The following is a 113,297-nucleotide window of genomic DNA, read 5'->3' as shown; positions in this document are numbered from 1 at the left end:
AAGAAGCACACTGCAGACCCTGGTCTAAGGGGGATCCGCTTTGGCGAGGCCCTTTGGAGGACGCTTTCCTGAGATAAATATAGCAATAATGGGGATTGTAGCCACTGCAGTGTCTACAATCCCCATTATTCGTTTTCAAAGGACTGTTTCGTTACGGTTCCCTTTTTATAGGAAAAGTGGTGATATTGGGTTATTGCTTGTCAGCCGTAGTGGTGACTAAATGGAGGGCCGAGTATTTCTTTTCCAAACGATCCAGTATGGCGAAATATTTGGCGTTAAAATCGGTCTTTTCATTTTCTTCGGCAATGGCGCGGACGCCGGCGTCGACTTTGGCTTTGATTTCATCAGAAAAACCGCGTTCGGCAAAGGGATAGACGACGTTGTTTTCCTTTTCGACGTGAACCTGCAGCCTGTTTGTGTAAGCCATAATCTCTGTCAGGATATCCAACTTATGTTCCGTGCGGCCGTCTTTGGCGTACAGCTTCAAGGCTTCATCGAGGCTGCGGACGTGGCTGCGGATCAAGTCGTGTTCGACGAGCATGCCGTGGGTGACGATGGTGTTGGCTAGCTCACCCAAATGTTCGACCATTTGCGGGAAGAGAACGTGTTCTTCCTTCTGGTGGTGATTGACGTCGGCGTAGTTGCGGATAAAGTCGATAATATCGGCGAAATCGTTTTGGTCGACAGGAGCGCCTTCCAAAATGGCGCAGCACATGTTTTTGATCACTCTGAGCATGCGCGAAATATTGGCGTGTTCTTCTACCATAATATCGGTGCTATACATGACGGTTCCTCTTTTCTCCGGTGAAAATCAGTTTTTCGTAATTTCGTAGTGGTTGGCAGACGGGACGGTAAAAGCAAAGGAAGAATCGGCTAACATGCCGCTGATCAGGGCGCTGCGGAGCGTCGTGTACAGTTCGCCGCGGCCGTTCCAGAATTGGCTGTGCAAATCTTGCGTTTCTTCCCAACAGATCTTATTCGGATCGCTGTCCGTCACTTTATTGACTTGATCGCACGGCATGCCGTTGAGCAAGCTGTTGTCCAAATGGTGGAAAGCTTCCGGCGCCGTCGCGACGCTTTCCGGCCGGTGCTGCGCGCCGAAGGTGTAAACGCCTTCCGTCAATTTGCCGAGGCGGCTTTCGTCGGCACCGACAATCGTCAAGACGAGGCTGGCGTAGCGGCCTTCGGCGTCGTGAATGCGGTTCTGCAGCCAGCCGTGAATATTACCTTCGTCGACGACGTCTTCCAAGGCGCGGCGGTCATTCGTGGCAAACGTATCTTCCCAGTCGCCTTCGGCCCAGCCTTGCTGGCGGCTGTAAGCGATGACGGCGTCGATTAATTCTTCTTGAAATTGAATCTTTTTATATAACCAAAAATGGATCGGTCCCAAAAATGCGCTCATCGTCTGTCCTCCTATTGTTTTTTGGCTTGAATTGCTACGTTAACCGCTTTCGTTACTTGTTCCGGGTCGAGGCCGTGAACCATGCAGGCGTTGGTTAAGCTTTCCTGCTGCGATGAAGGGCAGCCGAGGCAGTGCATGCCGTTGGCCAAGAGCGTATCGACGACTTCCGGATGAAGGCGGACGATATCGCCGACGAGCATATCCGGCGTTACCGTGTTGTTCATAGCTTCAAATTTGTTAAGAATGGATTTTAACATGATGTATACCTCCTGTGGTTTCATATAGATGATCGTTGTAACGAATAGTTTCACTTTCTGTGCATAGTATACGTTAACGGTATGCATTAATCAGTTGTTTTTCCAACGAATGTAAAAATGTCGTTATTCTTGACGAAATGAACCATTCTGTTATAGTTAAAGAGGAAATAATACAATAAATTAATTGAATAGTTACAGCGAGGTCATACGATGTTACAAGAAATAGCGGCGACATATAAGACGGAATTTTATAATGAACTTGCCAAGATAGGAAAATGTTTTTCCAGCGAAAAACGGTTAGAGGTGTTGCATATTCTTTCTCAAGGGCCGAAAACGGTGGAAACGCTCTCGCGTGAAACGGGGATGAGCGCGGCCAACACGTCACGGCATTTGCAGGTACTCAAGGAAGGCCGTCTCGTCATTTCCGAAAAACGGGGGAACTATGTCGTTTATACTGTTGCCGGCGATAAGGTGCGCGCCCTGGTACGTGCCCTTTGTGTCGTCGGTGAGACACAGCTTTCGGAAATCACCAGGATCAGGGAACAATACTCCGTTCGGACGAGCGACGTATACACGATTACACTGGAAGAAGCGTGGCGACGATTGCAACGGGATGAGATCACGCTCGTCGATCTCCGGCCTGGCGACGAATATCGCGCTGGACACATGGAAAAAGCCGAAAGTATCCCCTTGTCGGAACTGGAAAGCAGACTGTCCGGCCTGTCGCGGCAGAAGGATATTGTCGTGTACTGCCGCGGCCGCCTGTGTGCATATGCTGATTTGGCCGCGCATTTTTTGACCGAACAGGGATTCAAGGCCTACAGTTTGAATCGGAGCTATGCGGATTGGCAGGCATTTCGCGGCGTCAATAAGCACTGATTCGGCCCAAGGACGCGGTTCTTGACAAATAAGGACAAGAAAGGTATAATTTAACCGATCAATGAATTAATTGAATGGTTATTAACAAAAGGAGTCGATATATATGAAACCGATCGAATTGAAAGAAGCTACGTTTGCCGATCAAATTGCCAAAGGTGTAACGCTGGTTGATTTTTGGGCCGCTTGGTGCGGGCCGTGCAAGATGCAGGGGCCTATTTTGGATGCGTTGGCCGCCGATTTGGGGGATGCCGTTACTATCGGCAAGGTAAATGTCGATGATGAAGCCGCTTTGGCCGGCCGGTTCAATATTCGCAGCATTCCGACGCTGGCTATCTTCAAAGACGGTCAACTGGCCGATATTTCCGTAGGGCTGCAGAGCAAAGAAGTGCTGCGCGCCAAGATTGATGCCATATTGCAATAAGGATGGGATACAGATGTATGATGTTGCCGTTATCGGCTCCGGACCGGCGGGGTTGACTGCCGCTATTTATTTGGGACGTGCCGGTTTGAAGCATGTTGTGATACAGGGACCGCAGCCTGGCGGCCAGTTGATGACGACCAGTGTCGTCGAGAATTATCCGGCCTTTCCTGACGGCGTCTGGGGACAGGAAATGATGGAAAAAATGGAGGCGCAGGCACGGAGATTCGGTACGGAATTTTTGCTGACGAAGGTGACCGCCGTAGCGGCAGGCAGACCGATCCGTCTGACCTTGGAAAACGGCGATAGCCTGGAAGCAACGGCGCTGATTCTGGCGACGGGGGCCAGTGCCAGGTATTTGGGACTTCCCGGCGAAAAGGAAAATATCGGCCGCGGCGTCAGTGCTTGTGCCACATGCGACGGTTTTTTCTACAAGGGTCAGGAGGTCGTTGTTCTCGGCGGCGGTGACGCAGCCATGGAAGAAGCGCTGTTTTTGACGAAGTTTGCCGCTCGTGTCACCGTTGTTCATCGTCGCGACAGTTTGCGGGCTGCGCAAATTATGGTACAGCGGGCGCAGGCGAACGATAAGATTCATTGGAAGCTTGATTATACGCCGTTGGAAGTGTTGAGCGACGGAGCGGGAGTCTCCGGACTGGCGCTCAGGAACAATAAGACCGGCGCGCAGGAGACGTTGTCTGCAAGCGGTATTTTCGTCGCTGTCGGACATCAGCCGAACACCGGCTTTCTGGCGGGAGTCGTGGCCCTCGATTCGCAGGGGTATATCCTTACGAAGGATAAATCGACGGCAACGTCGACGGCAGGGATTTTTGCTGCCGGCGATGTACAGGATAGTCGTTACCAACAGGCCGTCACGGCGGCTGGAAGCGGCGCTATGGCCGCTCTTGACGCCGCCGGTTACGTTGCGCAGCCGGTTGAATAATCACCGCCGATAAAGGGACGCGCTTTTTGATTATGACCGACTTGGTTTCGGTATATACATATAGTTGACAGGGTTCTCACCCGATTTGCCGTTGCAAATCGGGTGTTTTTTGATATACAATTATGCTACACTGATCGTATCAATAGGGAGGCGGGAGCGGCGCCCCAAAAGGAGAATCCATGAAAAAACGATTGTTTGGCCTGTGTCTTTGCCTGTTGGCGGGAGCCGCTGTGTTTAGCGGCGGTGTGAATTATGACATGATGCGGCAAGCGGCGCCGAAAGAAGTGACGAATATGGCGACCATTCCGGATGACACTTATGAAGCGGCCGTCATTTTGGGCGCCGGCGTACAACATAATTATCCCATGCCTTTGCTGAAAGAACGGCTTGACGGCGGCATTGCCCTGTATGAGCGGCAGAAAGTAAAAAAATTAATTTTGTCAGGCGTGAACGAAGCTGGTGCTAATCAAACGGAGGTAATGGCGGCTTATGTCACGGCGGCCGGCATTGATCGACGTGATTTGATTATTGATGAGGCGGGTACGATTACGTATGAAAGTATGCGCCGCGCACATGACGTCTACGGTTACCGCCGCGTTATTGCCGTTACGCAGGCTTATCATATGGCCAGAGCCATTTATTTGGCGGATCATCTCGGGCTGGACGTTATCGGCTATGTGCCGCCGGGCGTTCGGTACCACGATCAATGGATATGGGATTTGCGCGAGGTTCCGGCCCGTGTCAAAGCCTGGCTCATGATTCATTTTTTCGGAAGATGACGGCCGGCGGCGAGCGCAGAGGAGACGAGCACGGACGGCTGTAAAAATGAAAACAGTTTTCATAAATAAACAAAAAAGCTAACTATTCTTGCAAAATGAAATGAATAGCCCTATAATTTTCTTATAACGTAAACTGTCAGCGTGTGCGTTGCAGAAAGGGGCTGTCCAATGGATTCCTTAGACGAATTATATTATACGATGTTAAAAAATGCGGCGGACAATAAGAAAGAGATTGCGCCGGAAGATGCCGATCCGCATATGGTTGATTGTCTGGCTAAGTCCGACAACACCTTGATTTTTCGAACGAAGCCGTGCCTCTGTCCGCCCGATGACAGGCCCTGTATCGACGCTTGCGCCTGGGATGCTGTCAAAGCCGACGGCGAGAACGGGGTCACGATCGATCAGACGCAATGTGTCGGTTGCCAGGCCTGTGTCGATGTCTGCGCTCTTGACGCGCTGAAGACGAAAAAAGATATTATTCCCGTCGTCCGGGAGCTGCACGAGTATGACGGACCGGTGTATGCCCTCGTGGCTCCGGCTATTTCCGGTCAGTTCGGTCCTGCGGTTACGCTCGGCAAAGTGCGGACGGCGTTGAAGAAGTTGGGCTTTACCGGCGTTTTGGAAGTGGCCGCCTTTGCCGATATCCTGACCTTAAAAGAAGCGCTGGAATTTGATCGCAACATTCATGACGAAAATGATTTTCAGCTGACCAGCTGTTGCTGTCCCATGTGGATCGCCATGATCAAAAAGTTATATCATCAGCTTTTGCCGAATGTTCCCGGCTCGGTTTCGCCGATGATTGCCGGCGGCAGGACGGTAAAAGCTTTGCACCCGCAAGCCAAGACCGTTTTCATCGGCCCCTGCATGGCGAAAAAGTCGGAAAAGAATGAACCCGATCTGGCTGGTGCTATCGATTATGTATTAACCTATCAGGAACTGCGCGATCTTTTAACCGTAACGGATATTGATATGGCCTCGTTGCCGGAAGATTCGCTCCCCCACGCGTCGAAAACCGGTATTTGTTATGCCTATGCCGGCGGCGTTGCCGCAGCTGTGAAGACGACACTGGAAAAACTGAATCCGCAACGCGCCGTTACCATTCGGACGCGTCGCGCCGACGGCGTACCGGCCTGCAAAGCCATGATTAATGATATTCTCGCCGGCAAGCGGGACGGCAATTTTTTTGAAGGGATGGGATGCATCGGCGGATGCGTCGGCGGTCCGAGAGCTATCATCGGGAAAGATGAAGGGAAAGAGCATGTACAGGCGTATGGCGATTCGTCTCATTATGAAACGCCGATGGATAATCCGTACGTCATTGAAATGCTGAAACGATTGGGTTTTACAACGATTGAAGAATTCCTGACCAAGAGTGATCTTTACGATCGGAATCTGGATGGATAAAGCAAAAAGCTGCCGACAGAATTTTTCTGCGGCAGCTTTTTGCTTCCTTTCTGTCAGCCGGTGAAAGGGGCCGTTTATGTAAAATCCGCCGCCCATATTGTACGCTGGCGTTTGCTGTGCTATACTTAGTCAGCTTTGAGACGCTGCGGCGCTTTTCCCTTCTGTCGTCAGGCGCGGCGGAGGGAGAAGAAAGGGCGCGGCGATGTTTTTCGCGGCCTGTATTCTTTTTGGGGTGTTATTCATGTTTCAACGGGACAGCTATAAAGTAAAAGCGAAGGAACGGGTTCGCACCCAAAATCCGTATACGTTGTTGGCACTCAGTTTTCTTCTTGCCATGCTCTTGGGAACGGCTCTTTTGTCGTTGCCCTTTGCCGCTGCCGATGGCGAAACAACAGATCTTGTCGATGCGGCGTTCACGGCTGTATCCTGTGTCTCCGTCACCGGGCTGGCGACTGTCGACACCTATCGTCACTGGTCTCTTTTCGGCCAATCCGTTATGGTCCTGCTGATTCAGCTGGGCGGTCTGGGAATCATGACTTCGACGACGTTACTGGCTCTCGTCTTTGGGCAGCATATCGGCCTGCAACGACGGCTGCTGCTGCGCGATGATATGGGAAACGGCAGTATGCGGGGATTGCTGCGCATTACGAAGCATGTCGCTTTCCTGATCTTTGCCGTTGAAGCCGCAGGCGCAGCGGTCTACATTGTCGCCTTATATCCTTACCTCGGAACGGCGGCCATTCGCAGCGGGATTTATCAAGCCGTTTCCACTTTTTGCAATGCCGGTTTCGTCTTTTTTGACAATGACTTGCCCTATGCGATGGCCGGAGACGTTCTCTTTTCCCTGACGACGAGCGTGCTGATCATGCTTGGCGGTTTCGGCTATATGGCTATTTTCGAGCTTTGGGATACGGGCAGACGGTACGGCGTGAAGGCAGTGTCCGTCAATACGAAGATCATGCTCTTGGGGACGGCGTGCTTAGTGATTGGCGGCACCGTGTTGATCTTAATCCTGGAATGGGGCAATGGCGCTACTTTGGGGCCCCTCGATACGGGGCATAAGGTCGTCGCGTCCTTTCTGCAAGCCGTGACGCCGCGTACGGCCGGTGTCGCCACCTTGGATTATGGCGCCATGCGGCCGGCAATGCTGTTTCTGACGGTGATGCTGATGTTTATCGGCGCCGGGCCGAATTCGACGGGCGGCGGTATCAAGATTACGACGGCAGCTGTCATGCTGGCGGCGGCCCGTTCCATTTTCAGCAATAAAGCGGACGTTGAACTATTGGAGCGGCGCATTGCGGAGGTGCAGGTTCGGCGTGCTTTCAGTATTTTCTTTCTCTCGCTGTTTCTGGTGCTTACGGCCGTCTTTTTATTGACACTGTACGAGCCGGCGACATTTTTGCAGCTTCTCTTTGAAACGACGTCTGCCTTCGGTACCGTCGGCTTGACTACGGGCATTACTCCGACGTTGCAGCCGCTAAGCAAATGGATTCTGATCTTTGTCATGTATACCGGGCGTATAGGCGTGCTGACGCTGGTCGGCATTGTCGCACTGAAGCGGCAGGCGCCGAAGCCGATCCGATACCCGGAAAGCGACATTTTATTGTAAAAGAAGGGAACAGTATGAATAAAAGAGTTATTGCCGTTATCGGTTTGGGGCGTTTCGGGACAACCGTCGCCAAAGCCGTTGCCGATTTGGGGCACGAAGTGCTGGCCGTCGATGTCGATCCCGACAGAGTACAGAAGATCAGCCCTTACGTGACGCATGCCGTCATTGCCGACAGCACAGATGAAGCGGCGTTGCAGTCGCTCAGCCTGAATCAGTTCGATGCAGTTGTTGTCGCTATCGGCGCCAATAAACAGGCCAATCTGATGACGGCCATGCTCGTTGAAGAACAAGGCGTCCGACGCGTTATCGCGAAAGCGCAAGATGAACTGCAAGGCCGATTACTGGAAAAAATAGGCGTCGACACCGTCATTTACCCGGAGTCGGATATGGCGATGCGATTGGCGCAGATGCTGACGCGCCGGCATGTTGTCGATTACCTGCAGCTTTCAGCCCAAGCCGGTCTGGTAGAAATGGAGACGCCTGAGTTTCTCGTCGGAAAAACGTTGAAAACATCGGGGCTTCGTGAAAAGTACAGGCTTATCGTTGCCGCTATCCGGCACGATGAAAATCTGATCGTAGCGCCTGACCCGGATATTCCCCTGGCGGCTGAAGATAAACTGATCATTATCGGCAGAGATGACGATATCCACAGGCTGGAAAATACATAGAGACGAGAACGGCGCCGACTGAAGCGGCGTCGGAACCTGAAAAAAGAGCGCGCAGTAATCTGCGCGTTCTTTTTTTCGAAATCGACAGATGGCATCGTCCGGAATAGCGGCGCTGACGGACAGTAAGAAAGGAGGCTATTGTCGGACGCTTCAAATCGGTATATGATAGAAATGGAGGTGTCGCTATGGGGATGTCGTTTGAAGCGTTCAATGCGAGTTTGGCCGTTCTGGCACAAGGTGCTGACGAAGATCTGAATAATCTGTATATTCGTAACGGAATTATCCGTCTGTTCTGCAGGCAGTTTGACGCCGCCTGCGACCTGTTTCGCAGTATGCTGCGGCAGGACGGCGACGCACCGACCGTTATGGGAACGGCGAAGGAAGTCATTATGGCCGCGTATGACAGCTATTCTTTTGTCGAAGAGGACGTATGGCTGGCGATGCTGGAAGACCGTGCCGGCAGAAATCGGCAAGAGCCCGACAGTGCAGTCGTATGGCGCATTTTTTCCGTGTACGTGCCGGCGCTGCAGCTCCTGGCGGCGGAAGCGACTAAAAAAATGTATGATTGACAGGACCGTGCACATCCTGTATGATTAAGAGTAGTTAGGAGCTTTGTGGCCCTAGCTTTTTTTAAGTTGACCCATTCGCCTTGACGTGAGGCCGTTCTTGTGATACATTATATAAGCAGTCTTGCGCAAAAAGCAGGTTAACTATTACGAAGTGAGGTGTAAGGAATGCGTACAGCGATTACATTGGCATGCACGGAATGCAAACAGCGTAACTACCGAACCAACAAGAACAAGAAAAACAATCCCGACCGTTTGGAATTGAAGAAATATTGCCCGTTCTGCAAAAAAGAAACGTTGCATAAGGAAACGAAATAATCGGTTGTAGAAGAGATTCTCCGGAATCTCTGTTGCCAGTGAGAGGATATATGTCACTTTCAGCGTCAGAAAAAGCAGTACAAAAGAATAAACGAAAAAAGGATTCAGGTCGATTCCTCCAGGGCGTTAAGGCGGAAATGAAGAAAGTTATCTGGCCGACGAAAAAAGAGCTGATCAATTATACGGTTATGGTCATTGTGGCAACTATCGTAGTCATGGCGATCATTGCCGTTTCAGACGGCGTTTTTTCGCAGCTTTTCCGGCTGCTTCGCGCCGCAATCGGTTAGGAGGCGTGTGCTAGGTGGAATCTGAAAAGAAATGGTACGTCATTCATACGTATTCCGGCTATGAAAATAAAGTCATGGCGACGTTGGAACGCAAGGTCAAGTCTATGAGCCTTGAAAATGTTATCAATCGCATCCTTGTACCGATGGAAGATGAAGTTGACATTAAAGACGGACAGAAGCGCACGGTAAAACGTAAGGTTTTCCCCGGATATGTTCTCGTTGAAATGGAAGTCAATGACCGGTCCTGGTATGTTGTCCGCAATACGCCGGGTGTTACCGGCTTTGTCGGTTCGGCGACGAAGCCGATTCCTTTGGAAGCGCATGAAGTGGAACGCATACTGAAATCCCAGGGACTGGATACGCGGCAGAAACCGCAGATTACCGTGGCAATAGGCGAACAGGTTCGGATCATATCGGGGCCGTTCGAAGATTTCATTGCGACAATTACGGAGATTAATGAAGAAAAGAGTACGCTCAAAGGCCTGATCAATATGTTTGGCCGTGAAACTTCAGTAGAAGTCGACTATTCTCAAATTGAGAAAAGTCTGGAATAAAAACTTCTAACCTGCGGCGTTCTGCCGCGAGTGGGAGAATCATCGCGATTCGCCGTACCACATCTTGTAATGTAAGGAGGTGTAACTCACCATGGCAAAAAAAGTAGCTAGAATGGTAAAACTTCAATGCGAAGCCGGTAAAGCAACGCCGGCGCCTCCGATTGGCCCTGCATTAGGTCAGGCTGGCGTCAACATTATGGCTTTCGTCAAGGAATTCAATGAACGGACTGCAAAGCAGGCCGGTTTCATCATCCCTGTTGAAATTACCGTTTATGAAGATCGTTCTTTCACGTTCATTACCAAAACCCCGCCGGCAGCTGTCTTGCTGAAGAAAGCCGCGGGCTTGGACAAAGCTTCGGGCGAACCGAATAAAAAGAAAGTTGCGAAATTGGGCCGCGATAAGGTCCGTGAAATCGCCACGACAAAGATGCCCGACCTCAACGCTAACGACGTTGAACAGGCTATGAAGATGATTGAAGGTACTGCCCGCAGCATGGGCATCGATATTGTCGACTGATTGACACTATCGGCCCGTGGAAGGGGATATCCCCGTTAGACCACATAAGGAGGAAATAAGATGGCAAAAGTAGGTAAGAAATATGCTGAAGCCGTAAAGCTTTTTGATAAAGCCACGTTGTACGATCCGGCAGAAGCTATTGACATCTTGAAAAAGATGGATACTGCCAAATTCGACGAAACCGTTGAATTGGCCGTCAACTTGAACGTTGACCCGAAATATGCCGATCAGCAGGTCCGTGGTGCGATCGTGCTGCCGAATGGTATCGGCAAGACGAAGCGCGTCCTCGTATTTGCTCAAGGCGATAAGGAAAAAGAAGCCCTTGAAGCCGGCGCCGATTATGTCGGTGCAGACGACATGGTGGAAAAAATCCAGGGCGGCTGGCTCGAATTTGACGTGGCTATCGCTACGCCGAACATGATGGGTAAAGTAGGCCGCTTGGGTAAGATCCTCGGGCCGAAAGGCCTGATGCCGAACCCGAAAGTCGGTACGGTAACGATGGATGTGGCTAAAGCTGTTTCCGAAAGCAAAGCAGGTAAGGTTGAATATCGTACGGATAAGGCCGGCAATATTCATTCTCCTATCGGCAAAAAGTCTTTCGAAGCAAATAAATTGATCGAAAACCTCACTGTTCTCGTCGATACCCTGATCAAGGTCAAACCGTCGGGAGCCAAGGGTCAGTACATCAAATCCATCACGGTTAGTTCCACGATGGGACCTGGCGTGCACATTAATCCTTTCAGCGTAAAGAGTGCCGTCAAAACGGAAGAATAAAATATCTCTCTTAGCTGTAGACTGAAGGTATGTATAATGGACGTAAGTCCGCCATCTGAGGCTATGAAACTAGATATGTGAAAGACTAGTTCGGGCCTCGTACTGTATGTATGAGGCCTGTTGTATTGCTAAGGCGATATCGATCTCACATTAAGGAGGTGTATCGAAAGAATGTCTATGCCTGAAAAGAAAGCCGTATCACCGGCTAAAGTCGCAGTTGTTGCGGAAATGAAGGAAAAGCTTCAAAGCGCACAGGGCGCTGTTCTGGTCGGCTTTAACGGCCAGAGCGTTGCTGACGTTACCAAGCTTCGCCGTAAATTCCGTGAAGGCGGTGTTGAATACAAGGTCATCAAGAATACATTGACCCGTATTGCCGCCAATGAACTCGGCTATAACGATTTGGATCCGTTCCTGGAAGGGACGACGGCGCTTGCTTATTCTACGGAAGACGTCATTGCTCCGGCCAAGATCCTGAAGCAATTCATCAAAGAAACGAAGACCGAAACCTTGACTGTCAAGGCCGGTCTGGCTGACGGTAAGGTCATTGATGCCACTGCCGTTGACGCTTTGGCCAGCTTGCCGAGCCGCGAAGAATTGCTTGCCAAATTGCTTGGCAGCATGAATGCGCCGATTACCGGCCTGGTCAACGTACTGCAGGGAAATATTCGCAACGTTGTGTATGCGCTTGAAGCCGTTCGCGCCAAAAAAGCTGAACAGGAAAGTGCGTAAGCTCTTTCTGCAATTTATTCCGTTAACACTGATTAACACCTATGGAGGGAATTTAACATGACAAAAGAAGAAATTTTACAAGCCATTGAACAGATGACTGTTTTGGAACTTTCCGAACTCGTAAAAGACATGGAAGAAAAATTCGGCGTATCCGCTGCTGCTCCTGTTGCCGTAGCTGCCGCTCCTGCTGCCGGTGCTGCCGAAGTTGAAGAAAAAGATGAATTTGACGTTATCCTCAAATCTGCAGGCGAAAAGAAAATCGGCGTCATCAAAGTCGTCCGTGAAGTGACCGGCCTCGGCTTGAAAGATGCCAAAGATTTAGTTGACGGCGCTCCTAAGACCGTTAAAGAAGCAATGCCGAAAGCTGACGCTGAAGCTCTTAAGGCTAAATTGGAAGAAGCCGGTGCTTCTGTAGAACTGAAATAATTTCATTCTTGAAATTACAAGCTCTGCAAACCGTATGAATATGCGATTTGCAGAGCTTTTTTGTTTAACTGACAAGACTGAAAAAACAAGACTAAGGACTGATCAAACCGGGATGGAGCAGATCATAAAATTAAATGATAAGGAAGAAGCAATTCCAGCATATCTCAAAAAAAGACCTGACAGCACTTAGCAGGAAACTGCCGCGGCAACTGGTACTGCCTCTTGGCGCTATCGAGTATTATACAAAGATGCTTCAAGAAAAAGGCTGTCTCCAACACGTAGAGACGCCTCGCAAAGGGAGCCGGGTGTGATACGCATATGGCCTTATTTTTTCTAAAAACTGTGAAAATAAGGTTTATTTCGAGAAACAGTGCGTTAAAATAGAGTAATGGAGACATCAGCCTGGAGAAAAGATGCCGGCATAGGCCGGACATAATTGCAGTTTCAATCAAAACCTGAATCGATGTGCCGGTTCAGGTTTTTTGTTTTTGGAAAGATAAACAGGCACCCCTTTAGGCGGAAGCCGGGGTGCCTGTTTCTTTGCGAAAAATTGCCGATGATCATCTTGCGGGACCGATACATACAAAGAGGTATGCAACTTACGTTGCATACCTCTTTGTGGATTCTTTAACCTTATTCCGGTACGAAAGCTTTTGAATACAGGTAGAGAATCAGTATAGGCCATAAGGAAAAAATCACCCGTTTAACCAATTGATGGCGAGTTGAGCGTAGATCAAAGCCCCGTACGGAAGTACGGATTCATCTATCGTGAAGTGATCGCTGTGATTAGAATAAACAGCCCCTATATCAGGGTTCCGCGCACCAATGAAGAAAAAACCGCCGGCTTTTTCTTTTTGATAAAATGCGAAATCTTCACTGCCCATAACCTTTTCGTAGTTTAATAACGCTTCGTTTCCCAGCAAGTCGGAAATCGTATGAGCCACCATTTCTGAGCAGGTTGGGTCATTGACAGTGGGAGGGACGACATGGAGATATTCAATTTCGGCAGTGGCGCCATACGCTTCGGCTGTAGAATTGATGATCCTATTCATTCTTTCTTCCAGTAACGCGCCTATAGAGGGATCAAAGTATCGAGTGGTTCCTTCCAGGGAAGCTTCTCCGCCTACAATATTCCAGCGATCTCCGCCATGTATCGTTCCTATTGTGAGAACGGCTGTATCCAGCGCATTTATTTGACGGGAAATGATTGATTGTAAATTTACCGCAATAGCGGCTGCAGTGAGAACGGCATCAATTCCTGCATGAGGTTGGGAGCCGTGGGATTGCTTTCCATGTACTTTGATTACAAACCTGTCGGTTGCCGCCATTGCCGGTCCTGCTTTAACGCTGAATTTTCCTGCCGGAATATCTGTCCAAATATGTGCTCCAAAAATAGCGCTGATTTTTTCATACCAATCTCCGACAGACATCATATACGTAGCGCCTTTGCCGATTTCTTCTGCCGGTTGAAAAATCAGGTAAACGCGTCCTTGGACTTGATCGCGATTATCTGCAAGCATTTTAGCGGCGCCTAACAGCATTGCGATGTGCGTATCATGTCCGCAAGCATGCATGATTCCTTGGTTTTTAGAACAAAACGGCAGGCCTGTTTTTTCTGTTACCGGGAGTGCGTCAATGTCGGCCCGCAGAGCAACCGATTGTCCTGGACGGTTGCCGTTAATGATTCCTATTACGCCAATACCGCTAGGCGTGATTTCATGGGGAATTTTCAATTCTTCGAGTTTTTCCGCGATCCTCTTTGTCGTTTTCACTTCTTGCATGCTTAACTCGGGATATTGATGAAACTCCCTTCTTATGTTTTGAATATACGCTGAGTAATCTCCCAAAGTGTCTTTTAAGGACATCGAATGCCTCCCTTCTGAATAGATACCGTTTTATAAGTTGGATGATGTCATCGCTTCCAAATAGTCATAGGCGAATTGGGCGTACATGGCGGCTCCTCGTTTGAGCACGCTTTCATCAACGGTGAAGCGGTCGTTATGATTCTTTTCAACAATTCCCAAAGCGGCGTTTCTGGCGCCGACGAAGCCGAATATTCCCGGGACCTTTTCCATGTAAAGGGCGAAATCTTCGCTTCCCATCATTTTGGCGAGAGGGCCTAGGGCTTCTTTTCCGAATAATTTAATGGCCGCTTTTTCTGCAATACCGTTTAACATTTCGTGTTCATTAATGACAGGAATTAAATATGGTTCGTATAGCAATGTCGCCTTTGCTTCATGGGCTTTGGCAATATTTTCGATCAAGTTGCGAATCCAGCCTTCAACGCTTTCGCGCACTTCTTTTGAATGTGTACGGATCGTTCCTTTCATGGTTACTTTGTTAGCAATAATATTGAAACGTTGTCCGCCGGTAATCTCTCCGATAGTGATAACCAGGGGATTAATGGGATTGTTTTTCCTTGCCACCAGAGTTTGTATTTGGCTGATAATGTCGGCAGCCGTTACAATTGCATCTGTTCCTTGATGAGGCGCGGAACCATGTGCGGACTTTCCTTCAACGATAATTTGGAAATTGTCGCAACTGGCCATTCTCGGGCCGTTGTCGAAATTCATATACGGTGAATCAAAATCTCCCCATATATGTGTTCCGTATATTGCGTCCACGTCGTCCAGAAATCCGTTTTCTATGTAGTATCGAGCGCCATAGCAGGATTCTTCTGCAGCTTGGAAAATAATTTTCACATTGCCGGCCAATTCAGCTTTATGCGACAGTAACATTTTGACTCCGCCGAGTAACATGGCTATGTGGCAATCGTGCCCGCAAGCATGCATGACCCCTTTGTTTTCACTTGCAAAGGGAAGTCCTGTATGTTCTTCTACCGGCAACGCATCAATATCGGCACGTAAAGCGACCGTCTTGCTCTTTGGCGTCGCTTTACCGCCCTTAATCAGAGCCCAGCAACCGGGGTAATCTGGATAGACGTGAACGTCCAATCCCATGGCTGTCAACTCTTTAGCAATTTCTTTTGTCGTATTTACTTCTTCGAAAGAAAGTTCGGGGTGAGCATGGAAATATCGGCGCCTTTCGATAATGTATTGTTCCAACTGTTCGGATAGATCTTTGAAATTCATCGAGAAGCACTCCTTTCAAGCGTACGTATTTTATTTTTGCAACAAGGGAATAAAAATGGAGGCAATGATTACGGACGTGATTGTAACCGTTACGAACCCGCCGACAATCATCTGAGGTAACATTTTGTCCATCAAGAATGCTTTTTCTTCAGGCGTTTCAGCCAGTGCAGTAGTGCATTCATCTGTTAATACATAGTTTGGCGGGAAGCCATATAACGCCGTTAAACTTGTTGCTACGGCGATATATGGGCTGATCTTTAAAAACCTGCTTGCAAGAACGGAAAGTATGATCATGCCAATTACGCCGACGACAATGATGGTGACCATTGGTCCTAAAATTTCGGATAAAAGTTCAGGCGTAGCTCCGCTTAATCCTGAGAATATAAAAATCATTAAAGCGAACATAAGGAAATTAAAACATCCGTTTTTCATTAAAATATTGGGACGCAAAAATCCTAATTCCGTTGCCAAAATGCCGAATACTAACGCTAATACAGCCGCGTTAATGGCATAGGCTCCCATAAATGTCCTTGTCCAGGCACTCACTACGATGGAGAGTGTAGCGATCAGGCACATGGTAGCTAAGGAATAGGTGACGGAATAGTATTTGTCCGGAATAGAGGGGAAGAGCTTTTTGTGAGTCATTTCTTCAGTGACGGAAAACTTACCATTCGTTTCGTCGATATTGCCAATCGTGGTTGCTGCGGTGATTTCGCCGTTTCTATATCCCTTTAGCAAACGCTTTCCTTCTTTTTTCAACATTACGGCGGTTAAAGGATAGCCGGCAAAACCTTGGCATACGTACATGCAAATTGCTAAAATGGCCGCTTTTTCTAAGCCCAGCTCTTGTGCGGCAGTTTGCATCATGGTAGCGGCAACAATACCTCCCGTAAGCGGGGGCAGACCGGCGACGATATAGTTGAAATCAACGAGGTTAAATACGGCCAATGCGAGACAAAGGATGATCATCCCTGCAAGACCTGCGAGGCAGACTAAAATAATTTTCCATTGACCGGCCAGTTCTTTAAGGCTGATCGCAGTCCCCATATGCGTTACACACAACAGAATAGCGATGATTCCTCCTAAAGGAGCGCCTAACCCGCCAAGCGTAACGATGTTTTTAGGAAAGACTGTCCAATAGCCTATTAAAAATAAAATGGCGACAACAAACACGGAAGGTATCCATGCCTTAGTGAAAGTGCCTACAAATTCACCGATAGCATAGACGGCACAGAGAACAAATAGAGCGAAAACAGGAGTAGTGGTCAAAAACGCTTGAAACCCTTCCATAGTTAAATCCCTCCTTAAAAATAAACTAAAAAAAACAGATGGTTGGTAGGGGATAAAAAATAACATACAATATATATAAAGCCAACCTCATAATAATATGTTATCATATTAATAATAAAATAACAATCTAAAAATACAATAAAATTTAACATATTACCGATTTAAATTAATTTAACAAACATATAACTGGGCTTTTATCTAAAATAATTTTGAAAAATAATGCAGAGTATTAACTTGAAAATATATTATCGTTATAATAAAATAATAAAAAATGGCTTTTGTAATTTGAAAAGAGGGAAATAGTAAATGGACACCAATAATACATTAGTCATGTACGAAAAATTGGTAGCTTTTCTTGGGGAGGTGTTAGGCGATCAATGCGAAGTTGTGCTGCATGATATGCGGAATTTGGAGCACTCCGTCATTGCGATTGCCAATGGGCAGGTTAGCGGCAGGGAAGTAGGATGTCCTGCGACGGATTTCGTATTAAAACTGTTGCAATTAGGAAAAGATAAAAGGGCGGAATATATTACCAATTATTTCGGAAAAAATAAGGATGGACAGATTTTGCGATCGTCGTCTTATTTTATTCATGACGATGCCGGGAAGGTACTTGGTGTTCTTTGTATTAATTATAATCTTCAGGAATATTTGCGAGTGAGAGATGCGTTGGATAATGCATTTCTGTTGAAAAGGGACAAACAAAGCAAAATGGTCATTCATTCGGCAAGTGAGAACAATCTTTTAACCGTAATATCGGAAAATCTGTCTCAGACTGCAGATGAAACAATTGATAGCATTATTAGTAAAGAACTCATGCAGTATGCTGTTGATCCGAAACGGTTTTCACAAAAAGAACGACTGGCAGTAGTAAAAAATTTATATGACAATGGATTGTTTTTATTGAAAGGCGGGATTGGAGCGTTGGCAAAGAGGCTTGGCGTTTCTGAGCCGACGGTGTACCGATATATCAATACTGTAAAAAATGGATAATGATTACGCTGGAGGAGGAATGTGCAATGATGACGAATGAACGGTGGCAGAAGATGATTGCTGTCATCAAAAGCGATGTCGTACCGGCAACGGGGTGTACGGAACCGATCTCGTTAGCCTTTGCGGCGGCAACGGCGGCCCGTTATTTGGGCGAAGACGTTATTTCCGTAAAAGCTCGTGTTTCGGCCAATTTGATGAAGAACGGCATGGGCGTCATGGTTCCCGGTACGGGGCGTCCCGGGCTCGTGATCGCCGCTGCTGTCGGGGCTCTCGGCGGCGATGCCGACGCCGGCCTTCAGGTTCTGCGGCAGTTGTCCGCAAGCGTTGTGGAGCAGGGCATGATGATGGTTGATAACGGCGCGGTTACCGTCGGAGTCAATAAGGAAACGGATCACGTCCTTTATGCCGAAGCTTGCGTGTACGGTGAAAAGCATTATGTTAAAGCCGTTATCGTCGATGATCATACGAATATCCTTTCTATTGAAAAAGACGGCGAAGTTATTTTTTCGGCAGCGGCGCAAGATAACGGCGAAGGTGACGACAAAAAGGCCTTTCTTCATACGCTTTCCGTAAAGGAAATACTTGCTTTTGCCGAACAGGCGCCGCTTGAAGAGATCCGTTTTATCAAAGAAGCGGAGGACCTGAATGACGCGCTTTCGAAGGAAGGGTTGACCGGCAAGTACGGATTGAAGATAGGACGTACGTTGCAGGATGCTCAGGAGTCGGGTATGACGGGGAAAGATTTGCAGAATGAGATCCTGATTCGCACGGTGGCGGCCTCTGACGCCCGCATGGGCGGTGCTGCGTATCCGGCCATGACGAATTCGGGATCAGGGAATCAGGGAATAGCCGTGACGGAACCGGTTACCGTTGTCGCCGATTATCTTCATGCCGATGAGGAAACGCGGCTTCGCGCGCTGATTTTGGCGAGCATGACGGCGATTTATATTCACGGGTACTTGCCGAAGCTTTCCGCTTTTTGTGCTACCGTTACAGCCGCCATGGGGGCTGCAGCCGGAATGGCCTGGTTGCTCGACAGGGAACATGGGCTGGAGCGGATCGGCCAGGTTATCTGCTCGATGACCGGCGACGTTGCGGGAATGATCTGTGACGGCGCTGCCAACAGCTGCTCTATGAAGGTATCAACGGCTGTCAGTGCGGCTTATAAGGCGACGGTATTAGCGTTGAACGGGACGCGTGTCAGCGGCGACGACGGACTCGTTGCCAATGATGTGGAGGAATCGATTCGCAATATCGGACTCCTGGCGTCCAAGGGGATGCAGCAGACAGATGATGAAGTGCTGGATATTATGCTGCACAAGAATCAAGGCGACCGTCGCCAATAGCGCTGTATGGCAGAAGATAGATACGAGATAGCATCATTTTGGGAGAGGCTGAAGAGGCCTCTCCTTTTGTCATACGTGTAGTCTCAAGGCCCGTAACGGATTAAAGTCAGTGCGTCAGCGTATTTTCAAAGAAATAACGTGTATTCTTGGCGAGCAAAAAATCGTTTTGCCGAAAAAGATCGCTTTAAGGACGGGAGAAAAAAGAACGGAATGGTGATCGGAGCGATAACAGAGGATTTACGTTGCCGCCGTCTGTTTTCCGCTGCTTTATCTTTTATGCGGAAATTGATACAATGATAGCATGTAAATGGGTAAATAGCAGAAGTGGGTTTCTGCATATGGGAGTGAAGGAAATGAACTATACTAAGGTAACTGAAAATATTGCGGCGCAGCTCCGGACTATTGTCGGAGAGAAGAATGTCTGGACCGACGTTGAGGCGATGCAGCCTTACGGGCACGATGAGGTTACGGATCCGGCGTACCATCATTTGCCGGAGGCGGTGGTGTTTCCGCAGACGACGGAAGAAGTGGCGGCAGTTGTCATCTTAGCCAATGAGCATCATTTCCCTATCGTGCCGCGCGGCGCAGGTACGGGGCTGGCGTGCGGCGCCGTTCCCAGTTGCGGCGGCATCGTTTTGTCCCTGGAGAAGATGAATGCCATTGAAGAGATCAATGAGGACGCGTTGTATGCCGTTGTTCAGCCCGGCGTGCGTACAGCCGATTTGCAGCGCGCTGCTGAGGAAAAAGGACTCTTTTATGCCGGCGATCCCTGTAGTGGCGACTCTTGCCAGATCGGCGGCAATATTGCAACGAACGCCGGCGGCAATCGGGCTGTAAAATACGGCACGACGCGTCATCAGGTATATGCCGTTGAAGTCGTGACCCCCTTGGGGAAGATCGTGGAGCTCGGCGCCCGTTTGAAGAAGCAGTCGACCGGTTACTGCCTCGATCAGCTGATCATCGGTTCGGAAGGGACTCTGGGAATTATCACGAAGGCTACGCTCAAGCTGTTGCCGAAGCCGAAATATACGCTCGATATCTTGGCGGTTTTCGACAGCGTCGATGCTGCTATCGGCATTGTCAGCAAAATTGATAAAGCAGGGATAACGCCGACATGTGTGGAATTTATGGACAATATTACAATCAAGTCGGTGGAGCGCTTTCTCGGGGAACCGCTGCAGGGGAGTGCGCAGGGAAATTATCTGATCATTGAAGTGGAAGGGAAAGATGAAGACGACTTGGATGACAAGGCTCTTTTCCTTGATGCGCTCTGCAGTGAAAACGGGGCTTCGGCTGTTCTCGTTGCCGATTCGGCCCGTATCTGGAAGGCGCGCAAAGCCTTTGCCGAAGCCGTCCGCGCCGAAAGCCGGAACGTTTGCAAAGAAGATGTTGTGGTGCCTGTCGATCAGGAACCGGCGCTGCTGGCAACGATCTTGAAGCTGGCGCGGAAATACGGTCTGATAACGCGGATCGCCAGTCATGTCGGTGACGGCAATATTCATTTAAATATCCTGAAAAATGAAGAATTAAGCTACGACCAATGGAACGAACAGGTTGAAAAGAATCAGCAAGAACTGTATACCGCCATATATCGTCTTGGCGGTCGACTTTCCGGCGAACACGGCATCGGCTTTAAACGCAAACACTTGATGAAAGCATTTACAAACCCCGATGAACTGGATATGATGAAAGCGGTTAAGCGCGCATTGGATCCCAATTATATTCTGAATCCGGGGAAGATATTTGATTTGGATATATAGCGTTGCGTGTACGGTGTGATGAGGGGGCGACAACATGTTCAGAGAAATGAGAAGGAAGCGGCAACTGTTGAGTGAGGCGGAAACGGTTGCCGTAATGGAGCGCGGCACTGCCGGTGTGCTGGCGCTTCTTGATCAGGACGGATATACCTATGCCGTACCGCTCAGCTATGTCTATAACCGTGCGGAAAAGCGGATTTTTTTTCATTCGGCTACATCCGGCCATAAGCTGGAGGCTATTGCTCACCATCAGAAGGTTTCCTTCTGTGTCATTGATCAGGATCAGATCGTTCCGGAAGAATTAACGACCTATTTTCGCAGCGCCATTGCCTTTGGAGAAATATATGCGGTAACCGATGAGGCGGCAAAAGTTGCGGCACTTAAGCTGCTCGGCGCGAAATATTTGCCGTCTGACCCGGTACGGGTGATGCAGTCTGTCGAGAAATCGCTGGCGGCAGTGACGATTTTGGCGATGACTGTTGAGAAACTGAGCGGCAAGGAAGCGATCGAATTGGTTCGCGCCAAAGCGGCGAAGGGGCGATAATCATGCGCAGAAAAGATAGAGAATTATCTGCTGAAGAAGGAATGGCTATTTTACGGGACGGCGAATACGGCGTTCTGTCGACGCAGGGAGACAAATATCCTTACGGCGTACCTATGAGTTACGTTACAGACGGCAAGGCCATCTACCTGCACGGCGCCGCGGCGAGGGGGCTGCGGTCACGCAATATGGAAGCTCATGAAACGGTGTCATTTACCGTTGTCGGAGCAACGGAGGTATTACCGGCTGCTTTCAGTACGAACTATAGCAGCGTGATCGTTTTCGGACGGGCAACGCGGATAGAAGGAGAAGAAAAACGAAAAGCATTGCAGTTGTTTGTCGCAAAATACAGTCCCGCTTTTCGGGAAGAAGGCGCCCGCTATATCGAGAAGGCTGCAGCGGCAACGGGCGTTTACAAGATTACCATTGATTTTCTGACTGCGAGGAGCCGCAGATAAGGGCCGTCGTCCACCGAAGCAGGGGAACTGTTTTTTTCGGTGCGAAAGCATGGCGTTGTCCGATTTCAGGGAAGAAGAGGGGATATATGACAGATAAAACGATCGTCCTAATAAGCGGTCCGATCAATAAACACGTATTACCGCCATTGGAACGGGATGGCAGGTTTGAGATCAGAAAGCCGGAAAAGGGACTGCATTTTACAGCGGAAGAGTTGAAAAGCAAGATCAGCGATGCGCAGATACTTATCGTTGCCTATCAAAGCGTGATTACAAGGGAGATACTGTCGGCAGGAGAAAGGCTGGGCCTTGTCATACAGCCCTTTGTCGGCTATGAAAATGTTGACGTAGACGCTTGTACCGCGTTGGGGATCCCCTTTTGTAATACGGCGTCTATCGGTACGGAAGCTGTTGCCGAATTGGGCATGGCGTTGGTTTTCGCCGCATATCGCAATTTGCCGCAGAACTGCGCTTATGCCAAGAGCGGCGGCTGGCAGCGCCGCGGGGCGGCGCCGTTCCTCTTCGGACAGACTGTCGGCGGTTCCGTTATGGGCATCCTGGGACTGGGACATATCGGGCTTCGGCTGGCCGAGTTGGCGCAAGGGTGCGGCATGACCGTTCTTTATCATAATCGACGCCGCCATGAAGCGGCAGAATCGGCCGGTATGACTTGGGTCACGACAGATGAGCTGTACAAAGCGGCCGATATCGTTGCCGATGTCTTGCCGTTGACGGCGGAAACGAAACATTTCGTCGATAGAGCAGCTTTTCGAAAAATGAAGGACAGCGCACTCTTTCTGAACATCGGCCGCGGGGATACCGTTGATACGACGGCCTTGACGGAAGCCCTCAGGACGGGGGAAATTGCCAAGGCGGCACTTGACGTCATTGACATCGAACCGCTGCCGCCGCAGCATGCGTTGTACCAAATGGACAATGTCATTATTACGCCTCATATCGGCGGCATGACGCGGCAGTCATGGGCGGCTAAGGGAAACGGAACGGCGGCCAATATTATTTCTTTCTGCAACGGACAGGGCGTGCGGGACTGTGTCAACGGCCGAGCGCTGGGAATAAGGGAAAATAAAAAAGTCCGTTTATAGGAAAAACGAGGTTATGCGGAAAGAGCGGCTTTTCTGGTAATCTTCCTTTATTTATGATAAACTATATAAAAGTACGTGAATATTTTATCTTACTTAGAGGAAGGACGAGAGTCGTGGACTATAATCAATGTATAAACTTTCTGCTGACAGTGGCGCAGCATGAAGTTTTCTTAACCTTCTCGGAAAATTTGTCGCATTTCGGTATCACGCCGGGACAATACGGCGTGTTGGCCTGTCTTTGGCGTGATGGTTCGTTAACTCCTAAAGAAATCGCGCAGAACCTGCGTGTGGAAAACTCAACCATATCCGGCGTTCTGGACAGAATGCAGAAGCGGGGGCTGATCGATCGGGTGTTGGATCCGAATAACAGAAGGAGTATTCGCGTTGAAGTGACGCCGGAAGGATTAAAGATCAAGGATGCAGTATTGCAGTGTATTGAAGAATTGAATGATGACGTATTAAAAGATTTTTCTGTTGAAGATCGTGAGAAATTGGTTGAGTTGCTTAGTCGTGTCGGCAATGCGGCCGTTTCTTTTAAGGCGGAATAAGGGATATAAAAGGCTTTCCTGCGGGAAAGCCTTTTGTGTATCTAGAAAGTTAATGGAGATACTGTATGAGAAATCTATTGACATAGTCGACTACTCATGATATTATTTAACCAGGATATTTCTTAATACGAAATATCCTTTATACAAATATAAAAAAACGATAGAAGGAGTGAAACTTATGAGATATGTTAATTCAGCCGTACATGAAGAAAAACAAAGTTTGGCTAAACGCTTTCTCGTTCCGCAGATAAATCGTTATGATGCCGTCGATCTGTTTATCGCAGCTAATAAAGAGTTTGGAAAAATAGATATTAATACAAATAGTATTTAAGCATAAAAAACGCAACCTCTGATAAGGGGTTGCGTTTTTTTCATTAAAATTTTTCTATCATACTATTAATACATATGTATTGACTGCTGCATTTTACCTATGATATTATGCAAGTGTAATATTTCTTATTGCGAAAAGTTTCTAAGGGTAAATTTTATATTTTGAATTAAGAGGAGAGATGCAGAATGGATTTTGAACTCAGTGCACAAGAACAGGAAATCGTAAATCAGGTTCGTGAATTCACACAAAAACGATTGGCTCCCGGTGTTGTTGAACGCGATGAAAAATCGGAATTCCCCCTTGAAGCGTTCAAGGAATTCGGCAACATGGGGATGTACGGTCTCTGCTATCCACAGGAATTCGGCGGCACTGATACGGGATATCTCGCATATATTCTTGCAGTAGAAGAAGTTTCCAAAGTTGATGCGTCTTTTGGTATCGGGTTCTCTGTCAATACCTCTCTTTACGGTGGCAGTGTCATGTACTCCAATGCCACAGACGAACAGAAAAAACGTTTTCTCTCGCCTATTGCCAGCGGTAAAGCTATCGGCTCTTTCGGGCTGACAGAAGCCAGTGCCGGTTCCGATGCTGCAGGGCAGCAGACGATCGCCACTCCGGACGGTGACGGTTATGTATTGAACGGCACGAAGATTTTCAATACCAATGGTCCTCTGGCCGATTACACTGTCGTATATTGCCTCCTCGATCCTTCTGTAGGAACAAAGAGCATGGCAGCTTTCGTTGTCGAAAAAGGCACGCCCGGCTTCCATGTCGGCAAGATCGAAAACAAAATGGGGATTCGCTCGGCGCAAGTATCTGAAATGGTCTTGAGCAACGTGAAGGTATCTGCCGATCAAATGATTGCCAAACCGGGCGAAGGCTTTAAGTTGGCGATGAAGACGTTGGACGGCGGCCGTATCGGTGTCGGTGCGCAGGCTCTCGGTATCGCTGAAGGAGCATTTGAAATTGCCAGAGATTACCTGAAACAGCGTGAACAGTTCGGCAAACCGCTCTTCAAGCAGCAGTATCTGGCCTTCAAGATGGCTGAATTGTATGCTGATATTGAAAAAGCCAAATTGGTTCTTTATAAAGCAGCGAAATTGAAAGAAGCGGGAAAACCGTTTACGACGGCTGCTGCCATTGCTAAAATGACTTGCACCGATGTGGCGATGAAGGTTACGACGGAATGCGTGCAGATGCTCGGCGGTAACGGCTATATGAAAGAATATCACGTAGAACGCATGATGCGCGACGCCAAGATCACACAGATCTACGAAGGCACGAATGAAATTCAGAAGCTCGTCATTTCCGGCGGTCTCTTCCGCTAAGAGCTTTTGCTCCTGCAGAAATGCGAGTTCCTATAAAGCAACTTCGTTGCCGTACAGCCGGCAATCGGTCATATTGTCAAAGGCATGGGCTTTTAGCTCATGCCTTTTTTGCGGTCCCGAATCATCCAAGAAAGACATTTATCCGGTAAAACGCAAGGATACGTTTCTTGCTGTACACTTTATGAGAAGCGGCTGCGTTTTTTATCCCTTAAACCACGGGGGAGGGATAGGAAACGGTCGCATATGATTGTATACTAAGAAGAGTACATAGCGGGAGAAGCGGGATTGCGGCGTATTTGCGGGATAAACCGGCTTTGACGGGCGGCTGCTGACGAAAACGGCCCGTTGAGAGGCGCCGCTTTTGAGGGGAACGAAGAGGAGGAATCTTGGCATGGATAAAGAACATATGTTTTTTGATAATTACGCGGCTAATTGGGATCGTGACAGGAAAGAAGACGCGGCGCTGATCGGTCGGCTCCTTGACCTTGCCGACATACCGGCGGCGGCCGTCGTTCTCGACGTCGGTTGCGGCACCGGCGTCTTGCTGCCCTATTTGCATGCGCGCCTCGGCGGCGGCCGTATTGACGCTCTCGATTATTCTAAAGCGATGTTGACCAAGGCGAAGGAAAAGTACGGCGCCTTGGAGGGGATTTCTTTTATCGAAAAAGATATTTTAAAATATGATGTGCCGCCGGGAACGTACGATACGGTTTTATGCTTTGACTTTTACCCGCACATGAGCAAGAATACGCACCGGTTCATTAAACAGATCGGTTCTGCCGTCAGAGACGGCGGCGATTTGATTATTATGCATGATCAGGGGCGGCAAAAGGTCAATGCCATGAATCCGGGACACCTGGCGGAGGGAGAGGCAGCCTTGCCGGCGATCGATGTCATGAGCACGTTGCTGACCGGCGCAGGGTTTGTTGTAACGGCTGCCGTTGATGACGGGACGATCTATTTTGTCAAAGCCAGACGCTGTTTGGAATTGTCTGTACCGACTGCTGCCGGAGACCAGCCGCAGTCCGCTCACTGCGGCCGATATCATCAGCAGGAAAAAATTGTCATCAATCGCTTGGCCCGTATCAGCGGTCATTTGGAAGCGGTCAAGCGCATGATTGAGGGCGGCAGAGATTGCAGTGATGTGTTGATTCAGCTGGCAGCCGTCGATTCGGCCGTCGTCAGCGTCAGCAAAGTCATTTTGAAGGATCATATCGATCATTGCCTTGTCGAAGCGGTCAAACAGAATGATTTGGGAGCCGTCGAACGGTTGAAGCAGGCGATTACGATCTTTGTCAAATAAATTTGGGTTCAACGTGTATGGTATAATGAAAGCGGAACGCTTCAGGAGGGGACGATGCGGCTGCGTGTTTTTAAAGGCGATATAACGGATTCGAAAGCGGCAGGGATCATCATTTCCGCCGGTACGACCTTACTCGGCGGCGGCACGGTGGCAGCTGCCGTCCATCGCAAAGGCGGCATTTCTCTGACCGCGGCCTGCCGGTCTTTGCAAGGATGCCGGCAGGGAGAGGCCAAAATAACGTATGGATACAAACTGCCGGCGCGTTATGTCATTCATGCCGTCGCGGACCGTTTTGGCGCGGCGGCACGGAAAATGAAGCGGCCCTTTTGGTCAGCGCCTGTGAAGCGGCTTTGCGGCTGGCTCGGGAGAATACACTCCTGCACCTGGCGGTTTCGCTTATCAGCGTGGAAGATAAACGTTTCCCCTTGCAGAAAGCTGTGGCTCTTTTGGCGCCTGCCGTCTTGCGCGGCGGTGCTTTTGCCGAGCAGATTGATTTCGTCTGTGCTGACGCGACTGCCTGCGCTGCCGTGGTGCGGCAGCTCACCCTGCTTCTTTTGCAGGCTTGGCATCGCGGCCGGACGACGGCGGAAACGGTTGCCGCCTTGGCGTTGTTGTTGACGGCGGAACCGCTGCCGGAGCCGTCTCGGTTTGCCGCGAACATGAAAGCGATCAACCCTGTTATCCGGGCTGCTTCAAGGGAGGCCGAAGATTGGAATTTTATGACACTGAACGTACTTGCCGATTCGATCTTACAAGTATATGAGGAGAGCAACTGATGGAAACGAAGAGTCATGCCGTAACGTTATCTTTGCGCTGCCCCGCTTGCGGGACAGACGGAACTTTTGCCACTTGGGATTATATTGATGCCGCCGACGGCGCGCTGCGCCGCCGTGTGCTGACGGACGAAGGCCTGTTTTTTTATACTTGTCCTCACTGTGACGCTGCCGTACAGGTGGAGTCGCAGTGTCTTTACGGTGACAGGGACCAAAAACTGTTGATTTGGCACATTCCGGAACCGAAACTGGAAGTCAGCGCCGCTGCCGTTCAGGCCTTCACCGGTGAAGCATCTTTCGACGACTATCGTTGCCGGGCCGTTTTAACGTGGGGCGAATGGCGCGAGAAGCTCATCGAAATGGAGTCCGGTTATGACGACAGGCTCTATGAACTGATCAAGTACGGCGCGTACCGTCTTATCAAAGAAGCCGACCGGCAGAAACTGCCGTTAGCAGCGTATCATCTCGATTATGCTGACGGCGCCGGCCGGTCCGATTCCTTGGCATTGGTGTTCATGGAAGAGGGCAAGGCCGGTTCCGGTTACGTTTACCCGATTACGGCGCGGCTTCTCGACGTGACGCAGGATGTTTTTCTGCCGCTCATCGAAAGAGTTCCCGCTTTATCCGGGAAGGGCGTATTTGAGCGCTACGGGTACACCTGGGCGCAGCAATTCATGACGCAGCTGTTGCAGTCCGTTTCCGAAGACGGCAACGGCGCATACGGACAGCTTATCGGATTCTGGATCCAAACGCTGGGAAAGGAAATTTTTAACAACGAGATCATGAAGGAAACATAAAAACGAACCGGACCTACTACAGGCCCGGTTCGTTTTTATTTGCGGCGATGCGGTGTGCGGTGATGTTGTATCGGCCGATGGGGATTCAATTTGAAATAATTGTGTTTAACCGTTTTGTTTTTTTCATCTGTCGTCGTGCTGACTTCAAAGAGATTCAATGATTCAATGAAGGGAACAAATTTTTTGTAACCGAAATTGCGGACATCAAAGTCTGAGAATTGCTTGTTCAGCAGATTTCCTAAGGTGCCGGAAAAAATCCAGCCCGTATCATCGGAATTTTCTTCCGCCAACTTGATCAGCGCCTGTTTGATCGTCATAAAATCTTTACCCGAAGTCGTTTCTTCTTTTAAGGGACATGACGTTGTCACTTCCGTGACAGGCGGCAAAACGGCGGTAGTGCCGTGCGTTTCCTGTCGGGCCGGCGGGGCCGCATGTTCCTCTTCGTGGGCTTCGGACCACAGCACATCGAGGTAGAGAAAACGATTGCAAGCAGAAATAAAGGATCGAGGCGTTTTGCTCTCGCCCATACCGATGACATATTTCTGTGATTCGCGCAGCCGTGAGGCGAGACGCGTGAAATCGCTGTCCGATGAAATGATGCAGAAGGCATCGAGACTGCTCTGATAGAGCAGGTCCATGGTGTCAATAATCAGCGCCGAATCGGATGAATTCTTGCCGATCGTATTGCTGTATTGCTGTATCGGCTGGATGGCGTTGTCAAGGATGATGTTTTTCCATGAAGCCATCTGCGGTGTTGTCCAATTGCCGTAAATTCTCTTATACACGACATTTCCCAAATTATTTGCTTCGGAAATGATGATGTTGATGTATTTGTTCGATATATTCTCGGCATCGATTAAGACGGCCAGTTTCATTTCTTTTTCCTGGGTCATACGTTACACATTCCTCCTTTCCCTTTCCTATTGTACCATAAAACCCGATTCATACGAAATGAATCGGGTTTTATGGTACCGTTGTTTACAGCAGTTTCTGTAAAGATGCCGTAACTTCTTCGGGGGCCTTTTCCGGCGCCAGATCCATGATCGGCTGTTTGCCGACGTAAAGGATATTGTCTTCGCCTCTGTAGGCTTTTTCTGTCGTTGTTTTATCGTTGTGGTACACGGCGGACAAATTGCCGGCGATTAAATACGCCCGTTCTTTTCCCGACATGGAATCAATCGTTTCCGGTTTGTACCAATCCTTGTCGTGCAGCGAAATCATACCGCTGTCTCCGTTAACCTTGACAACGCCGTTGCTCCATTTCGTAATGTCTTCGCTGTAGGTCTTCAGGCGGTTGATATTTGTCGGATGGTCGTTAAACAGTTCCATTACCCCGCTACTCTTCGTCTTGCCGTCGGCGTGATCGAGGACGCGCTGCCATACGGCGGCGCCGCCGCCGATATTATAACCGGCGTTGACGGCGTAGGTGAAGGCGAGTGCGTCAGCCTCTATTTCCATCGGCTTTGTGATGAGTTTGGCCGTACCGATTTGGGAGAGGATGGCTGATCCGACTTCGGCAGCGCCGCCGTTGGCGCCGGCAATGGAAGCGATGAGAGAAATCGGCATCGTTTTTTTGATCCCGCTGATGGGGTGTCCTTTTTGACCGTGTCCCATTTCGTGGGCGACGATGAAGGCAATTTCATTTTCATTATAATTCAACGGCTCGAAGAGTCCGATATTGACGCTTAAGTTGTGGCCTATGGTACAGAACGCGTTGAAGTCCTTGTCCTCGTTGACAAAATAGTTGTACGGCTTTTTCGTAATTGACGGATCCGTCTGGGCAATGGAAGCGGAGAGATTGGTCACGATCCGGGTCAGCATGGCATTGGCGCGCTCATCGGTGCTGACGCCGTATTTTTTTTTGATCTGCTTCATAAAATCGTCGCGTCCTTCATTATCCAGATAACGTAACTGTTGGTCGAGATAAATATATTCGGCGCCGGCATTAATCAAGGTGCCGATGGTACCGAGATTTCCGAGGCTGAAGGCTTCGGCTGTTGTCGACGGGACAACGGCGGCGCCGCAGCTGACGGCAATAAGACAGGCCAAAAGGGACGTTTTCACTTTCTTTCCCGGTGTTTTCATGAATATCATGCCTCCTTGGCAAATAGATACGATAAGTGAACTACTAATCATATTATAACATAAAGGCGTGTGGTATAATGACAAAACAGAGAGTATTTCTATAGGCGAGGAGCATTCCATGATTAAACGACTTTTTTTTCATCCCCATATCTATCAGATTGAAGTGAATCTGCCGGACAATCCGCTGCGGTATCTGAACGCCTATGTCATTAAAGGTGAAACGCGAAACTTGATCGTTGATACGGGATTCAACAGACCTGAATGCCGGCGCGATCTTTTCGGCGCCTTGGCTGAATTGGATATCGATCTGCGCCGGTCGGATCTGTTTTTGACGCACCTTCATGCCGATCATACCGGTTTGGTCGGTGATTTTGCGGCTGCCGGCAGCACTATCTATATGCACGCCGTCGATTACACGTATTTGCAGGATTCAAAAGACGGCTCTACGTGGCGCTTTACAGAAGAAAATTTCATGCGTGAAGGCATGCCGGAGGCGGATATTAAATTGCAATTTTCCAATCATGCCCGGCTTTATTCGCCTGATCCGAATTTCACGGCTCATTTTGTCGAAGACGGCGACCGCCTGCAACTGGCTGGAACGGAAGTGCAAGTCATTCATACGCCGGGCCATACGAAAGGGCTCTGCTGTCTGTATTTGCCGCAGGAGAAAATCTTTTTTACGAGCGATCACATCCTTTTTGATATTACGCCGAATATTCAGGTCTGGTCCAACATGAAGGATTCGCTGGCGCAATATCTGCACAGCCTTGATAAGGTGCGGAATCTTCCGGTTCGCCTTGTACTGCCGGGTCACCGCAAGGGGCGGACCTCCATTGTCGAGCGGATTGCCGAGCTTCACGACCACCATCGGCGGCGGCTGTTGGAAGTGGAGGGGATTTTGCGACGATACGGTCGTCTTTCCGCATTTGCCATAGCGCCGCATATGACTTGGTCCATGCGCGGGAAACAATGGCCTGCTTTTCCGCCGACACAGAAGTGGTTCGCCTTAGGTGAAACGTTGGCGCATCTGGAATACCTGTGCAGCCGTCAACGTATTTCGTACACGGTGGAGAGCGGAGTCAAACAGTATGCGTTAATTGCTGATCGGTCCCCGCGAGATGAGGCTTGATAAGGGAAGATGGCAGCGTGCGAAACGGTGCGACTGTCGGTTCGCGAGGCATAGCCATGACGTGCAGAACGGTAACGTTACTATACATTACCGCTCTGCTTTTTTTCGCCATAATTGCCGTGCAGTTTTGTCGCCAGTTGGTGGTTCTGCCGGGGTGTGCCTGGCGATACAATCGAGTCACGCGTCTTTTTAGGAGACAGCACGGACTTCGGCAGTGTAACCTGTTGCCGGCGTTGTTTTGACGCGTATAAACGGAGCTGTTGCGATTTGCCTACGAAGAAGGAAGTGCTGTGCAACTTAGAAATGAATAGCATGATAAATAAGAATAAAATGATAAAAACGCATTTATGATATGAATACAATTTACAAGGTATATAAAATGGAGTATGATGAAAAAGTAGTAAGCGCAGAATGTATTCTGTATATAAAATTCTCATCATAAAGTGATATGGCTAATATCACTTGTGTCGGCAGCCGGCACATAAGAAGGGAAGTGGATAGTGTTATAGACGGGGTAACGCGTGTTTTGGTGTCAATTAACTTATAGAAAAGGTGGTGCGCGAATGATGAAGTGGGATCAGAAAGTAGCAAAAAATGTACAGGATATGAAACCGTCGGGAATTCGTAAATTCTTTGATATTGCCGCGCAGGTGAAAGGCGTTTTGTCGTTAAGTATCGGGGAGCCTGATTTTGCCGCGCCTGATAAGGTTTTGAATGCTATGAAGGCCAGCTTGGATGCCAAGGATACGAGTTATACGGCTAATGCAGGCATGCTGGAACTGCGGCAGGCTATTGCCGATTACTTTGCCGCTCATTACGGTGTGACTTACGATCCGCAAGATGAAATCCTCGTTACCGTCGGCGTATCGGAAGCGCTGACTATGGCGCTGATTTCCCTGGTTGAGCCCGGAGATGAAGTCATTATTCCGGACCCGGCTTATGTTGCCTATCCGGCAGCCGTTGAAATGGCTCACGGCAAAGCCGTGTTCGTGCCGACCTATCCGGAAGACGACTTCAAGCTGACCGTGGAAAATCTGGAAAAAGTCGTTACGCCGAAGACGAAAGCACTGGTTATCGGCTATCCGAACAACCCGACCGGTACGGTAATGACGGCGGAAGAACTGATGCCGATTGCCAAGTTTGTAGAAGAACACGATCTCGTTGTTCTGAGCGATGAAATTTACTGTGAATTGGTATACGGTGATACGAAGTTCACCTCCTTCGCCAAATTACCGGGCATGCGGGAACGGACGATCGTTTTCAACGGCTTCTCCAAGGCATGGGCCATGACCGGCATGCGCCTCGGTTATGTCTGCGCGCCGCGGGAAGGATTGGCGGCTATTACGAAGCTGCATCAATATGCCATCATGTGTGCCAATACGCAGGCGCAGCAAGGCGGGATTACGGCGTTGCGGGATTGTGACGAAGAAGTTCAAGCCATGCGTCAGGAATATGACAGCCGTCGTAAGGTTATCTATGAAGGCTTGAAAAAGATAGGCCTGAACGTCTTTGAACCGAAAGGCGCTTTCTATATTTTCCCCGATATCCGCAGTACAGGCATGACTTCGGCGGAATTTTGTGAACGTCTTGTCAAGGAAGAAAAAGTGGCTGTCGTGCCGGGATCGGCCTTCGGCGCCAGTGGCGAAGGCTTTATCCGTATTTCCTATGCCGCTTCGATGGAAACGATCAAAGAAGCGTTGAATCGGATGGAACGGTTTGTCCAAAGGAATAAGAAATAAGCCTAAACGGTAAAACAGGTGTGCCTTTATACTAAGGCGCACCTGTTCGCTATTTTAACTAAATATTTCCGTATAAATAAAAAGTTGTTGACAAATGAAATGGTGAAGCGTATTATCTAGTTCAACAACACATATTGGTTATAAAACCTAAGACGCGGAAGTAACGGCGAAGTCGTGCACTTACAGAGAATCGGGATGGTGAGATCCGGTAGAACGCAGCTCGTCAAATGGACCGCTGAGGGCGCAGGGAAAGGCCGGGGCCGAGTATTCTGCGACGTGAGGGCATACGTCAGTTGCCGGGAATATGTTGGTATTCCGTCGAGCGTAGGAGTCATATCCTAAAACAAGGTGGCACCGCGGAACTGTATCCGTCCTTGACAAGGTATTTGTCATGGACGGATTTTTTTTGTTAATGGGGGAAGCAAAATGGAAACGATGTCGTTGAATGAGATTCTTCAATATCGTAAGTCGTACGATATTGTGCCGGTTGCGGCGACCTTGTATGCCGATACCTGCACGCCGGTAGAGGCGTTATGCAGATTGCGAGGGGAAAGTAAACGCTGTTGCCTGCTGGAAAGCATGGAGGATGCTACGCGTTGGGGGCGGTATACGTTCATTGGCGTTGCGCCGTCAATGGAGATGCGTTGCAAAGACGGCGTCATACAGATAAAGGATGCAGGTGGCGTTACGGAGACGAGAGAGGACCCTGTGGCGGTGTTGCAGACGGTTTTACAACATTACCGAGCGCCGCGATTGGCGAATCTTCCGCCCTTTACAGGCGGCTTTACGGGCTACTTTTCCTATGATTATGTCGCTTGCAGTGAAAGGTCGTTGCAGTTGCATGGTGAGGATGAAGGCGGGTTCGCCGATTTCGAGCTGATGCTGTTTGATAAGGTCGTTGCTTTTGATCATTGGCGACAACAGATCGTCTTGATTGTCAATATTCGTCTCGACGAGGCTGAAAAAAATTACTCGCAGGCGTTGAGGGAATTGGCAGATATGGCGCGTGCGCTGCGGCGCGGCAGAAGCGTATATCCTGCGTCGTTACGGCTGCAGACATCGTTTCAGCCTCTTTTTACAAAAGACGAATACTGTGCAATGGTACGAAGAGGAAAACACTATATCAAAGAAGGGGAGATTTTCCAAGTTGTTCTTTCCAACCGGGTGAAGGCGAGAGCGAAAGGCAGTCTTTTTGATGCCTATCGCGTTTTGCGAACGTTGAATCCGTCGCCGTATCTGTTTTACCTGTGCAGCGAGACGGTAGAAATAGCCGGATCCTCACCGGAAACGCTGATTCGTCTGACAGATGGCGCGCTGTCCACATTTCCGCTGGCAGGCACGCGTCGCCGCGGCCGGACGCCGCGTGAAGACGAAGCGTTGGCGGCAGAACTTGTGCGCGATCCGAAGGAATTGGCCGAACATAACATGTTGGTCGATCTGGGGCGCAATGATCTGGGACGTATCAGTAAGTTCGGCACCGTTCACGTCGAAACATATCTTGATATTCTCCGTTTTTCTCATGTCATGCATCTTGGCTCTACCGTCACCGGCGAGATAGGCGACGGCAAGACGGCAATCGACGCGATCGGCGCCGTTCTGCCGGCAGGAACCTTGTCGGGCGCTCCGAAGATCAGGGCTTGCCAGATTATTGACGAGTTGGAAGACTGCAAGCGCGGAATTTACGGTGGCGCCGTCGGATATATCGACTTTACGGGAAATATGGATATGGCTATTGCCATTCGGTTGGCTTATAAAAAGGATGACATCGTTTATGTTCGCGCCGGCGCCGGTATCGTGGCCGACAGTCGGCCGGAAGCGGAATATCAGGAATGCGTGCATAAGGCGCAGGCCATCGTGACGGCATTGGAAACGGCGAACGGAGGGATCGACAGATGATCGTGCTCATTGATAATTACGACAGCTTTTCATACAACGTTTATCAGCTTTTGGGACAATTCGACGAGGACATCGCCGTTATCCGCAATGACGCCGAGTCCGTCGCCGCGTTGGCGGCGCGAAAACCGGATCACATCGTCCTTTCGCCAGGTCCGGGACGGCCTGCCGCGGCGGGTATCTGTGAAGAGGTAGTTCACCACTTCTGCGGAAAGGTGCCGATTCTCGGCATTTGTCTGGGACATCAGGCTATTTGCGAAGCGTTCGGCGGCACCGTGACTTATGCAGGAACCTTGATGCACGGCAAACAGTCTGTGGCCAGGATCTTGCGCGAAGAACCGTTATTCCATGGACTCGGGCCGGAAATGGATGTCGGCCGATATCATTCGTTGCAGGCCGAACGGATGACGCTGCCGCCGGAGTTGGAAATTTTAGCGGAGACGGCGGCAGGAGAGATCATGGCTGTCGGTCATAAAAAAGCGCCTGTTTACGGAGTGCAGTTCCACCCCGAATCCATATTGACGCCGCAGGGACCGTTGCTGATACGGAATTTTTTGAACCAGGCATAATTTTTTATTGTTACATATACATAATAAGGGGGAACATAGGATGATAGGGGAAAGTACGGTACGATTGATCAATCATGAAAATTTGAGTATAGCTGAAGCCGGCGCCGTTATCGACGAGATCATGGAAGGCAAGGCGATGGCTGTGGAAACGGCGGCGTTTTTGACCGCCTTGCAGGCGAAGGGAGCCACGGCGGAAGAAATCATGGCCTGCGCCCGATCTATGCGCAATCATGCGACACCGGTAAAAACGCCGCTGCCGTTGTTGGAAATTGTCGGGACCGGCGGCGATCATGCGCAGTCTTTCAACATTTCCTCGACATCGGCCTTCGTTTGCGCCGCCGGCGGCTGCTATGTGGCTAAACACGGCAATCGGGCAGCTACCTCAAAGAGCGGCGCTGCCGATGTGTTGGAAGCGTTGGGCGCGAGAATATCACTCGCTCCGGCCGCTTGTCTGACGCTGCTTAAAGAAGTCGGCTTTTGTTTTCTTTTCGCGCAAACGTATCATCGGGCAATGAAGTATGTCGCGCCTGTACGCAGGGAACTGCATACGCCGACGGTGTTTAATTTGCTTGGACCGTTGACCAATCCCGCACGTTCCGCTTACCAGGTCCTGGGCGTGTACGAGGAAGCGCTTCTGGAACCGATGGCGCGCGCTTTGCGGGGCTTGGATGTCAAACGGGGCATGGTAGTTTTCGGGACAGACGGGCTGGATGAGATCTCGCCTTCGGCGGTGACGAAGGTTTGCGAATTCAATGGCGATACATTTCAGACGTATACGATCGAGCCGGAACGGTTTGGATTAAAGCGGGGACGGAAAGCGGAAATTATCGGCGGTACACCGGCGGAAAATGCGACAATTACGTTGTCCGTTCTGGGCGGAGAAAAGGGGACGCGCCGTACGGCCGTGGCAATGAACGCCGGGGCCGGCCTTTATGTCAGCGGCAAGGCGGCGACGCTGGCCGACGGAATCCGTTTGGCCGGCGAACTGATCGACAGCGGCGCGGCATTGGAACGGCTGCAACGGTTCATCACCTTAAGCCACTGCGTTTGAGGAGGTACGAATATGATTTTGGATGATTTGAAGACAGCGGCCTTACATAATGTTGCCGCCGATCGGGCGATTGTTTCAGCGGAAGTGATGAAAGCGCGGGCCTTGTCGCTTCCCACGCAACGGGACTTCCCCTTTCAGAAAGCCATAGCGCAGCCGGGCATGTCCTTTATTTGTGAAGTAAAGAAGGCTTCGCCTTCAAAGGGCGTTATTGCCGAAGAATTTCCCTATCGCTCTATTGCGGCGGCGTATGAGGCGGCCGGTGCTGCCGCCGTTTCTGTCCTTACAGAGCGAGAGTACTTTCAAGGCTCGACGACGCATTTGTGGGAAATCGCCGCCGCCGTTTCCATTCCGGTATTGCGAAAAGACGTTATCGTCGATGCCTATCAGATATATGAGGCCAAGGCCTGCGGCGCGTCTGCCATCCTCTTGATCTGCGCCGTTCTTTGTGACGATGAACTGCAGCCATTTCATGAGCTGGCAACGGCGTTGGGACTGTCTGTTCTCGTCGAAGCGCATGATGAAGCGGAAATTGATCGGGCATTAGCCTGCGGCGCAACTATTATCGGTGTCAATAATCGGAATTTGAGAGATTTTAGCGTATCCCTTGACACCAGTCTGATATTGCGTAAGCGCGTGCCGCCGTCCGTGCTTTTTGTCGCCGAAAGCGGTATCAAGACGCGGGCTGATGTGCAACGCCTGGAAGCTGCCGGTGCCGACGCCGTCTTGATTGGAGAAACGCTGATGCGTAGTCGGGACAAAAAACGTGACCTGGCCATGTTGGCAGGCAGGGAGGGGGTATGAAGATCAAACTGTGCGGATTGACAAGACCTTGTGATGTTGCTTGGGCAAACGAAACGCGGCCTGATTTTGCCGGCTTTGTTTTTGCCGGCGTGAAACGGCGTATTTCACCGCAGTTGGCGGGAATTCTGCGGCGACAGCTGCATGTATCCATTGCCGCTGTCGGCGTTTTCGCCGATGCCGCCGCAGCGGAGATCGCCGCTCTCGTGCGGGACGGAACGATTCAATGGGTACAGTTGCACGGCCATGAAGATGAAAAGTACATCGAGAATTTGCGCCGTTTAACGGATGCGCCGCTAATACAAGCGTTCGCTGTCAACTCACCTGTGGATTTGCGGCGGGCACAAGCCAGTTCGGCAGACTATATTCTGCTTGACAGCGGTAGCGGCGGTACGGGGCGACCCTTTGACTGGTCGCTGTTACCGTCTTTGGAACGGCCTTTTTTCTTAGCTGGCGGTATTTCTTTACATAACGTGCGGGAGGCGGTTCGACGCAGGCCCTTTGCTGTCGATGTGAGCAGCGGCATCGAAAGAGACGGGCATAAAAGCAGAACAAAAATGAAAGAATTTATGGCGTTTGCCAGAGCGGCGGCGCGGCAGGAGGGACTATAATGAAAACAGGAAGATACGGATCTTTTGGCGGCCAGTATATACCGGAAACGTTAATGAACGAGATCCATCGCTTGGAAAGAGAATACGCGTATTATAAAAACGATCCGACCTTTCAGTCGGAGTTGAAGAACTTGTTTACGTCTTATGCGAACAGGCCGTCATTACTGTATTACGCCGAAAAGATGACGAAGGATCTGGGCGGCGCCAAGATTTATCTGAAACGGGAGGATCTGAACCACACGGGAGCGCATAAAATAAACAACGCCCTCGGCCAATGCCTGTTGGCAAAGAAGATGGGAAAGACCCGCGTCATTGCCGAGACCGGCGCCGGCCAGCACGGGGTCGCGACGGCAACGGCAGCGGCCTTTCTCGGGTTGGAATGTGAGATCTTCATGGGAGAAGAGGACACGGTCCGCCAGGCGTTGAACGTGTACCGCATGGAACTTCTCGGCGCCACCGTTCACGCCGTTACGACGGGAACAAAAGTGCTCAAAGACGCTGTCAACGAAGCTATGCGTGAGTGGGTCAGCCGTGTGGACGATACGCATTACGTCATCGGATCCACGATGGGCCCCCATCCGTTTCCGATGATGGTCCGCGATTTTCAATCCGTCATCAGTGAGGAAGCGCGGCAGCAGATTCTGGAACGGGAAGGAAAATTGCCGACTGTCGTCATGGCCTGCGTCGGCGGCGGCAGTAATGCGATGGGGATGTTTTACCATTTTATCGCCGATCAAGATGTGCGACTTATCGGTTGTGAAGCAGCCGGTAAAGGAATTGACACAAAATTACATGCGGCGACGATGGCAAAAGGAACAGTCGGGATCTTTCATGGCATGAAATCTCTCTTTTGCCAGAATGAAGAGGGACAGATTGACGAAGTTTATTCTCTTTCCGCCGGCCTTGACTATCCGGGTATCGGGCCGGAACATGCGTATCTTAAGGAAACGGGACGCGCGTCGTACATACCGGTAAAGGATGATGAAGCTGTTGCGGCTTTTGAATATTTAGCGAAAACGGAAGGGATCATCTGTGCCATCGAAAGTGCTCATGCCGTCTACGGCGCCATGCAGGAGGCGCCGAAATTGAAAAAAGATGATGTGCTGATCGTTTGCGTTTCCGGGCGCGGCGATAAAGATGTTGCGGCTATTGCACGCTATAAAGGGAGGGATTTGCATGAGTAAGATCGGAAACGCATTTAAAAGCGGGAAAGCCTTTATTCCGTACTTGACAGCGGGAGATCCTTCCGTTGAAAAAAGTTGTGAATTTATTCTGGAAATGGAGAGAGCCGGCGCCGACTTGGTGGAAATAGGCATTCCCTTTTCCGATCCCATTGCCGAAGGCCCTGTTATCCAAGCGGCCAATATCCGCGCTCTTTCTGTTCACACCGATTTGGGGCAAGTCTTTCGTCTGGTTCGCATGGTTCGGGAAAAATCACAAATACCGCTCGTTTTTCTGACATACGTCAACCCGATTTTTCGCTATGGTGCAGAGGACTTTTTTTCGGCGTGCGCAGACGTCGGCGTCGACGGCGTTATCGTTCCCGATATGCCTTATGAAGAGCGGGGAGAATGTGCAACTGCCGCGGCGGCGTATGGGATCGATATCATTTCCATGATCGCGCCGACTTCCCGTGAACGAATCAAAACGATTGCTTCTGTCGGCAGCGGATTTCTGTATGTCGTTTCCTCCCTTGGCGTTACGGGCATGCGCAGTGATATAAAAACGGGTATCGACGATATGATCAAAACGATACGCAATGTAACGGATGTGCCGGCTGCCGTCGGTTTCGGCATCAATACGCCGGAGCAGGCGACAGCCCTGGCGAAGCTGGCTGACGGTGTTATCGTCGGCAGCGCTGTCGTCCGGATTATTGCTGTACACGGAGAAGCGGCGGGCCCGTACCTTTACGAGTACGTTCGATCCATGAAAGAAGCCGTTTTGCGGGCATAACGGAAAGACCCCCGGTAAACAAAAGACAAATGCTTGCCGAGGGTCTTTCCGTATATGGAAGTTTTCTGTTGCTGGTTTCGTTTTCTTTAACCTCTCTGAAATCGGATAGTACATGATTTAAGTTGCCGTACATTCATCTATCGAATCAGCAATTGCTGTTGGCACGACGACATCGCATCCGCTGTTTCCGACTGCCTGTATTTGTGATTACACGTTCATTGCGGTTCAAACTCCATCAGCTGCCGCCTTTTTTCTTTCAGCGGTTAGAACAGAATCGTGTATCCGCGTCGTCGTTATCCAAAGGAAGAACTTGAATCATCGTACATTGGTAATGATTTTCCGGCTCCGTGCCCATTGGACTCACCTCTTTCGTATTTCCTACTCATAGTATAACATTAAAAAATAATGTTGTCACGTATTATTTTTGAAAATAGTTATGATATTTAAGAATAATATAAAATAAATAAACCTCATCTGTAAAACGATGAGGTTTATCCGCTCAGTCTACGATGATCAATGCCATGAAAACCAGATTATCCGTACCGATATTGACAATGCCGTGTCCGAAATTATCGGGCGTGAAGGTTACGTCTCCTGTCGTAACGGTTCGCTTAGTGCCGTTATCGTCATATTCTCCCGTACCGGAAAGAATATAGTACGTTTCACTTTCGCCGTGATGTTCATGATACCCTAAGGAACAGTCCGGCGGGATGGTGACTTCGGCGTATAAGCGACATTTGCCGTTGAGCTGTTGCTCATTGAGGAGCGGCTTTTTTAAAATATACCCTTTACCGCCCGATGCATGGTCTACTCTGATCGTTTCCATTGCAGATCCCCCTTTGGAAAAATATATTGGATGACAAGCGGCTGCTTGTTATCTGCCATTATCGACATAATAAGACGGGCGCTCACAAAGGTCTTCTCGGTGCAATTCGGGCAGAATATGGTCTGTCGCCGGATTTTTTTCGTTTTCCCGTTCATAACAGGCGATACCGAAAGAGAGGCAGGCGCCTGCTTCGTAAGAATGTAAAACCGTTTTCATTTTTAACGCGTCCAAGGCGCCGAAGAGGGCATAAAGCTCTGTCAGCGCATAGGAGCCGGCAGCGGCGCAAAGCTCTCGCGGCAAGTCGAGCAGGTGTGCAAGGCGTTGGCTTTTCAAGCTTTCCATGACTGCGCGGTCAAAACGGTTGGCCGCATCCCTGCTGTTGATACGCTGCGACAGATCGGCAGCGACGATGATTGCCGTTTTGCGATTCAGACCGGCAATCGCGGTGCAGATATCGTGGCCGAGCGCAAAGGCCGCCTGCAAGGCGTTTGCCTGTGGAGAGACGATGACCACGGAGCCGGAGAACCCCGCGTGTTGCAGATAGCTGAGCGGTACCAGCGCGGCTGTATCCAAGCGCAGCGGAATGCCGGTGGCGCTGCTCCAGTGATTATTCAGCGGCAGCGCTTCCGATTGTGCCGCAACCGTTTCGGCCAGAAGCGTATCTGTCGTCGTCTTTACCGTTGCTTCGGCCGTGCCGGCACAAGACAGGCAGCCGGAAATGAACGGCGCCGTTATGACCGTCGCCGCCTGCGGATACAGATTGCCGTGACGGCCGATCAGAATCAGCGTATCCGGCTTCTGATCGGTCAGAAATGCAGCGGTTTTCGCCATTGCGGCTTTGGTTTTGTTAAAACGGCGCTTCTCGTCGGGCAGTACCGCCGGCGCCGCTGCCATAAAGGCCGCCGCAATGCAAGACTGTTCCATGTTGCTCACCTCATTTCACCGACTCTTCATCTTTATTATAATACAGCTGGAGCAAAAAGCTATCGGACAATCGCATTTCCATCGTTGCGGCGGCCCTTGCTTTGCCCTGTAAGAAATTGTTGCCCACGGGTATACGGATGTTTCTGGCCGGCTGTTTTATCCGGCGCGGTCTCAATACTCCGTATCTTCAAGCAAGCTCGTTCTGCCGAAGCGGGTAACGAGATCTTTTCGTTCCATATGCCAGAGCGGCGAAGCGAGACTGAACGTGGGATCATAATTGGGCGACTGCATATTGAGGACGCCGCAGATAAATTCATATTCCAGATCGTTGGTGAAATAACAATTGGCGTGAGACTTGATCGTCGCCGCAACGTCTCCGTTCCGCCGCATATAATCGTCGGAGAGGTAGCAGAACATGGGGATGCGCAGTACCTTAAAGCTAGCTCCGTCAGGCTGGCGGGCTATGTCGGGATCGGAGCCGTGATCGGAGAAGTAGATCATGGCATCAAGATTCAGATTCGTCTCGGCATACGTGAAGACCTGCGACAGGAACCAATCCGTGTACAGGATGGTATTATCGAAGTCGGCTTCCTGATTGATCTTGCCGTCGTTAAACTGCTGAAATTCGGCAGGATAGCGGTTGCGGTATTCGATATGACTGCCCATGATATGGAGAACGATAAAATTCTTCTCATTCGGATTGACGCGATCCAGAAATTTCAACAGGGCTCCGTCCAACGTGGATTCTTTCAGATCGCGATCGACCCATTCGGCGACGTCGGCCGTATTGGCAATGAGCGAAATCGGCGTATCGGCGACACCTACAGAGCCTTGGTTGCTGAACCAGTAGGTTTTGTATCCGGCTTTTTTGGCCATATCGATAATGGAAATAGACTGGTTAAACTGGAGATCATTATAGAAATTGGATTCCGTCAAAGCATGTTCCAAAACGGGAACCGTGTACCAGACGCAGGCGTAGGCGTTGGTAAACAACGTGAAATGGGGATCTTCTTTTGCCGCCGTCAGCCACGGCGTATTCGGGACATGCGTCGAATCGTACGCATTCATCAGTGTCCGTGTTTCCGATTCGCCGATAATTACGATGACCGTATTCGGATACGGCGCCGGATTCAGCTGAACGGCTTGCAGCGCGGCGAATTTTTCATCGTGGTTTTCGGCGTACAGCAAAGCGCTTTTCAAATAATCGTGCGTATCGATGAAGGTGCGTACGGGAAAGGCCTGCGGAAAAATTTCTTCGCCCAGCGCAGTAAGACAAGGAACGGTGATGAGCAGAGAAAATAGCGGCAAGACGAGGCGATACGCCTTCGTCTTCGGTAAATGAGGCTGGTTGTAGTTGAGGGCATAGAAGATTCCTAACAAGACGATCAGGAAAAAGACTACCAGGCAGATCATGGCAGCACCGAGAGAATGAAGATATTCCAACGTTTCGGCAGGTCCCGTTTGGAAGATGATCAGCGCTCCGGAAGTCGTGATCGACGAACTGTACAGATAATAATAAATGAGTTGCAGCAGATTGATGAAGGCGGCGGCAAGTTGAAGGCCCGTCATCAAAGCGGCCCCGATTTTGCGGGGCAAATACTGGTTGACAAGCATGTTTATCAAAAACAACAGCGCAAAGCCGTAGAGACCGACGTAAATGTCGTAAATATTATTCAGGTAAATCGTATTTCCGTTTACCAGCGAAGTGTAACTGAGCAGGGGACCGACGATGATCCAAGATAAGGCGACGAACGCTGTCGGCAATATGGCTGACGGTGAGAGACAGCGGTGGTACAACGCCAATGACAGTACGACGGAACCGACTGACGGAATCAGGCCGTAGGCCATGGCGGACAGATTATCGGCGCCGAGGCCGAGCGAGACGAGCAGCTGCCATTGGAAGCAGAGGACATAAATGACCACGAAGGTCAAGAGAAAATACACGATGCGATGTCCCCTTCGCTTACCTTCTCCAGGCGCCTGTTTGAAGAGCGACAGAATGTAACGGAGCATATCGCTGAGACCGAAATTTGGCATGAAATATACCCTTTCTTTACCGTTATTTTACATAACATGATATATACATTTCCTATTATACATCAACTGATTTAGATAAATATAGTACAGGTATGGAAAAATATTACAGGGTCTTTCGGGAAATTACCTATTGCCAAAAAATGGCCAACATGGTATAATTTCTCTTGTTCGAGGCGATTGAGTCGCCTTAGGAGAGTATGAAACGGCCCCGTGGTGTAGCGGTTTAACATGTCGCCCTGTCACGGCGAAGATCGTCAGTTCAAATCTGATCGGGGTCGCCATATTTGCTCAGGTAGCTCAGTCGGTAGAGCAGGGGACTGAAAATCCCCGTGTCGGCGGTTCAATTCCGTCCCTGAGCACCAACAATTCCATATGCGGTCGTGGCGGAATGGCAGACGCGCTACTTTGAGGGGGTAGTGAACGAAAGTTCGTATGGGTTCAAGTCCCATCGACCGCACCACATAGTGAAATTGAAGCAGCTATCGTTGATAGGTGTTTTTTTTGTTTGCTTTGGCAGCGCCGCGAACGATAAGGTGTACTATCTGTAATGGATTTCAGTTGGCAATAATAGATGTATAAAACGAAGATTGGAAAGGAAAAGGGATGAGACGGCTAAGGCAAGCTGCGCCCTCCCTTTTTATGCAGACGCGTAGGCTTTCGGCGGGTGCATGAAATTTTCTGCAGTAGCAGCATACTATATGTAGTACGAATGGTCAGAAAATAGGAGAAGGAAATTTACAAATGGCTTTAATGAGTAAAAAAGGCATACTAAAGGGCGTAAATCAATTGACAGACTAATTTGAACATGTTTAAATTGATATATCATCGTATTAGTGTGAATAGCTGAGTTTGTAGAAAGGAGGCACACTGATAATTTTTATGATTACCAGTTGTTCGTATGGCGAGATTACCGGCTAAGGAAAAGCACGATGAAGAAGTTCGCCGCAAGGTCTTGATGAGTGCCAAACGCCTCTTCATCGAGCAAGGTTATGCAAAGACGACGATTCGTCAGATCGTTGACGATTCAGGGATTATGATCGGTAGCATTTATCATTTTTTTAAGAATAAAGCCGATATTTTCCAATCGTTAATGCAGGAAATGCTCGATCAATCGTCACGCTTGGTCAAAGAGCGCTTCGGTAGAGAATCGGCTGTGATTCAGATTGCCATTATTTTTTTGATTGAAATTGAAGCGATCAAGTCGAATAAGAACGTACGCGATTCATTTTTCGAAGGGTATGCGATGTTAGAAGCTTTTGAGCACCGAATCGACAGCATTTCCCATTTATCACAGCAGTTATTTGCGGAATTGCTGCCGTCATTAGCCTATGAAGATTACTTTGCGCGCACCTTATTGATTCACGGTATGATGCGAAGCTATATTACGTCGTATTATTTTACGCGGAAAGTACAGACGAAGCTGAGTTATGGCCTCTTTTTGCGCATGGTGCTGCCCGTGTATGGCGTCAAAGAGGCGGAGATCGCAGTGATCACCGCCCGCATTGAGGCGCTGCATCAGCAAATTCACGACGTTACGCAAGATCTCATTACGCGCGTTACCGTCAGGTAAACGAAATCATCGAGTTGGAGGAAGTTCGAAATGTATACTACGAAGAAAAATACGGGAAAATCGCCCTTTGGCTGGCGGAAGATCATGGCGGCGGCCTTGTCGAGTCTGCTCTTGGTAGGCTTGTTGGCCGGCTGCGGTTCATCAGATACCGTCAAGTTTGATACGTGGGGGCGCGCCGATGCCAAAGAAATCGACGTCAACGCCAAGGTGCCCGGTCGTGTTGTCCGGCTTTTGGTTAAAGAGGGCGACCAAGTCAAGGCTGGTCAGTTGATGGCCGTTATTGATCAGCGGGATTTGATGACGCAAAAAAGTCAGATCGAAGCGGAAATCATGGCCTTGCAGGCCCAGTTAACGCAGGCCCAATCGGTAACGTCCATGCAGGAAGGGACGACAGGGTCCGATGTGACGGCTGCCAATACGCAGGTCAGCCAGGCGCAGGCCAATTTAGACAACGCTAAGGCCGATTACGATCGCTATGCACAACTCGTTGATGAAGGCGCCGTTTCGGCGCAGAGCTTCGATGCGATTTCGACGAAGTATAAAGTCGCGCAGGAAACGTACAACCAAGCCGTAGCCGGTGCCGGAAAAGCGACGGCAGCCTTGCAGCAGACCGATGTCAACAAGGCCAACGAAGCGGCTGTCGCCCAAAAGATCGTCTCGGCTCAGGCGAAACTGGATCAAATCAATGTTGCCTTGAGCGAAACGGAAATCAGAGCGCCTTATGACGGTATCATTACGACGAAATACATCGAAGAAGGGTCGATGATCTCGCAGGGAACACCGATTGTAGCCGTACAGGATCCGACGGACAACTGGGTCGATTTCAAAGTTCCGGAAACGGCGTTGGCGAAGATCAAGCTGAACCAAAACGTAACTTTAGTCGGTCGTGACGGTACAACGACTGTCGAAGGCGAAATTGTCAATATCAGCAAGAAAGCAGAATTTGCGACGCAGCGTGCTACGAGTGAACGAGGCGACGATACGGACGTAATCAGTTTCAATGTCAAGGTTCAAGTCAATTCGGAAGTGCTTCGTCCGGGCATGCGCTTTAAGGTAGATGAAGGTTCATTATGAAGATAAAAAGCATACTTTGCGATGCTTGGCATGATTTATGGCGCGGCCGCTATCCGTTGGCGCTGCTCATCCTCTTAGTGCCTTTGGGCTTTACGGTCCTCTTCGGGTTCGTGTACATGGAAAATTCCGTCAATCACATCCCCTTGGCTATTTATGATCGGGATCAGAGTAATGCCAGTCGGAAGTTGATACAGATGTACAGCGATTCCGAACGCTTCACTGTCGTCGATCAGATCGTCAGCGAAGGACAGCTGGAAGAAGCAATTCACCAATATGACGCGTTAGTGACGCTGGAGATTCCCAAAGGGTTTTCGAAAGATATCCGCAGCGGTAAACAGAGCAACGTATTGGTAACGGTAAACTCGGTAAATAATATGTTCAGTAATGCCGCCTTGGCTTCGGCTCAGGAAATCAACCGGAGTTATACCGTGGCTGTCGGTCAGAAGCTGGTCGAAGGCTTGAACGTCGTGCCTGACGTCGCGCTGAATATGGTATATCCTGTCCACTTCGGCATTCGCATTTTGAATAACCCGACTAATGGCTATACGCAGTTCATGCTCTCCGGCCTGCTCCTCAACGGAATGCAAGTCAGCATGATGGGCATTGTCGGACCGATATTGATCGGTGAGATCCTGCGACGCCGTTACAGCCGACAGACGAAAGCCGTCTGCATCGTACTGGCAAACTGGCTGCCCATTTGGGCCTTAGGTATGGTTTCCTTTTTTATTTCTTTCCTCGTTGCCGTGTATGGCTTTCATGTGCCGATGCGGGGCAATTGGCTGGAAGTAGGCGTCTTGATTGCCTCCTTCCTGACCTTCCTCATTTCCGTGCTCATGCTCTTTTCGGCTTGTGCTTCCAACCGCGGCAGTTCCATGCAGCTGCCGATGGTCTATATCATGCCGGGCCTTTTATACAGCGGTCTGTCTTGGCCAAGTTTCGACATGAATACCGTGGCTCACGTCTTGTCGCTGACCATGCCAATGGCCTATGTTGGTGATACGCTGCGCGATTTGTCCCTGAACGGAATGAGTCCGATGCTCTGGAGCAACTGTGCCTATATGATCGGTATCGGTATTGTCTGCCTCGTTTTGGCGACGCTGATTTTCCAGAAACGGCGGATGCGAGCATTCGATGCTGAGCAGAAAGAAAGTGTCTCATGAATCTAACTCCATGTCTGCCCGAATTGGGGCAGCTTATTAAAAGAGAAATCCATCAATTTTTTGTCGATTCACCGATGCGTGTCCTGTTCCTTTTTGGCGCCGCCATTGCGTACCTCGTCCTCTTCGGTATTCTGTATACGCCGAATATCGTCAAGAACATTCCTCTCATCATTTACGATCAGGATCAAACGTCGTTCAGCCGCTCCCTCGTGCGGGCTTACGACTCGAGCGATGCCTTTACGATTGTTGGTAATGTAAATTCGGAAGAAGAAATGGATGTTGCTCTTCAGAACAAAACGGCCTACGCTGCCGTCTATATTCCAGCCGATTTCTCTAAAAAAGTAAAAACGGGGGATACGTCGACGCCGCTCTTCGTCGTCAATGGGTCGAATATCATTTTGACGAATATTACGAGCAGTGCGGCGCAGAATATTACGGCTGATTTTTCCAACAAGATCGCCGCGCAACAAGGGGCGCTGCGCTTGGGAATGGATGAAAGCCGCCTGGCGAAACGAATCAATCCCGTTACATATGAAACGCGTGTGCTCAATAACCCGACGCAGGGGTACATGCTCTTCTTCCTCATAGGGTTAGCTATGGCGGCCTTCCAGCAGGGGATCTTCTTTACCCTCGGTTCATCGGTCCATTATGAACTGCGCGAATGGGAAGAGCGCGTAGCTTCTTCGGAGGGCGACGTAGCGCTGACCGATCGCCGTCGTGGCCATCTTCTCTTTGCCGCTAAATTGATCACCTATTGGGTCATGGCGCTCCTTGCTTTCAGCGTCATTCTCTTGGCGGCCCACTTCGGTTGGCAGTTGCCACTGAAGGCACCTCTCTATCAAGTCTACGGCTTGGCCGGCGCCTTTGCCTTCGCCTTTATCGGCTTCAGTCTGTTTATTTCTCTATTGTGCCAAAACGAATTGCAGTTTATTCGTCTCGCCGTCTTGTATCCCGTACCGGCTTTCATCATGTCGGGCTATACATGGCCGCAGGAATCGATGGGACAAGTACTGCAGACGGTTTCGTACTTTTTCCCTATTGCTTGGCTTTCCAATGCCATGCGGCAGCTATTTACGGCAGGGTATGCGGCTCACTTGCCGCTCAATATCCTCGTTCTCGTCGCCATTGGTCTCGGTTGTTGTCTTCTGGCCGGCTGGCGTTTGCACGGAGTGATGAAAAAAATATAGATAATTTACGGGCAAGCACCGGTCGTCAGCTGACGTGGTGCTTGCTTTTTTATCGACTGAGATGGGAATACTGAGGATAAGCATGAGGATAGGAGAACAGATAATGGCTTTAAAGGGGATGTTGTGCAATTACATTTTCGGAACAATATAACTACAGCGCTCTTATATTATGGCGTTAATCCGAGCCATGATACCGTCTAAGACACTTATCGAGAGATGTGTTTTACGAATACGAACTGTGACGATAACGCGGCAGTGTTCCTCATTGTTTGCTTTTGAACTCAAAGGACGAGGATGGTTTTACCGAAACCGTTTTTATATTCTATGTAGCGGAGGTATCTTGGCTGTGGGTAAGGGAAGAGATTCGTTCTGGCCTTATGTAACGTGATAGGGGTTGGTGTAGTCGAATAAGTTCTGCAGGAATTTCGTTGCCGGAGTGGGAGGAAGCGGTACGTTTGATCGGGAGCATTCCTGATTGAGTCGAAGTCTTCTACATACTGCTAGCCGCCTAATAAGCCGACTTTCCAGAGAATGCCGTCCGGCCGCAAATGAGCAAAGGAATCTCTGATCGTCTTGGGGACAACGAGTTTCTAATCTGTAGTCGACGGCAACGGCACGCGGTCGTTTTGATCGCTGATCCTTTAATCGTAATCGAGACTTTCCGGAAGGGCTAGTTTTTCCGGTGAACGTGACTTTAGTGCCGACGGGGCAGTACAGGCGGCGATGATGACGACGCACTCGATGCTTAAGATGCGTGGCAAGGTTACCGTCGGTAAGAGGCCTTGGCACGTAAAGATTTCAGAGTGATTAACGCCGAAGACTTTGACTTGGACTAAAGATCCGTTGGAGCGGACGGCAGAATGGGAACAGGTTCCCATTTCGGTTGTTCCGGTCCGCCTGCCTGATAGAGGACGGCTGCTTTCATCAATGACATCGTGTTTTTCCTTTCTCGTTTGGTCATGGGGTCAGATCAAGTGGTGACGTTTCAGATATTCGACAGCGACGTCGTGGGCGCTGCGGCCGTTGACTCGCACGTCGTAGTTCATGGCGCGCATCTCTTCCGCTGTCATACGCCCTGCTAGTTTTTCCAGCGCGGCCTGCAGTTCAGAATGGTTGTCAAGTGTCTCCTGGCGCATGAGCGGGGCCCCCTGATAAGGTGGAAAGAGATGTTTGTCGTCAGCCAATACGACCAAATCGTATTGTTTCAGTTCACTGTCCGTTGAGTAGGCGTCGGTGATCTGGATGGTTCCTTGCGCTATTGCCTGATAACGGAGAGCCGGTTCCATCGTATTGACGCGCAGGTTGAGTCCATACAGAGAGACAAGGCCGCGATTGCCGTCATCTCGGTCGTTAAATTCCAGGGTGAAGCCGGCCTGTGCCGTTTTTTCTACGGCAGCAAGATCGGAAATCGTTTGCAGTTGATTGGCGGCCGCATAGATGCGGGGGACGGCAATGGCGTAGGTGTTTTCATACGCTGCCGGCTCGAGATAGGCTAAATTATCCTGCGCCTTGATGCCGTCGCGGGCCGCCTCGTAGACCAGTCGCGCGTCGTTCGTTACCGATGGCGGCGTTTTCAGGAGACTGGCTGTCACCGTGCCTGTAAATTCGGGGTAAATATCAATGGTTCCCGCTTTCAGCGCTTCATAAAGAAAGGTTGTCTTGCCGAAGTTCGGCTTCAACTCCACTTCCAGATCCGTGTTTTTCCGAATCAGTTCACCGTACATATTGATCAGGATTTCCGGTTCGGGGCCAAGCTTGCCGGCAATGACGATCTTGTCATGCTTCGGAATCAAGGGAACGAAGGAAATAACGAGTCCCAGGGAAACGATTCCCAACGTCAGCAGAACCGTTCGGAGCGAACGCCGTTCCAACGTGTGAATCGCGTAGCTGAAGAGAACCGCCAACAGAGCTGACGTGACGGCGCCGATGAGAATGAGCGCGTCGTTGCTGCGGTCGATTCCCAGAAGGATGAAGGTGCCGAGACCGCCGGCGCCGATCAATGCTGCCAGCGTGGCGGTGCCGATGATCATGACGGCTGCCGTACGAATGCCGGCGGTGATTACAGGCATGGCCAGCGCCAGTTCATAGGTTTTCAATTTTTCTCGCCTGTTCAGACCCAAGGCTTCAGCGGCTTCATGCAGTTCCGGCGGGATTTCCTGCAAACCTGTCAGCGTGCCTTGCAGGATCGGAAAGAGTGCATAGACGATGAGGGCGATTAGTGCGGGAATGGCGCCGATACCGAAAAAGGGGATCATGAGGCCCAAGAGCGCCAATGACGGAATCGTTTGCATAATACCGGAAAGCTGCAAGACCGCTTCTGCCGGCCGTTTTTGACCGGAGAGCACGATTCCCAGCGGGACGGCGATGATAGTGGCGAGCAGCAGTGCGCTGAGAGAAAGTTGTATATGCTGCCCTAATGCCGGTAGCCAGGTGTTCTGCCGTGCTGTGAAGGTAATCAGCAGGTTATTCAGCATCGGAACCTCCAGGATGGAAAAAACGGGAAACGAAGGTATTCTTCGGGTTATTGCGGAGTTCGTCAGGCGTTCCGATCTGGACGATTCTTCCGGATTCCATAATGGCCAGATGATTGCCTAAGTACGCGGCTTCTGCCAGATCATGGGTGACGAAGACAATCGTCAGACCCAGCTCGCGGTGCAGCGCTTTGACCAGGTTCTGCAGTTGGCGGCGTGAAAGCGGGTCTAAGGCGCTGAAAGGCTCGTCCATCAAGACGATCTTCGGTTTGCCGATGAGGGCGCGAATAATGCCGACACGTTGTTGCTCTCCGCCGGAAAGTTCACGGGGATAACGGCGGCTGTATAGGGCGGGAGATAATCCCGCTTTTTCTAACCAGTCCGTTGTTTGTGCAAGCCGCTCGGCTTTTGTCCACCCCTTCATGGTTGGGACAAGACCGATATTTTCCTCTACCGTAAGATTGGGAAAAAGGGCGATTTGCTGTAAAACGTACCCCATATGGAGTCGTAGTTCGCGGAGCGGATAGTCGCTGACTTTTTTTCCGTCAATGGTGATTTCGCCGCGACTCGGATCAAGCAGACGATTGATCAGTTTCAGCGTCGTCGTCTTGCCGCTGCCGCTGGGGCCGACGAGAACGAAGAAATCGCCGTCGTTAATCGTCAAGCTCGGTAAGGAGAGAACGGTTGTGTTTCCGTATGTCTTGGAAACGTCTCTAAATTCGATCATGGCAGTCCTTTCTTTCGCGCTGTAGCGCCGTCAACTCATCCGTTAATAAAAAGGTGAAGTCTTGCGTCAGTCGGAGCAGCGCCGCTTGCTTCGCCGGCGCGAGCCGCGTCAAGGCCTTGCTTTCTGCCTCATCCATCGGGTCGATAACGGAAGCGGCGAAGTGATGTCCTTTTGGCGTCAAGGTAATGATTTTTTTTCGCTTGTCCGCAAGGCTTACGGTGATGCGGACATAGTCTTTTTTCAGAAACATCTTGATCGTCGCGTTGACGACTTGCTTCGTCGAATACGTATGTTTGACGATCGTTTCCTGGGAAATGCCCTGCCGATGGCGATAGATCCATAAGAGGATCAAGAGCGACTTGCTTTGCAGGCCGTGCTTGCGGGCATAGTCTTCGTACAGGGAAAATTGATGATCTCGCAAGCGGGCGTAAAGGCGCTGTCTGGAGAGTAAAGAATCTGTAGGCTGTTGTGTATTCATTTAGCTTTCCTCAAAAAAAGTAAAAATATTTGACTAATTGAGTATAAAGGAATGACTGAAAAGAATCAAGTTTTGATTGGGGACATGCTTCTTACGGATACGCGGCGTTTATTGGCGGGAGAGGTATCTTTTGCTGAGACAGAAAATAAATATGGTTTCCGTCAATACGGGCAGTACGCAGAAGAAAATGATATACTGCGCGCAGACAGCGACGTCGTTCGCCGACAATGGAGAAGCGAAAGGAAGGGGCTGTATGAAACGTCTGCGTTCTTTAACTATAGCGGCGAACAGGTGTATTTGTCAGAGCGTAAAGTTTAAATGGAACGAACCGTTTATGTCGGCAGTAAAAAATAATGGTTGAAAAAGGGTCTGCAAAGATAGCTTTGTAATGTATTTGTAATGTAACATATATATAAAAATGATATAATAATCATAAATATATGACGAGGTCTGGGTAGTATCATCATTAAATAATCATGGAGGGTGTATTATGTCGAAAGCATGTGTTAAATGCGGGGCTCAATTACCAGATGAAACGAAGTTCTGTACAGAATGCGGCGCTTCTCAGCCGGTTGTACACAAATGCCCGAAGTGCGGCAAGGTAGTGGATGAAGATGCGGTGTTTTGTACTGAATGCGGTACGAAAATAAAGGGTGCCGCCGCTGCCGTGGCGGGACAGATGGGGGCTGCCCAAGGGATGAGTAAGGGGAAAGTGATCGGTATTATTGTTGGCGTTATTATCATTATTTTGGCGGCAGCGGGTTTTCTTCTCAGTAGAGATAACAGCGGTTCATCAAGTGTGGAAGTCGTGAAATCGCAGACCGTTATTGAAGACTATATCCGCGACCAGGGAACGGCCGAACAAAAATATAAGAATAAGAAGATAAAAATTACAGGCAAACTGATTGCTAAGAATCAATTCCATAATTCGAGCAATTTTGCCTTAGCGCTTTATACGAAGACTGTCGGCGGAAAATCGTATACCCTTCTCGTCGATATTCCTGCCGATAAAGCCGCTGAAGCGAATAAAGTCAAGATCGGCGATTTTGTGACGGCGCAGGGAATATGTGTCGGCATCGTAAAGCAAGACAGGCCTACGGATATTTCCGTACAGATACAGTGCGAAAAAATTAATTGACCTTAAATAGAAGCGGAGGCGCATTATGACGAGGTTTTGCCCCGAATGCGGCAAAAAAATTGCCGATCATGTCAAATTTTGTCCTGAATGCGGGATGGGTCTCAACGGAAAATCTACAGTTGAGCCGGAGAAACTGTCGTGCGAACAGCCGGTAGCGTTTGTGGCAAGATCGTCATTTTTTGAACGAAATAAGAAAAATTTGCTGGTCATTGCCGTTGCTGTTGCCGCCGTATTAGGCTGTTGTGCCGGCGGTTATACGTATTATCAGAACCAAAAGGTCGCAGCGGCACAGGCGGAAGCGGAAGCAGAAGCACGGGCTGCGCAGAAGGCGGAAGACGATAGAAAAGCCGCCGAAAAAGCGGCAGCTGAAAAGAAGATGCAGGAACAGCATGCTAAAGTTCGTGCCGGACTCAGCAATGCATTGGGGCGTTTGCAGCATAATGAAGAAATGCTCAAAGATATGGCCGATAAACTGAACTCCGGAACCTATGACAGCGCGTATTTCAATATGAAGCGAAGCAGTTTCTATAAAGAATTATTGGCGCCTGTTGATGAACTTGATACCATTATGGCCGGTAACGATAATACGGCCAAAAGCGAAGTCAAAGCCCTGATAGAGATCCAGCGCGTTCGAGCCAATATGATGTATCAGGGATTGAATGGTGACAGCAGTAAGTTTGCCACTGGCGATCAATATTATGGCGATTACTATGCAAAATTGAATGCCTTTAAAACGAAATATAATTTATAACGCCATGAAGTCAGTAGAGGAGATACGATCATGTTTTGTCCAAATTGTGGCACAAAAAATAAAGAAGAAGCCAAGTTTTGTGCAAAGTGCGGTGCGGCTTTAGCGAGAGCGTCCGGCGCTGTTGCGGCCCCTGCAGATGCTGCGGTGGCGATTGAATCAGCAGGAAAGAAATGGAAGCTGTTGGCTGTTGCCGGAATCATTGCCGTTCTGCTTATCGGCGGCGCATACGGTGTTTATACGTATAGCGTTGATTCACGCTGGGGAATGCAGAAGGAAGAAGCGGCGCCGGCACCGCCGCCTGTCGATCCGAACGTAGTCATTGCCGATGAAGCGCGCAAGTCGTTGTCAACGTATCATGAAGCGATAACCAATCATGATTTTATACAAGCTTACGCGCTGATGACATCGCAGAAACAGTCTGATCTGGGAACGTATGAGGCGTGGAAGGACGGGTATGCATCTACCCTTTCCAGTAAGATTTTGGATGCCAAACCAACGTCAGTCGCGCCTGATCGGGTCATTTTCGCGTATCAATTGGAAGCCCGTGACAGCGAAGGCAGCCGGATTAAGAAACAGATTATCAGTGGTAATGTTACCATGGTCAGGCAGGGGAACTTGTGGCTCATGGCGGACAGTGACGGTCGGGTTATTTCTACGACGTACGAATAAAAACGGCAAAAGAGGTATATTGTGAAAATTTTTCAAGTGAAAAAAATTGTCAGAGCGGTGACGTTGTCCTTTTTTGTGTCCGCCGCTTTGACGGGCTGTGCGCTGCCTTTCGGCGGCAGTGGCGCCGGCGGTGAAACCAGGTCGTCCGTGACGGATACGTCGCTGACTCTCGATCAGCGCGTCGATCGGATCGTAGCGGACATGCCGCTTGATGAAAAGGTTGGCCAGCTTTTTATTGTCGGTATTCACGGCGGTGAACTCAATAGCGATTCGAAATTTATCTTGAATGAGTTTAAGTTCGGCGGCATCATCCTCTTCGATCGCAATATGCAGACGAAAGCACAGGTAACAGAACTCAACAGACAACTGCAGGCAGCGGCACGAGAAAAACAGACATTGCCTCTTTTCCTGGCTGTTGATCAAGAAGGTGGCGCCGTAGCGCGGCTGCAACGGGAACTGGTGACGGTACCGGCTGCAGCGGATCTCGGCCGCGGTGACGTGAGCGAAGCGGCAGCCTATGCCAAGCGTTCAGCAAGGGAATTGAATGACATCGGCTTCAACGTCAATTTTGCTCCCGACGCGGATCTCGGTCTGGCTAACGGCCGGTCTTTCAGCACTTCAGATCCGCAGCGGGTCAGTGATTTTGCCGGAGCCGTTGCTTGGGCCTATAAAGGCGAAGGCCTTATTTTTTCGCTGAAGCATTTTCCCGGCATCGGCCGCACCGAATCGGATCTGCATGTCGAAGGGAATACGATTACTGCCGATTACGACACGCTGAAGGCGACGGATTTGAAGCCGTTTGAAGCGTTGATACCGCAGTTTGCAGCGAGTGATTTCATGGTCATGGTTTCCCATGCCAAATACCTTGCTTTGGATCCGCAGTATCCAGCCAGCTTGTCGCCGCGCATTCTTACCGATCTTTTGCGCAAGGAGGAACGGTTTAACGGCATCATTATTACGGATGATCTTGAAATGGGGGCCGTTGCCAATCATTACTCCTTTGCCGAAATGGCCGTTCAATCTTTTACGGCCGGCGCCGATATACTCTTGGTCTGTCATGAGTACGCCCACATGGAAGAGGCCTATAACGGCATGATGAAAGCCGTTAAAAGCGGTCAAATTTCCCGGCAGCGACTTGATGCATCGGTTAAACGCATCGTCCGCATGAAGCTGGTCAAACTGGTCGAATGAGGGAATGTCATTCGGTGTTGTTAAATGTACATTGAATTTCATGGTACGGAATTATAAAAGAAGGATTTGATCTGCAAAGAACTTAAATTAATTAAATAAAACGATTGACGAATGAAAAATAGCATAGTATACTCCATAGTAAGTTAGTACTAACTCAAAGTAAATAGGTGGAGACGACGATGTCTTGTTGATTATGGCGTGATGCCGTAATCAACAAGACATTTTTTGTATGATTACGGCGTCGGCAGCTGCAGGCCGCGTTTTGGTCATAAGAGAGAACGTTTCTTATATTCCAAGCAGAGAGAGGGAATGAACATGGGTATAATCGATACCGGCAATACGGCATGGGTGCTTATCAGTGCGGCCTTGGTCTTCTTCATGACGCCGGGACTGGCTTTCTTTTATGGCGGCATGGTTCGCAGTAAAAATGTATTAAGCACAATCATGCACAGCTTTTTTATCGTCGCCATGGTTTCAGCAGAATGGATTATGTTAGGGTATACGCTGGTTTTCGGTAATGATATTAACGGGCTTATCGGCGATCTGGATAAGTTGGGATTAGCCAATGTCGCCGGTAACGTTATCGCCGATGCGGGAATTCCGGAATTGGCTTTCGTTTCTTTTCAGTGTATGTTTGCCGTGATTACACCGGCTTTGATTACCGGCGCTTTTGCCGAACGGATTAAATTCGGGGCGTATGCGCTTTTTACGCTGTTGTGGACGATCTTCATTTATAATCCCATGGCCCATTGGGTATGGGGCGGCGGTTTTTTGGCCAAGTTGGGAGCGCTGGATTTTGCCGGCGGGCTGGTCATTCATATCCTTTCGGGCGTTTCCGGTCTGACGCTTTGCTTGTTACTCGGTAAACGGCATGGCTACGGCAAAGTTCCGATGTTGCCCCATCATTTGCCGATGGTCGTCCTGGGGGCGTCGATCCTTTGGTTCGGCTGGTTCGGATTTAATGCCGGATCTGCCCTGGGCGCCAATGAATTGGCTGCCAATGCGTTCATTACGACGCAGGCGTCGGCTGCTGTGGCGGCCGTATCGTGGGTCCTTTGTGAATGGCTTCATCATGGCAAGCCGACCGTCTTCGGCGCGGCCTCCGGTTGTGTGGCCGGCTTGGTCGCCATTACCCCGGCCGCCGGTTTTGTCGCGCCCTTTCCGAGTGTAATTATCGGGCTCTGCGGTGGGATTATCTGTTATTTGGCCGTAGCGGTGCTGAAGACGAAGGCCGGTTATGACGATTCTCTGGATGCCTTCGGCGTACACGGTATTGGCGGTACGTGGGGGGCGATCGCGACAGGCCTTTGGAGTTCAACGGCCGTTAATCCCGCCGGCGCCGACGGCTTGTTTTACGGCAGCGCGGATACTCTTGTTGCACAATTGATTTCCGTTGTCGTAGCGTATGCGCTGGCTGTTATCGGTTCTGCCGTCATTTTTTATCTGGTTACCTTGGTTACAACCGTGCGGGCAGAAGAAACGGAAGAAATTACCGGGATGGATATCGGCGAACATGGAGAACATGCGTACAACCAATCTATTTTTGCCGCCAACGCTCCGTTGCTCAAGGCGGCAGGTCCTGTATCGGCGCCTTTGGCACATGCCGTACACAGCGGTCCAAATGCGTAGCGACGATATGCGCTGAAGGAGGTTGGCAGTTTATGAGTAAAATGACTAAAATCGACATTATTGCACGGCCTGAAAAATTGGAAGAGTTGAAAGGGGCCTTGAATGCCATCGGCGTTCAGGGGATGACAGTGAGCCAGGTTTTTGGCTGCGGCTTGCAGAAAGGACACACCGAAGTGTATCGGGGACAGGAATACAGCGTCAATTTACTGCCGATGATCAAGCTGGAAACCGTCGTCTGTGAGGTGCCGGTCGAAGACGTTTTGGAAACGGCGCGGCAAACGCTGCAGACCGGAAGGGTTGGAGACGGCAAGATATTTGTTTACACGATCGACGATTGTATGCGGATACGGACAGGGACTCGGGGGTCCAGAGCGATTATTGACGACGAGGTCGTTGATGAATAAACGGTACAGTATGTAAAGGGGAGCAAAAGGAGGCAATGGCGGCCTGCCTGATATACCAATCAGGCAGGCCGCCATTGTGCGGCACGGGGATTGTCGGGCAGATGAGCATTTTGCGTATCGGCAGTTGCCGATTGACACAGCGCGCCGCTTCCAGTAAGATGGATGCGGAAATATCCGTTTCATTAAGATATGAACCGGTATTTATCGTGCCGCTCCGAGTTGACAGCGGCGCAGATAAAGGAGGAGATATTTACGCAGTCCTATATATTATTGCTCCTGGCGACTCTGTTTTGGGCGGGGAATTTTGTCTGGGGGAAATACGTCGTTACTGAAGTGACGCCGTTTCAGCTGACCTATTTGCGCTGGCTTTTTGCCCTCGTCCTTCTGCTGCCGCTGGCGCAGTGGCTGGAAAGGCCGGCGTGGCGCTCTTTTTTGCCGCAGTGGCCGCAGTTGCTGATTTTGGCCCTGGCCGGTTCCTTCGGTTATAATTTTTTTCTGTATACGGCGTTGGAGTATACGACATCATTTCATGCTGCCGTGATCAATACGCTGAATCCGCTTTTTATTTTTATCGGTTCCGCCCTCCTGTTGAAGGAACGGCTGACAAGGCGTCAAACTGCAGGCCTCATCATTTCTTTTATCGGCGTGTTGACCGTTGTGACGAAGGGCGCGGTCTGGCAGATACTGTCCTTTTCCTATAATTTCGGGGATGCCTTGATGTTGCTGTCCGGACTGCTCTGGGCGTTTTATACGATCTACGGCAAAAGGGCGTGCGCCGTTCCGCCGATTACGGCGACGGCGCTGTCCGTTTTTTTGGCTACCGCTGCGCTGACGCCGGCGGCGCTATTGTCGCCGTGGCCGTCGTCCCTCTCCCGAGATGCCCTTATCGGTATGACCTATATCATTATTTTTCCGTCGGCTTTGGCGTTTGTATTCTGGAACCGGGCGCTGCAAACGATAAAGGCGGCGCAAGTCGGTGTTTTTGCCAACTTTGTCGTCATCTTTACGGCTTTGATCAGTTTGCTTTTAGGCAATGCGCTCTTGCCTTCAGAAGTGTTTGGTGCCGTTATCGTTTTAGGCGGCGTTTATTTGACGACGCAGACCGGGTAGCGCCGTATGTTTGTGGCGGCGGAGGGCGTTTGTGAGGACCATTCGCGGTATGCCTGTTTTTCCGCCATCTGTATCCGTATACGATGCTGGCCGGCGGTCTTTTCGCAGGGGTAAATATTTTTTTGTTTTGTTGTAATTCCCCTTGTTAAGCGATGTCAGAGATGGTAATATCAATCACAATCAGGTTAATGTTCACTTCGTTAGCTGACTGTGTTAACTTGGTATATGAGAATGGAGGATGAAAAATGGAAAAAGTTTTAGACGAATTGTTTTACGACTTGTTAAAGCATGAAGGGTCGGTATCGTTCGTATCTTGGGCGAACGGTGATGCCCACATCGTCAATACGTGGAATAATTATCTTCATGTTACAGATGATGAACGCATCTTGATTCCCGCTTTCGGGTTCCGCAAAACGGAAAAAAATGTTAACGAAAATAATCACGTTAAATTAGTTGTCGTTTCCAAACAAGTGCAAGGCGCCATGGGTATGGGAACGGGCGAATACCTCGAAGGTACGGCGGAATTCAAAACGGCAGGCCCGGAATTTGATTTGATGAAACAGCGGTTTGACTGGATGTCCCGCGTCGTGATCGTCACGCCGACGCTTTGCAAACGGACAATTTAAAGTATGTGTGATAACAGGATACGCTGCCAGAGCGTGTCCTGTTTTTAATAAGAATCCATAAAGGAGGAAACGATGGCGAATCGGGCAACGTTTTGTACGTGTACCAATACGGTCTGTCCGTATCATCTGCAGAATCAGGACCAAGGCTGTACGCCGTGTATTGCCAAGAACTTGCGGTTAAAAGAAATCCCGAATTGTTTTTTCAACCTCGTGCCGGGCAGTGAAGGAAGAAAAAACGACCATTTCAGCGACTTTGCCGCAGCGGTACAGCAGAGCGAATAAAAAACACCGTGATATCAGGCGAATATGATATCACGGTGTTTTTTTAGTGTTGCCATTGGAAGATGATTTTCTTTTTATACGGTGCCGCGTCGAGAAGCGGCAAGTCTTCGGCCAGGACGGAAGCGACAATATTCGTCCGTTCTTCAACGGGGAGGTCTGTCAGGACGATTTCGACTTCTCCCATGTAACGGCCGAAGCCTTGATTATCTATCGTGATGTCGCCGCGTTGACGCCTGCGGCGCGGTCCTGCCGGCAGGATGGGAATGTCGCCGGTCAGTGCGCGGCAGCCGGCCGTGCGCAGAACGTAGGCGGATCTGTCGGGACGCAGTGTAAAGGTGCGCTGAAGGAGTCGACGGAGGTGAGGGGCGTCGCTGTGCATCTGGATGCGCAAGACGACGGTGTCGGCATCCATAGGGGCGACGTTGCCTAAGGTGTTGACCTCTTCTGCTGTCGGGGCGGAGTCACCGATAAAAACCGTATCCAGTTGAAGGGCGCTTAAATGACGTACGGCGCGGAGCGTTTCCCAAGAGCGATGATCTTCCACTGTCGGCAGTCCTTCGTAAAGCGGCGCCCGCTTGGTGTTCATACCGGCAATAAAAGCGCCGACGTGGATACCGTAACGATGCAGTAAGGCCGTTTGTTGCGCCGTAAAAGCAGGGGATAAGCCGGTAAAAGGGCGAGGATAAAAGTTGTGCAGACTGTCAATATGGGAAAAATCGGCGCCTGCGGCGCGGAGGGCAAGGAGATCGTCTTCCCGTATCGTCGAGGCATTGAGCTGAACGGTCATGCATTTGCTGAAATACGTCGTTTGGGCAGGTGTGAACCCGGCATCCAGACGAGCTGTCGTAATGCCGCAGGCAAGCAGGGCTTGCGGCGTTACTTCGTCGAACCCTAAGAAGGCGGCTGTTTCCGGGCTGATGTCGGCGATGACGTCCAGCCGGTTTTCCCGGGCGCGGCGCAGTATTTTTTGCAGATCGCAACGGAGTTTCGTTGTATCCGCTTCCGGTATGTGCAGAGAGAGAAAGAGTCGGTCTATCCCGTACGTGCAAGCTAGTGACAGCGTTTTTTCCAATGTTGCGGTACTATCGAGACCGGGATAAAGAGAAAGTCCTGTACGCATTGCTATACCTCGCTTTCAGGCGGGTCGGTGAAGCCGATCAGCCAAGTGGCAACAAAGCCGGTGGCGTAAGCTGTCAACAAGCCCGCTACATAGACGCTCAGGTTTGTCGTAGCGGCAGCTAACGGCAGGCCCGAAATGCCGATGGCGGCGGCGCCGATTCCGTAGGCGGCCTGTACGGCGCCGCCGAATGCGCCGCCGATGCAGGCGCCGATAAACGGTTTGCCCAAAGGCAAGGTGACTCCGTAAATTAAAGGCTCGCCAATGCCCATAAAGCCGACAGGAAGGGCTGAGAGAATCGTTTTTTTCAGGGTATTGTTTTTTGTTTTCCCATAGACGGCGAAGGCGGCTCCGACCTGTCCGGCGCCGGCCATGGCGAGGACCGGCAGAAGAATCGTGACGCCGTAGCGATTGAGCAGTTCGGCGTGAATCGGAGTCAGTCCCTGGTGGATGCCGACCATCACCATGGGCAGAAATGTTCCGCCCAGCACGAAGCCCGTCACGGCGCCGCCGCTGTCAATGGCTGTCGTCGCCGCCGTGCCGATCGCTTCGGAGAGAACGGCGCCGGCGGGCTGACAAATGCCGATGGCGACAGCTGTCGAAATGACGACGACGAGCAAGGGCGTCAGGAACAGATCGAACATATCGGGAACGATGCGGTGCAGTCTCTTTTCCAGCGTCGCCGCGAAGAACGCGATGAGCAGGACGGCGATGATGCCGCCTCGGCCGGGCATCAGGGAGGTGTCGAAAAGCGTGACGGACGAGAGGCCGGGATGGCTGATGACAGCCGCCATGACTCCGCCGAGGATCGGTGTGCCGCCGAATTCGTCGGCCGCCTGGACGCCGACGAAAAGATTCAGTCCCCAGAAGGCGGCGTTGCCGGCAATGGCCAGGAGCTGTACTGTCGGATAAGTCGTCAGCGACGGATCGGCCTTAACGAAAATGTTGACGAGCCCCGTAATCAGGCCGCAGGCGATAAATGCGGGAATAATGGGAACGAAAATATGAGATATTTTTTTCAGCACGTCTCTGCCGGGCGTACTGTTTCTCCGGCGAATGGCTTCGTGCAGCTCTTTGCCGTTGCCGAAACCGGCTCTACCGGCAAGGGCTGCGACGGACGGAGTGCTTTTCGCGGCATCTGCGGCCGGCGATGTCGCCTCTTTTGCCGGTATCGCTGCCAAGAGCGCTTTCAATTCAGCCGTCACCTTGGCCGCCGTGCCCGGGCCGAAGATGAGCTGCCATTCGTCGCCGCTTTTATTGATGCCTTTGACGCCGTCAATCATTTCCAGTTCCTTCGTTGTAAAGGACTCTTCTTTGACGCGGAAACGGAGCCGAGTCATACAGTTGTACGGCTCGATAATATTGTCTTTCGGGCCGATGATACGGTAAATTGCTTCCGCCCTTTCTTTATGTTCCACAGCCGGCCTCCAGTACGTTGCGAATATACCCGCCGTGTCGTTCCAAGGCCGCTGCTGCGGCGGTGGCGGAAAGACCGAGGAGAATCATGACGATCGCCGTTTTGGCGTGACCGTTTGCGGCGGACAATGCTTCCGTCGCCGCCGCGCGGGAACAGGACGCCGCCTCCATGACGATACGGCAAGCTCTTTCTTCCAGCTTTTTGTTCGACGTCTTCACGTCAACCATGAGATTGCCGTAGACTTTGCCCAGGCGGACCATGACTCCTGTAGAAAGCATATTGAGAATCAGTTTCTGCGCCGTACCGGCCTTCATTCGCGTCGAGCCGGTAATAACTTCGGCGCCGACGAGGGCGCAAATGTCGATATCGCTGCAACGACTGATAGGAGCATCGCTGCTGCAGTCGACGGAAATGACGGCAGCGCCGCAGTTTTTGGCATAGGTCAGGGCGCCGATGACGTAAGGTGTTCTGCCGGAGGCGCTGAGTCCGACGACGGCATCGGCGGCGGTGAGGGTGCACGCTGCCAGATCCTGACGGCCGCCGTCGCTATCATCTTCCGCCCCTTCTTGCGCGCAGAACACGGCCGCCCGACCGCCGGCGATCAGGCCTTGTACCAATTCCGGCGCCGTGCCGTATGTCGGCGGGCATTCGGCAGCATCAAGAATACCGAGGCGGCCGGATGTGCCGGCGCCAACGTAAAACAGGCGGCCGCCTCGGCGCAGCCGCTCGGCAATGACGTCGACGGCGGCAGCTATCTGTGGCAAGAGCGGCGTGATCGCAGCTGTCGCTTTTTGATCTTCCGTATGGATGAGACGGATCATTTCCAGCGTGGAGACACTGTCAATTTCGGCAGTCTCAGCATTTCGTTTCTCAGTAGCCAATTTTTCCAATTCCATCATGATGAAAGGAGTCTCCTTTATGTTTTTCTATGATACCGTAAATATCTCAAGTATGGCGATATTTATTCCGTGACAGCATGTTCAATACATGGTATGATAAGACGTAACCATTGTTTATGCGTCCATAGCTCAGTAGGATAGAGCGGTGGTTTCCTAAACCATGTGTCGTGGGTTCGATTCCCTCTGGGCGCACCATTGAAAATACATTGACCATGCGGTTTAAAAAGCATTGACATGCTAAACGTTGCTTGGTAATGAAAGAGATGCTGGCAGAATATTCTGCCGGCATTTTTTTGTACCTGCAAGGAATGCCACTGCAGAAACGCTGGTTACCTGGTTGTTTTAGCGCATAACTGCGCGTTGCTGGACAGCCTTGCGTTCCTGTGAGCTGCCGTTTTAATGGGTGAAACCACAGTGGAGCAGGGGTTCGATCGGACGGCACCTGTCTGCGTGTTCTTTTTAACGGCCTTTATTGCCGTTCTCGCTGCGATCTTTGACTGGCACGCACTCGCTGTAAACCGTCGGCGGCTTCTTTATATCCGGCGCGCGCCGCTTTTTCATACAGCTCTTCACTTATTTGGAGATTTTGCTCTGCACCCAGTCCGCGTTCATATAAACTTGCTAGCGCCGCCATGGCTGGCGCTGCGATGATATCTTCGCGTTTGGCGGCTTCTTTATACCAATGGTATGCCAGCTGAATATTTTGCTTGGTGCCTGTGCCGGTTTCATAGCAGCGGCCAAGGTAGTACATGCTGGTAATATCTCCATTTTCGGCGCCTTTCATGAAATACGTAAACGCTTGTTTGGTCCTTGCCTTCATTTTCCGGTCGCTAAGCGATAATAATCCCAAATAACGGGCCGCTTTTTTATCGCCTTGCTTATCCGCTTTCGTAAAGGCGGCCCAAGCCTTAACGGCATCTTTGGGTGCGCCGTTTTCACCGTTAAAGTAGTTCTTTCCCGTTTCGAAATACTGTCTGGCTTCTTTTTTTAACGCCAGTTGCCTTTGTCGTTTAGCTTCGAATTTGCCGGACGCGGTCGCCGATACGGGTCTTCCCGATTTAGTCTGATTGAACAGCCAATCGCGGATGCCTTCAATGGTATAAGCCACAGACCAGGTATAGGTATGACTGCCGTTTTTAAATACGGAATAATTTATGGTTGCCCCTTTGGCTTCCATGTCCGCCACGTATTGTGCGAAGGTGGCGGCATCGGCAGTGCTGTCCCACAAATATGGCGAAGTCGCCACCTTTCCGCCTGCCTGCCGCCACTTGGAAACAGCTTCGTTCATACTCGGATACGCTTTGGTGTCTCCTTCTGAAACAAGGATCCATAAATTCTTATGCAGCAAGGCGTTCATCTCATCTGTATTCCACTGACAAGCTACGAGGTACTGAGCTGCGAATAGATCCGGGTATCGGTCGCTGATGGCAATGTTGGCTATGCCGCCCTGGGATTGACCTGTACCGTAAATGCGATCTTTATCGACAGGATATGTGGAAATAATGTTTTTCAGTAAATTGGTAACCAGTGTCAATCCTGGTGTCCATTTATTTTCATCTGTAGTCATCATTCCCAAAGAGTTGACCAAGTCTTCGGAGTATTGCGGCGCGACTACGATCGCCTGATGTTTCCGTTGTTCTTCCGCTGTAGCCCAAATGGTGGCGCCGTTGCCTTGGAATAGAGGCGTACGGTCGTTGTTAATATTGGCGCTCGCATCGGCGATAAAGAAAACCAAAGGATATTTTTGCTGCGGCGTATAGTTTTCCGGCAAAAACACAGTATAGCTGATCGTGCTTTTTGTTTCGTTATCCGTATAATGTTTGATGATAAATTTATCAATAATAGAGCTTGTCGCCGTTTCTGCTTTCATGACTTCCGTACTGGCGGGATATATTGTACCGTCTGTCCCTCGGATATTTTTGACTTGTACTACGGAAGCCGTGAGTACCGGCGCCGTCCGGTCGGAATGAAGCGGAGCGTCCGCTTTCTCATTTTCTGCCTTTTTCGGTTTTTTGGGCCCCTGCTTGTCTAAGGGGGATAATGTATTTTTAGTGACCAAATCGACGATGACATACTTGCCGTCTTCGTGTTTATTTCCTGTTTTCGGTTCTACATTGGTATACACGTCGGCCACTTGATGATCGGCAACTTGGAAAGCATCTGCCGCAACGGAAGTATGATCAATGCTGAAGGGATACTGGATGGCTAAGGCTTCAATTTTTTCTCCGTCGCCATATACATTGGGAATCATCACTACCGGCTCTGCTGCAACGCTGCAGGTCGTCATCGCGCCAAGGAGGCACAATAATAAATAGATTTTCGTTTTTATGCGCATAAAATCCTCTTTTCTGCAATTTTGCCATATGGCCATACATTGCTCTAACAGATAATGGAAACAGCCGCGCGTATCGTTGCTGCTTCGGTGTTTTCGTTTCATGCTGCGGCCGCCGGCCGGCAGCGATCTCCCTAACGAAAGAAATCGCCGATGTCCTCACCGTTGCGGCGTATTGGTATTCGCGACAGCGTGCGACGGGTGGTTGCCGCGTCCAATTGTCCCATGCGGGCGTAGCCCAAGACAAGGATAGCGGCGGCAATAAGCCTGCTCCGGTCGTCACGGCGCACGGTCCGTCGTACTTGCACAGGCTGTTGGCGGTCTTGCTGCATATCGCCTCCCAGTAGTAAAAGGATACGTTTATTTTACTACATTTATGAACCGTTTATCTATATGACCGTCTTAGGCAGGCGGAAGATTCGGTTTAATTTTGATCTCACCATCGGTAACGGGAGGAGAGAGTACAGTCTTGTTAGCGCAGGTTAAGCATAGATGTTGATACGGAAGGCAGCCGTTAAACGGTATTTCGCGCCGCTATTATCCGTGATTTTTTTCGAGTGCTGTCTCCCGGTCCACATGGTGTAAATAAAAGGTAACGGTTGCTTCAGGGTTAGAGATAGGGATTGCAATCCTGTCTTTTTTTATGGACCGGAAATCGGCAGAACAGTTGGTAATGAACCGCGGTAAAGAGGAGGTGCGAACCAATTCGTCGAATTCAAATTGATTATTTTGAACTAAAAACTTTGAAGAAGGCATGTATTCCCGGCAGAGACTGTCCCAGAAGCCGATTTCACTGCGCAGCAAAAAATTATAACCGTTTATCTCTTCAAAGAAGACTTCCGATCGGTTGGCCAATTCGTGGTCAGGCCTGACGGAGATAAACAGTTTTTCTGTCAGCAACGGTTCTATCTTGTAGTTACCGTTTTCTAACGGAAAAGGCAAAATTGCTAAATTGATTTGACCGTTCTTTATTTCCGAAAGGATATCTTCCACTTGGCTTATCTGATGAGAGATGATTTTTTGCGGATAAATAGCAGAGAGGCGCGGGAGAATATTCCATAAGGGCATCGGGGCACAAGCGGAAATATAAATTGTCTTTTGCGCCTGATCGAAACGCTGTACATCTTGGATTGCCGTTTCTGCTGTGCGCAGAATTATCTGTGCCGCGCGGACCGCTTTTTTGCCGGTTTCATTCAGTGCGATCTTATTGACGCTGCGGGTAAATAAGGGTACGCCGAAACTCTCTTCTACGTGCTGCATGTTCCGCGAAAGGGAAGGTGCCGAAATCAAGAATGCTTCCGCTACCTTTGCAAGGGTGCCCAGTTCTGCAAAGGCAACGAATTGTTTCAGTTCTTCTAAGTTAACCATGCCTATCCTCCTCGTAGTTTAGGTTTCATAAAATGAAAACTACAATTCATTATGTATAGTGTACACGCAGTATCGACCGTTGTAAAATACAAGCATGAAACGAAGGGTTGCTTTCAGAGGAGGAATTTGCCATGGAATATGTAACGCTGAATAACGGAATTAAAATGCCGAAGTTAGGGTATGGGGTATATCAAACGCCGGCTGAAGAAACGCAAAGGGCCGTAGCAGATGCCATCCGTATAGGCTATCGCAGTATCGATACGGCGCAGGCTTATCGGAACGAATCCGGTGTGGGACGGGCGTTGGCCGCATCGGGGTTACCTCGGGAAGAGTTTTTTATTACGACCAAGGTTTGGATTACGAATGCAGGGTATGAAAAAGCCCGCAATTCCATTCAAGAGTCACTCGAGAAATTACAAAGTCCGTATATCGATTTGTTGCTCATTCACCAGCCCTTTGGCGATTATTACGGAACCTACAGAGCGATGGAAGAAGCCGTAAAAAAAGGACAGGTCCGAGCGATCGGCGTATCTAATTTCGCGCCGGACAGATTTATTGACATGCAGCATTTCGCGCAAATAAAACCGGCCGTCAATCAAATAGAAACCCATGTTTTTCAGCAGCAAAAAGTGGCGCAACGATATTTGAAAAAATATCAATGTCAGATCGAATCATGGGGGCCCTTTGCAGAAGGGAGAAATGATTTCTTCACCAATCCGGCGTTACAGGACATTGGTCAACGATATCACAAGACGGTTGCTCAGGTGGCGCTTCGGTTTTTATTGCAACGGGATGTTGTCGTTATTCCCAAATCCGTTCATAAGGACAGGATGGAAGAGAATTTCAACGTCTTTGATTTCACCTTGTCTGACGGCGATATGGCTGCCATTGATGCCTTGGATCGGGCTCAAAGCCTTTTCTTTAGCCACGCAGATCCGGAAACGGTAGAGTGGTTCATGTCGCGAGTTTAACGGCGCGCTAAGATAGAAAATCTTTTCAGGCGTAAGCGATACTCTCTTTGTTTAAGACCGCCTTTGGCGGAAATATGAATAAAGAGAGTATTTTTATCGCCTGAAAGGAGAAAGGTCCTTTGGTTTTCAGAAAGGATTCAGAAAGGATGATGATTAGATTTATATGGAAAAATTCACGTCTAAAACAGCGGAAGTTATGTTTTTAATCGTCCTAAGCGCTTTTATGGCAGTCAATTCTCTCGCGACAGATGTCTATCTGCCGGCTTTGCCGGTGATGGCCGGAGAGCTGGGGGCCGGTTCAGAGTTTACGATTACAGGATATTTGCTGGGATTTATGATAGCGCAGCTGGTTTGGGGGCCTATCAGCGATAAGATTGGGAGAATTAAGCCTTTAATCGCAGGTTCCGTTATTTTTGTTTTAGGAACTGTCGGCTGCGCAATGTCCACATCCATGCCCGAGCTTGTATGCTGGCGTGTATTTCAAGCGACAGGCGCCTGTGTCGGTCCCATGTTATCGCGGGCGATGATCAGAGATGTCTGTACAGCAAAGGAAGCGGCCGATAAACTGTCGTTATTGACGATGATCATGGCCGTTGCGCCGATTGCCGGACCTTTGCTGGGCGGCATCATTGTCGTCACGTTCTCATGGCAAATAATTTTTTATGCCGTTGCTTGTATTGGCGCGGCGATTGGCTTGATGATTCATGTCCTTCCTGAAACCTTGCCCGAAAACAGGCGGCAAAGTACATCTATGCGCCATGTTTTTAACATATACGGCATGTTGATAAAAGATTTTACGTTTATGAAATACACCTTATGCATAGCGATGTTCTACATGGCCGCCTACGCGGTAATAGCAGGTACGCCGTTCATGTACATTACATATTATGGCATACCTGAGGTATATTACGGATTGCTGTTCGGCTTAAATGTTATCGGCGTTATGGTCGTCAGTTTTTTCAATCGCCACCTCTTACGCCTGTATACGCTGGATGTTTTGTTGAAATATTCTACGGGCATAGCGTCGCTGGCTGTTGTGTTACTGGTCTTTTTCGTGAAAACAACACTGTTAGGCGTTTACGGTGTTGTCGGGGCAATTATCCTGATGTTTTCCATGAACGGGATCATTGCCGCTTGTTCAACGGCGGCGTTGGACCATGTCGGCGATAAGGCCGGAACCGCAGCGGCGCTGATCGGATCGCTGCAATACGGCAGCGGCATTGTTTCAACGTTTTTTCTCGGTCTGATTAATAATCATACGCCTTGGCCAATGCTTACGGTAATCGTTGCCGGTATCTTCTGCTGCACGATATTGGCATGGATGCCGCAGGGAAGGCAGCCATCTACCGTCCGTGTACTGAAGACGTGACAATCGGCGTAGCAGACGCTTGTCAATACGGATACGCCGGGGTTGCCGGTAAAAAAAGAAAAGGACGGTCAGTACTCTATGGGAACCGTGAGGGCGATTGCGTGACGGCAAGTCTCGCTGTCGCCTTTTTTTATTGAGAAAGGACTATGAAAACATAAAGAAATAGAATAAAATATGACGTATAAGATAAGAAAATATTTGCGATTTCATTTTAATTACAATAAAAAACGAGGAAAACTTAAAATGAAGACAGCGCTGTGCCGATGGAATGATTCGGGATGATTAACCGGTTCTGATTGAGGCAGTCCGGTACAACAGGTTGATGCGAAGCCGGCCTTCTTGTGGGCTGCTTATTTCTGCCGTCGTTTCGTAATTGGCCGGACCGTTATCTGCCGGTCAGGCACTGAGGATAAACAGGCGTTTTTATACCGATGAGGGGAGGACAAGACATGGCTAAAATCGTAGTGATGCCCCAGTTGGGGCTGACGGTGACAAAGGGAAAGATCGGCGCATGGCTCAAGGGCGAAGGCGATATGGTGCGTGCCGGCGAAGAGCTGGCCGTTGTCGAATCGGCGGGAGCGACCAATACTATTCAGGCGAGAGATGATGAAGCAGGGTATTTGCTGAAAATCCTTGTTTCTGACGGCGAAGTGGCAGCAACCTCGGCGCCGCTTGCCGTTATCGGAGAAAAAGGCGAAGATATCGGGGCGCTGTTGCAGCGCAGCGGCATTTTGTTGAATGACGGCGCTGTGGCGGCGTCGGACGTGGTCTCGGATCAGGGGGAATATCAGGGCATTGAAGCGATTCCCGGCAAAGTGTCGCCCATGGCAGCCAAGTTGGCGAAGGACCTGCATGTCGATGTCGATGTCCTTTATCACGGACGGCGTGTCATGGAGGCGGACGTCAAGGAGGCGGCCATGGCGAAGGCGACGGAAGATACGGTAAAAGCGGCGAAAAAGGTGACGGAAGATAAGACGAAGGTTGCGCCGCGGCGGCAGACGATTGCCGAAAACATGGTGGCCTCATGGCAGACTTCGCCGGTTATTACATATAATCACAGCGTCGATGTGACGGCAATCAAGGAGATGCGTCGCAAGTTGAACGAGAGTATGCAGGGCGCCGTCCGGATCCAGTACAATCATATACTGATGTATGTCGTGACGAAGGCCTTGCAGGATTTTCCCGATGTGAACGCCAGCTTCGAAGACAATATGCTGACCCGGCACCGTTACATCAATATGGGATTGGCCGTAGCCAAAGATGATGGTCTGATTATTCCCAATGTTAAGAATTGTGAACAGCGGACACTGACGGACCTTGCCAACGAGGCAGCACGGCTCGTTGCCGCCGTGCGCAATGAGCAGATCGGTGTCGACGATATCAGCGGCGGCACCTTTACCATTACGAATTTGGGCGCGTACGGCATTACTTCGTTCAGTCCGATTATCAATCAGCCGGAATTGGCTATTCTCGGGGTCTGTGCCATTGTGGATACGCCAGTCAGAAGCGTTGGCGGAGAAATCATTTTCAAGCCGTTGATGAACCTTTCCCTGACGGCGGATCCCCGCGTTATTGACGGTATGATGGCGGCGAAGTTCTTGGATCGGATCGCTGAATTGCTGGAAAATCCATGGCTTCTCTTAGCGTAGGAACGGCGGGAATTGGAGGTGTTGACATGAGTGATACGAAAAGACGAATTGTTGTTATCGGCGGCGGGCCTGGCGGTTATGTGGCGGCGATCCGCGCGGCGCAAATGGGTTCGGCTGTTACCCTGATCGAACGGGAGCGTATTGGCGGGACCTGTGTGAATATCGGTTGCATTTCGACGAAATGCCTGCTCCACAGCGCCGAATTGCTGGAAACGATGCGCAAGGAAGGACCTGCCGTCGGCATTAAAGCGGATAATCTGTCCGTCGATTTTGGACAGGTCATGAACCATAAAAATGATATTGCCAAAAAAATGGGAGACAGTATTCGCTCCCTACTGGCAAGCTATGGCATTGATATCGTCGAAGGGGCGGCAGCCTTCACCGGTCCCGGCAAATTGGCCCTGAAAAAAGTTGACGGCACGACGGAGCGGATGAAGGGCGACGCGTTTATTATCGCAACGGGGTCGATAAATGATGTGCCGCCTATTCCGGGGTTGAAGGAGTCCCCGTATTGTCTCGATTCGACCGGCGCCTTGGCACTGACAGAGCTGCCGTCGTCCATGATTGTTATCGGCGGCGGCGTTATCGGGATGGAACTGGCCTGTGCCTACGCCGCATTCGGAACGCAAGTCGACGTTGTCGAAGCGGCGGAACAGGTTTTGCCGATGCTGGATTCGGATATTACGGATATCGCCGTCAAGAATATGGAGAAAATAGGCGTTCGCTTTCATGTTGCCTCTCCCGTACAGTCCATTGAAGGAAATCGCGTTTGTTGTAAACGCGCCGACGGTACGGAACTGACGCTGCAAGCGGATAAGATTTTGGTGGCGACCGGGCGCAAGGCCAATACGGCCGATCTTGATCTGGACGCTTGCGGGATCAAGCATATACGGGGCCAAATTATCGTGACGGACAGTATGGAAACGAACATTTTCAATGTGTACGCTATCGGGGACTGTGTTTTCGATAAAGTGCGGCTCGCGCATACGGCGTCGGCCATGGGAGAGGTGGCGGCGGAAACGGCTTGCGGCCATCGCGTTTACTATAACGAAACGACGAATCCGACTTGTGTATACGTTGCGCCGGAAGCGGCCGTTGTCGGTTTGACGGAAAAGGATGCAAAGGCGCAGGGAATTGAATATCTTGTCGGCACGTTCCCGATCATGGGCAACGGCAAGGCGATGATCCTGAACGGCGGCGAAGGGTTGGTCAAGATATTGACGACGCCGAAGTACAAGAAGATCCTGGGAATGCAGATCATCGGTCCGCGGGCAACGGATCTGATCAGCGAAGGTGCGCTGGCGATTCGTTTGGAAGCGACGGTAGACGAATTGATTTCCACCATTCATTCACATCCGACGGTGACGGAAGCAGTGCGGGAAGCCGCGTTGGATGTATTGAACAGAACGATTCACATGCCGCCGAAGAAATGACGGAGAAAAAAATACGGACAGTTCTCAAGGAGAGCTGTCCGTATTTTTTTTCGTCTTGAGAGGCAATCGTGATGCGTTTTATATCCTCAGGATAAGACCGTCTTTTCAAAAACGCACGTCCCAGCCGCAAAATCCGTTGACAATGGACATATGTTTGCGTTATAGTTGAAAGGCAAACTCTTCATTTCGCCGTTTTCGCGGCAGCGTCCTGCTGTCGGCGGGTTTTCTGGTTGGCTAAGCCTTTGCGGTGAGCAGGCGGCTTTACGAAGATGGAGGGACGATACGCGTGTGCCGGGACCTTGTTTTCACAAATGCAAGGGCAATATAAAAGGCCTGTGCAAAAATGGGCATTTATTATATTTAGCAGTACATGAAAGACACTCTATTTCCATGAAAGGATGATGAAGAATGACGGACAGTAATTCGACAAGTGTGAAGACGGCGGAAGTTGGTGGGTTTTTAGGTTGGATCGAGCGGATAGGAAATAAAATTCCCGATATAACGATGCTGTTTATTGCCGCCTTTTTTATTACGTGTATTATTTCGGCAGCGTTATCGCAGGTCACGTTTTCCTATGTAAATCCGGCGAACGGTAAAGTTATTGAAATTAATAATATGTTAAGCGGAACCGCCTTGGTCACGTTAATGACGAAAATGGTTCAAAACTACGTGTCTTTCCCGCCGCTGGGCATGGTCATTGTCGCGACCTTAGGGATCGGCATTGCCGACGGATCCGGGTTCATTAATACGGGACTCAAAAAGATTTTATCCGTTACGCCTAAATTTTTGCTGACGCCCATTGTCATCGTCGTAGGCATGTTGAGTCATATCGCGCCGGATAGCGGGTACATGATTATTATCCCTATTGCGGCATATTTGTTTTACGCGTCCGGAAAACACCCGCTGGCAGGTGTGGCGGCGTCCTTTGCCGGTATTGCCGGCGCGTTTGCGGCAAACTATACGCCTTCGGCTATTGATCCCGTTATACAGGGATTTACTCAATTGGCGGCTCAGATTATTGATCCGGCTTATGAAGTTAATGTGTTATGCAATTACTTTTTTGCTTTCGGATCTACGTTTGCCGTCATCCTTTCCTGTTGGTGGGTTACGGAAAAGATAACGGAACCTTGGTGCCGGAAAGCGTGTCCGCTTAATGAAGATATGGATCTTTCGAGCGAAGAATTGACGGTAATCACGCCAAGAGAAAATAAAGCTTTTTATGTGGCCAGCTTCGTTCTGATCGCTATGTTGGTGGGTCTGGCAGTCGCTTTGCTGCCGGAGAATTCCATTCTGCGGGATCCTGCCGGGAATATAGCCAGTTTTAAAGCGCCTGTTATGCAGTCTATCGTTGCGATCATATTCTTGCTTTTTGCCGTTACCGGTATCGTGTATGGCGTGATTAGCGGTAAGTTCAGAAGCTCCCAGGATTTTACGCACTCCATGGAAGAAATAACCAAGACCTTGATTCAGCTTATCGTCTTTTATTTTTTTGCGGCTCAATTCATGTATGCCTTCGGCGCTTCTAACTTGGGAGCCTTGTTGGCCGTATCGGGAGCGGAGTTTTTGAAATCCTTGGCCTTGCCGCCGCAAGTTACAGTTTTTGGCGTCATTGTATTTGTTGCGTTCCTGAACTTGATTATTACCTCGGCTTCGGCAAAGTGGGCCATTTTGGCGCCCATCTTCGTGCCCATGCTGATGTCTGTCGGTATTGCGCCCGAATTGACGCAATGCGCGTTTCGTGTCAGTGATTCGGCTGTCAACGTTTGCACGCCGATGTTTGCCTTTTATCCGCTGATCATTATTTATTGCCAGAAATTTTGCAAGAACACCGGCGTCGGGACGTTGAGCAGTCTGATGCTGCCCTATACGATCGCGCTGTTGATCGTCTTAACCATCATGTTGTATTTGTTCTGGGGCTTAGGCATTCCTCTCGGATTCCAAGCCGATTATAGTTATCCGCGCAGCATGTTCTAAGGATTGGATAGGAGAGAAACAGATGAATTCGATAGAAAACAGGTTACGGAATCGTTTTTGGAAATATGTGCAAATTCCCTCTCAAAGTAAGTTCAATGGTGGGAGCAAAGTGCCCAGCACGGCGTCGCAATGGGATATGGTGAAGACCTTGCGCGATGAATGCGCGTCGTTGGGTGTTGTTGATTTGGAAATCAGCCCGTATGGCGTTTTGACTGGGAAATTGCCGGCCAATGTGCCGGACGGCAGCGCGGCCGTCATTCCGGCTGTCGGGTTTTGTGCGCACGTAGATACGGTAGATGTCGATCTTTCCCCGCTGGTACGGCCTAAGCTAACGGAAACATACGATGGAAAGGACATTGTCCTGAATCAGGACGCCCACATCGTCATGAAGGTGGAAGAACATCCGGAACTGCTGCCGTACGTCGGTCAGGATATCATTACTTCCGATGGGACGAGCGTTCTCGGCGCAGATAATAAAGCGGCCATCGCCAATATTATGACGGCTTTGGAAACGTTGTCCGCCGATCGGACGATATATCATGGCGATATATATGTTGCATTTGTCCCCGATGAAGAGTGCGGACTTTTCGGCTCCAAGAATATGGACTATGAAAAATTCCCTGTCGATTTCGCGTATACGATAGACTCCTGCGAAGTGGGAGAAGTTGTATATGAAACGTTTAATGCCGGTTCGGCGGAAGTGACGATTTACGGCGTTTCGGCTCATCCGATGAGTGCAAAAGGCGTATTGGTCAACCCGACATTATTGGCGTGTGATTTTGTCAATATGTTTGACAGAAGGGAGACGCCGGAGTGCACGGAAGGGAAAGAAGGGTATATATGGTGTCAACAGATAGAGTCCAATCAATCCAAAGCGGTAGTTCATCTGAATATCAGAGATCATCATAAGGACAAATACGAAGAAAAGAAGGAGCGGATTTTACGGCATGTAGAAACGTTGCGATCCCGAGAACCGCGTGCAACCGTGGAATGCGTAATAAGCGATACGTATGGGAATATTGCCGATGCCGTTACTGATGAAAACCATAAGGCGATAGACTACATTTATGCGGCAATGAAGGAATTGCATATTACGCCTAAGACAATTGCCATGCGAGGCGGTACGGACGGCTCCTTCATTTCTACCAAGGGGATTTTGACGCCGAATTACTTTACCGGTGCGTTGAACTTCCATTCCAAATACGAATTCCTGCCCGTTCAAAGTCTGAAGAAATCATACGATATGACGATGAAATTAATTGAATTGATTTATCAAGGAGCGTAAACGGTATCGGGGCGATGGGCGAAACAGGTTTACAGGGCCTGGCGTCGGCAGCGGCTGCCGGGCCCTGTTTTTCCTTTCCGCCATCTGCCTTACCGAGCGGTTGGCGGCGTGGCTGTTGGGAAGCGATGATCATTTAAGCGGGCGGCGAAGCGGTCTGATCGCTTCAGGCGTGCAGCTATATGACGGCCATGCGCTTCCAAGGCACTTGAACTGTTTCGGGTTTAATAGGATAATAGAGGTAGCAAACAGCGTGTCTGGCAGCTTATGATAAAAGCGGCCAATGCACCGTATTGAATGCAATAAGGGAGTTTCCGTACAAGGGGGCGGTCTGATGCAGTACAAGGTAAAGGTTACGGTCATTGACAAGAAGTTATACCCTAATTTGCAGGAGGCCTATTGCGCCGATCCTGATGCCGGCGTCTGTCCTTGTTATAATGTGGGCGATGTGTTCCTCTTTGAGCGGTACGGGACGCAGGATGATTTCTGGCGTATGGGGATTCGTTCGTTACAACAGAGTATTGCCGACGAGAATACCGTTGCCGGCGGTCCGGTAAAACCGCATTGTTCGGAGGCATGGGATGCCATTTCACGGTACATTTATACGGGCCTGCAGGGCGGCGCTGTCATGCGCGGCTGGATGAAGGACGAACATGTCATGATCGCCTGTTGTTCTGACGGGACACGGCCTGTTATTTTCAAGATAGAGCGCCTCGATTACAAGGTCATGAAGCTGCAGTTTTTTGATTACATGTCGAATGCGGCTGTTGCTGATTTGCGTACTGCCGTCATGGCCGTTTCCGGTGTTTCCGACGTGGCGGTACGGCGTGATAAGCATTTCGTTGAAGTGTATATGGACCGGAATCATGAGGTGGCCGATGACGTTTTGAAAGCGTCTTTAGGGGCATACGATATCAGCCTGATCGAGTAGCGGAAAATCGGTTTTTCGAAAATGGCGGCAGCAGGTGCGCATCCGTTTTACTGCCGTGCAGGCTGTGGCCGTTTCGTTCAACTTCAGGGGCGCGATGCTGTCGGAGCGGCGTCTGACGCGGCAAGTTTACGTGGCCCGTGTTGCTCGAAAGGTAAAGAAAAATAGAAATAGTTGCCGGTAACAAAAGACCTATGGCACGGGTTCTGTCGTGTCCATAGGTCTTTTGTTGCCGACGCGCTTATCGAAGCAGTGCGCCGGAGATAACCATTTGCTGTACTTGCGTCGTGCCTTCGTAAATCTGCGTGATCTTGGCGTCGCGCATGTAGCGTTCAACCGGATATTCCCGAGTGAATCCGTAGCCGCCGAAAATCTGTACGGCGTCGGTTGTTACCTGCATGGCCACGTCGGAGGCCACCTTTTTGGCGATAGCGGCATCCATGCTGTACGAGCCTCCCTGATTCATACTGTAGGCCGCTTTGTAAACGAGATAACGGGCGGCTTCAATCTTAGCTTTCATATCGGCCAGGAGAAAGCTGACTGCTTGAAATTTCGCAATCGGTTTGCCGAACTGCACCCGTTCGGTGGCATAGGTGAGCGCGTGGTGAAAGGCGCCTTCGGCAATGCCGAGCGCCTGTGCGCCGACGCCGACGCGGCCGCCGTCAAGGGTCATCATGGCGATTTTGAATCCTTCCCCTTCTTTGCCGAGGAGATGGGCTGCCGGAATTTTGACATCTTGGAAGATTAACTCGCGTTGGACGGAGCCGTGAATTCCCATTTTCACTTCTTTTTTGCCGTACGTGAAGCCGGGCGTTCCTTTTTCCACGATAAAAGCGCTCATGCCTTTGGCGCCTTTGGTCTTGTCCGTAGCCGCGAAGACAACGGTGATTTCCGCTTCGCCGCCATTCGTATTGAAAACCTTGGAACCGTTCAAAATATAAGAATCACCGTCTTTGACGGCTGTCGTAGAGCCGTTCAGCGCATCGGTACCGGCATTCGGTTCGGTCAGGCCGAAGGCGCCCAGTTTTTCACCGCTTGCCAAGGGTTTTAAAAATTTCTGTTTCTGTTCTTCCGTCCCGAATTTCCAAATCGGCCAGGAGCAAAGCGTTGTGTGCACTTCGAAACTCAGGCCGATAGACGGGTCTGTCTTGGAAATTTCTTCGCATGCCATCGCCATGCTGAGAAAGTCTGCGCCGACGCCGCCGTATTCCTCTTCATAAGGAATGCCGAGCAGGCCGAGTTCGCCCATTTCGTCGATCAGCTTGCGGTCGAAAACCTCTTTTTCGTCCCGTTCTTTGACTGTCGGCGCCAGGCGCTTTTCCGCAAAGTCGGCGGCTAATTTTACGATATCCTGATCCAGTTCTCTTACAGCAAAATCCATAATACAGTCCTCCTTACGTATGTGCGTCAATTTAGATACACCGGTATGTCCGGTTTACGCCGCATCGGTCAAAGTATTTCCGAGAAGGCTTGAAGGCGGGTACGGACCTGTTCCAGTGACGGAGATTCGAGGTCGACGTCGATTACCGTATAACGAAGGCCCGCTTCTTCAAATTCGGTTTTGTAAATGGGGTAGTCGAATTCTTCGGGATCACAAAAACGCATCATGCAGATGACGACGGCGTCTGCGTCGCATTTTTTGGCCATGTCGATGATCATCTGGCCGCGCGGCTTGTCGGTATTCATCGCCAGCGGGCAGCCGTCGAAATCTTGCCACCATTGTGCCAGCTGTTCCAGCGGATCAATGCCGGCAGGAACGTCGTTGCGATATTGCCGGGATTCCTGTGCCAGATCGTCGGCGACGACGGCGATGTTGAATTCGCTGAAGATATCGAGAAATTCATTCGGTTCGGCCATGATGCCGGAAAGAATAACCTTTTTTCCTTTCCAGGGCTGTACCGGTTCTTTTTTTACGGCATCGATGAGTTGGCGCAGGAGCGCTGTATGTTCGGCTTTATCCATAAACCAGCGGGCTTTGATAACGGCATGGCGTTTGGCCGGTGTGAAAATTTGCGGGTACTGCGCGGCAACGTCGCAGAATTCACGCATTGTGCGGCGGTTTTCGTTATAAATATGAATGGCCTTTTGCAAGGCCAAGTCGCTGATCTTGACTTGCAGAATCCGTTCCAGTTCGCGGCGGACATGGGCGTATTCGGCTTTCAAAAAGTCGACGGCGGCGCGGATCTTACGGTTCTGGGGCTGTGTAAAGACGATGACCGGCGCTTTGCCGTGCCATTTTTGACTCATGCAGCGGAGCGTGTCGCAAGGCACGGAGAAGAGAACGGCGTCGAGGCAGTCATAGGTGCCGTTGAGTTGTAATTCCATATCGGCCTGCATCAGCGAACAGGCAAAGGGCGGCAGATAGGTTCGCGCGGCGGCGATTGCCGGCTTTTGCGCGCCGAACATGCCGACAGGGAGATAGCCGGCGGCATAGACGATTTCTTCGGGGGCATAGTAGGGCATGACGCCGACGAGCCCTTTGCCGGTATTCCGCTTATAGGACAAGACGGCAGCTTGCGGGTGGTTTGATATAGTTTCCAATTTGCTGATAAGTTCATCAATGTGGCTCATTAGTGATTTCCTCCTTGTGCTTTTTGATCGGCCATCATTTCGGCTAAGGCTTCGACGCGCGTATCAAACTGCGCTTCGTTGAAATTGCGCGGATCGGTCTGGTCACCGTCAAAAATGACATAGGGAACGCCGAGATTTTTCTGCACGCGTTGACCGCCTTCGTTGTTCAGGAGGCTCATGTTTTTGCAGCTCCGGTTCTGATGCATGATGAGTCCGTCGCATTTACCGTCACAGACGACTTGTTCCAGCACTTCGCCGCGCCGTTCGAGACAACAATTGATATAGGTGCGCGTATAGGCTTCGGCCATCGATTCGAGATTGCCCGGTTCGTAAGAAACATCCCACATGCCGGGATAGGCGGAACCGGTCATCAGCGATCCCTTGCCCTTTAACTCTTTGAACGTATGTCCCAAGGCGATCCAGACAGCGATGCCTTCCCAGGTTATACGGCTTTTTTCGTTATCGCCGAAAGCCCATTTCTGTTGGGCGACTTTTTCTTCCAGTTCCTTGACTAATTTTGTGAACGTAATTTCCGCATAGTCGAGAGAACGGGCGGCGACGGCGAGTCCCATGAAGTTGAAGAGGTCAAAACCGTTTAACGGAGACGGTTTGTATTGCAAGAAAGACGCGATTTTATTCCAGGCGGCGATGGATCGCTGCGTCTGCTTTTGTACTTCAAAGAATTTGTCGTAGTCAAAAGGACGGCCGCAGATCGCTTCCAATTGGGTGATAGCATGTTTGAATTCCCCGACGATGTAGTCTTTGGCGTGCTGTGTGACAGGGTATTCATGGTTGAAAGGGACATCGATGGTGATCAGGGGGATATGCAGTTCTTTGGCCAGATTTTCATACCACTTCAACAAGGTGTTGCAAATGTTGTTGCATGTAATGATGAGGTCCGGCAAGGGCACGGCGGAAGCCGGGGAGTTCTTCAGTTTTTCCGGCGTTTTGCCGGTCATGGCCTGCTGTTTCAGCAATTCCATATAGCCCATATTAACGCGGCAATAGGAACAGATATCCTGATTGTAGCCTTTGTTTTCGGCGACTTCCAGCATATCAGGGGCGCCGTGACGGGCGCCGATGCCGGCGGCGTGCGTTTCGGGATAAACCATGGCGATATCCATGGCTACGCAGAATTCTGGCGGGGCAACGGAGGCGGACCAGCAAACGAGACGCCCTTCTTTCTTCGCGTTGCGCGCGTCTTCATCCAACTTAGGCAGAAAGTAGCCGAGGGCGTCTTTGGCGCTCATGGTTTCCAAATTTACAGCGGTATCTTCACTCATGACAATCTCTCCTTTAATGATGCAATGATTGGAACGGGTTTGCCGTTTCACGATTGATGGGGGCAACGGTCTGGACGAATTCTACGAGAATTCCGTTGTTGTAGCTGGGGCGCATAAAATTGACGATAATATCGTCCGTCCCTTGGACTGCGGCTTTTTCCAACATTTTATAGCCTTGCGCTTCGTATTCGCGCCGCGTTTCTTCGACGTCTTCCACTTCAAAGGCCAGATGGGCAATGCCGCCTTTACCGTGGTTGAATTCACAGAGAACGCCTTCGTGAGGAATGATGAATTCAATGGGACTGCTGTTTTCTCCCTTTGTCGTGAAAATGAGATCGGCATGGTAGGCTTGGACGTAACCGGAATAATCGATTTCCAGTCCCATGCGATTGATAAATTCTTTCGCATCTTGCAGTGTCGGAAGAACGATTCCGACGTGATGCATGCGTAACGGTTTTTTCATAGTGATTGACTTCCTTTCGTAAGTAAACTGTAAAGCCGTGTTAGCCGCGGACTTGCTTTTCATAGGCCATCAGGGCGGCGCCGAGAGCGCCGACAACTTGCGGATGAGGGGCGACGCTTACGGGTATGCCCAGTTCTTTGGCGATAGCGTCGACGAGTCCGGCATCGCGGGCGCCGCCGCCGGTCATGGTCAGTTCGGTACCGACGCCGACGCGACGGACAAGGGCACAGGCCTTACTGGCAATGGAAAAATGGACGCCGGCGACGATATCTTCTTTCGGGATATTTTTGGACAGCAGGGAAATGACTTCTGATTCGGCAAAAACGGTACAGGTGCTGCTGACCCTTGCCGGTGTTTTAGATTTGAAGTACCAGGCGCCCATGTCGGCCATGGGGATTTCGAGAACTCGCGACATGACGTCCAGAAAGCGGCCCGTACCGGCGGCGCATTTGTCATTCATGGCAAATTGCATGACCAGTCCTTGCCCGTTCAGTTTGATCGCCTTTACATCCTGGCCGCCGATATCCAGGATCGTCGTGGTTTTCGGACTTTCAAACAAGGCGCCTTTGGCATGACAGGTGATTTCGCTGACTTCGCCGTCGGCTTCTGCGACGTTGAAGCGGCCGTAGCCGGTAGCAATGACGCCGTTCATATCGTCCAAGGTCAGATTCGATTCGGCGAATAGCGCTTTCAGCACCTTTTCCGGGCCGGCAGAACCGGTACCGGTTTCAACTACTTTTTCACTGATGATCGTCTTGCCGTCTTTGAGCAAGACGGCCTTTGAAGAGGAAGAACCGATATCAATGCCAAGTGTGTACATGGTGGAATCTCCTTATTTTTTTAGTCCCATGAGGGCTTCTGCAAATATCTTTATATTCATCGTTTTGTATGTATCGATGATGGGGGTGAATTCCATTTGATCCAAAATATCGCGTTTCACGTCAATGCCGGGCGCTACTTCAAGCAGATGGAGCCCGGCGGCGGTCAGTTCGAACACACAGCGCTCCGTAATATAAAATACTCGCCTTTGCTGACGTGCGGCGTAAGGGCCGCTGAAGGTGATCTGGTCGACGTTCTTGACGAATTTCTTCATTTTTCCTTCTTGGAGAATCTGCAAGGCCCCGTCTTTTATCGCAATTTTTAAGCCGCCGGCCGTAAAGGTGCCGCAGAAATATACTTGCTTCGTCTTTTGGGCGATATTGGGAAAACCGCCGCAGCCGGCGATATGCGTACCGAATTTGCTGACGTTAATGCTGCCTGTCCGATCGCACTGCGCCAAGCCGAGAAAGGCCATCGTCAGGCCGCCGCCGTCATAAAAGTCGAACTGATACGGATGATCGATGAGGGCCTCCGGATTCATGGAAGCGCCGAAGCGGGCGCCGCCTTGCGGTACGCCGCCGATAGCGCCTCCTTCTACGGTCAGCGTAATGGAGTCGGCGATCCCTTCTTCCGCCGCAACGAGGGCGACGTATTCGGGAGCGCCCACACCCAGATTAGCTACGGCGCCGTTTGTCAGCTCGAGCGCCGCTCTTCTGCCGATTATTTTTTTTGCATTCAAGGGCATCATAGCGTTGGCGGCGATGAACGGATTTCGGCATTGGCCGGACAAGGTGGGGTCGTAAGCGCAGTCAAAGCTTTGTTGATGGTCCTTTTCTTCGGCAACAACGACAGCGTCCACGTAAATGCCGGGAATTTTCACCAGGCGGGGATCGAGATCGCCGCCGGAGACGACCCGCTTGACTTGAACGACGACGATGCCGCCGCTGTTTTTGACGGCTTGGGCAACGGATGTGTTTTCCAAGGGAACGATTTCCTCTTCCATCGTAATATTACCGTGCTCATCGGCGTACGTACCGCGGAGGAATGCGATGTTGACCGGAAAACAGGGATAAAACAGCTGGTCCTGACCGTTGATCTGCAGTAATTGCACCAAGTCCTCTGTCGTGCGGCTGTTGAGCTTGCCGCCGTCCTGACGCGGATCCAGATACGTTTCCAGACCGATATCCGTGAATACGCCGAGTTTGCCGCCGGCTAAGGCGCGAAACCAATGACACAGCGTTCCCTGCGAGAAATTATAGGCCTCAATCTTGTTTTCGACAGCCAGCTTGGCCATCTGGGGAATGGTATCCCAATGGCCGATGATGGCCCGTTTGATGAGCCCTTCGTGGGCTAAATGTTCTGCGCCGCGCCCGTCTCGGTTGCCTTGCGATCCGGCATACATATACGTGATGTTTCGCGGTTGTCCCGTTTCCAAGAAGCGCCGTTCCAACGCTTTAGTCAGTGCTTCCGGATGGGCGCTGCCGACAAAGCCGATTGAGGTGAAGGTGTCGTTATCCTGTACCAGCCGGGCCGCCTCATAAGATGTGATGATTTTCACTTTCTTCATAAAACGTATGCTCTCCTTTGCGTACTGAAAGTTGTAAGCAGTAAGCCTACCTCCCTTCTCATTCAGTTAGAAAAAAGTTACAATTCTTTTAAAGAATTAATAACTTATAATTTAAATTCTGTTTAAGAATTGATTTATGCGTGAAATCATAGCACGGAATAATGAAGAGGTCAAGAAAGATGCGGATTATGCAAGAGAACAGCGCACGTATGCTGAATATAAAATAAATATAACGAATTCATTTAGATTCCAAATAAGAATTAATAAATACAAAATAAATTCCTGCTGCAAATTAAAGAACCTTGTGAATAAAAAGAACGTAATAGAGAAAAAAATAATGTTTATTGGCGTAACGTAATAAAAAACTATGGAAAATCTGCCGTTTCATTTATAATCATAGTTGAACTGTGTTTTTCTCAGTCCAATTTTGATTTAGGGGGAACGTATTGATGTCACTAGATTTGCAGTATATTTCACAAGATCCGCAGCACTTGCCGGAAAGGCCGGCGTCAACAGAGGGGTTTTTTCTCGAAAATCACGGTGAGTCCATTTTCGGCACCGTATTAATTCCGGGAGGTGCTGCCGTTGATGTCTATCCTGGCATTGTCTTGCTTCACGGATTTCCGGGCTACACATCTACCTTTGATTTGGCCCAGAATTTACGCCGCGCCGGTCTGGTCGTAGTCAGTCCGTATTACCGCGGCTGCTGGGGAAGCGGCGGCCGGTACACGTTTTCCGGGGCTATTGACGATGCGGTTCGGACGGCGTCGTGGATGCATGAAGAGTCAACGGCGAAGACCTATCACGTCGACAGGGATAAACTGTTTTTTATCGGGCACAGTATGGGCGGGTTTATCTCCGTCAATGCGACGCGGCGCTTATCGTGGATCAAGGGTACTGCCGTCATGTCCCCGTATGATCTGGCCGGCAGGGCTGAGGCCGGAGATGCGGCTTTGGATCAGCTGATTCGGGAAAGTGTGCCTGTTATGAACGTGGAATCTGCCGAAGCGCTGGCGGCTGACGCCAAAATGTGCGCAAAAAAAGGTTGGGCCATTTCGGACGCCTTTGAAGACGTGAAAGACCGCAACCTTTATTTTATCGGTGCTTCACAAGATGATATTGCACCGGCAGAACAGATGATTGAACCCTTGTGGAATCAGCTGACGGCTCATGAGACGAAGGCTTTGCAGAACTATGATACGCTGCCTGCCGGTCATGGGTACGACGACCGCCGTCTGACGGTGAGCGCCATGTTCGCCGCTTGGATTCAACGGGTATTGTATTCGCTGACGTAACGGTCAGCGCTTATCTGACAGCATGGGGTAGGCTTTGCCGCCTGTTGCCTTTACAATCAACGCGCCGATAATAAAGCCGATCGCCGTCGGGACAAACCAGGCAAACCCGTTATCGGCAAAAGGCAAGGCAGCGTAGAAGGCTTGCAGGGTATCTAAGGGTAAGTCGGTGATATGGCTCTTATTCAGCTGCGCCATCCCTTCGTAGAGACCGATTATCGTCGACATGGTGACGGCGCCTTTCCAGGCCCCGTGGTTGGGAACCATGTTATGGAAGACGCCGAGGAGCATGAGGACGATAGAAATCGGATAAATAGTGATGAAAATCCAGAACGTGTAGCGGATAATGTCCTGTACGCCGGCACAAGCCATCAAAAATCCCAAGAGGCAGACCGTAAACATGGCCGGACGAAAACGGATGCCGCCGTTTGTCAGTTCAACAGTCAAGTTGGCAATGGTTGAACCGACGCCGAGCGTTGTCGTCAGACACGCCAGAAAGATGCCGAGCCCTAAAATAACGTTGCCGAGAGAACCGGTCAGCGAATGGACGAGGCCGTTCAGCAAGGCTGTCTGATCCATTTTGCTGTCGAACAGAGAAGAGCCGGTGGCGCCTAAGTAGAGCAGACCGCCGTAAACGATGAGCAGACCGATAAAGGCGATGCCGGCGGCCTTTAAGGTCATCTTGTGGCGAGATGCCGTATCCGTATACCCTTTATCCTTGATCGAAGCAATGAACATTGCTGCGATGGCAATGCCGACGGCAACGTCACCGGTTTGATAGCCTTGCAGAAAAGAATAGGCAAACACATTATCGATTTGCGGCGCCAACGGTGTGCCGAGAGGCTGTGCAATGGCGATGACGATCATGACGACCAGGCAGATTAACAGAAACGGAGTCAGGTATTGACCGACAATGTCGACAATTTTTGACGGGCGTAAGGTTAAGGCGATGACGACAAGAAAATAGAAAACAAGCAAAGCAATGCGGATCGTATCATTTCCCTGTGCCGTCGGGAACATGCTGAGGATACCGCTTTCGATGCCGACGCCTGCCTGGCGCGGCACGCCGCAGGTCATGATAAAAACAATCCATAAAATCATGTACGCTTTCGTGAACCATTTGGCTACGGGGGCGCAGATACCGCTTAAGGTACCGCCCATATTGTCGACGGCAATAATCGTTGCGATGGGAAATAATATGGCCGAAATGGATAAGGCGACAATGGAAACGCCCCAGGAACTTCCCGACATAAGGCCGATGAGCGGCGGGAAAACGAGATTGCCGGCGCCGAAGAAAACGGCGAACATGGCAAAGCCGATGATGAATGCGTTGAAACCTGAATGTGTTGACATGTTAGTACATCCCCCTCTGATAAATAATCTGATCACTATTTGAGAACAGTGTCTTTACCAGTATAAAGGAAAACGTTGTATTGTTCAATGAACGCAAACAAATGTCTTTTTAAATAATAACGGCCCATTGGTCTGTCCCGGATGTGACGGATTACGCTATGTCCGGAATAGGCCGATTCTATTTTGTCAAAGCAGTCTTTTCGATAGATTCGCATCAGGCTGTTGGTTGGGCGAGATACGTTAAAGGCGTTTTATTGCAGATAGGCAGACCCGGGGAGAGGGGTAGTCGGAACGGGGGAGGTGGGTCGAGGCGGACGGCGTAGCGGCAGCCCAGGCGCTTACCACCGCTGTACAGGCTGCCCGCTGCGCATTGTAAGGACGAGCGAAAGACCGGCGATCGGTATTTTACCGATCGCCGGTCTTTCGCAAATGGTTCTCCTATGTTGTGTCAGGCAAAGGGTCATGCCTTTTTGGACAAAGCCTTATGCAAGGCGTAACCGATTACGGCGTTCATGGCGATAAACGCCAGCAGCAACGCAATAAAGACGCCGAGACCGTACCCGATGGCAGGCGTCGTGAAGACGTGTTTGCCCATTATGCGCCCGGCGATCTGGTTCAGCGATATGCTGCAGCCGCCGAGGGCTATGAAGGCGACAACAGCCAGATAACCGGCAATACGACAGATGCCTTCGTTAGCGAGATGCATGCGCGTTTTCAACTGCTGCCAGATCATGGGCCAATGCAGGCCGAGATGGATACCGATCAGAATGAGCATCATATAAGGGCGAGAAACGTGAAGTTGATGTATTGTCAAGTTTCTTGCCAGCGATAACGGATAGACTCCCGTAAACAAATGATGGGAAATGATCGTTCCCGTAACGACGATGGCGATGAAGCAGGAAAGCAGCGCGGCATTGACGGTCAGCGTGAGGACACGTCTCGCCGTATAGCGTCCTTTGGCCAAAGAACGGAGCCAGCTTCGATTGAAATAAAGATGCATGCCTGTCAGTACGACTAAGGCGACGCCCGTAATCTCATGAACGATGGGCGGTAAGAGGCGGTAACAGAAGGTTATGAGAAAAGAAACAAGCAATAGGGAAGAAAGGATATTTCGCTTTTTCATTTTTCGAACGCTTATTTGGCTGTCGTTTCAGCCAGCCATTTGGCCAGATCTTCTTTGCTGACGGAACCGTCGCCGAAGTTTTTGCCGGCTTTCCAAGTGCCTTTGTCCTTAGCCAACGTCTTCAAATAATCCGCGCTTGTCCCGATTTCACTGCCTTCTGAAGTTGACATGGGAATGATGGTTTTGTCCGACCAGTCATAGCTTTCAACAAAAGCGTCTACGATGCGCGGCGCCTGTTCCCACCAAATCGGGTAAGCTAAGACAATATTCTTGTACTGCGCGAAATTGTCGATTTTTGGGCTTTTTATTGCCGGGCGGAACGTATCATCGCGCTGTTCTTTCGTCGCGCGATGCGATTCGTCGTTGTAGTCGAGATCTTCTGCCGTATAAGGAATTTCCGGCTGGATTTCGTACGTGTCGGCATGCAGAATTTCGGCAGCTTTCTCAGCCAACGCTTTCGTATGACCGGTGTTGGAAAAATAGACGACCAATGTTTTGCCCTGCAGCGGAACGTCATTTGCCGCCTGCTTTTGCTGCCCCTCGTTATTGCCACAGCCGGCGAAAAGGACCAGCAGGCAAAGGGAAAAGGCGAATACGAGTAATTTACGCATAACAACATCTCCTTGTATATTTGCTAAAGTATAGTAATTTCATATACTTTTTATTATAGGGAAATTCAGCAAAATAGCAATGGGTTTTTTGGCTGAAAATCGACGGGGAATTGAAGAGAGAACGGTTACGCGCAACGTTGTCATATTCCGCCTTCAGGCGCGTATACGGAAATATTCTTGACTAGGAGCGGTACTGCCTATGAAAGCAAGCATTCCGCGTGAAGAAATCTCCGGCTTCCGTGCGGCCCTATCTCCGTTGGCGGATAAAGCCATGACCGGCGTGCCTGACGGCAAGCGGATATCGTCATTGCGCTCGGGCGGCCGAAAAGGCCTGCGTCCGATAGCATATCGAACGCAGGCCCGAGGAATCGTTTACATAATTCGTTCAATGAAACAGGTGCAGATCAGAGGCTTTGCCCCTTTTTTTCTTCTGCAAATAGATTCTTATTTCTTCAGCATCGCTTTGATTTCTTCCAACTCTCGCCGCAGATTTTCGTTGTCCGCTTCCAAATCGGCCACCCGTTTGGCCATCGTTCCGCTTGTGCCTTTCACCGTGCCGCTTCCTACGGCTACGCTGACGCCGGCGTTCAGCATGTTTTCTCCGCCGCCGAAGGCTCCTCCCACGCTCAGGAGGACGGCTTCACTGGGACGGTAGAACAGGCCTACGGCTGCCGCATTCGCATTCTTGTAGTGGCCCAGGCCGGCTGCCACGCTCCACTTGTCGTCTGTCAGATCCATCGGATGGAGAGCTGCCAGCGCGGCGGCTCCTGCGCCTACTTTGCTGAGTCGGTTGTCCAGGCTGCTGATGTGGTTATTGGCGGCTTTCAAATCGGCGTCGATGGTATTCACGTCAAACCCTGCGGCTTTATTTAACTGGCGTACGGTTACGGCATCCGAGTCGGCAGTGCCGTCCGCCACGTTCTTGATTTGCCGTTCGCTTCCTTTCGCGCCGACAGATACGGCGTTGTCCGCGCCTTCGGAATTATTCCCGAGAACGACGGCGTTCTTGGCGGAGGTATTCACATTACTACCCAGTACGAAAGTATTGTCACCGCTGATCGTGTTACCGTTTCCTACCGAATAGCTGCCATTGCCGGTGATCGTAGTGGGATCGCCGAAGGCGCCGCTTCCCTTGCCGGTTACTTGATTGCCGAAGCCGATGGCGATGGAATTCATGCCTGTCGCCGCGCTGTCTTTGCCCAGGGAAATGGTATTGCCGTGGAGATAATCATAGACAGTGGTTCCTTTCACAAATTCCGTTGCTTTCGCCGTTCCCGCGGGAGCAACTACGCCGTCTTGCGTTTTAATGCTGTTGATGGCTGCTTTATTGGCGGCAATATCGGCTTTATTGGCGGCGATGGCGTTAGTATTGCCAGTCATTTTCTTATCCAGATTTTTCAACTGCTTAAAGTTTACGGCATCGCTATCGGCGGTTCCGTCTGCGACTCCCGTAACTTTCTTATTCCCTGCATGGAGTCCGGCGGCATCAATTTTCACGCCGCTCTCGGTGGTGAGGCTGGAAATGCCCTGAATGTCCTTGGCGAGCTTGACTTTCAAGGCGCCGTCTTCCGACGCCACTCCGATATTGTTCTCTGACAAGGCGGCCGGTGCAGCACCGCCGAGGATGTCCATCTTCTGCCCATCCGTTTTCGTAATTACCGGCCCGTCGTCCCCGGCAAACTTCAGAGAAGCCATACCGCCGCTGCCTGCGGAAGCAGGCAGCTCGAAGCTGTAGGTGCCGCCGTCATTACGGGTGAAGGTGACCGTGTTTCCCACCAGTTCAACGCCTGTAGTGTATTTATCCGTAAAGCCCGCAATGGACGCGATGGTGCTTCCGACGCCGTTCTTCAGCTTCAGGGTGCCGTTTCCGGTCGCAGTATAGGCGACGCTGCCGCCACCAATGACTGCTCCGCCGGCGCCTGACAGTGAAGATAGATCTACCTCAAAAGCTTTGTTTGCCGCCTGCGTGTAAAATTGTAATTTGCTGCCGCTTAAACCGGCGGATCTTATTAACTGTCCAAAATTAGCCGCATCCGTATCAGATTCGCCGGCAGACACATACATCAGGCGCCGGGTCGCACCAGAGCTGCCAAAGGAAACGGTATTCGCCGCGCCTACCGAGGAATTGTAGCCGATGGCCACACTGTTCTCCAGACTCGCTGTCGCATTGTATCCGAGCGCCAGTGCATTCTTCCCACTAGCTTTCGCCTTGTATCCCAAAACCGTTGCGCTCTCTCCATCAGCGTTTGCGCCGCTCCCGATGGCAATTGCCCATTTCTTCTGCGCCTTTGCCGTGTAGCCGATGGCGATGGCCTCCGTTCCTGATGCGGGACTGCTTTCTGTCCCTGTTTTTGCCCCAGATCCGAAAGCTACACTGTTGTCTCCCCGGGCGTACGCGTAATTCCCTAAAGAAGATCCTCCGCGGGTTGCATAAGCGCCGGCGCCAATGGCCGTAGCGCTCATGCCATCCGCGCTCGTGCCCTCCGCCTTTGCATTGTCTCCCAAGGCTGTGTTTCCCTGCGCTGTGGCCTTTGCATCCGCTCCGATAGCGGTAGCGTGGCCCCCGGTAGCCTCTGCGCCGTCTCCCAGGGCCGTCTGCCAGGGCTCCGTAGCTAAGCCGCTGAGGGTGAGTTCGACCGACCCGCTGTTGGTATTTACGCTGATATTTTTATTAGTATTAGTGGGAGTCATGGTGTCAACAATGGCGCTTACCGTGCCGTGTCCTCCCAACAGGCAGGTGCCTAACAACAGCACGCAGAGAATGCGCAGGGAAAGGGTTCTGTGTGTGTTTCCATACTTGGTCATGATGACTCCTACTCATATCTTCCTATGTATCGATTTCCGTATTTTTGGCGGCCCCTTTTTTTGCATAGCCGCGTTTTCATTGCTCAGCGCCTTGCTTTTTCCGCCACCCATGCGTGTTGACTCGGACGCCCTGCCCTTTATCCGACGCGAAGGTCGCGCTTGCGTCCCCCTCGTTTTCGCCGTCGCGCCGACATTGCAGACGCGCCTTCTGCGGCGCTGGCCGCATCGTTCTGTTCACGGTTCCCGGCGCCGTTCAGACGGTTCCTTTGCCGGTTCCGGAAAAGAGTGTCGGCAGTACAAGCGCAGCGATGAGCTCCCCGTGCCGGCTATTCCCTTTGCGGGTTTTTCCTGAAGAGCTGTTTTTCTGCTGGTTTCCTGTGCTTTTGCATATAACACGCCTCCTCTCCGTAAACAACATAAGATACGGTTACCTTACGGGAAAGGAAATACACGTCTCCTTTCGCTGTCCCGGAAAAACACCTGCGTAAAACATCTATCTCTTTATTACCATCGTATAGAAATATGTCGCATTTGTGACCTGTTATAAATTACAGGTTTTCCCATTTTTTTTTAAATTACCGATACTGTTTTTGCAATAGATCGCATATAAATGAGTTTAGATCATAAATAAATGCAAATTGCCCCGTATTTCCCATGATTTCCATCACGCCCGTCCTCTTCTCCGTCCTTTATGGCGAACGGCAAAGACGCTATGCAAACGTCGGTCCCGCGAGGATAGTGCCTAAACGCCAAGGCAGTAAACTTCGTCTGCCGGAGAAAGGTGTTGTCTGCCGGGCGCGTTTTAAGCAGTTCGCTTTCACCGTGTACCGGCGGAAAATTGCGCGTCACGGGATGACCAGAAACGGTGCGGCGGCGGAACCCAAGGAACAACGGACAACGGAGACGCGTAAATGGCGCGTATACGGAAATATTCTTGACTATATGCGGTGTTAACCTATATGATAAAGAAGATATGGTACCGTGTCTTTCCGGCGAAGGGAACGGGTGCCGACAGGCCGCGGTGGCTTTTGCACGCGTTGTGACGGCGCAGGCGCGGCCGGAAACCGGCAGTCGTTCCCTTCGCTTAAAACCGGCACGGCGAAGAAAGGATATAATGATAATGGCTGATACATCTACGAATCCGTTGGCATCATTTCATGACGAAATCATGCGCGATCAGGATTATACGTTGCCGGAAGCATTAACGGAAGCAAGGCGTTGCTTACATTGCAAGGTGCCTCTGTGCCGGCAGGGATGCCCTATCGAAAATGAAATACCGCAGTTTATTCAGGCTCTGGCACAAGGGAATTTCGGCACGGCTGCCGAATACATTTATCATCGCAACAATCTGCCCGCTATTTGCGGCCGGGTGTGTCCCCGTGAAAATCAGTGTGAAGGCGCATGTGTCCTGAATCGGGCTAAAAAGCCGATCCAGATCGGCAAATTGGAACGATTTGTCGCCGATCTGGTTCTGGATAACGGACTTCTCGACGGGAAGAAAAAATATCCCGCTGCGGCTGCAGTGGCGATTGTCGGCAGCGGGCCCGCAGGACTTGCGGCGGCGTATGATTTGCGTAAAGCCGGGTACGGCGTAACCGTGTTCGAACAGGCGTCGCAGCCTGGCGGCACGATTTTTTACGGCATACCGACTTTTCGCCTGCATAAGGAATTTGTCGTACGGGAAGCGGCGCATTTGGAAGCGCTGGGCGTCACCTTCGTTTACAATACGGAAATCGGCGAAGACAAATCGATCGACGATCTTTTTGCCGACGGGTTTGCCGCCGTCTTCATTGCTGTCGGCACGATGGATTCCTGGGGGCTCGGCGTGAAAAATTACACGATTCCCGGCGTCGTCGACGCGGCGTCGTTTTTGCAAAAAGTACAGGAAGTACAGTTGGGAGAAGCGACGCTGGCCGATGTTCCGATCCGGAAGGGCGATACGGTGGCGGTCATCGGTGCCGGCAATGTGGCTATCGATGCGGCGCGGACGGCTTTGCGCCTTCAGGCCGAGGTGACTGTCGTTTACCGGCGGGCAGAAAAAAACATGAAGTGCCTGCCGTCCGAATACGAGGAAGCCAAAGAAGAAGGCATTCACTTCCAGTTTTATTCGGATCCGACGGCGATTATCGGTGTCGATACCGTCGAAGGCCTGCAATATGAGCGGCAAGAAATATTGGAAGATGCGACGATGGTGCCGACCGGTGAATTCGGCGTCGTTAAGGCCAACAAGGTAATCGCCGCTATCGGCAACAGGCCGCAGTTGTCGGCGATACGGACTTTTGGCGTCCATGCCAGCGATGAGGGATATATCGCCGTGTCTTCGGAACCGTATGCCAACATGACCGACCGGCCCGGCGTCTTTGCTGCCGGCGATATCGTTCACAAGCCGCAGACCGTCGTTCTCGCCATGCGTGAAGGGAAGAAAGCGGCAGCTGGGATTGCCGCTTATTTGCAGCGTCGGGACAGCGGCGCGGAATCGGTGTAGGAGGCGGCTATGGCACAACTTTTAGCGGAGATTGAAGCCGCCAATGCGGCGTTTCTCGCCGGAGACGGCGGACAGCGGCCGCTGCGGAAAGTCGGTAAGATGCCGCGGCGCCGTGTAGTTATTCTAACTTGCATGGATACGCGTCTTGTCGAGCTTCTGGAGCCGGCGATGGGCATTCGCCGGGGCGAGGCAAAAATCGTCAAGGTTGCCGGCAATACGGTCGGCGACGGCTTTGACAGCGTCATGGGGAGTCTCCTCGTTGCCGTTTATGAATTGGGCGTTGAAGCGATCATCGTCGTCGGTCATGAAGGCTGCGGTATGCTCGCCACAACAGCGGCGAGCCTGTTGGCAAAGATGGCTGCAGCCGGTGTGGCTGCGGCCGCGCTTGACAAGCTTCGCCCGTCACTGGTCAAATGGGCCGATTCGATCAATTGCGTCGAAGGGGCCGTTGCCGAAACGGTGCGGCGTCTCCGTCAATCGCCGTATTTTCCGGACTATGTCACCGTTTACGGTGCCGTCATGGATCCCGAAACGGGGGCGTTGCGCATCATTGACAGAGGAAGAGAGGATAAGCATGACGATTGCAAATGAACGCATTACTGAGCATGCGGCTGTATTACAGGCGACGAGAGAACTGGCGCCGCGTATTGAAGAAGCCGGTGAGATCGTTCGCCAGGCGTTGGCGACGGGCCATAAGATTCTGTTTTGCGGTAACGGCGGCAGCGCTGCCGATTCGCAGCATTGGGCGGCGGAAATCGTCGGTCGCTTCCAAAAAGAACGGCCGTCTTTGCCGGCCATCGCCTTGACTGTCGATACGTCCATTTTGACGGCCGTCGGCAACGACTATGGGTTTGACGTCATTTTCAGCCGTCAAGTCGAAGGATTGGGGTGCGCCGGCGATGTTTTTGTCGGCATTACGACGTCAGGCAACAGCGGCAATATCCTTGCCGCTGCTGCAGTTGCCCGCGATAAAGGACTGCAAGTCGTCGGCCTGACCGGCAGCGGCGGCGGTAAGTTGGCGGAACTCTGTGACGTTTGCCTGGCCGTGCCGTCTTCGGTGACGGCGCGCGTACAGGAAATGCATAGTCTTATTGGACACATCCTTTGTGAAATTGCCGAGAGAGAGTACTGAAAATAAAAAAACGGCGGCGTCGTGCTGTTCTGCACGGCGCCGCCGTCTTTTTTATTGGCCCGAAGGCTGTCCGTTGACTTTTGCCGTCCCGATCTTCGGCAGTTTCGGTGTGGCTGTGTTTTTTGCCGTCCCTTCTTTTTCTTTGCCGACAGTCTGGAGCAGAATGATGCCCGTCAGGATCAGCGTGCTGCCGGCGATTTGCGGCAAGCCCATTTCTTCCTGAAGGACGAGCCAGCCGAGAATGGCAGCGACGAGGGGATTCAAGGCCGAGAAGAGCCCCGCTTTTTCCGCCGTCGTGTAGCGCTGGGCGACGGGCTGGAAGGTAAAGCCGAAAATCGTGCAGACGAAGGTCAGGACCAGAATGACTTCCCATTCAATCGGTTGTGCCGGCAAGACGGGAGTTTCAAAAAGAACGGCGCCGATACCGGTAAAGCAGGCGAGAACGCCAAACTGCACGATGCCGAGGACCAGCGGGTCCGATTGGCGGGAGAGCGTGTTGGTCGCCAGCAGCCAGACGGCATAGAAGAGAGAAGCGCAGAGGCAGATTCCTTCGCCGAGGGAAAATTGAAACGCCGTGCCGCGGAGCGTGAGCAGGGCGATACCGCAGAAAATGGCGAGCGTACAAGCTCCCGTCAGTTTGTTGGGGAGCCGGCGATGCCGCAGCGCTCCCAACAGAAGAACCCAGACGACGGCCGTGTTTTCCAGAAAGGCGGCCGTCGAGGAATTGATCATCGTCAGGCTGATCAGTTCGCAAGACATGCAGGCCGAGAGAAGACCGCCCATGATGACGGCGTTGTGCAGTACTTGCCTGGTTAAGGTCATTTCTATCCGTTTGCGGAAAATAACGGCGAGAATGACGAAGGCCAGTGAAAAACGAATTGCCAGCAATTCCAGAGGCGGCAGGGAATCTAACCCGACTTTGGAGCACAAATAGGATGTGCTGCGCAGGATAATGACGGTCATCAATAAAAGTTCGGCATGACTTCGTTTCATCGTGACTCCTCCTTGAAGATAGCATATATCTGAGTCGTATGATAATATAAAATCGGATGTGAAGGAATAGACTGTTTTACACAATGAATATGATAAACTATCACAATGAGGAGGGCCTATGGACACGGAAAAATGCCGGCTTTTGTTGCAGGTAATCGACGCCGGAAGCTTATCGGCCGCGGCAGTGCGGCTGGGGTATACGCCGTCCGGGGTGCTGCGCGCCGTCAACAGCATCGAGCGGGCGTTGGGCTTCGCCGTTTTGCGCCGCAGTACGCGAGGCGTTACGCTGACGAAAGAAGGCGAGTTGCTGCTGCCGAAGCTGCGTGAATTCGTTCACTGGGGCAGACAGGTCGAGGAAACGGGGGCGCAAATATGCGGACTGGAGATTGGGGAACTGGCAGTCGGCACGTATTTCAGCGTTGCCGCCAATTGGCTGCCGCCTGTTATCCGTTCTTTTCAGGAAACGTACCCCCACGTTCGGATCCATTTGGAAGAAGGCGGCAATAAAGACTTGTATCGTTGGCTCGAAGAGAGGCGGATCCAATGTTGCATAGCGACATACCGGCCGTTCAAGGGAGATTGGCTGGCACTGCGGCAAGATGAAATGGTATTGTGGCTGCCGCCGAACCATCGAGAGGCAAAAAAAAAGGCAGTCTCTTTGACTGCCTTAAAAGAAGATACCTTTATTAATACGTTGCCCGATCTGGATACGGACACGGACAACTTGCTACGCAAAGTCCAATCGCCGATGGAGCCGCGGTTTACCAGTGTGGACAATTATACGACGTATCGCATGGTTGAAGCCGGCCTCGGTTTCGGCATCAACAATCGGCTGATGACGGCATCGTGGCACGGCAAGGTAGCCGTACGCTCCTTTGATCCGCCTCAATATATCACCCTCGGTGTCGCCGTCCCGTCGCTAGAAGAAGCGTCGCCGGTGACCAAGACCTTCATCAACTATTTAAAAAGCGGCGTCGCCGACGGTTTGTAATCTCAAAAACCGAGGTTTTCGCCGACGAGGATGATCTTGATCCGCCCTGCCGGACGGCAGGTGCGTGTACGCAGGAGCTGGGCGCAGTTCGAATCGGCGCTGGTGCAATGATGACAGATGCCGGTAAGGTAACACGGCAATTTTGAGCCGGCAAAACGCTGGGCATTGATCGGAGCGGCTACGGAGCGGGCCCTGGCCATGGCTGATTCGACTGTCGGCATGACCTTGTTCATGCCGACGATGACGACGACTTGTTTCGGCCCGTAAGCGAGGGCGGCCAGCCGGTTGCCGTTGCCGTCGATATTGAAGAGTTGCCCGTCTTCTACGGCGGCGTTCGTGCCCATGATAAAGGTGTCGCAAAGCAGCGCCTGGCGCATAATTTCCATGCGTTCTTCCGGTGTTTTTGCCGTATCGCGGTCAATGACGCGGTGATTTTCCAAGGCATACGGGCGCAGGCCGATTTCGTTGATAGACGTCGAACCGCCCCAGGAAATGACATGGTCCTGCGGAATCAGGGCGATGGCCTTTTGCAAGGCTTCTTCGCACGTCGGACAGTAGTAGGCGTCAAAGCCGCGTTTGGAAAAGTTTTTAGCCACGACTGGTCCCTTTTTGTCGTACATGACATGAGTTACATCTGATCGATCCATAATACATTGCCTCCTTAACGGATAAGTTCTCGGAAAGCGGCGTTGCTGCGAACGGCGTCGAAATGATGTTGGCTGCGAGCGGCGTCTTTGACGGCGTCACCGCCGTAGGTGATCGCCTTTTCCAGATAGAAAACGGCGGCGTCGGCTTTGCCGAGATCCCCGTAGATCGTGGCGATACCGTAGTAACTCCACGTATTGTCCGGCTCTTTTTCGATAACCTTTTTGAACCATCTTTCGGCCTCTTCATATTGGCCGTTGATCTTATAGGCCAAGGCGAGATCATAAAAGGCGGCCGTATTGTCGGCGTTCAGGGCGAGCGACTCCTTGATCAGCGTCAACGCCTCATCCTTGTCCTGCTGACTGCCGGTTTCGTTACCGCGCATGGCCAGGGCGATACCTTTGCCGGCCAGGGCTTCGTCATTCCGGTCATCTTCGGCCAAGGCCCGGTCATAGTACGCAATGGCCGCGTCATATTGGAACGCTTCGTAAGCCTGTTGGCCTTTTTGCGCTGCCGCCGCCGATTCGGGAGCGATCACGTGCGCGGCAGCCGGCTGTTCCTGTGCCTGCTGCTGCGGTTCCGCCCCGCAGGCCGTGAGCAGGGAGACGAGCGCCGTTGTCAGTAATATTGTCATAAGTACCCTCATAAGCAACCCTTTTCCTCGCTTTATTATACCACACCCATTATACTGCACGACGAGGCGGGAGAAGATTTTTTTACTGCGCCATTTTCTTTGTCCTTCCCGTCGTCTGTGCTATAATAAAGGCCATGAGAACTTGGCTGAAAGAGGGAAAGGAGTTCTTCCATGAAAGCTGTTTTTGTCGATTTTGAAATGAATCCGATCGGAAGGGAAGAGAAAGAGGCGCGACGTCTTTGCAAGGGAGAGATCATTGAAATCGGCGCCGTAAAATTGGCTGAAGACGGCAGGGAAATTTCGTCATATAAGGAATACGTTTTGCCTGAATATGCGACGGTCATGAATGAGACTTGCCGGGAACTGACCGGCATCACGATGGAAATGCTTGCGACGGCGCCGCATTTCGACGAGGCCTTTGCCCGTTTTCTCGCCTGGTGTAACGAAGGCGGCAGCAATGGATATGAAATGTATGCCTGGAGTGAAAATGACTGGCGGCAGCTGGACGCGGAAATGCGCCTGAAGCACGTGGATACGTCGCTGCCGGACGTGCGCTGGATGCTTGATCACTGGCAGAATTTTCAGCAGATCTACTGTAATCTGCTCGGCCTTGACCGAGCGATTTCTCTCGATAAAGCCGTCAGCGCCTTGGGAGCCGTTTTTGACGGGCAGATGCACGATGCGCTTTGGGATGCCCGCAATACGTCGAAGCTCTATGTGCTGGCCAAAGAGAAAGAAGACTTTCACAAGATCATGGAACCGATCATCGCCGCGACGAAGCCGACCGAACCGCTTACGGTTTCCCTGGCCGATGCGTTCAGGGCGGCAAAACACAGATAGCAGAGCACCTGCAGCTTGACTGCAGGTGCGTTTATTTTCGGAAAAGAGGAACCGTCGTGGAAGGAATAGGGATTAAGATCTCGTTTATCTTTATCGATATCATTTTACCGCTGGTTGTCGGGTATATCTGCAAAAAGAAAGATTGGCTGTCGTCCCGGCAATGCAACGTGCTGATCCGCTTCAATATTATCGTCGTCATGACGATTCTCACGCTCCTCAGTTTCTGGATTCTGCCGCTGCGCGCGGAACTGGCGATGTTGCCGGTTTTTTCCTTTTTGAACGTGTTGTTGCCGTGGGGGCTGGTGAAATTGTCGGGGCGGCATAAAAAATTTTCGTCGTTAACCGATCAGGGCAGTTACCTCATCGTTTCCATGCCGGCCAATATCGGTTCTCTTGCCGGTCTGTGCGGATTTATCCTGTATGGGGAACTGTCGTTTGCCTATGTTCAGATTGTCGGCGTTTTTCAAAATTTAGTCATGCTTTTCGTGCTCTTTCCGATGGCCTATTATTATAAGTACAGCAGTGAGCATGGCGGCGCCGTCAACTTGGGAGCGATGAATTGGCGGGCTCTCTTCCTTAACTGGAATCAGTTATCCGTCGCCGGCATTATTGTCGGCATGATTCTTTATTCTTTCGACGTACCGCGGCCGCAGATTCTGGGGGACTTTTTCCAGTTCCTCATTCATTTCAGCGCTTGGGCGGCTCTCGTGCCTATCGGCTATATGATCGAGTTTACTCATTTGCAGACCTATTGCAGGCAGACGTTGGATATTATTCCGGTCAAGATGATTATTACGCCCTTGGTGCTGTATCTGGTCGGGACCTTGTTTTTTTCCGATGCCGTCCTGTTGGGAACGCTGATTATTATGATGGCGGCGCCGTGCGCGATTAATTCGCTGATTACGGCGCGGCTTTACGGTCTTAATGTCAATTTGGCGATGGCGCCGTTCATTACGACGACCGTCGTTTATGTTTTTGTTTTATATCCCCTGTTTTATATCCTCGTTGCCATGGGAATACTGCCTTTTCGTTGACGCCCCGTTCGCCGGCGGGGAGCGGCTGTTTTCCTTTTCGCCGTTTCAGGCGCGAAAAAAACGGCCTGCCGTTCGAACGGCAAGCCGTGCAGCTATGATGTTATGATAGGGCCGTCATTCGTTCATAAATGGGGAGCCGTCTTAATTTGGACAAGGCAAAAGCCGCCGTAATGCCGATCAATATTCCCGTACCCACGCCGGCGACGGAGAGAATCGGCAGGTAAAGCATGATTTTGGCGTTTTCGACGATGAGCGAAGCGATGATGAGTTGGCCGAGGTTATGAAAGATGCCGCCAGCTGCACTGACGCCGATGACGGAAAAGCAGGAACGGTTGTGAAGCAGCGCCATGACGGCAAAGCTGAAGGCGGCGCCGGCAACGCTGTAAAAGAAAGCGTTGATGCCGCCGGCGAAGGCTGTCGAAATGAGAATCCGGAGGAGAAGAATCAGCACGACATCCCGTTTGCGCGGCAAGACGTAAAGGGCGATGACGGTGATCAAATTCGCTAAACCCAATTTTGCGCCGGGCGCGATGAAGGGAACGGGGAGCATGCCTTCGACGATATACAGGACGAGCGATTGGGCGACGAAAAGCCCCAGAATAATGATGTGAAATGATTTATTCATGGAAATACCTCTAGCGGGCCCGAATGACATCGGCGTCGCTGTTATCGGATGCGCGGACTTGAATCAGCACCTTGTGGGGCAGGCAGACGCTGGTCGCCCCCGGTTTGGAGATGAAACCTTCACTGATGCAGACTCCGTCGGGACAGTCGGCTTCTACGATGCCGATCGTGTTCTCTTTGACGACGACGGTGTTGAACCCTCGTTCCGTACGGATCGTGAAGGTATCGGTTCCCGTATGCTCCGACAGGGGAAGCGTTTTGTACATTTCCCCGTCGACGTAAATGACGGCATAGGTTTTGTCCATGGCCGTGTCTGCGCCGCTGAGAAGGAAAATCCCTTCCGGAATGAAGGAGCAGAGGAGAAGGAAGACGATCAACAGGATATCGCCTTTTTTTAACATAGCTGACCTCCTACGGAAAATCAGAAGGACACGGCCGCTTCCAGCGCCGTAATCTCGGCAGGGCCGATGAGGCGTACCGGTCTGGTGTCGGACAGCGACGTGAAAACGCAGATGAACGCGTCGGATAGCGCCTTGTCGCGTAAGGCGTCGAGGTCGGCGGTAATCAGCAAATCGCCTTTTCTGACGACGCTGCCGTTTTTGACATGTACGGTAAACACGTCGCGTATTGTGGCGGAATCGACGCCGAGATGAATCAGGTATTCGACGCCGCCGGAGGTGGTCATGGCCAATGCGTGGCCTGTTTCGGCAGCGTAAATAACGGCGCCGTCATCAGGCGCCAACACGCGGCCGTCGGCGGGATAGACGAAAAAACCGTCGCCCGTCATTTTTTTGGCGAAAACCGGATCAGGTGCGTCCGTAATCGGGTGCAGTTCTCCTGAAAAGGGGGAAGCAAAGATTATCGCGTCAGGTGAGCTCATGGTTTCACGATCCTTTATTAAAAATTATGTCTATTTTATCATAGACGCCGCGCCCCGTGCAAATGGAGGATACGCTGGCGGTGCAACGCTGCCGGCAGTCCTTCCGTGCAAGGCGCGGCGCCGGTGCTGCCAAGTCAGGCAGGTATGAGCCGTTCAACGGAATGGCGGGAAAGAGGAATGACAATGGAATTACCGAGTATCCAGGAATTGAAGAGTTTTATTCTGTACGGTCAGCTGCGGAATTTTACGTCAGCCGCCAAGGCGGCCAATGTGACGCAGTCGGCTTTCAGCGCGCAAATTAAAAAACTGGAAGACATCCTCGGCGTGCCCCTGATTATTCGCAACAATCGCGGCAGCGCCCTGACTGTCGAAGGAGAGCGCTTTCTGCGTGATGCCGAAGCGGTTGTCGCCTCGCTGGAAACGGCAGCGGAGCGGGTACGGCGCCTTTATGCGCGGCGTCTTCCCGTTTTGCATGTCGGCGTAATGCGCAGCATGGGCGATATTCTCATGAATGCGCACATCGCTTACCTGCACGCTCATCACGAGGATCTTTCAATCAATGTCTACGATATGGAAGAGAGCGAAGTGATGACCGATCTGCACGCCGGAAAAATTGATATGGCATCTGTTTATGCCGACGATGCCGCGCGTTGGCACGGTTATGAAATGGTCCCGTTCGCGACGGATTCCTTTGTTTATTTTGCGCCGCACGTTGCGCCGGGCGGAGCCGTATCGAAGGAATTCATGTGGAACCGGCAGCTGGTCATGTATCCGCCGAAGTATTTCATGGACCGACGGCTGCGCACGTATTTTGCCGGTACGGAGACCAGCGGTTCACACGCGGAAATACAGCTGTCCAATCCCTACGCCAGCGTGGATTTTTGCAGAAATAACAAAGCCGGCTGCCTTGTCTCCGAACGACTTGCCGCCGTCATGGGGCTTGCCGGTCAGTGCCGCGCTCTGGCGGATCCGCTGACGCTTACGGCTTACATTGTCTATCGTAAACATACGGAAAAAGAAACGTATATTCGCTTGTTTATCGAATATATGCGGAAACGGGGAAGCCGGTTGCCGGCCCGGTCTCATCGAATTTTCTGATGACACGATCTTTTTTTTCTGTTATACAGACGGTCACTGTCGTTTTATAATCGTCACTATCCGATAGGAGGGAAAAGAAATGAGTGACGCTAAAGAACGATTGTGGACACGGTCCTTTATTCTGGATACGGTCATCAACTTGTTGGTTTTTTTGATTTATTATTTATTGATGGTCATCATCGCCGTCGTTGCCAAGGACGAGTTGCAGGCCAGCCTGAGTGAGGCCGGCCTGGCCGTCGGCATCTATATTATCGGCACCGTCGCGGCACGTCTCTTTGCCGGCAAATTTGTCGGTGTTTACGGCTGCCGGAAGGTGTTGCATACAGGCCTGTTCTTATATCTTATTTCCACGGCCTTTTATTTGTATATCCCCAATTTAATCGTGCTTGACGCCGTTCGTTTTGTGAACGGTTTTGCTTATGGCGTTACCTCTACGGCGACGAGCACGATTGTTGCCGGCATCATACCGGGAAAACGGCGCGGCGAAGGCATCAATTATTATGGACTAAGTACCAGTCTGGCGGCTGCCGTCGGCCCGTTTCTCGGGATTTTGCTGCTTTCGTTGACGGCGTTTACCGTGATCGTCTGGCTTTGTATCGCGCTGATCGTATTTTGCATCGGCGGCGCCTTACTGATGAAATACCGGGAACCGGCATTTGGCGGCGCCGCTGTTGAGGAGAACAAGGGGCGGTCCCTTGCCGACTACATTGAGCCGCGTGTCAATGCGATTACCGTCGTTTCCGTTCTCGTCGGTTTTGCTTATTCCGGAGTTTTGGGCTTTATGGCCTCGTACACGCGGGAAATTCATATGGTCGAAGCGGGAACGCTTTTCTTCGTCGTCTATGCCGCCGTGATCACGCTGACGCGACCGGCGTTGGGCATCCTTTTTGATCGGAAAGGGGAAAACTATGTTCTCTATCCGTGTTTCGTCTCCCTGGCGTTGGGGATTCTCTTGCTGAGCCTGGCCGCCTCTTCCTGGATGGTTCTGGTGTCCGCCGTTTTTGTCGGTCTCGGGTACGGCACCTATATGTCCAACGGGCAGGCCGTCGTCGTCAAAATGGTACCGGTTCATCGTATCGGCGTTGCGACTTCGACGTATTTTGTGGCCCTTGATCTCGGCCTCGGCATCGGCCCCTATCTTTTAGGGGAGATAAAGGAGAGCGCCGGTTTTACGTGGATGTTTTTTCTGACGGCAGTGATCGCGCTTGCCGCTTTGGGCGTTTATCATATTTCGTACGGCCGCCTGCTGGGAACGCGCGCCGATCCTCGGGCCAGAGTGAAAGCAGAGGAAATCAGGGCGAAACGGCGTCAGGCGGCGACGTTGCAGTCATAAAGCTGTTTTTCAGCAAAATGAAGGGCATTACAGTTTTCTGTAATGCCCTTCATCGTTTAAGGGATTGTTGTTTAGGCGCTTATGCTTGGGCGCTTATGCTTGCGCGGCCGCTTTGCCGAGAGCAACGCATTCTTCGGCGTTATCCGGCGTTTCATTGACAATGGCGGTACCGATGACGGTAGCGCCGGCATTTTCCGCGCGCTGCTTCCAGTTGTCCATCCATTCGCCTGTGCCCCAGCCGTAAGAGCCGAAAAGGCCGATTTTTTTGCCGCTTAATTTACCTTCCAATTCTGTGAAAAACGGTTCGACGATTGTTTCTTCCAATTCTTCGGCACCCATGGCGGGGCAGCCGAGCAAAACAACGTCTTTACCCGCCACAGCATCGACTGACGTATCTTCAAAAAGCAAGGTTTCCACTTCCGCCCCGGCGCTCTTTACGGCCTCTTCAATTTCTTTCGCCATTGCTTCCGTGTTTCCCGTACCGCTCCAGTATACGATTGTTACCATAATAATTCCTCCTTAGGCGACGATTAACGTCTCTAAATTTATGCCAACAGCAAATCGGTTGATGTAATGCTGACGACAGGCTTTAAAGGTCTTAAAAAGATGCTTCGCTTGCTCCGCGTTGCCGTATACTTTCCAGCAGCCGCAAAGCTTGGCGCCGTTTCCCTTGTTCAAGATAAAGCCGCAGACATCTTCCAGCGGGTAACCGAGAAAAATTCCCGTTTCGTGGGGGAAATCCGATTCTTTCCGGAATCGTTTTTCGAGCCTGGCAAGATAGGCGGATAACGCGTCTTCCCGGCGATAGCCGTAGGACTGCAGAAAACGGGAAACCGTCGGCGTCGAAAGATACGCCGCAACCATATCAGGGCGGTAAACATATACCAAGGACCGGGCGCAGCAGTGATGAAGAACGCGAAAATACAATCCTTTTTGATTATATTTATGATTGTAACTATCAATAATTTTCTTAAAATCACTGCCCGCGTCTTCCCGCTTCAAACAGATAAGAGAAGCCATTTTTAAGCGGGCCAACGTAGGTGAACAGTAAGAGATAAGCAGAGAATCCATATTCACTTTCAGGCCCCCTTTGCAACCTTCATCTTCTGCATTCACTATAACAATTATGAAAACAATTGTCAATATAAAAGGAAGAAGAAACAACTAAGTCGTACAGATTTATGATATAATTAAATAACAGAAGAAGTATGTTGAAGAAATGAGGGAACGGGACGATGGATAAAAAAGAAAACGAATATACCTGGTGTTTTGCCTGCGGCAAAGACAATCCGATCGGTTTGAAGCTTGACATGCAGTTGGAAGGCGAGACGTGCACAGCCGTTTTCTTACCGCAACGGCAGCATCAAAGCTATGACAACTGCATGCATGGCGGCCTTATCAGTACGATTCTTGGCGAAGTCATGGGGCACATATGTATTTAAGAAAACAGGCATGCCGGCATATACGGCCGACTTGCACATTCGATTCCGGGAAGCCGTGCCGATCGGTGAAGAAATCCGCGTTGTCGGCCGTTTGAAAAGTCAGCGCAACCGTCTGTATTTGATGGAGGGCATCGTTTATAAAGCGACCGGCGCCGTTGCGGCGACAGCCGAAGCCAAGCTGATGGCAGAGAAATGAATCAGGCGGTGTAGGCCTAGGCCGCGTTATCAAAACATTACATGGTTACAGTACAGGAGGCGATATGATGAGTTGGATATCATGGTTGATTATCGGCGCCTTTTCCGGTTGGGTAGGCAGCAAGATTATGGGTGTCGATGAAAAAATGGGCAGCATTGCCAATATTCTTTCAGGAATTGTCGGCGGTATGGGATTAAATGCTATTTTAGCTCATTTCGGTATCGTCGGGATCAACGGTTTTTTTGAGATCGAATCGTGGCTTACCAGCATCGTCGGAGCGGTCATTTTGATTGCTGCCGTCAAATGTTTGAAAAACAGGTCATAAGAAAAACGCCGCCAAGTCGGGACAGATGGTGTAGCCGTACCGCTTGCCGGCAGGCGTTGCAGTATTTGCGTAAATTATGTGAAAAAAAACACATAACGATTGACAAGGCATTTGTTTATGTGTATGCTAAAATAAATTAGCATGGCACCGTGTATTCAAGGCATTTTTATATTGTCGTCAAATTAGACATGATTTTAAGAAAGGCATAGACGATTATGACGGAGAGCAGGCCTTATTTGAAACCGATAAAAAATAAGTCTGTCGTGCAACAAGTGGTTGACGGACTGACACAGGCCTTAATCGAGAAGACGATCCGTCCGGGTGACAGAATCCCGCCGGAGCAGGATTTGGCCGATATGTTCGGCGTATCGCGGAACTCGGTCCGCGAGGCGATTAAGATCCTTGTCTCGTTCGGCGTTTTGGAGATAAAACGGCCTGAAGGTACCTTTGTGACGAAAGGCATCTCCGATTCCATGATTGACCCGTTGCTGTACGGTATCATCTTGGAAGATTCCGAATCCCTCGGGGCGTTGAAAGCATTGCGTGAGTGGATCGATATCGGCATTATACGATTGAATATCATAGAAGCGACGGATAAAGACATACAGGCGCTGAAAGCCGCGCTGGCGCATTTCAAAGAGATGACGAAAACGGAAGACGTTGAGGCTGTCTTTGAGGCCGACAATGCTTTTCATGAAGCCTTGTCTATTGGCACGCATAACAGCCTGTTTGCCAAAGTCGCTGCTGTAACGCGGTTATTGACGAAAGAAATACGCTATAAGACGATTCGGCATATGACCAGGAATCATAAGCTTGAGGAATTGTATGACGTCCACCAAGAGCTGTATTGCATTATTAAAGGGAGAGTATTCAATGACGTCGAAAAAATAATTCAAAAAAGTTATTTTTATGACGAAGGCGCATTAGAAGAGTAGAGAATATAGGAAAAAGCCGGATCTGCGTGAATAAAAGCAGGTTCGGCTTTTTCCTATTATTTATTATGGGAAGAGATAATTCTCGTTAGAAAATGCAAATAAAGCATTAATGAATTCGTCAAAACGCATTGACATGGAGATTCTTGAGAGTATAATTGAAATCGTAAACAAGATAACATCCTACGTTCAACATATAATGATAAAAAGATCGTGATGTTACTACATTCAGCAGTATAGTTCGATTTAGATGGGGTGAAAGATAATGAGACGAAAAAGTGTGGAAGAGTTGAAAGGCATTGCCGCCGACTTGAGGAAAAAGGCGATAACCATGATTTATGAGGCTCAATCGGGACATCCGGGCGGCTCTCTGTCGGCAGCTGATTTTGTCGCAGCATGTTATTTTGACGAAATGGATATTGATCCGGAAAATCCCAAATGGGAAGACCGTGACCGCTTTATCCTCTCTAAGGGGCACGTTTGTCCGATTCAGTATGCGGCTTTGGCTTCACGCGGATATTTTCCTGAGTCGGAATTACATACGCTTCGTAAGGAAGGGAGTATTTTACAGGGCCATCCGGATATGAAAAAATGTCCGGGAATCGATATTTCTACAGGCTCTTTAGGCCAAGGGCTGGCTTGCGGCGTCGGCATGGCATTGGCTGGGAAACGGGACAATAAAAATTATCGCGTTTTCGTGGTTATCGGTGACGGAGAAGCGCAAGAAGGGGAAATTTGGGAAGCCGCCAATACAGCGCACAAATATGAATTGGATAACCTGATCGTTTTTATAGATAACAACAATTTGCAACTTGACGGCACGACTGATGAAGTTATGCCCAATATTGATTTGGGTCAAAAATTTGCGGCATTCGGGTTTGACACTTATGAAATTGACGGGCATAGCATGGAAGAGATTACCAAGACGCTTGAAATGATTCGCATGCGAAAAAATAAAAAACCGCACTGTATTTTTGCACATACCGTGAAGGGGAAAGGCGTATCCTTTATGGAAAATGAGTGCAGCTGGCATGGCGTGGCGCCGAATGATGAGGAATATAAGCAGGCAATGGCGGAACTTGAAGGAGGGTTAAAATGATGGGTGTAAAAAAAGCGACTCGCGAAGGGTTTGGCGAAGAAATACTCGCGTTGGGCAGGAAAAATAAAGATATTTATGTAGTTGACGTTGATATTGCTAAATCCTGCAAAACGACGCCATTTTCCAAAGAATTGCCGCAACAGCATGTTAATGTCGGGATTGCTGAACAGAATGCCGCAGGCGTGGCGGCAGGACTGGCAACGACGGGAAAAATTCCGTTTGTCGTCACGTACGCCGTATTCGGATCGCTGCGCATGTGTGAAATGATCCGTCAGGAGATCTGTTATCCGAACTTGAATGTTAAAATCGCCTGCTCGCATGGTGGCGTGACACCTGCCAATGACGGGGCCAGCCATCAGTCGATTGAAGATATGGGTGTACTTCGTACCATTCCGAATATGACGGTTATTATGCCGGCTGATTATTACGCCGCCAAACAGTTAACGGCGGCTGCCGCTGCAAGTTATGGTCCTGTTTATCTGCGTTTTACACGCGACGCCATTCCCGCCATTTATGACGAGGGTGTCGAACTGGAAATCGGCAAGGCCCATTTGATCCGAGACGGTAAAGACGTAGCCCTTATTGCCAACGGTGATACGGTTCGTCTGGCCATTGAAGCGGCAGAGGAACTGGGAAAGCTCGGTATTTCCGCAAAGGTGCTTGACATGCACACAATCAAACCGCTTGATGTTGATGCTGTAAAGGAATGCATTGAAAAGATCGGCAAAGTGGTTACCGTTGAAGATCACAATATTATCAACGGCTTGGGCAGCGCCGTTTGTGAGGTAGCGGCCGAAATGGGGAAAGGCATTGTTAAACGTATCGGGATCCAGGATCGTTTCGGCGAATCGGCTCCTTGCCAAAAATGGCATTACTGTCGAGAATATTGTGGCAACGGTTCAACGCCTTTAACTCGGTAAAGATATACGATAATTTGAGGAGTGATCATAATGGATGTATCCGCTATTGAACGGAGTACAGTAAAAAAGGTTACGCATAGGCTGATTCCATTTTTGTTCCTTTGCTTTGCTATTTCCATTTTGGATCGCGTCAATATCGGTTTTGCAGCGTTGCAAATGAACTCTGATCTGGGATTTTCCAGTGCTGTCTTCGGTTTTGGCGCCGGTATTTTCTTTTTTTGATATTTTTTGCTTGAAGTGCCGGGCGGGGCTTTAATGACGAAGTTCGGCGCCCGTCGCTGGATTTCTCGGATCATGATTTCCTGGGGAATTGTTTCCATATTGACGGCATTTGTACAGAATGATCTGCAATTCTATCTTGTCCGTTTTGCCTTGGGAATCTGTGAAGCCAGCTTCTTCCCTTGTATGGCTTGGTATTTGAGCAATTGGTATCAAACAAAAAATCACGCCAAAGCCATTGCCGGTTTTATGGTGGCGATTCCCAGCGCGAGCGCTTTCGGGTCGCCGATATCTACGTATTTACTGCAAATGAATCTTTTTGGACTTCACGGTTGGCAAAGCCTCTTTATTTTGGAAGCCGTTCCTTCGGTAATTTTGGGTATTGTCGTTTATTTTTATTTGACGGATAAGATAGAAGACGCCGACTGGCTTGAACCGGAAGAGCGGGAATGGCTGCAAAAGGTTGTCGCCGAAGAACAGGCCGTAAAAGCGGAAAAGAAAAAAGTATCTTTCTTGTCTGCGCTGAAGGAGCGGGACGTGTTAATTTTGTCAGGCGGTTATTTTGCCTGGATCTGCGGGTATTACGGCATCGTCATGTTCTTGCCGACACTGGTGAAGCAGCTTTCGGGGACGCTTTCTACGACGATTATCGGTTGGACTATCGGCGCGATGTACTTATTGGCAGCTTTTGTCATGTACGGCGTCGGACGTCATTCTGACAAGGTCAATGAACGCCGTTTTCATGTCGCCGCTTGTTTGGTTGCTGCCGCTATCGGTCTGGTCGCCAGTGTGTATATTGCCCATGCCAGCGTTGTTCTCAGTTTGGCTGTTTATGCAGTGGCGCTTTGCGGCGCTTATGGGGCGTATTCGCCGTTTTGGGCTATTCCGCCGGCCTATCTTTCCGGTACGGCTGCGGCAGCGGGTATCGCGCTGATCAATAGTGTCGGTAATTTGGGCGGTTTTGTAGGGCCTTACGTTATGGGCTATGTCAGTACGGCTACCGGATCTTTTGATGCCGGCGTGCTCTTTCTGGCGGTCTGCATGGTTATCAGCGCGCTCGTTGTTACCGTTTGTGTAAAGCAGAATGGCAAGGCGTTGGAATAGAAGTCATCGGTTATCGTATCGGGTATGTTATGGATGAATAATAGGAGGTAAGCAGTATGTTGGATTTCAAAGATCAAGTCGTTATTGTTACGGGCAGCGGTTCGCCAAAAGGAATCGGACGGGTTATTGCCAAAACATTTTCTCAGCAAGGCGCGCAGCTGATCATTGCCGACATCAACATGGAGGGAGTAAAGGAAACTGTTGAAATGATTACGGCAGCAGGCGGCAAGGCTGAAGGAGTAAGACTTGACGTTACGAGCAAGGAGTCATGTCAGGCTATGGTAGATCATGTCATGAATACATATGGCCGTCTTGACGTTTTGATCAATAATGCCGGTGTTTCACAACACGTTACGGTTGAGGACATGACGCTTGAGGATATGAAACGTATTTTTAATGTAAATATGTTTGGCCTCTTCCTCTGCACACAAGCCTGCATGAAGCCGATGGTGGAAGCCGGTTATGGCCGTATTGTCAATCTTTCTTCCGTATCCGCCAAGCGAGGCGGCGGAATTTTCGGCGGCGCACATTATTCCGCCGCTAAAGCGGCAGTATTGGCTTTTTCTAAAAATCTTTCTCGAGAAATTTCTCAGAAAGGGGTTACCATTAACAGTGTATGTCCCGGTTTGATCAATACGGAAATTTGGAAATCGCTTCCGCAAGAAGAAGCGCAGAAAGTTATCGACGGTATCCCCATGGGACGCCCCGGCGAAACGCAGGAAGTTGCCGATACGATTGTATTCCTCGCATCCAAGGAAGCCTCGTACATTACCGGTGAAGAGATTGACATCAACGGCGGTCAGCATATGGACTGATTGTCCGCCGTCAACGGACTGACAGATTGCCGTCAAGGTACGTGTTTGCTGCAGAGGCGGACAGTAACGTTTCTTGACGGCAGTTTTTGCAGGAAAGGGGAAAAGGAACCATGCGTGGCGGATTTATAGAAAAACCGATGAAAGCGTATTTCAGAAACGATTTGGAAGAACCGCAGTTGATAGACGAGTACAGTGTGAAAATTCAAGTGAAAATAAGTGGAATTTGCGGCTCTGAAGTGCATGCTTACCATGGAAAGCATGCCTGGCGGGTCCCGCCTCTGGTATCGGGTCATGAATTTTCCGGCGTTGTTGTAGCACTGGGCAGCGCCGTTACAGCCTGCAAGATTGGCGACAGGGTTACGGCGGAACCGCAATATGGCTGCGGCCATTGCGAATTGTGTGCAAGCGGCGCGTATAATCTTTGCGAAGACAAAAAGATATTGGGCGCTACCTATTGGAGCGGTTCTTTTGGCGAGTTTGTCGTTGTGCCGGAACGCTGTGTTATCCGTTTACAAGATACGGTTTCTTTTGACGCGGGAGCGCTGATAGAGCCACTTGCTGTCGGTATGCACGCCGTACGCAGCAACCGGGTGGGGGAAGGCGACACCATTGCCGTCATCGGCTGCGGCACCATCGGTTTGGGCGTGATTCTCAGCGCGCTTTCCCAAGGAGTAAAGACCATCATCGGCATTGATGTTTCCGATTTCAATTTGATGAAAGCGAAGGAAATGGGGGCTTCGCATGTTTACAACAGTCTTACCGTCGACGTCGCGCGAACGATCATGGATTTGACCGGGGGAAGAGGCGTGGATGTGACCTTTTTGGCATTCGGCAATGCCGCTTGCATGGTGCAGGCCGCAGAGATTACCAAACGTGGCGGTACAATTTCCGAGATTGCCGTTATGGGGAATGACGTGGCGGCGCCTTTCGGACTGATTCAAGTTAAAGAGCTGCGCGTTATCGGTTCCAATATGTATACTGGCGACGATTTCAAGGCTGTCATAGAAGCGTTGGCTTCCGGCCGTATCCGCACGGAGGGATTTATAACCAAAAGGTTCCCTATAGAAGAAATGTCTGCGGCTATGCGTTTCGCAGATCAACGGCCGGAACCGTTGGTTAAGGTTGTCTTGGAATTTTAATAGGCGAAATTGACGGTTATGGTCAGGATGAAAGGATCGGCTACGTAAATGATCAAAAAAATAGGTGTTTTAACCAGCGGAGGAGATGCCCCCGGTATGAATGCGGCTATCCGCGGCATTGCCAGATATGCCATTTATAAAGGGTTGGCTGTCGAAGGTATTCAAAAGGGTTATGAAGGATTGATCAACGGAGAAAGTGTACCGTTGAATCGAAGATCTGTTGGCGGGATCATTCATCGCGGCGGCACACTGTTGAAAACGGCGCGCTCAAAAGAGTTTGAAACTGAAGCTGGCAGACAAAAGGCGATGGCGTTTTTGCGGCAGAACGATATTGACGCATTAGTCGTCATTGGCGGAGACGGCTCAATGCGGGGAGCGCAGGCGCTAAGCGAGCTCGGTATGCCGACGGTGACGATACCCGGTACGATTGATAATGATATGCCCGGGACGCAATATACCCTCGGTTATGATACGGCCGTTAATACGGTGCTGAACGCGGTCAATAAGATTCGCGATACCGCTTTTTCTCATGATCGGGTTGCCATTATTGAGGTAATGGGGCGCCATGCCGGTTTTATCGCTCTGGAGGCGGGCATGTCGTGCGGCGCTGAATTGGTACTGGTCCCTGAAAAGGAAATGACGCTGAAGGAAGTAACCGATGAATTAATCGAGTCACATAAACAGTGGAAACGCAGCAGCATCGTCATTGTCGCCGAAGGAGCGATGAGCGGCAATGAAGTATATGAACATATCCATCACTATCGTGCGGAGCTCAACCCCAGTTTGACCGTTTTGGGGTATTTGCAGCGCGGCGGTTCACCGACTGCGTACGATGCGAAAATGGCGGGGAAATTCGCGCAGAAGGCGGTGGATACCTTATTGGCAGGGAAAGCGAACGTGATTGTCGGACTGATTGATAATCATGTTACGGCCATACCTTATCAGCAGGCGGAACGGTATATTTACGGTATTGATGAAGAAGAGTATGACCTGGTTCACGCGCTGGGAAAGTAAGGGATGATCGGATATAGGCGAACAGGCCGGTATACAGATGTATACCGGCCTGTTCGCTTGTTCGCAGCCGCGAGCCTAATGACGCCGGAGTTTCGGCCGTTTTCGGCTTGCGGCGTTTGCTTCGCTATTGGCGGCCAGTTGACACTGCACGGGAGAGATTATTATAATTTTAAGAAATACCTGTTTTCGTCAGCAGATTCGATTGGCGACCGCTTCGTGCAGTCGTCGTCATCGACTCGTTGTTGCCGGAAATCTTTTTGACGCGCACTGCCGGCGGCACATGATGGAAGAGGCTATTGCGGAGAACGGTGTTTTGGATACCGGCAGAAACTGAGGCTGAAGAAGGAGAAAGGGCCATGTCCATAAATTCATTTGATGATTATCCGCTGACCTGGCGGCCTGTCCTGCCGCCGTCAACGTTGCCGCTGTATCGTGTGTTGGCGCAGGAGTTGGAACGGGCCGTGCGGCAGCGCACGCTGCTGCCGGGGACGAAATTGCCGCTGCAGCGGGA

120 protein-coding genes, 4 tRNA genes and 1 pseudogene (1 of these 125 only partly in view) are annotated in these 113,297 nt (G+C 50.6%); 87 read left to right on the top strand and 38 right to left on the bottom strand.

Going from position 1 to position 113,297, the window contains the following annotated elements; all coding sequences use genetic code 11:
• Positions 1–190 precede the first annotated feature (190 nt).
• From C0977_RS07985 to C0977_RS07975, 3 genes are read right to left on the bottom strand one after another with little or no spacing between them, the layout of a single operon-like run.
• On the bottom strand, positions 191–784 hold the full coding sequence (locus C0977_RS07985; protein WP_101913027.1) for a hemerythrin domain-containing protein: 594 nt from the start codon (positions 782–784) through the stop codon (positions 191–193).
• A gap of 27 nt (positions 785–811) precedes the next feature.
• Positions 812–1,402: a hypothetical protein gene (locus tag C0977_RS07980; protein WP_023052631.1), complete on the bottom strand. Its 591-nt coding sequence runs from the start codon at positions 1,400–1,402 to the stop codon at positions 812–814.
• A gap of 11 nt (positions 1,403–1,413) precedes the next feature.
• Entirely contained in the window at positions 1,414–1,659 is a 246-nt protein-coding gene (locus C0977_RS07975; protein ID WP_023052689.1) for a DUF1858 domain-containing protein, read from the bottom strand.
• Between the two features lie 210 nt (positions 1,660–1,869).
• On the opposite strand from C0977_RS07975, the gene C0977_RS07970 reads away from it, so the two are divergent.
• From C0977_RS07970 to rplL, 15 genes are all read left to right on the top strand, one after another.
• Entirely contained in the window at positions 1,870–2,538 is a 669-nt protein-coding gene (locus C0977_RS07970) for an ArsR/SmtB family transcription factor (protein WP_023052641.1), read from the top strand.
• 103 nt (positions 2,539–2,641) lie between these two features.
• Entirely contained in the window at positions 2,642–2,959 is a 318-nt protein-coding gene (gene trxA / locus C0977_RS07965) for a thioredoxin (RefSeq protein WP_101913026.1), read from the top strand.
• A 13-nt stretch (positions 2,960–2,972) separates the two neighbouring features.
• The gene (gene trxB / locus C0977_RS07960; RefSeq protein ID WP_101913025.1) at positions 2,973–3,896 is read left to right on the top strand and encodes a thioredoxin-disulfide reductase; all 924 of its coding nucleotides are present in this window, start codon (positions 2,973–2,975) and stop codon (positions 3,894–3,896) included.
• 179 nt (positions 3,897–4,075) lie between these two features.
• A complete protein-coding gene (locus C0977_RS07955) occupies positions 4,076–4,675 on the top strand; it encodes a SanA/YdcF family protein (RefSeq protein WP_101913024.1) in 600 nt (199 codons plus the stop codon).
• A 168-nt stretch (positions 4,676–4,843) separates the two neighbouring features.
• The gene (locus C0977_RS07950) at positions 4,844–6,079 is read left to right on the top strand and encodes a [Fe-Fe] hydrogenase large subunit C-terminal domain-containing protein (protein WP_101913023.1); all 1,236 of its coding nucleotides are present in this window, start codon (positions 4,844–4,846) and stop codon (positions 6,077–6,079) included.
• A 202-nt stretch (positions 6,080–6,281) separates the two neighbouring features.
• Positions 6,282–7,688, top strand: coding sequence for a TrkH family potassium uptake protein (locus tag C0977_RS07945; RefSeq protein ID WP_101913022.1), 1,407 nt, complete (start codon positions 6,282–6,284; stop codon positions 7,686–7,688).
• 14 nt (positions 7,689–7,702) lie between these two features.
• On the top strand, positions 7,703–8,356 hold the full coding sequence (locus C0977_RS07940) for a potassium channel family protein (RefSeq protein WP_023052616.1): 654 nt from the start codon (positions 7,703–7,705) through the stop codon (positions 8,354–8,356).
• A 185-nt stretch (positions 8,357–8,541) separates the two neighbouring features.
• Positions 8,542–8,925, top strand: a complete 384-nt coding sequence (locus tag C0977_RS07935; RefSeq protein ID WP_101913021.1) for a nucleotidyltransferase substrate binding protein — start codon at positions 8,542–8,544, stop codon at positions 8,923–8,925.
• Between the two features lie 165 nt (positions 8,926–9,090).
• The gene (gene rpmG, locus C0977_RS07930; protein ID WP_014015374.1) at positions 9,091–9,240 is read left to right on the top strand and encodes a 50S ribosomal protein L33; all 150 of its coding nucleotides are present in this window, start codon (positions 9,091–9,093) and stop codon (positions 9,238–9,240) included.
• A gap of 50 nt (positions 9,241–9,290) precedes the next feature.
• Entirely contained in the window at positions 9,291–9,527 is a 237-nt protein-coding gene (gene secE / locus C0977_RS07925; protein WP_023052607.1) for a preprotein translocase subunit SecE, read from the top strand.
• Positions 9,528–9,541: 14 nt separating this feature from the next.
• Positions 9,542–10,081, top strand: a complete 540-nt coding sequence (gene nusG / locus C0977_RS07920) for a transcription termination/antitermination protein NusG (protein ID WP_101913020.1) — start codon at positions 9,542–9,544, stop codon at positions 10,079–10,081.
• Between the two features lie 91 nt (positions 10,082–10,172).
• A complete protein-coding gene (rplK, locus tag C0977_RS07915) occupies positions 10,173–10,598 on the top strand; it encodes a 50S ribosomal protein L11 (protein WP_023052663.1) in 426 nt (141 codons plus the stop codon).
• Positions 10,599–10,658: 60 nt separating this feature from the next.
• On the top strand, positions 10,659–11,372 hold the full coding sequence (gene rplA, locus C0977_RS07910) for a 50S ribosomal protein L1 (RefSeq protein WP_023052628.1): 714 nt from the start codon (positions 10,659–10,661) through the stop codon (positions 11,370–11,372).
• 171 nt (positions 11,373–11,543) lie between these two features.
• On the top strand, positions 11,544–12,101 hold the full coding sequence (gene rplJ / locus C0977_RS07905; protein WP_101913019.1) for a 50S ribosomal protein L10: 558 nt from the start codon (positions 11,544–11,546) through the stop codon (positions 12,099–12,101).
• 57 nt (positions 12,102–12,158) lie between these two features.
• Entirely contained in the window at positions 12,159–12,527 is a 369-nt protein-coding gene (gene rplL / locus C0977_RS07900) for a 50S ribosomal protein L7/L12 (protein WP_023052688.1), read from the top strand.
• 695 nt (positions 12,528–13,222) lie between these two features.
• Here the strand turns inward: rplL and C0977_RS07895 are convergent.
• From C0977_RS07895 to C0977_RS07885, 3 genes are read right to left on the bottom strand one after another with little or no spacing between them, the layout of a single operon-like run.
• Positions 13,223–14,392 carry a M20 metallopeptidase family protein gene (locus C0977_RS07895; RefSeq protein ID WP_101913018.1) on the bottom strand — a complete coding sequence of 390 codons (1,170 nt, stop codon included), beginning with the start codon at positions 14,390–14,392 and terminating at the stop codon, positions 13,223–13,225.
• A 30-nt stretch (positions 14,393–14,422) separates the two neighbouring features.
• Entirely contained in the window at positions 14,423–15,619 is a 1,197-nt protein-coding gene (locus C0977_RS07890; RefSeq protein ID WP_101913017.1) for an amidohydrolase, read from the bottom strand.
• Positions 15,620–15,649: 30 nt separating this feature from the next.
• A complete protein-coding gene (locus C0977_RS07885) occupies positions 15,650–16,909 on the bottom strand; it encodes a hypothetical protein (protein WP_101913016.1) in 1,260 nt (419 codons plus the stop codon).
• Positions 16,910–17,215: 306 nt separating this feature from the next.
• Between C0977_RS07885 and C0977_RS07880 the strand changes: the two genes are divergently transcribed.
• The 13 genes and pseudogenes from C0977_RS07880 to C0977_RS07830 all read left to right on the top strand — a co-directional run bounded on the left by C0977_RS07880 (position 17,216) and on the right by C0977_RS07830 (position 28,184).
• Positions 17,216–17,902, top strand: coding sequence for a helix-turn-helix transcriptional regulator (locus C0977_RS07880; protein WP_101913015.1), 687 nt, complete (start codon positions 17,216–17,218; stop codon positions 17,900–17,902).
• A 26-nt stretch (positions 17,903–17,928) separates the two neighbouring features.
• Positions 17,929–19,248 (top strand): serine dehydratase subunit alpha family protein, encoded by a 1,320-nt coding sequence (locus C0977_RS07875; RefSeq protein ID WP_023052658.1) that lies wholly within the window; start codon positions 17,929–17,931, stop codon positions 19,246–19,248.
• A gap of 353 nt (positions 19,249–19,601) precedes the next feature.
• Positions 19,602–21,008 (top strand): FAD-binding oxidoreductase, encoded by a 1,407-nt coding sequence (locus tag C0977_RS07870; protein ID WP_101913014.1) that lies wholly within the window; start codon positions 19,602–19,604, stop codon positions 21,006–21,008.
• 34 nt (positions 21,009–21,042) lie between these two features.
• Entirely contained in the window at positions 21,043–21,549 is a 507-nt protein-coding gene (locus tag C0977_RS07865; RefSeq protein ID WP_101913013.1) for a pyridoxamine 5'-phosphate oxidase family protein, read from the top strand.
• A 2-nt stretch (positions 21,550–21,551) separates the two neighbouring features.
• A complete protein-coding gene (locus C0977_RS07860; protein WP_101913012.1) occupies positions 21,552–22,004 on the top strand; it encodes a pyridoxamine 5'-phosphate oxidase family protein in 453 nt (150 codons plus the stop codon).
• A gap of 86 nt (positions 22,005–22,090) precedes the next feature.
• Complete coding sequence (locus tag C0977_RS07855) at positions 22,091–23,104, top strand: 2-hydroxyacid dehydrogenase (RefSeq protein WP_101913011.1); 1,014 nt, start codon at positions 22,091–22,093, stop codon at positions 23,102–23,104.
• Between the two features lie 113 nt (positions 23,105–23,217).
• Positions 23,218–23,652, top strand: coding sequence for a MarR family winged helix-turn-helix transcriptional regulator (locus C0977_RS07850; RefSeq protein WP_023052645.1), 435 nt, complete (start codon positions 23,218–23,220; stop codon positions 23,650–23,652).
• A gap of 178 nt (positions 23,653–23,830) precedes the next feature.
• On the top strand, positions 23,831–23,983 hold the full coding sequence (locus tag C0977_RS10885; RefSeq protein ID WP_159459048.1) for a hypothetical protein: 153 nt from the start codon (positions 23,831–23,833) through the stop codon (positions 23,981–23,983).
• Between the two features lie 185 nt (positions 23,984–24,168).
• Positions 24,169–25,311, top strand: a complete 1,143-nt coding sequence (locus C0977_RS07845; RefSeq protein WP_101913010.1) for an acyl-CoA dehydrogenase family protein — start codon at positions 24,169–24,171, stop codon at positions 25,309–25,311.
• Between the two features lie 391 nt (positions 25,312–25,702).
• Complete coding sequence (locus C0977_RS07840; protein WP_101913009.1) at positions 25,703–26,614, top strand: metal-sensing transcriptional repressor; 912 nt, start codon at positions 25,703–25,705, stop codon at positions 26,612–26,614.
• A 54-nt stretch (positions 26,615–26,668) separates the two neighbouring features.
• A pseudogene (locus C0977_RS11380) lies at positions 26,669–26,845 on the top strand (macro domain-containing protein); the annotation flags it as partial.
• A complete protein-coding gene (locus tag C0977_RS07835; protein WP_234987614.1) occupies positions 26,827–27,390 on the top strand; it encodes a macro domain-containing protein in 564 nt (187 codons plus the stop codon). The pseudogene C0977_RS11380 and the gene C0977_RS07835, both read left to right, overlap by 19 nt.
• Positions 27,390–28,184 carry a CpXC domain-containing protein gene (locus tag C0977_RS07830; RefSeq protein WP_101913007.1) on the top strand — a complete coding sequence of 265 codons (795 nt, stop codon included), beginning with the start codon at positions 27,390–27,392 and terminating at the stop codon, positions 28,182–28,184. The genes C0977_RS07835 and C0977_RS07830 overlap by 1 nt, the downstream gene beginning before the upstream one ends.
• Positions 28,185–28,219: 35 nt before the next feature.
• Here C0977_RS07830 and C0977_RS07825 read toward each other — a convergent pair whose 3' ends face one another.
• Positions 28,220–29,077 carry an NYN domain-containing protein gene (locus tag C0977_RS07825; protein WP_101913006.1) on the bottom strand — a complete coding sequence of 286 codons (858 nt, stop codon included), beginning with the start codon at positions 29,075–29,077 and terminating at the stop codon, positions 28,220–28,222.
• Positions 29,078–29,162: 85 nt separating this feature from the next.
• On the bottom strand, positions 29,163–30,269 hold the full coding sequence (locus tag C0977_RS07820; RefSeq protein ID WP_234987613.1) for a M48 family metallopeptidase: 1,107 nt from the start codon (positions 30,267–30,269) through the stop codon (positions 29,163–29,165).
• A 118-nt stretch (positions 30,270–30,387) separates the two neighbouring features.
• Here C0977_RS07820 and C0977_RS07815 point away from each other — a divergent pair, with 118 nt between their 5' ends.
• The 9 genes from C0977_RS07815 to trpA all read left to right on the top strand — a co-directional run bounded on the left by C0977_RS07815 (position 30,388) and on the right by trpA (position 40,012).
• Entirely contained in the window at positions 30,388–31,398 is a 1,011-nt protein-coding gene (locus C0977_RS07815; protein ID WP_101913004.1) for an MBL fold metallo-hydrolase, read from the top strand.
• A 566-nt stretch (positions 31,399–31,964) separates the two neighbouring features.
• The gene (locus tag C0977_RS07810; protein ID WP_036242182.1) at positions 31,965–33,137 is read left to right on the top strand and encodes a pyridoxal phosphate-dependent aminotransferase; all 1,173 of its coding nucleotides are present in this window, start codon (positions 31,965–31,967) and stop codon (positions 33,135–33,137) included.
• 426 nt (positions 33,138–33,563) lie between these two features.
• The gene (gene trpE, locus C0977_RS07805) at positions 33,564–35,033 is read left to right on the top strand and encodes an anthranilate synthase component I (protein ID WP_101913003.1); all 1,470 of its coding nucleotides are present in this window, start codon (positions 33,564–33,566) and stop codon (positions 35,031–35,033) included.
• Positions 35,030–35,599 carry an anthranilate synthase component II gene (locus C0977_RS07800; RefSeq protein WP_101913002.1) on the top strand — a complete coding sequence of 190 codons (570 nt, stop codon included), beginning with the start codon at positions 35,030–35,032 and terminating at the stop codon, positions 35,597–35,599. The genes trpE and C0977_RS07800 overlap by 4 nt, the downstream gene beginning before the upstream one ends.
• Positions 35,600–35,639: 40 nt before the next feature.
• On the top strand, positions 35,640–36,650 hold the full coding sequence (gene trpD / locus C0977_RS07795) for an anthranilate phosphoribosyltransferase (RefSeq protein WP_101913001.1): 1,011 nt from the start codon (positions 35,640–35,642) through the stop codon (positions 36,648–36,650).
• Between the two features lie 12 nt (positions 36,651–36,662).
• Entirely contained in the window at positions 36,663–37,451 is a 789-nt protein-coding gene (trpC, locus tag C0977_RS07790) for an indole-3-glycerol phosphate synthase TrpC (protein WP_101913000.1), read from the top strand.
• Positions 37,448–38,059 carry a phosphoribosylanthranilate isomerase gene (locus C0977_RS07785; protein ID WP_101912999.1) on the top strand — a complete coding sequence of 204 codons (612 nt, stop codon included), beginning with the start codon at positions 37,448–37,450 and terminating at the stop codon, positions 38,057–38,059. Before trpC ends, C0977_RS07785 begins: the two co-directional genes overlap by 4 nt.
• Positions 38,059–39,243, top strand: coding sequence for a tryptophan synthase subunit beta (trpB, locus tag C0977_RS07780; RefSeq protein WP_101912998.1), 1,185 nt, complete (start codon positions 38,059–38,061; stop codon positions 39,241–39,243). Before C0977_RS07785 ends, trpB begins: the two co-directional genes overlap by 1 nt.
• Positions 39,236–40,012: a tryptophan synthase subunit alpha gene (trpA, locus tag C0977_RS07775; protein ID WP_101912997.1), complete on the top strand. Its 777-nt coding sequence runs from the start codon at positions 39,236–39,238 to the stop codon at positions 40,010–40,012. Before trpB ends, trpA begins: the two co-directional genes overlap by 8 nt.
• Positions 40,013–40,511: 499 nt before the next feature.
• On the opposite strand, the gene C0977_RS07770 is transcribed toward trpA, so the two are convergent.
• The 3 genes from C0977_RS07770 to C0977_RS07760 all read right to left on the bottom strand — a co-directional run bounded on the left by C0977_RS07770 (position 40,512) and on the right by C0977_RS07760 (position 43,775).
• Positions 40,512–40,838: a cupin domain-containing protein gene (locus C0977_RS07770; protein ID WP_023052629.1), complete on the bottom strand. Its 327-nt coding sequence runs from the start codon at positions 40,836–40,838 to the stop codon at positions 40,512–40,514.
• A 48-nt stretch (positions 40,839–40,886) separates the two neighbouring features.
• Positions 40,887–41,762: a hypothetical protein gene (locus C0977_RS07765; protein WP_101912996.1), complete on the bottom strand. Its 876-nt coding sequence runs from the start codon at positions 41,760–41,762 to the stop codon at positions 40,887–40,889.
• A gap of 171 nt (positions 41,763–41,933) precedes the next feature.
• Positions 41,934–43,775 carry a phosphoethanolamine transferase gene (locus C0977_RS07760; RefSeq protein WP_101913059.1) on the bottom strand — a complete coding sequence of 614 codons (1,842 nt, stop codon included), beginning with the start codon at positions 43,773–43,775 and terminating at the stop codon, positions 41,934–41,936.
• A 228-nt stretch (positions 43,776–44,003) separates the two neighbouring features.
• Between C0977_RS07760 and C0977_RS07755 the strand changes: the two genes are divergently transcribed.
• The 7 genes from C0977_RS07755 to C0977_RS07725 all read left to right on the top strand — a co-directional run bounded on the left by C0977_RS07755 (position 44,004) and on the right by C0977_RS07725 (position 48,790).
• Positions 44,004–44,080, top strand: a tRNA-Asp gene (locus C0977_RS07755).
• Positions 44,081–44,085: 5 nt separating this feature from the next.
• Positions 44,086–44,161, top strand: a tRNA-Phe gene (locus C0977_RS07750).
• Positions 44,162–44,173: 12 nt separating this feature from the next.
• Positions 44,174–44,259, top strand: a tRNA-Leu gene (locus C0977_RS07745).
• A 438-nt stretch (positions 44,260–44,697) separates the two neighbouring features.
• Positions 44,698–45,369: a TetR/AcrR family transcriptional regulator gene (locus C0977_RS07740; protein ID WP_101912995.1), complete on the top strand. Its 672-nt coding sequence runs from the start codon at positions 44,698–44,700 to the stop codon at positions 45,367–45,369.
• Positions 45,370–45,399: 30 nt separating this feature from the next.
• Positions 45,400–46,443 carry an HlyD family secretion protein gene (locus C0977_RS07735; RefSeq protein WP_234987611.1) on the top strand — a complete coding sequence of 348 codons (1,044 nt, stop codon included), beginning with the start codon at positions 45,400–45,402 and terminating at the stop codon, positions 46,441–46,443.
• Positions 46,440–47,603, top strand: a complete 1,164-nt coding sequence (locus tag C0977_RS07730) for an ABC transporter permease (RefSeq protein WP_101912994.1) — start codon at positions 46,440–46,442, stop codon at positions 47,601–47,603. The genes C0977_RS07735 and C0977_RS07730 overlap by 4 nt, the downstream gene beginning before the upstream one ends.
• Positions 47,600–48,790, top strand: coding sequence for an ABC transporter permease (locus C0977_RS07725; protein ID WP_023052680.1), 1,191 nt, complete (start codon positions 47,600–47,602; stop codon positions 48,788–48,790). The genes C0977_RS07730 and C0977_RS07725 overlap by 4 nt, the downstream gene beginning before the upstream one ends.
• A gap of 965 nt (positions 48,791–49,755) precedes the next feature.
• Here the strand turns inward: C0977_RS07725 and C0977_RS07720 are convergent.
• The 3 genes from C0977_RS07720 to C0977_RS07710 are packed head-to-tail and all read right to left on the bottom strand — an operon-like array spanning position 49,756 to position 52,466.
• Positions 49,756–51,264: an ABC transporter permease/substrate-binding protein gene (locus C0977_RS07720; RefSeq protein WP_101912993.1), complete on the bottom strand. Its 1,509-nt coding sequence runs from the start codon at positions 51,262–51,264 to the stop codon at positions 49,756–49,758.
• Positions 51,254–51,988, bottom strand: a complete 735-nt coding sequence (locus C0977_RS07715; protein ID WP_101912992.1) for an ABC transporter ATP-binding protein — start codon at positions 51,986–51,988, stop codon at positions 51,254–51,256. Before C0977_RS07715 ends, C0977_RS07720 begins: the two co-directional genes overlap by 11 nt.
• Positions 51,975–52,466, bottom strand: coding sequence for a MarR family winged helix-turn-helix transcriptional regulator (locus C0977_RS07710; RefSeq protein ID WP_023052612.1), 492 nt, complete (start codon positions 52,464–52,466; stop codon positions 51,975–51,977). Before C0977_RS07710 ends, C0977_RS07715 begins: the two co-directional genes overlap by 14 nt.
• Positions 52,467–52,517: 51 nt before the next feature.
• Between C0977_RS07710 and C0977_RS07705 the strand changes: the two genes are divergently transcribed.
• From C0977_RS07705 to C0977_RS07660, 11 genes are all read left to right on the top strand, one after another.
• Entirely contained in the window at positions 52,518–52,784 is a 267-nt protein-coding gene (locus C0977_RS07705) for a hypothetical protein (RefSeq protein WP_101912991.1), read from the top strand.
• A 172-nt stretch (positions 52,785–52,956) separates the two neighbouring features.
• Positions 52,957–53,604, top strand: coding sequence for a zinc-ribbon domain-containing protein (locus tag C0977_RS07700; protein ID WP_101912990.1), 648 nt, complete (start codon positions 52,957–52,959; stop codon positions 53,602–53,604).
• 25 nt (positions 53,605–53,629) lie between these two features.
• Positions 53,630–54,355 (top strand): zinc ribbon domain-containing protein, encoded by a 726-nt coding sequence (locus C0977_RS07695; protein WP_101912989.1) that lies wholly within the window; start codon positions 53,630–53,632, stop codon positions 54,353–54,355.
• Between the two features lie 30 nt (positions 54,356–54,385).
• The gene (locus C0977_RS07690) at positions 54,386–55,024 is read left to right on the top strand and encodes a zinc ribbon domain-containing protein (RefSeq protein ID WP_023052624.1); all 639 of its coding nucleotides are present in this window, start codon (positions 54,386–54,388) and stop codon (positions 55,022–55,024) included.
• A 21-nt stretch (positions 55,025–55,045) separates the two neighbouring features.
• Positions 55,046–56,215, top strand: a complete 1,170-nt coding sequence (locus tag C0977_RS07685) for a glycoside hydrolase family 3 N-terminal domain-containing protein (RefSeq protein WP_101912988.1) — start codon at positions 55,046–55,048, stop codon at positions 56,213–56,215.
• 315 nt (positions 56,216–56,530) lie between these two features.
• On the top strand, positions 56,531–57,844 hold the full coding sequence (locus C0977_RS07680; protein WP_101912987.1) for an ammonium transporter: 1,314 nt from the start codon (positions 56,531–56,533) through the stop codon (positions 57,842–57,844).
• Between the two features lie 41 nt (positions 57,845–57,885).
• On the top strand, positions 57,886–58,248 hold the full coding sequence (locus C0977_RS07675) for a P-II family nitrogen regulator (RefSeq protein ID WP_234987623.1): 363 nt from the start codon (positions 57,886–57,888) through the stop codon (positions 58,246–58,248).
• Positions 58,249–58,283: 35 nt separating this feature from the next.
• A complete protein-coding gene (locus tag C0977_RS10880) occupies positions 58,284–58,580 on the top strand; it encodes a hypothetical protein (RefSeq protein WP_159459047.1) in 297 nt (98 codons plus the stop codon).
• Positions 58,468–59,358 carry a DMT family transporter gene (locus C0977_RS07670; protein WP_234987622.1) on the top strand — a complete coding sequence of 297 codons (891 nt, stop codon included), beginning with the start codon at positions 58,468–58,470 and terminating at the stop codon, positions 59,356–59,358. The genes C0977_RS10880 and C0977_RS07670 overlap by 113 nt, the downstream gene beginning before the upstream one ends.
• Positions 59,359–59,603: 245 nt before the next feature.
• Positions 59,604–59,984 carry a pyridoxamine 5'-phosphate oxidase family protein gene (locus C0977_RS07665; protein WP_101912984.1) on the top strand — a complete coding sequence of 127 codons (381 nt, stop codon included), beginning with the start codon at positions 59,604–59,606 and terminating at the stop codon, positions 59,982–59,984.
• Positions 59,985–60,056: 72 nt separating this feature from the next.
• Positions 60,057–60,266, top strand: a complete 210-nt coding sequence (locus C0977_RS07660; RefSeq protein ID WP_101912983.1) for a DUF6485 family protein — start codon at positions 60,057–60,059, stop codon at positions 60,264–60,266.
• 43 nt (positions 60,267–60,309) lie between these two features.
• Here the strand turns inward: C0977_RS07660 and C0977_RS07655 are convergent, their stop codons facing one another.
• From C0977_RS07655 to murQ, 3 genes are read right to left on the bottom strand one after another with little or no spacing between them, the layout of a single operon-like run.
• Positions 60,310–61,386, bottom strand: a complete 1,077-nt coding sequence (locus C0977_RS07655; protein WP_101912982.1) for a MupG family TIM beta-alpha barrel fold protein — start codon at positions 61,384–61,386, stop codon at positions 60,310–60,312.
• Positions 61,387–61,388: 2 nt separating this feature from the next.
• Positions 61,389–62,801: a PTS transporter subunit EIIC gene (locus tag C0977_RS07650; RefSeq protein ID WP_101912981.1), complete on the bottom strand. Its 1,413-nt coding sequence runs from the start codon at positions 62,799–62,801 to the stop codon at positions 61,389–61,391.
• Positions 62,791–63,699: an N-acetylmuramic acid 6-phosphate etherase gene (gene murQ / locus C0977_RS07645; protein WP_101912980.1), complete on the bottom strand. Its 909-nt coding sequence runs from the start codon at positions 63,697–63,699 to the stop codon at positions 62,791–62,793. The genes C0977_RS07650 and murQ overlap by 11 nt, the downstream gene beginning before the upstream one ends.
• A 118-nt stretch (positions 63,700–63,817) precedes the next feature.
• Here murQ and C0977_RS07640 point away from each other — a divergent pair.
• A tRNA-Arg gene (locus tag C0977_RS07640) sits at positions 63,818–63,894 on the top strand.
• Positions 63,895–64,168: 274 nt separating this feature from the next.
• Here C0977_RS07640 and C0977_RS07635 read toward each other — a convergent pair.
• From C0977_RS07635 to C0977_RS07625, 3 genes are all read right to left on the bottom strand, one after another.
• On the bottom strand, positions 64,169–66,034 hold the full coding sequence (locus C0977_RS07635) for an alpha/beta hydrolase-fold protein (protein ID WP_145995083.1): 1,866 nt from the start codon (positions 66,032–66,034) through the stop codon (positions 64,169–64,171).
• 131 nt (positions 66,035–66,165) lie between these two features.
• Positions 66,166–66,363: a hypothetical protein gene (locus C0977_RS07630; RefSeq protein WP_101912978.1), complete on the bottom strand. Its 198-nt coding sequence runs from the start codon at positions 66,361–66,363 to the stop codon at positions 66,166–66,168.
• A gap of 205 nt (positions 66,364–66,568) precedes the next feature.
• Positions 66,569–67,399: a LysR family transcriptional regulator gene (locus C0977_RS07625; RefSeq protein WP_101912977.1), complete on the bottom strand. Its 831-nt coding sequence runs from the start codon at positions 67,397–67,399 to the stop codon at positions 66,569–66,571.
• 131 nt (positions 67,400–67,530) lie between these two features.
• On the opposite strand from C0977_RS07625, the gene C0977_RS07620 reads away from it, so the two are divergent.
• The 7 genes from C0977_RS07620 (at position 67,531) to C0977_RS07590 (ending at position 77,008) form a co-directional block, all read left to right on the top strand.
• The gene (locus C0977_RS07620; protein ID WP_101912976.1) at positions 67,531–68,370 is read left to right on the top strand and encodes an aldo/keto reductase; all 840 of its coding nucleotides are present in this window, start codon (positions 67,531–67,533) and stop codon (positions 68,368–68,370) included.
• Positions 68,371–68,533: 163 nt separating this feature from the next.
• Positions 68,534–69,739, top strand: a complete 1,206-nt coding sequence (locus C0977_RS07615) for a multidrug effflux MFS transporter (protein ID WP_101912975.1) — start codon at positions 68,534–68,536, stop codon at positions 69,737–69,739.
• A 449-nt stretch (positions 69,740–70,188) separates the two neighbouring features.
• Positions 70,189–71,388 (top strand): dihydrolipoamide acetyltransferase family protein, encoded by a 1,200-nt coding sequence (locus C0977_RS07610; RefSeq protein ID WP_159459045.1) that lies wholly within the window; start codon positions 70,189–70,191, stop codon positions 71,386–71,388.
• A 26-nt stretch (positions 71,389–71,414) separates the two neighbouring features.
• Positions 71,415–72,821, top strand: a complete 1,407-nt coding sequence (gene lpdA / locus C0977_RS07605) for a dihydrolipoyl dehydrogenase (RefSeq protein ID WP_200814246.1) — start codon at positions 71,415–71,417, stop codon at positions 72,819–72,821.
• Positions 72,822–73,229: 408 nt separating this feature from the next.
• The gene (locus C0977_RS07600) at positions 73,230–74,795 is read left to right on the top strand and encodes an AbgT family transporter (RefSeq protein ID WP_101912972.1); all 1,566 of its coding nucleotides are present in this window, start codon (positions 73,230–73,232) and stop codon (positions 74,793–74,795) included.
• 22 nt (positions 74,796–74,817) lie between these two features.
• Positions 74,818–76,080, top strand: a complete 1,263-nt coding sequence (gene pepT, locus C0977_RS07595) for a peptidase T (RefSeq protein WP_023052674.1) — start codon at positions 74,818–74,820, stop codon at positions 76,078–76,080.
• Positions 76,081–76,411: 331 nt separating this feature from the next.
• Positions 76,412–77,008: a TIGR04076 family protein gene (locus tag C0977_RS07590; RefSeq protein WP_101912971.1), complete on the top strand. Its 597-nt coding sequence runs from the start codon at positions 76,412–76,414 to the stop codon at positions 77,006–77,008.
• Positions 77,009–77,246: 238 nt separating this feature from the next.
• On the opposite strand, the gene C0977_RS07585 is transcribed toward C0977_RS07590, so the two are convergent.
• The 6 genes from C0977_RS07585 to C0977_RS07560 form a co-directional block, all read right to left on the bottom strand.
• Positions 77,247–78,386 (bottom strand): acyl-CoA dehydrogenase, encoded by a 1,140-nt coding sequence (locus tag C0977_RS07585; RefSeq protein WP_023052606.1) that lies wholly within the window; start codon positions 78,384–78,386, stop codon positions 77,247–77,249.
• Between the two features lie 68 nt (positions 78,387–78,454).
• A complete protein-coding gene (locus tag C0977_RS07580; protein ID WP_101912970.1) occupies positions 78,455–79,576 on the bottom strand; it encodes a 2-hydroxyacyl-CoA dehydratase subunit D in 1,122 nt (373 codons plus the stop codon).
• Entirely contained in the window at positions 79,576–80,859 is a 1,284-nt protein-coding gene (locus C0977_RS07575) for a 2-hydroxyacyl-CoA dehydratase subunit D (protein ID WP_101912969.1), read from the bottom strand. Before C0977_RS07575 ends, C0977_RS07580 begins: the two co-directional genes overlap by 1 nt.
• A 13-nt stretch (positions 80,860–80,872) precedes the next feature.
• Entirely contained in the window at positions 80,873–81,322 is a 450-nt protein-coding gene (locus C0977_RS07570; protein ID WP_101912968.1) for a VOC family protein, read from the bottom strand.
• 40 nt (positions 81,323–81,362) lie between these two features.
• Complete coding sequence (locus tag C0977_RS07565; protein ID WP_101912967.1) at positions 81,363–82,142, bottom strand: acyl-CoA dehydratase activase; 780 nt, start codon at positions 82,140–82,142, stop codon at positions 81,363–81,365.
• 12 nt (positions 82,143–82,154) lie between these two features.
• Entirely contained in the window at positions 82,155–83,708 is a 1,554-nt protein-coding gene (locus C0977_RS07560; RefSeq protein WP_101912966.1) for an acyl CoA:acetate/3-ketoacid CoA transferase, read from the bottom strand.
• Positions 83,709–84,157: 449 nt separating this feature from the next.
• On the opposite strand from C0977_RS07560, the gene C0977_RS07550 reads away from it, so the two are divergent.
• Positions 84,158–85,003 carry an alpha/beta hydrolase gene (locus C0977_RS07550; protein WP_101912964.1) on the top strand — a complete coding sequence of 282 codons (846 nt, stop codon included), beginning with the start codon at positions 84,158–84,160 and terminating at the stop codon, positions 85,001–85,003.
• A gap of 3 nt (positions 85,004–85,006) precedes the next feature.
• Here C0977_RS07550 and C0977_RS07545 read toward each other — a convergent pair whose 3' ends face one another.
• The 4 genes from C0977_RS07545 to C0977_RS07530 all read right to left on the bottom strand — a co-directional run bounded on the left by C0977_RS07545 (position 85,007) and on the right by C0977_RS07530 (position 90,892).
• Positions 85,007–86,353: a branched-chain amino acid transport system II carrier protein gene (locus tag C0977_RS07545; RefSeq protein ID WP_101912963.1), complete on the bottom strand. Its 1,347-nt coding sequence runs from the start codon at positions 86,351–86,353 to the stop codon at positions 85,007–85,009.
• 460 nt (positions 86,354–86,813) lie between these two features.
• Positions 86,814–87,476, bottom strand: a complete 663-nt coding sequence (locus C0977_RS07540) for a DUF4405 domain-containing protein (protein WP_101912962.1) — start codon at positions 87,474–87,476, stop codon at positions 86,814–86,816.
• 11 nt (positions 87,477–87,487) lie between these two features.
• The gene (locus C0977_RS07535; protein WP_023053195.1) at positions 87,488–88,087 is read right to left on the bottom strand and encodes a flavodoxin; all 600 of its coding nucleotides are present in this window, start codon (positions 88,085–88,087) and stop codon (positions 87,488–87,490) included.
• A 444-nt stretch (positions 88,088–88,531) separates the two neighbouring features.
• Complete coding sequence (locus C0977_RS07530; RefSeq protein ID WP_101912961.1) at positions 88,532–90,892, bottom strand: YadA-like family protein; 2,361 nt, start codon at positions 90,890–90,892, stop codon at positions 88,532–88,534.
• Between C0977_RS07530 and C0977_RS07525 the strand changes: the two genes are divergently transcribed.
• The 5 genes from C0977_RS07525 to C0977_RS07505 all read left to right on the top strand — a co-directional run bounded on the left by C0977_RS07525 (position 90,873) and on the right by C0977_RS07505 (position 94,509).
• Positions 90,873–91,244, top strand: coding sequence for a hypothetical protein (locus C0977_RS07525; RefSeq protein WP_145995082.1), 372 nt, complete (start codon positions 90,873–90,875; stop codon positions 91,242–91,244). The genes C0977_RS07530 and C0977_RS07525 overlap by 20 nt on opposite strands.
• Positions 91,245–91,630: 386 nt before the next feature.
• Positions 91,631–91,846, top strand: coding sequence for a hypothetical protein (locus C0977_RS11180; RefSeq protein WP_101912959.1), 216 nt, complete (start codon positions 91,631–91,633; stop codon positions 91,844–91,846).
• 166 nt (positions 91,847–92,012) lie between these two features.
• The gene (locus tag C0977_RS07515; protein ID WP_101913057.1) at positions 92,013–93,377 is read left to right on the top strand and encodes an FAD-dependent oxidoreductase; all 1,365 of its coding nucleotides are present in this window, start codon (positions 92,013–92,015) and stop codon (positions 93,375–93,377) included.
• 9 nt (positions 93,378–93,386) lie between these two features.
• A complete protein-coding gene (locus C0977_RS07510; protein WP_101912958.1) occupies positions 93,387–93,968 on the top strand; it encodes a beta-class carbonic anhydrase in 582 nt (193 codons plus the stop codon).
• Positions 93,952–94,509 carry a D-sedoheptulose-7-phosphate isomerase gene (locus C0977_RS07505; RefSeq protein ID WP_023053220.1) on the top strand — a complete coding sequence of 186 codons (558 nt, stop codon included), beginning with the start codon at positions 93,952–93,954 and terminating at the stop codon, positions 94,507–94,509. Before C0977_RS07510 ends, C0977_RS07505 begins: the two co-directional genes overlap by 17 nt.
• 51 nt (positions 94,510–94,560) lie before the next feature.
• Here C0977_RS07505 and C0977_RS07500 read toward each other — a convergent pair whose 3' ends face one another.
• The gene (locus C0977_RS07500) at positions 94,561–95,502 is read right to left on the bottom strand and encodes a DMT family transporter (protein WP_101912957.1); all 942 of its coding nucleotides are present in this window, start codon (positions 95,500–95,502) and stop codon (positions 94,561–94,563) included.
• 118 nt (positions 95,503–95,620) lie between these two features.
• Here C0977_RS07500 and C0977_RS07495 point away from each other — a divergent pair, with 118 nt between their 5' ends.
• On the top strand, positions 95,621–96,493 hold the full coding sequence (locus C0977_RS07495; RefSeq protein ID WP_023053198.1) for a LysR family transcriptional regulator: 873 nt from the start codon (positions 95,621–95,623) through the stop codon (positions 96,491–96,493).
• Positions 96,494–96,495: 2 nt separating this feature from the next.
• Here C0977_RS07495 and C0977_RS07490 read toward each other — a convergent pair whose 3' ends face one another.
• Together C0977_RS07490 and C0977_RS07485 are read right to left on the bottom strand one after the other, a co-directional pair.
• A complete protein-coding gene (locus tag C0977_RS07490) occupies positions 96,496–97,140 on the bottom strand; it encodes a lactate utilization protein (protein WP_101912956.1) in 645 nt (214 codons plus the stop codon).
• A gap of 14 nt (positions 97,141–97,154) precedes the next feature.
• Entirely contained in the window at positions 97,155–97,772 is a 618-nt protein-coding gene (locus tag C0977_RS07485) for a tetratricopeptide repeat protein (RefSeq protein WP_023053178.1), read from the bottom strand.
• A 171-nt stretch (positions 97,773–97,943) separates the two neighbouring features.
• On the opposite strand from C0977_RS07485, the gene C0977_RS07480 reads away from it, so the two are divergent.
• Together C0977_RS07480 and C0977_RS07475 are read left to right on the top strand one after the other, a co-directional pair.
• Positions 97,944–98,612 (top strand): 3'-5' exonuclease, encoded by a 669-nt coding sequence (locus tag C0977_RS07480; protein WP_023053210.1) that lies wholly within the window; start codon positions 97,944–97,946, stop codon positions 98,610–98,612.
• A 56-nt stretch (positions 98,613–98,668) separates the two neighbouring features.
• The gene (locus C0977_RS07475) at positions 98,669–99,646 is read left to right on the top strand and encodes an AEC family transporter (protein WP_101912955.1); all 978 of its coding nucleotides are present in this window, start codon (positions 98,669–98,671) and stop codon (positions 99,644–99,646) included.
• 100 nt (positions 99,647–99,746) lie between these two features.
• On the opposite strand, the gene C0977_RS07470 is transcribed toward C0977_RS07475, so the two are convergent.
• From C0977_RS07470 to C0977_RS07460, 3 genes are read right to left on the bottom strand one after another with little or no spacing between them, the layout of a single operon-like run.
• Positions 99,747–100,271 (bottom strand): Gx transporter family protein, encoded by a 525-nt coding sequence (locus tag C0977_RS07470; protein WP_101912954.1) that lies wholly within the window; start codon positions 100,269–100,271, stop codon positions 99,747–99,749.
• Between the two features lie 10 nt (positions 100,272–100,281).
• Positions 100,282–100,671, bottom strand: coding sequence for a NusG domain II-containing protein (locus C0977_RS07465; protein ID WP_101912953.1), 390 nt, complete (start codon positions 100,669–100,671; stop codon positions 100,282–100,284).
• 20 nt (positions 100,672–100,691) lie between these two features.
• A complete protein-coding gene (locus C0977_RS07460; protein WP_023053218.1) occupies positions 100,692–101,150 on the bottom strand; it encodes a PTS sugar transporter subunit IIA in 459 nt (152 codons plus the stop codon).
• Positions 101,151–101,333: 183 nt separating this feature from the next.
• On the opposite strand from C0977_RS07460, the gene C0977_RS07455 reads away from it, so the two are divergent.
• Both C0977_RS07455 and C0977_RS07450 read left to right on the top strand, forming a co-directional pair.
• Positions 101,334–102,248 carry a LysR family transcriptional regulator gene (locus C0977_RS07455; RefSeq protein ID WP_101912952.1) on the top strand — a complete coding sequence of 305 codons (915 nt, stop codon included), beginning with the start codon at positions 101,334–101,336 and terminating at the stop codon, positions 102,246–102,248.
• Positions 102,249–102,327: 79 nt separating this feature from the next.
• Positions 102,328–103,581: an MFS transporter gene (locus tag C0977_RS07450; protein ID WP_101912951.1), complete on the top strand. Its 1,254-nt coding sequence runs from the start codon at positions 102,328–102,330 to the stop codon at positions 103,579–103,581.
• 93 nt (positions 103,582–103,674) lie between these two features.
• Here the strand turns inward: C0977_RS07450 and C0977_RS07445 are convergent, their stop codons facing one another.
• Both C0977_RS07445 and C0977_RS07440 read right to left on the bottom strand, forming a co-directional pair.
• On the bottom strand, positions 103,675–104,088 hold the full coding sequence (locus C0977_RS07445; protein WP_101912950.1) for a flavodoxin: 414 nt from the start codon (positions 104,086–104,088) through the stop codon (positions 103,675–103,677).
• A 12-nt stretch (positions 104,089–104,100) separates the two neighbouring features.
• Positions 104,101–104,652, bottom strand: coding sequence for a DUF3793 family protein (locus C0977_RS07440; protein WP_234987621.1), 552 nt, complete (start codon positions 104,650–104,652; stop codon positions 104,101–104,103).
• Positions 104,653–104,816: 164 nt separating this feature from the next.
• Between C0977_RS07440 and C0977_RS11175 the strand changes: the two genes are divergently transcribed.
• From C0977_RS11175 to C0977_RS07390, 13 genes are all read left to right on the top strand, one after another.
• On the top strand, positions 104,817–105,023 hold the full coding sequence (locus tag C0977_RS11175) for a hypothetical protein (protein WP_234987610.1): 207 nt from the start codon (positions 104,817–104,819) through the stop codon (positions 105,021–105,023).
• Positions 104,953–105,219 carry a hotdog fold domain-containing protein gene (locus tag C0977_RS11170; RefSeq protein ID WP_328514213.1) on the top strand — a complete coding sequence of 89 codons (267 nt, stop codon included), beginning with the start codon at positions 104,953–104,955 and terminating at the stop codon, positions 105,217–105,219. Before C0977_RS11175 ends, C0977_RS11170 begins: the two co-directional genes overlap by 71 nt.
• A 64-nt stretch (positions 105,220–105,283) precedes the next feature.
• A complete protein-coding gene (locus C0977_RS07430; protein ID WP_023053209.1) occupies positions 105,284–105,544 on the top strand; it encodes a GlsB/YeaQ/YmgE family stress response membrane protein in 261 nt (86 codons plus the stop codon).
• Positions 105,545–105,780: 236 nt separating this feature from the next.
• Positions 105,781–106,479: a FadR/GntR family transcriptional regulator gene (locus C0977_RS07425; RefSeq protein ID WP_159459044.1), complete on the top strand. Its 699-nt coding sequence runs from the start codon at positions 105,781–105,783 to the stop codon at positions 106,477–106,479.
• 262 nt (positions 106,480–106,741) lie between these two features.
• Complete coding sequence (locus C0977_RS07420; protein WP_023053182.1) at positions 106,742–107,575, top strand: transketolase; 834 nt, start codon at positions 106,742–106,744, stop codon at positions 107,573–107,575.
• Positions 107,572–108,495: a transketolase family protein gene (locus tag C0977_RS07415; RefSeq protein WP_200814244.1), complete on the top strand. Its 924-nt coding sequence runs from the start codon at positions 107,572–107,574 to the stop codon at positions 108,493–108,495. Before C0977_RS07420 ends, C0977_RS07415 begins: the two co-directional genes overlap by 4 nt.
• A gap of 30 nt (positions 108,496–108,525) precedes the next feature.
• Entirely contained in the window at positions 108,526–108,717 is a 192-nt protein-coding gene (locus C0977_RS11025; protein ID WP_200814243.1) for a hypothetical protein, read from the top strand.
• A 6-nt stretch (positions 108,718–108,723) separates the two neighbouring features.
• On the top strand, positions 108,724–109,818 hold the full coding sequence (locus C0977_RS07410; protein WP_288907142.1) for an MFS transporter: 1,095 nt from the start codon (positions 108,724–108,726) through the stop codon (positions 109,816–109,818).
• 56 nt (positions 109,819–109,874) lie between these two features.
• Positions 109,875–110,633 carry an SDR family NAD(P)-dependent oxidoreductase gene (locus C0977_RS07405; protein ID WP_101912948.1) on the top strand — a complete coding sequence of 253 codons (759 nt, stop codon included), beginning with the start codon at positions 109,875–109,877 and terminating at the stop codon, positions 110,631–110,633.
• 110 nt (positions 110,634–110,743) lie between these two features.
• Positions 110,744–111,772, top strand: a complete 1,029-nt coding sequence (locus tag C0977_RS07400) for a zinc-dependent alcohol dehydrogenase (RefSeq protein WP_101912947.1) — start codon at positions 110,744–110,746, stop codon at positions 111,770–111,772.
• Between the two features lie 48 nt (positions 111,773–111,820).
• Complete coding sequence (gene pfkA, locus C0977_RS07395) at positions 111,821–112,786, top strand: 6-phosphofructokinase (protein WP_101912946.1); 966 nt, start codon at positions 111,821–111,823, stop codon at positions 112,784–112,786.
• A 202-nt stretch (positions 112,787–112,988) separates the two neighbouring features.
• On the top strand, positions 112,989–113,120 hold the full coding sequence (locus C0977_RS11235; protein ID WP_268802364.1) for a hypothetical protein: 132 nt from the start codon (positions 112,989–112,991) through the stop codon (positions 113,118–113,120).
• Between the two features lie 22 nt (positions 113,121–113,142).
• On the top strand, positions 113,143–113,297 hold the start of the coding sequence (locus tag C0977_RS07390; protein ID WP_101912945.1) for a PLP-dependent aminotransferase family protein. 1,240 nt of this gene lie beyond the right edge of the window; 155 of the gene's 1,395 nt are visible here — the first part of the coding sequence; it begins with the start codon at positions 113,143–113,145; the stop codon falls past the right edge of the window.

This window comes from Megasphaera vaginalis (ex Bordigoni et al. 2020) (assembly GCF_900240295.1).
Taxonomy (GTDB): Bacteria; Bacillota; Negativicutes; order Veillonellales; family Megasphaeraceae; genus Megasphaera; species Megasphaera vaginalis.
Note: the sequence above shows the minus strand (reverse complement) of the source record. Positions and strands in the feature narration are given on the sequence as shown.

Bases quoted from the DNA above. Each gene is read 5' to 3' on its own strand.
- C0977_RS07430 (WP_023053209.1), top strand. From the start codon at position 105,284: ATGATGAGTTGGATATCATGGTTGATTATCGGCGCCTTTTCCGGTTGG.
- C0977_RS07570 (WP_101912968.1), bottom strand. From the start codon at position 81,322: ATGAAAAAACCGTTACGCATGCATCACGTCGGAATCGTTCTTCCGACA.
- C0977_RS11025 (WP_200814243.1), top strand. From the start codon at position 108,526: ATGGATGTATCCGCTATTGAACGGAGTACAGTAAAAAAGGTTACGCAT.
- C0977_RS07565 (WP_101912967.1), bottom strand. From the start codon at position 82,142: ATGTACACACTTGGCATTGATATCGGTTCTTCCTCTTCAAAGGCCGTC.
- C0977_RS07470 (WP_101912954.1), bottom strand. From the start codon at position 100,271: ATGAATAAATCATTTCACATCATTATTCTGGGGCTTTTCGTCGCCCAA.
- C0977_RS07535 (WP_023053195.1), bottom strand. From the start codon at position 88,087: ATGCGTAAATTACTCGTATTCGCCTTTTCCCTTTGCCTGCTGGTCCTT.
- C0977_RS07560 (WP_101912966.1), bottom strand. From the start codon at position 83,708: ATGAAGAAAGTGAAAATCATCACATCTTATGAGGCGGCCCGGCTGGTA.
- C0977_RS07545 (WP_101912963.1), bottom strand. From the start codon at position 86,353: ATGTCAACACATTCAGGTTTCAACGCATTCATCATCGGCTTTGCCATG.
- C0977_RS07885 (WP_101913016.1), bottom strand. From the start codon at position 16,909: ATGGAAGGGTTTCAAGCGTTTTTGACCACTACTCCTGTTTTCGCTCTA.
- C0977_RS07770 (WP_023052629.1), bottom strand. From the start codon at position 40,838: ATGGAAACGATCAGAGTAGACCATGCATCGGGCGGTAAAGGGTATATT.
- C0977_RS07655 (WP_101912982.1), bottom strand. From the start codon at position 61,386: ATGCGTACAGGACTTTCTCTTTATCCCGGTCTCGATAGTACCGCAACA.
- trpE (WP_101913003.1), top strand. From the start codon at position 33,564: ATGGAAACGATGTCGTTGAATGAGATTCTTCAATATCGTAAGTCGTAC.
- C0977_RS07710 (WP_023052612.1), bottom strand. From the start codon at position 52,466: ATGAATACACAACAGCCTACAGATTCTTTACTCTCCAGACAGCGCCTT.
- C0977_RS07405 (WP_101912948.1), top strand. From the start codon at position 109,875: ATGTTGGATTTCAAAGATCAAGTCGTTATTGTTACGGGCAGCGGTTCG.
- C0977_RS07700 (WP_101912990.1), top strand. From the start codon at position 52,957: ATGTCGAAAGCATGTGTTAAATGCGGGGCTCAATTACCAGATGAAACG.
- C0977_RS07450 (WP_101912951.1), top strand. From the start codon at position 102,328: ATGAGTGACGCTAAAGAACGATTGTGGACACGGTCCTTTATTCTGGAT.
- C0977_RS07445 (WP_101912950.1), bottom strand. From the start codon at position 104,088: ATGGTAACAATCGTATACTGGAGCGGTACGGGAAACACGGAAGCAATG.
- C0977_RS07635 (WP_145995083.1), bottom strand. From the start codon at position 66,034: ATGCGCATAAAAACGAAAATCTATTTATTATTGTGCCTCCTTGGCGCG.
- C0977_RS07815 (WP_101913004.1), top strand. From the start codon at position 30,388: ATGATTAAACGACTTTTTTTTCATCCCCATATCTATCAGATTGAAGTG.
- rplA (WP_023052628.1), top strand. From the start codon at position 10,659: ATGGCAAAAGTAGGTAAGAAATATGCTGAAGCCGTAAAGCTTTTTGAT.
- C0977_RS07840 (WP_101913009.1), top strand. From the start codon at position 25,703: ATGGATAAAGAACATATGTTTTTTGATAATTACGCGGCTAATTGGGAT.
- C0977_RS07575 (WP_101912969.1), bottom strand. From the start codon at position 80,859: ATGAGTGAAGATACCGCTGTAAATTTGGAAACCATGAGCGCCAAAGAC.
- C0977_RS10880 (WP_159459047.1), top strand. From the start codon at position 58,284: ATGGCGGCCTGCCTGATATACCAATCAGGCAGGCCGCCATTGTGCGGC.
- trpB (WP_101912998.1), top strand. From the start codon at position 38,059: ATGAAAACAGGAAGATACGGATCTTTTGGCGGCCAGTATATACCGGAA.
- C0977_RS07465 (WP_101912953.1), bottom strand. From the start codon at position 100,671: ATGTTAAAAAAAGGCGATATCCTGTTGATCGTCTTCCTTCTCCTCTGC.
- C0977_RS07970 (WP_023052641.1), top strand. From the start codon at position 1,870: ATGTTACAAGAAATAGCGGCGACATATAAGACGGAATTTTATAATGAA.
- trpC (WP_101913000.1), top strand. From the start codon at position 36,663: ATGATTTTGGATGATTTGAAGACAGCGGCCTTACATAATGTTGCCGCC.
- C0977_RS07975 (WP_023052689.1), bottom strand. From the start codon at position 1,659: ATGTTAAAATCCATTCTTAACAAATTTGAAGCTATGAACAACACGGTA.
- trxA (WP_101913026.1), top strand. From the start codon at position 2,642: ATGAAACCGATCGAATTGAAAGAAGCTACGTTTGCCGATCAAATTGCC.
- C0977_RS07620 (WP_101912976.1), top strand. From the start codon at position 67,531: ATGGAATATGTAACGCTGAATAACGGAATTAAAATGCCGAAGTTAGGG.
- C0977_RS07865 (WP_101913013.1), top strand. From the start codon at position 21,043: ATGTTCAGAGAAATGAGAAGGAAGCGGCAACTGTTGAGTGAGGCGGAA.
- C0977_RS07510 (WP_101912958.1), top strand. From the start codon at position 93,387: ATGGCACAACTTTTAGCGGAGATTGAAGCCGCCAATGCGGCGTTTCTC.
- C0977_RS07585 (WP_023052606.1), bottom strand. From the start codon at position 78,386: ATGGATTTTGCTGTAAGAGAACTGGATCAGGATATCGTAAAATTAGCC.
- C0977_RS07945 (WP_101913022.1), top strand. From the start codon at position 6,282: ATGTTTTTCGCGGCCTGTATTCTTTTTGGGGTGTTATTCATGTTTCAA.
- C0977_RS07490 (WP_101912956.1), bottom strand. From the start codon at position 97,140: ATGGATCGATCAGATGTAACTCATGTCATGTACGACAAAAAGGGACCA.
- C0977_RS07630 (WP_101912978.1), bottom strand. From the start codon at position 66,363: ATGCAGCAAGACCGCCAACAGCCTGTGCAAGTACGACGGACCGTGCGC.
- C0977_RS07665 (WP_101912984.1), top strand. From the start codon at position 59,604: ATGGAAAAAGTTTTAGACGAATTGTTTTACGACTTGTTAAAGCATGAA.
- C0977_RS07400 (WP_101912947.1), top strand. From the start codon at position 110,744: ATGCGTGGCGGATTTATAGAAAAACCGATGAAAGCGTATTTCAGAAAC.
- C0977_RS07985 (WP_101913027.1), bottom strand. From the start codon at position 784: ATGTATAGCACCGATATTATGGTAGAAGAACACGCCAATATTTCGCGC.
- C0977_RS07590 (WP_101912971.1), top strand. From the start codon at position 76,412: ATGCAGTACAAGGTAAAGGTTACGGTCATTGACAAGAAGTTATACCCT.
- C0977_RS07480 (WP_023053210.1), top strand. From the start codon at position 97,944: ATGAAAGCTGTTTTTGTCGATTTTGAAATGAATCCGATCGGAAGGGAA.
- C0977_RS07735 (WP_234987611.1), top strand. From the start codon at position 45,400: ATGTATACTACGAAGAAAAATACGGGAAAATCGCCCTTTGGCTGGCGG.
- C0977_RS07810 (WP_036242182.1), top strand. From the start codon at position 31,965: ATGAAGTGGGATCAGAAAGTAGCAAAAAATGTACAGGATATGAAACCG.
- C0977_RS07680 (WP_101912987.1), top strand. From the start codon at position 56,531: ATGGGTATAATCGATACCGGCAATACGGCATGGGTGCTTATCAGTGCG.
- C0977_RS07530 (WP_101912961.1), bottom strand. From the start codon at position 90,892: ATGACCAAGTATGGAAACACACACAGAACCCTTTCCCTGCGCATTCTC.
- C0977_RS07830 (WP_101913007.1), top strand. From the start codon at position 27,390: ATGGAAACGAAGAGTCATGCCGTAACGTTATCTTTGCGCTGCCCCGCT.
- C0977_RS07875 (WP_023052658.1), top strand. From the start codon at position 17,929: ATGATGACGAATGAACGGTGGCAGAAGATGATTGCTGTCATCAAAAGC.
- C0977_RS07740 (WP_101912995.1), top strand. From the start codon at position 44,698: ATGGCGAGATTACCGGCTAAGGAAAAGCACGATGAAGAAGTTCGCCGC.
- C0977_RS07820 (WP_234987613.1), bottom strand. From the start codon at position 30,269: ATGAAAACACCGGGAAAGAAAGTGAAAACGTCCCTTTTGGCCTGTCTT.
- C0977_RS07460 (WP_023053218.1), bottom strand. From the start codon at position 101,150: ATGAGCTCACCTGACGCGATAATCTTTGCTTCCCCCTTTTCAGGAGAA.
- rplL (WP_023052688.1), top strand. From the start codon at position 12,159: ATGACAAAAGAAGAAATTTTACAAGCCATTGAACAGATGACTGTTTTG.
- C0977_RS07515 (WP_101913057.1), top strand. From the start codon at position 92,013: ATGGCTGATACATCTACGAATCCGTTGGCATCATTTCATGACGAAATC.
- C0977_RS07980 (WP_023052631.1), bottom strand. From the start codon at position 1,402: ATGAGCGCATTTTTGGGACCGATCCATTTTTGGTTATATAAAAAGATT.
- C0977_RS07950 (WP_101913023.1), top strand. From the start codon at position 4,844: ATGGATTCCTTAGACGAATTATATTATACGATGTTAAAAAATGCGGCG.
- rplJ (WP_101913019.1), top strand. From the start codon at position 11,544: ATGTCTATGCCTGAAAAGAAAGCCGTATCACCGGCTAAAGTCGCAGTT.
- murQ (WP_101912980.1), bottom strand. From the start codon at position 63,699: ATGATGGAATTGGAAAAATTGGCTACTGAGAAACGAAATGCTGAGACT.
- C0977_RS07440 (WP_234987621.1), bottom strand. From the start codon at position 104,652: ATGGATTCTCTGCTTATCTCTTACTGTTCACCTACGTTGGCCCGCTTA.
- C0977_RS07870 (WP_101913014.1), top strand. From the start codon at position 19,602: ATGAACTATACTAAGGTAACTGAAAATATTGCGGCGCAGCTCCGGACT.
- C0977_RS07610 (WP_159459045.1), top strand. From the start codon at position 70,189: ATGGCTAAAATCGTAGTGATGCCCCAGTTGGGGCTGACGGTGACAAAG.
- C0977_RS07935 (WP_101913021.1), top strand. From the start codon at position 8,542: ATGGGGATGTCGTTTGAAGCGTTCAATGCGAGTTTGGCCGTTCTGGCA.
- C0977_RS07420 (WP_023053182.1), top strand. From the start codon at position 106,742: ATGAGACGAAAAAGTGTGGAAGAGTTGAAAGGCATTGCCGCCGACTTG.
- C0977_RS07485 (WP_023053178.1), bottom strand. From the start codon at position 97,772: ATGACAATATTACTGACAACGGCGCTCGTCTCCCTGCTCACGGCCTGC.
- C0977_RS07895 (WP_101913018.1), bottom strand. From the start codon at position 14,392: ATGTCCTTAAAAGACACTTTGGGAGATTACTCAGCGTATATTCAAAAC.
- C0977_RS07825 (WP_101913006.1), bottom strand. From the start codon at position 29,077: ATGACCCAGGAAAAAGAAATGAAACTGGCCGTCTTAATCGATGCCGAG.
- C0977_RS07880 (WP_101913015.1), top strand. From the start codon at position 17,216: ATGGACACCAATAATACATTAGTCATGTACGAAAAATTGGTAGCTTTT.
- C0977_RS07625 (WP_101912977.1), bottom strand. From the start codon at position 67,399: ATGGTTAACTTAGAAGAACTGAAACAATTCGTTGCCTTTGCAGAACTG.
- C0977_RS07705 (WP_101912991.1), top strand. From the start codon at position 52,518: ATGACTGAAAAGAATCAAGTTTTGATTGGGGACATGCTTCTTACGGAT.
- pepT (WP_023052674.1), top strand. From the start codon at position 74,818: ATGAATTCGATAGAAAACAGGTTACGGAATCGTTTTTGGAAATATGTG.
- C0977_RS07720 (WP_101912993.1), bottom strand. From the start codon at position 51,264: ATGCTGAATAACCTGCTGATTACCTTCACAGCACGGCAGAACACCTGG.
- C0977_RS07890 (WP_101913017.1), bottom strand. From the start codon at position 15,619: ATGAATTTCAAAGATCTATCCGAACAGTTGGAACAATACATTATCGAA.
- C0977_RS07615 (WP_101912975.1), top strand. From the start codon at position 68,534: ATGGAAAAATTCACGTCTAAAACAGCGGAAGTTATGTTTTTAATCGTC.
- trxB (WP_101913025.1), top strand. From the start codon at position 2,973: ATGTATGATGTTGCCGTTATCGGCTCCGGACCGGCGGGGTTGACTGCC.
- C0977_RS07765 (WP_101912996.1), bottom strand. From the start codon at position 41,762: ATGGAACAGTCTTGCATTGCGGCGGCCTTTATGGCAGCGGCGCCGGCG.
- C0977_RS07760 (WP_101913059.1), bottom strand. From the start codon at position 43,775: ATGCTCCGTTACATTCTGTCGCTCTTCAAACAGGCGCCTGGAGAAGGT.
- C0977_RS07675 (WP_234987623.1), top strand. From the start codon at position 57,886: ATGACTAAAATCGACATTATTGCACGGCCTGAAAAATTGGAAGAGTTG.
- C0977_RS07500 (WP_101912957.1), bottom strand. From the start codon at position 95,502: ATGAAACGAAGTCATGCCGAACTTTTATTGATGACCGTCATTATCCTG.
- C0977_RS07495 (WP_023053198.1), top strand. From the start codon at position 95,621: ATGGACACGGAAAAATGCCGGCTTTTGTTGCAGGTAATCGACGCCGGA.
- C0977_RS07455 (WP_101912952.1), top strand. From the start codon at position 101,334: ATGGAATTACCGAGTATCCAGGAATTGAAGAGTTTTATTCTGTACGGT.
- C0977_RS07940 (WP_023052616.1), top strand. From the start codon at position 7,703: ATGAATAAAAGAGTTATTGCCGTTATCGGTTTGGGGCGTTTCGGGACA.
- secE (WP_023052607.1), top strand. From the start codon at position 9,291: ATGTCACTTTCAGCGTCAGAAAAAGCAGTACAAAAGAATAAACGAAAA.
- C0977_RS07845 (WP_101913010.1), top strand. From the start codon at position 24,169: ATGGATTTTGAACTCAGTGCACAAGAACAGGAAATCGTAAATCAGGTT.
- C0977_RS07660 (WP_101912983.1), top strand. From the start codon at position 60,057: ATGGCGAATCGGGCAACGTTTTGTACGTGTACCAATACGGTCTGTCCG.
- C0977_RS07800 (WP_101913002.1), top strand. From the start codon at position 35,030: ATGATCGTGCTCATTGATAATTACGACAGCTTTTCATACAACGTTTAT.
- trpA (WP_101912997.1), top strand. From the start codon at position 39,236: ATGAGTAAGATCGGAAACGCATTTAAAAGCGGGAAAGCCTTTATTCCG.
- C0977_RS07855 (WP_101913011.1), top strand. From the start codon at position 22,091: ATGACAGATAAAACGATCGTCCTAATAAGCGGTCCGATCAATAAACAC.
- C0977_RS07505 (WP_023053220.1), top strand. From the start codon at position 93,952: ATGACGATTGCAAATGAACGCATTACTGAGCATGCGGCTGTATTACAG.
- C0977_RS07730 (WP_101912994.1), top strand. From the start codon at position 46,440: ATGAAGATAAAAAGCATACTTTGCGATGCTTGGCATGATTTATGGCGC.
- C0977_RS07725 (WP_023052680.1), top strand. From the start codon at position 47,600: ATGAATCTAACTCCATGTCTGCCCGAATTGGGGCAGCTTATTAAAAGA.
- pfkA (WP_101912946.1), top strand. From the start codon at position 111,821: ATGATCAAAAAAATAGGTGTTTTAACCAGCGGAGGAGATGCCCCCGGT.
- C0977_RS07955 (WP_101913024.1), top strand. From the start codon at position 4,076: ATGAAAAAACGATTGTTTGGCCTGTGTCTTTGCCTGTTGGCGGGAGCC.
- C0977_RS07835 (WP_234987614.1), top strand. From the start codon at position 26,827: ATGCCGGCAGGGAGAGGCCAAAATAACGTATGGATACAAACTGCCGGC.
- lpdA (WP_200814246.1), top strand. From the start codon at position 71,415: ATGAGTGATACGAAAAGACGAATTGTTGTTATCGGCGGCGGGCCTGGC.
- C0977_RS07600 (WP_101912972.1), top strand. From the start codon at position 73,230: ATGACGGACAGTAATTCGACAAGTGTGAAGACGGCGGAAGTTGGTGGG.
- C0977_RS07860 (WP_101913012.1), top strand. From the start codon at position 21,552: ATGCGCAGAAAAGATAGAGAATTATCTGCTGAAGAAGGAATGGCTATT.
- trpD (WP_101913001.1), top strand. From the start codon at position 35,640: ATGATAGGGGAAAGTACGGTACGATTGATCAATCATGAAAATTTGAGT.
- C0977_RS07580 (WP_101912970.1), bottom strand. From the start codon at position 79,576: ATGAGCCACATTGATGAACTTATCAGCAAATTGGAAACTATATCAAAC.
- C0977_RS11170 (WP_328514213.1), top strand. From the start codon at position 104,953: ATGACAACTGCATGCATGGCGGCCTTATCAGTACGATTCTTGGCGAAG.
- C0977_RS07715 (WP_101912992.1), bottom strand. From the start codon at position 51,988: ATGATCGAATTTAGAGACGTTTCCAAGACATACGGAAACACAACCGTT.
- rplK (WP_023052663.1), top strand. From the start codon at position 10,173: ATGGCAAAAAAAGTAGCTAGAATGGTAAAACTTCAATGCGAAGCCGGT.
- C0977_RS07550 (WP_101912964.1), top strand. From the start codon at position 84,158: ATGTCACTAGATTTGCAGTATATTTCACAAGATCCGCAGCACTTGCCG.
- C0977_RS07415 (WP_200814244.1), top strand. From the start codon at position 107,572: ATGATGGGTGTAAAAAAAGCGACTCGCGAAGGGTTTGGCGAAGAAATA.
- C0977_RS07695 (WP_101912989.1), top strand. From the start codon at position 53,630: ATGACGAGGTTTTGCCCCGAATGCGGCAAAAAAATTGCCGATCATGTC.
- C0977_RS07785 (WP_101912999.1), top strand. From the start codon at position 37,448: ATGAAGATCAAACTGTGCGGATTGACAAGACCTTGTGATGTTGCTTGG.
- C0977_RS11175 (WP_234987610.1), top strand. From the start codon at position 104,817: ATGGATAAAAAAGAAAACGAATATACCTGGTGTTTTGCCTGCGGCAAA.
- rpmG (WP_014015374.1), top strand. From the start codon at position 9,091: ATGCGTACAGCGATTACATTGGCATGCACGGAATGCAAACAGCGTAAC.
- C0977_RS07690 (WP_023052624.1), top strand. From the start codon at position 54,386: ATGTTTTGTCCAAATTGTGGCACAAAAAATAAAGAAGAAGCCAAGTTT.
- C0977_RS10885 (WP_159459048.1), top strand. From the start codon at position 23,831: ATGAGATATGTTAATTCAGCCGTACATGAAGAAAAACAAAGTTTGGCT.
- C0977_RS07540 (WP_101912962.1), bottom strand. From the start codon at position 87,476: ATGAAAAAGCGAAATATCCTTTCTTCCCTATTGCTTGTTTCTTTTCTC.